Genomic DNA, 115,343 nt, shown 5'->3' on the forward strand with positions numbered 1-115,343 from the left:
CTATTATGTCTTTATTTAGGGATAGATGCTTTTCGTGAAAATTTCAAAATTATTTTGATGAGCGGCATTCAATATGTGCCTTTGAATGCTCCATAAGAGGTCAATCTCAGCGCTTAACCCTATCTACATCTTGAATAGATAAGCAAATTAGTGAAAGTTACCTGGTTATGAGCGCTGCCCCTACCAATCCGACATGGAAACAAATTCAGTCTCAAGATTAGAGAATGACTGCACATCATAAATTTCAAACAAAAAAGGGATTTAGTGGCCTGCCCAGCACGATTCGAACGTGCGACCTACGCCTTAGAAGGGCGTTGCTCTATCCAGCTGAGCTATAGGCAGTATGAGTGCACTGGGACTGATTGAAACAACTAATAGAGAAAGTGGTCGGAGTACAAGGATTCGAACCTTGGACCCCCTGCTCCCAAAGCAGGTGCGCTACCAGGCTGCGCTACACTCCGACGGAATCGATATTCTACACCGAGAGCTCAATTGCAGGCAAATCCTGTAAGATTCTCCCCATGGTTGCCTATTTTTCAAGCAAATTAACAAAGCAAATCCGTGCCACATTGACTGTGGCATTGCTTATTTTTTGCTTGCTTGGCACCCACTGGATTGGCCTCTCACACAGCATCTCTCATGGTGACGCCCAATATCAAGCGCTTCAAACCAATGCTCCAGATAAGATCGATAAAAGTTTTAGCCACAGTTCTGAGATATGTCATTTATTTGACTCACTCACTTTGGCAGGATTTATTCCAAATGCTGATGTCGACCTCCATACCGTCTATGCAAGATCTTTAGCGATACGCGTACCATTTGATACATTCGCACCTTCGTTAATGATAGCCTCATACGAGTCACGCGCACCACCCACCCTCATCCTTTAAAACATTAGCGCTATTGCGCACTCCCGTTTTAATTAATCGTCATGCATTGGCGAATTTGGATGAATATGAATTACCGCCTTACTCAATTAACTTACGCACCCTTATTGGTGGCCACCTCCTTTTTTCTGACTAACCCTGCTTGGTCTCAGAATCAAGTAGACGCATTACCTCAGCTAGATGTCACGGGAGTGCGGGAAGGTAGCCAAGGGTTTTTATCCCCCAATAAAGTATTGTCTGGAGATGAGCTGCAAAATAAGCTTGCTGGAACACTAGGCGCAACCTTAGCAAATGAACTCGGTGTTTCTGCAACTGGTTATGGAGGGGGTTCATCAAGGCCAGTTATTCGTGGCTTAGAAGGTTCGCGCGTTCAGATTCTGCAAAATGGCTTATCAGCTGGTGATGTGTCTAGCATTTCCGCAGATCATGCAGTTGCAAGCCCTATGCAAAATACTCACCAGATCGAAATCTTGCGTGGCGCATCTGCCCTACTATACGGATCAGGCTCAAGTGGTGGGTTGGTAAACGTGGTAAATGACCGAATTGTTACAACAATGCCCGATATCGTTTCAGGAGCCATTAATACTAGCTACGAAACTGTAAATCAAGGTAAGACTGCCAATATAGAACTCGATGCACCTGCCGGCCCTTTGGCATTGCATTTTGATTCAGCTATCAGCAATTCAAATAACTATCGCATTCCCGGTTTCGCTGAACAAGGTGGACCCAATGCCAATTGGTCTATCAATCCGGGTGAGCCAGTAAATGTTCCTTATAACGGAAAGTTACCCTTCTCTTTTAGCAACCAGAATAGTTTAGGCTTAGGAGCAAGTTATGTTCGCTCAGATGGATATACCGGCGTCTCCTTGGAGCGCATGAATCATAACTATGGAATACCCACGGCGGAAGGTGGCTTTATTCAGCAGTCGCAAAATCGCTACGATATAGCCCATCAAACCAATGATCCTTTTGATGGCTTTAGTTCGGTAAAGATTAGCGCTGCAAATACCAATTATCAGCATACCGAATTTACCAATAACGGCGTTGCTTCTACTCAATGGAATAACACGGCAACAGAAGCAAGGCTAGAGTTGGCGCATAAAGAGCTGCTCGGATCAAAAGGGATTCTAGGGCTGCAAATAATCGGCTCTACTCTCAACGCAACTGATTTATCAACTAACAACTACGCAATTGTTCCGCTGACAAAATCAAACTCAAGCGCTCTCTTTTTGGTCGAGGAAGGTCGTTACGGACCTTTAAAAACAAACCTTGGGGCTCGATACAACTACACCAACCAAAATCCGAATTCAGGTACCCAGTTTTCTAGCGTAAGCAGCCAAGAATTTGTACCAACGGCCTATGGCCCTCCTTCACTGCAGAGTCGCCAATTTAATTTGATGTCTTATTCAGCTGGAGGTCTTCTAGATGTTGCCAAAGGTTATGGTGTTGGTCTTGCCTACACAGTTTCTCAAAGATCGCCTTCTGCCCAAGAGCTCTATTCTTATGGACCCCATGATTCGACGGCAACTTTTGATATTGGTAATTCTAATTTGGGTGTTGAAACATCACACAACCTAGAATTAAACTTTCAAAAGACGTTGGGCTTGATCCGTAGTAAAGCCAGCATTTACAAAAATCAATTTAATAATTTCATATACGGTTACTACACTGGTGCCTATAGTCAGGCTAATAATAACTTTTCTGTTGTACAAGCCTCTCAAGCAAATGCCTCCATACAAGGCGCAGAAGCGGAGCTGACTTATAACTGGAATGAAACTGGAGTGGGTGGACGTATATTTGGGGATGTATCCCAGGGAACGTTTACCTCAGGGGGAAACCTTCCTTTACAGCCAGCTCCACGTCTGGGCAGCGAATTGGCGTACCAACGTAATGGCTGGTTAACTAGTGCCACTTATATTTACAGTTATCAACAAAATAAATTAGCCACCTGGGAAATCGGTCCGACTCCAAGTTACAACCTAGTCAATGCCAACCTCTCCTATACCGAACGTATCGGGAAAGTAAATTGGACGGGTTACCTGATGCTCAAGAACTTGTTGAATGAAGAGATTCGTTACGCCACATCACCTATGGCAGTAAGGTTGTATGCCCCTCAACCTGGTAGAAGTTTAATAGTTGGTATTAGGGCTGCGTTTTGATGCAGATACTTACTATAGATATTTCAGTAGAAAAAACCCAAGCAGGCCTGAGCCCAGAATCACAAAGACAGGATTGATTTTTGTTCTCAAGATGAAATAAAGGGAAATCAACGCCAATCCCAAAGTGATTGGGCTAACGATGGATGATTTAGCAACGGCATAAACACCGGATGCCATTAATCCGATTGAAATTGGCTCTAGAGCATTCTGGATACTACGGCGCCAAGGGCTTTCTCCAAAGCGATTCCATATACGCCCTACATAAAAGCACAAAATACTCGATGGCAAAAAGAATGCGAGTAAAACAACTCCGGCCCCTATAAGTCCTGCTACCTGAAAACCAATTACTAGGACCATCAACATATTGGGGCCTGGAGCAATTTGCCCAATACTATAAATATGCACAAAGCGTAGATGATCGATGCCAAATTGGTGAAAGAGCATGGTCTGCATCTCTGGTAATACTGCCGTCCCACCCCCTACTGCCAAGAGCGATAGCAAACCAAAACTCAATGCCAATGACATTAAGTGACTCATGAGCTAGCTCTTGGACGGTAAATGTAAATTGCAATTGGGGCCATTATTAGCAGGACAATTGGCAAACTCAGCTTTACAAGACTCATCAAAAGAAAGGTGGGGATGATAATGAGTAGAGACTTAAGGTGCTTCCAGTGCTCATCACCTATTCGATAGGTAATTGCTGCCAATAAACCACATGCAGCTGCCGCAACGCCAGACAAAATAATATTTGCTAAAGGATGGTCCGTATTATTGGTATAGGCAACACCAATGATTAATACAAACAGAGATCCGGGCAATATTAGGCCAATAGTGGCTACGCAAGCACCCAGCACACCCCGCAAATGATCTCCAGCCAATACTGCTAGGTTCACAGAATTTAAACCAGGCATGGTTTGGCTTATTGCGAGATATCCCATGAATTCATCTGCAGTAAGCCAGCATTTTTTTTCAATTAATAGGATGCGCTCATAAGCAATAATCCCGCCGCCAAAGCTTACAGCACCAATCAATAAAAATTGAAAAAAGAGATCAAATAAGCTAACAGGAGTTACTTCATTAACCGAACTTGAAGAGCTCATTCAGGCTTTCCGTAGATTAATGCTGTTTTGGTGCTACCAATCTCCAGCCAGTCAGACAATTCAATTTGGAGTTTCTTGAAAAATTTATCCGCTCGCTTGTGAGCCTTTGTTAGGGATCGATTTTCATCATTCACGCGATATGAAAAAGCGAGCTCACCCACAATAGGATCGCCAGCGGACCTCATCCAAATAGCAATTTCACAATGCGCTTGAACACCATCGCCAAAGACTAAATTTCCTAATGGTAAACATGCTTCAAGAATCTTATTTGTTGGTCCGCCAACAATAACCACGGGCGTTTTTTTATCGATTGAAAGATTTGCCATTCCCGGAAAATACTTACAAATAGCGCTTAAAGATCTTTCAAATAATTTATCAATTGGTACCGCATCCAAAATCGCATTATTTGAGAAAATTTGGCGTCGAGTACCTAAGGCATCTCCGCGAATAATTTCCTCTTTAAAGCGAGCTCTTGATTTAATTTTCTTTTGAGGTGCAGGGTTGAAGTTAGAGGCATGTTCAATATCATGGGTTCGACACTTGAGCGTAACTTCTGCATAGTCGTCAACCCATACATTCTGCCGTGACTCTCGAACACGCAAGATAATATTATTCTGACGAAAATCCTCTCCAGGAGTATCGAAAAAATAAATATTACGTAAACCAGTATTTGCATTATCAAGATGAAAAAAATCTACTTTGCTTTTCTTGCAAAACTTGATGATCTGCTCGCTCAAAAGGGAGATTCTGGCGTGACGATCTAAACCCTTAGGTTTAATGAGTAGCTTAAACTCTCTGTTAGTGACGGATGGATGTAACTTCATAAAATTACCTTTTCTTTTCTTGGGCTAATTACCATCTCTTGAAAGCAATTCAATTTATACAGTTGGCACTAAATCAGCAATACTCTTGGCAGCCTTCATTGCCACATCAGCATCTTTGGTCTCAACCATCACACGCAATAACGGTTCTGTGCCTGAGGCACGAATAAGTACACGACCTATATTCGCAAGATCAGCCTCAACCTTTGCAATTTGTTTTTTGAGGTTTTCATCAGTCTTCCAGTCATACCCTGGTTTGAATTTCACATTCAAAAGAACCTGTGGGAAGATTTTGACGGAATCTAATAATTGCGCAAGACTCATCTTATTTTGACTCATTGCTGCCAATACTTGGAGGGCTGCAATCGTTCCATCACCTGTGGTGTGCTGGTCTAGACAGAGCAAATGACCTGAACCTTCGCCGCCAATAATCCAGCCATTCTGTTTTAGTAATTCAAGTACATAACGGTCACCTACATTGGCACGCTCAAAGTCAATACCCAGCTCTTTAATGGCATTTTCAACTGCAAGATTCGTCATTAAGGTGCCTACAACTCCACCCAGCTTCTGCCCACGCTCTAATCGATCTTTTGCTAGAACATACAGCAGCTCATCACCATTAAATAGGCGTCCAGAGGCATCAACCATTTGAAGACGGTCTGCATCGCCATCTAGAGCGATGCCAAGATCAGCCTTTTCTTCCTTAACCTTTGCAATTAATGCTGCCGGTGCAGTTGCTCCGCAACCATCATTAATATTGCGTCCATCAGGACTTACTCCAATGGAAACCACTTCAGCGCCCAGCTCATGAAAAACATGAGGTGCAGTGTGATATGCAGCTCCATTGGCACAGTCCACTACAAGCTTTAAACCTTTAAGATTTAATTCGCCAGGAAAAGTGGATTTACAAAATTCAATATAACGGCCTGCAGCATCATCAAGTCGAAATGCCTTACCGAGCTCTTTGGAATTTACACAGCCCATTGGCTTTTCTAATTCCGCTTCAATGGCAAGCTCAAATTCATCAGATAGTTTGTCGCCATTTGCTGAGAAAAACTTGATGCCATTATCTTGATAGGGATTATGTGAGGCAGAGATCACTAAGCCCGCTGTGAGCCGCAATGCTTTGGTGAGGTAGGCCACTCCAGGGGTTGGAATAGGGCCGCACAGCATAACGTCTACACCAGCAGAAGCAAAGCCGGCTTCTAACGCTGCCTCCAATAGATAACCAGAAACTCGAGTGTCTTTGCCGATCAAAATTTTGCAGCGTTCACCTGGCTTTGCATCAAGCGTCAATACTTTGCCAGCCGCATATCCTAAGCGAGTCATAAATTCCGGAACGATTGGAAAATGCCCTACTTCACCTCGAATTCCGTCAGTGCCAAAGTATTGTTTTTTCATAGATATCATTATAAAACTTAGACATGTTGCTAAGTATTTACCGCCTCCCAAAGCTTAAGGGCGTCTACAGTTTCAGCCACATCATGAACTCGAACAATTTTGGCGCCGCGATCGGCGGCCATCATCGCTGCAGCAACACTAGCAGCTACGCGTTGATTGGTATCTTTACCCGTGATTTTGCCCAACATAGACTTACGAGAAATTCCTGCCAAAACAGGAATCCCCAAAGTCGAGAAGTCAGCAAAGTTAGCCAGCATGTTGAGGTTGTGCTCTAGGTTCTTGCCAAATCCGAAACCAGGATCAATAGCAATGCGATCTTTTTCGATGCCCTTAGAAATCAATAGCTCAACTCGTTCTTTTAGAAACTGCTTCACCTCATCAACCACGTTCGTATAGTCAGGATTAAATTGCATGGTGAGAGGATCACGCTGCATATGCATCAGCACAATGCCGCAATCAGCACTTTCTAATACAGCGTCTATTGCACCACTCTGTCTAAGCGCCCAAATATCATTTACGCAATCTACGCCGGAACTCAGTGCTTGACGCATCGTTTCAGATTTATAGGTATCGATTGATAAGGGAATGCCGCAATCTTTAAGTAACTCAATTACTGGAATTACCCTATCCAATTCTTCTTGCAATTCGACGGGCTCGGCACCAGGCCTCGTTGACTCACCACCAATATCAATAAGATCAACGCCATTAGCGATCATATATTCCGCTTGAGCGACAGCATCCTTTGGAGTTCTGCATTTTCCACCATCAGAAAAAGAGTCTGGGGTGGCATTCAGAATACCCATCACGAGTGGGCGTTTGCGTTGATTGAAGTCAAAAAGAAAACGCCCACAACGCCAAGTTGTGGGCATATCGATGTGACCTTGCTTAAACATCAAAGGCGAAGGCCATCAAGAGCTCTTATGCAGTAGCAGGAGCGCTACCTGTTGCTGGACCAGGTGTTCCAGCAGAGTTTCCAAACTGAGTAGCTGGCGGAGGCAACGGTGCTCGTGGCGGACGACCTTCCATGATGTCAGTAATCTGTTCTGCATCAATGGTTTCCCATTCAAGCAATGCAGCCACCATCGCTTCAACCTTGTCACGGTTTTGCTCCAAGATTGATCTTGCCAAAGCATATTGACTATCAATCAAACTGCGAATTTCAGCATCTACCTTTTGCTGCGTTAATTCAGATACTGTCTTGGTGCTATTACGGCCAAAAATACTTTCTGATTCAGTGTCAACATAAACCATCGTACCCAAGCTATCGCTCATGCCATAACGAGTGACCATATCACGAGCCATTTTTGTAGCGCGCTCAAAGTCATTTGAAGCGCCCGTACTCATGGAATGCAGAAATAGTTCTTCTGCAGCGCGACCGCCAAATAAAATAGCCAATTCTTCCAACATGCGATCTTTATAGAGATTGACCCGATCAAATTCTGGGAGTTGCCATGTCACACCCAATGCCATTCCGCGCGGCATGATGGTGACCTTATGCACTGGATCGGCTTTAGGGAGCACTTTAGCAACTACTGCATGACCCGATTCGTGATAGGCAGTATTACGACGCTCTTCTTCGCGCATCACAGCAGACTTGCGCTCTGGTCCCATGTAAATCTTATCTTTTGCGTCCTCAAAGTCCTTCATGTCTACAGAGCGCTTATTTCGGCGAGCTGCAAATAAAGCAGCCTCATTTACCAAGTTAGCCAAATCAGCACCAGAGAAACCAGGCGTGCCTCGAGCTAAGACGGCAGCATTCACATCGGGATCAATTGGAACCTTACGCATATGTACTTGCAGGATTTGTTCACGACCACGAATGTCGGGTAAGCCAACATGCACTTGACGATCGAAACGACCTGGACGTAACAATGCTTTATCTAAAACATCAGAACGGTTTGTTGCAGCAACAACGATTACACCGCTGTTACTTTCGAAACCATCCATCTCAACCAACATTTGATTGAGGGTTTGTTCGCGCTCATCATTGCCACCGCCCATACCAGCACCGCGGTGACGGCCAACTGCATCAATCTCATCAATAAAGATGATGCAAGGAGAATTTTTCTTAGCATTCTCAAACATATCGCGAACACGAGATGCGCCAACACCAACAAACATCTCTACGAAATCTGAACCAGAGATTGAGAAGAAAGGAACTTTAGCCTCACCAGCAATTGCACGTGCCAAAAGAGTCTTGCCGGTACCAGGAGGGCCAACTAGTAATACGCCATGAGGAATTCGGCCGCCGAGCTTTTGAAACTTCTGGGGGTCTTTTAAGAAATCAACTAACTCAAAGACTTCTTCCTTGGCCTCATCACAACCAGCAACATCTGCAAAAGTAACCGTATTGCTGTTCTCATCAATCAAACGTGCTTTAGATTTTCCAAAGGAGAATGCTCCGCCTTTGCCGCCACCCTGCATCTGACGCATCATGAAAAACCAAAAACCGATAATCAATAACGTTGGTCCCAGATAGTACAAAGCATTAGTGAGCATGCTTGGTTCCTCCTCAGCCTTACCAGAAACTTGAACACCATACTTCATTAAATCGCCAACCATCCAGATATCTCCAGGAGAGATTAAGGAGTATTTGTTGCCGTCTGTGGGGGTAACCGTAAGATTAGTACGACCCTGAACATCCACACGCTTAATCTTTCCAGCCTTGGCATCGTCCATAAATTGAGAATAGGTGACCTGGGTTTGTTCCTTGGGTTTATCAAACTGCTTGAAAACAGTAAAAAGCACCAAGCCCACAATGAGCCACACACCGATTTTTTGGAACATATTGCTGTTCAAAATGAGTCCTTTTCTGGATTAATCCAGGAGTTAAAGCGAATCGCTACCTAAGTATTTGATTCTACTACCACCCTTTTTCAAGGGCTAATGGCATATTTATTTATTAAAACCCTACTAAAACAGGGTTATTTGGCCAATATTAGGCTTATTTCGGTGGTTTTAGGTTTCTACCCAAAAGGAAAATCTCTGAAGAGCGAGCCCTAGAGGCTTTCGGCTTTCTAGAGGCAACCGTTTTAAAGACCTTCTTAAATGATTCAACTATTTGGCTATAACCACTTCCGTTAAAGCACTTAATGAGCAAAGCCCCTTCAGGCTTAAGATGATCAACCGCAAAATCTAGCGCTATTTCCGCTAGAAAGGCCATTCGAGCGGCATCAGCTACGCCGACACCAGACAAGTTTGGAGCCATGTCAGAGAGAACCAGATCAACCTTACCTTCGGCCGCTTTTGGAAGTAAGGCTTCAAGTGCGGAAAGACCTTCTTCTTCACGGAAATCGCCCTGAATAAAGCTGACATCAGCAATATCCTCCATCGGCAAAATATCAATAGCGATAATCTGGCCATCAGGTTTTCCTGACTCAATCTTTGGATTGGATTTGCCAAGTTCAGTTAGACGATTGCGGGCGTACTGAGACCAGCTCCCAGGAGCGCTCCCTAAGTCCACAATGGTCATACCAGCTTTGATGAGGTGATCTTGCTCGTCAATTTCACTGAGCTTATAAACTGCCCTAGCGCGATAACCCTCTTTTTGAGCCATCTTCACATAGGGATCCGTTAAATGATCCTGCAACCAACTTTTATTAAATTTATTCTTTGCCACAACTTACCCACTTTCGTCTTCTATTTTCCTAGTTTCCGCCCTCTAAAGCAAAAGGAATTAAGGTAAAAATCGTTAAATTCGACCTAATAAGGTCATTTTCATAATGAATGCTCTATCATCGAGTCCATGACTGCACTTATCCTCACCCCCGCTCAACGCAAATCCCTCAAAGCCGATGCTCATGACTTAAGTCCTGTGGTGATGGTTGGCGGCGATGGTTTAACGCCTGCCGTAATTAAAGAAGCTAAATTAGCGATCAATCACCATGGCTTAATTAAGATCCGTGTTTTTGGAGATGAACGTGAAGCCCGCATCGCCATCTATGAAGAGCTCTGCGATAAGTTAGGTGCCGCTCCAGTCCAGCATATCGGTAAGCTGCTCGTTTTATGGAAGCCAAAAGATGTAGTTGATGAGGCATTTAGCAATCTTGGGCGTTCAAGCAAACAAACGAAGAAGTCACTGCAAGCACCGCGCACCAAACGACAACCTAATCGTACGGTTACTAAAACAGGTGTGCGTACGAGCACTTCCGAGAGATCTGATCGTCGCTCTGCATCAAATAAGTCTCCTTTTGAGCGAGCTGCAGCCGTGAAGTCGGCAACCCCTAAGAAACGTGTGTTGCGCTCTGAAGCTGCAGAATCTAAGATTGGTTGGTCTTCACCTGGCTATAGAAAAGCAGCAGCTGCACCAGCTCCCATCAAGAAACGTAAAGTGAGAATGAGCAGCACCAAGAAAAAATCATTGGGCTCTTAATAAGTCTCTAACTCAAAAACAAAACGCTGCTAGTCAGCGTTTTTTGTTGCCCGCCACACAAGAGCAAGCCCAAGCAGAGTCTGGATCATAAAGACAGTGCTTGATGCCCCATGAAGTCGATTAAATAAATCTGCATAGGTAGACTCACGCACTGACAAACCCAAATACAGAGCTTGATCTCTGAGAGAATTCATCCAAGGTATCAGAATAAATGCAGCCGCTATTGCACAAGCCAGCATGCCGAGCAATAGCCATCGGGAAGAACGGTATCGAGCTATTTCTTGTCGGACAAGGTAATTAGCCATCACCATTAAGATGGAGCAGATAAAAACACCAGAATAGGCTGTTACTTTAAATAAACTGGCTGCTACCATTCCGGCAACTTGCCGATCACCCAGACTTGAGAAGAGGACGGGCACTACCAAAAAACCGATGGTAATAAAACTGCCAACCCAGAGACCCGCTATTAGGCTAAATATTCTCTGGGTACGGACATGGTGCATTAAACGTAACGTACTGCCAGAATTTCAACTTGACGATTACCGCCTGGAGCTTGAACAGCAACTACATCACCCTCTTCTTTGCTGATCAAAGCACGAGCAATTGGTGAGCTAATAGAAATCTTATTAAAAGCAATATCGGCCTCATCGTCACCAACGATTTGATAGGTGAGCTTAGTGCCATCTTCAAGATCCTCTAGGTCAACCGTGGCACCAAAAACTACGCGGCCGGTTACATCCAGTGAAGAAGGGTCAATAATCTGAGCAGCTGAGAGCTTGCCCTCTAGCTCCTGAATTCGGCCTTCAATAAAACCTTGTTTCTCTTTGGCGGCATCGTATTCAGCATTCTCTGACAGATCGCCTTGAGCGCGAGCTTCGGAGATCGCAATAATCACTGAGGGACGCTCTACATGCTTTAGGCGGTGCAATTCTTCCTTGAGAAGTTCTGCACCGCGCTTGGTAATCGGAATTGTGCTCATGCTGCTAACCTAACTTGAATTCTTGCGCAAAATTACGCGTATAAAAGTTAATTTTAGTTTAAATAAGCGTCCGATGTAAGTTTTGTAATGAATAGACCTCAAGTGACTCAAGCTTGCCATTTTGCGAAGCCAACAATCCATCCATAACCGCACGTGCTGCGCTAATGGTTGTGTAATACGTAACACCATTGGCTTGCGCGCTAGTACGAATCGATCTAGAGTCAGCAATTGCGGTCCGAGTCTCGTCTACTGTAGTGAATACCAGTGAAATTTCCCCGTTTTTGATGAAATCCACAATGTGAGGACGACCATCTTTAACCTTATTAACAACTCTTACGGGCAACCCAGCGGCTTCAATTGCAGCGGCCGTGCCCTTTGTGGCAACCATCGGGAAGCCGAGTTGGTGCAATAGCTTAGCCACTTCAATCGCTTTAGGTTTATCGCTGTCTTTTACTGTCAGAAGAACGGTTCCGCTCTTCGGCAGCTTAATACCAGCACCCAATTGAGACTTAAATAAGGCCTCACCAAAAGTTTTGCCAACACCCATTACCTCACCAGTGGAACGCATCTCTGGCCCCAATATAGGATCAATACCGGGGAATTTATTGAATGGGAAAACAGCCTCTTTCACTGAGAAATATGGAGGCTTGACTTCAGTCTTGATGCCTTGCTGACCCAAAGTTTGACCAACCATACATCGAGCTGCAATCTTTGCAAGCTGAAGGCCAGTCGCCTTAGATACAAAAGGAACAGTGCGAGATGCGCGTGGATTCACTTCCAGTACAAAGATCACATCTTTGCCATCAACATTTTGAATGGCGAATTGCACATTCATCAAGCCGATCACATTAAGACCTTTGGCCATAGCGGCTGTCTGACGTTTAATTTCTTCAACCGTTGCATCTGACAAAGAATATGGAGGCAATGAACAAGCTGAATCACCTGAGTGAACACCGGCTTGCTCAATATGCTCCATAACACCGCCAATAAACACCGTTTCGCCATCGCTAATGCAATCCACGTCACACTCAATGGCGTCGTTCAGGAAGCGATCCAGCAAAACCGGAGAGTCATGCGAAACCTTAACGGCTTCGCGCATATAGCGCTCTAAGTCTCGACCATCATGAACAATTTCCATTGCACGACCACCTAATACATAGGAAGGACGAACCACCAATGGATAACCAATTTCTTCGGCAAGCTTGAGAGCCTCTTCTTCGGTGCGCGCTGTTCGGTTAGGCGGTTGACGTAATCCAAGATCCTGAAGCAGCTTTTGGAAGCGCTCACGATCTTCCGCAGCATCAATCATGTCAGGTGATGTGCCGATAATCGGCACACCATTACGCTCAAGATCTAGAGCCAATTTCAAAGGTGTTTGACCACCATATTGAACGATCACGCCCTTGGGCTTTTCTTTGGCAACGATCTCCAGAACATCTTCAAGCGTTAATGGCTCAAAGTACAAGCGATCAGAAGTATCGTAGTCTGTAGAAACCGTTTCAGGATTGCAGTTCACCATAATGGTTTCGTAGCCATCATCACGCATTGCTAGGGCCGCGTGTACACAGCAATAGTCAAACTCGATGCCTTGACCAATACGATTTGGGCCACCACCCAAAACCATGATCTTCTCTTTATTGGTAGGTTGCGACTCACACTCACCATGCTCTGCTTCATAGGTTGAATAAAGGTAAGCGGTATTTGTTGAGAACTCTGCGGCGCAGGTATCTACACGCTTATAAACAGGAACTACATTTAAGCGATGACGTGCAGCGCGAACTGAAGCAGCATCAATATTGAGTAACTTTGCCAAGCGGCGATCAGAAAAACCTTTTTGCTTTACAAAGCGTAATTCGGGGGCTGTCAGACTATCAATCTTGCGTTGTTTAAGTTCCGTTTCAATAGTAATCAGCTCTTCAATTTGCTCCAAGAACCAAGGATCGACTTTTGTCTCAGAGTAAATTTCATCAAGCCCCATTCCCATACGGAATGCATCTGCTAAGTACCAAATGCGATCAGGACCCGGTTCATTGATTTCATTGATGATGTCATCGAGATCTGTAGAAAACTCATCAAGACCATCAACACCAACTTCCAATCCGCGAAGTGCTTTTTGGAATGACTCTTGAAAAGTGCGGCCAATCGCCATCACTTCACCGACTGACTTCATCTGAGTGGTTAAACGGGAATCCGCTTGCGGGAACTTCTCAAAAGCAAAGCGTGGAATCTTAGTAACAACGTAATCGATTGAAGGCTCAAAGGATGCGGGCGTTGCCCCGCCAGTAATATCATTCTTAAGTTCATCTAGGGTGTATCCAACTGCCAATTTAGCGGCAATCTTTGCAATGGGGAAGCCCGTAGCCTTGGATGCTAAAGCAGATGAGCGTGAAACCCTTGGATTCATTTCAATGACGATCATCCGACCATCAACTGGATTGATGGAGAACTGAACGTTGGATCCGCCAGTGTCTACGCCGATTTCTCTCAGAACAGCAATCGATGCATTACGCATAATTTGATATTCTTTATCCGTCAAAGTCTGCGCTGGTGCTACGGTGATTGAGTCACCGGTATGCACACCCATTGGATCTAAGTTTTCAATAGAGCAAACAATGATGCAATTGTCATTACGATCGCGCACCACTTCCATCTCGAATTCTTTCCAACCCAAGAGAGACTCTTCGATTAAGAGCTCGCGAGTTGGCGATAAATCGAGTCCACGCTTACAAATTTCTTCGAATTCTTCGCGGTTATAGGCTATGCCGCCGCCTGATCCACCCATGGTGAATGAAGGACGAATGACGACCGGGAAACCTGAGCTGCCAGTTTCCTTCTGAATTTGCTGCTGAACTTCATGTGCCTCTTCCATTGAATGCGCAATACCGGATTTTGCAGAACCCAGACCAATTTTGGTCATGGCTTCTTTAAATTTCTGGCGATCTTCTGCTTTATCAATAGCTTCTGGGGAGGCTCCGATTAATTCACAGCCGTATTTTTCTAACACGCCATGGCGATGTAAATCTAATGCGCAATTGAGCGCTGTTTGACCGCCCATTGTTGGCAGAATTGCATCTGGCTTTTCAGTGGCAATAATACGTTCGACCACTTCCCAAGTAATCGGCTCGATGTAAGTAACATCAGCCATTTCAGGGTCAGTCATGATGGTTGCAGGATTACTGTTTACCAAAATAACTTTATAGCCTTCGTCTCGCAATGCTTTGCAAGCCTGTGCCCCGGAATAGTCAAACTCACAAGCTTGACCAATCACAATTGGACCGGCACCAATAATAAGAATGCTCTTAATGTCGCTACGCTTAGGCATTATTTGCCCTCCTTCTTGCTGGCAGCATTCATGAGCTCCACAAAACGATCAAATAAATAGGCAATGTCATGAGGGCCAGGAGAGGCCTCAGGATGGCCTTGAAAACACAGTGCCGGCTTGTCTTTCCAGGCTAAGCCTTGCAAAGATCCGTCAAATAAAGACACGTGGGTTACGCGAATATTGTCTGGCAAAGTGTTCGCATCAACAGCAAATCCGTGATTCTGCGAAGTAATCGCTACGCGACCTGTATCTAAATCTTTTACAGGGTGGTTTGCGCCATGATGGCCGAACTTCATCTTCAGTGTCTTTGCACCCGCCGCAAGACCCATGATTTGATGACCCAAACAAATACCGAAGGTTGGAACACCCTTATCAATAATTTCTTTTGCAGCAGCAATGGCATAGTCACATGGACCCGGATCGCCAGGGCCATTTGAAAAGAACACACCATCGGGATTCATCGCCAAAACTTCTGCCGCGCTAGTTTGTGCAGGCACAACTGTCAATTGACAGCCACGCTCAGTGAGCATGCGCAAAATGTTGCGCTTTACGCCAAAGTCATAAGCAACTACCTTCTTCACTGGCTTGCTGGTATTGAGAGTTCTATACGCAGGTTTACCATCTGGGCCATGAAGATCCCATTCGGCTTCACGCCACTCATAAGACTTCGCAGTAGTAACTACCTTCGCAAGGTCTAATCCAGACATTCCAGGGAAGGCTTTGGCGAGCTCAAGAGCTTTATTGCCCAAATTTTCATAGCTATCACCTACTTTGCCGGCAACAATTGCGCCTGACTGAGCGCCCTTGTCACGCAGAATTCTGGTCAGCTTGCGAGTATCGATTCCAGCAATGCCTAGGACACCAGCCTTGGTGAGATAGTTATCTAAAGAACCTTCTGAACGAAAGTTAGACACGCGCTTTGGTAAATCCTTAACTACAAGGCCTGCGGCATGAATCCGGTTAGATTCAGCATCCTGAGCATTAACACCAACGTTACCGATATGTGGGTAAGTCAATGTCACGATCTGACGTGAATAACTAGGATCCGTAATGATCTCTTGGTATCCAGTCAATGCGGTATTGAAAACGACTTCGCCGGTAGTTTCGCCAGGGGCGCCAATACTAAATCCGGGAAATAATGTGCCGTCGGCTAAAGCCAACACGGCGGGAGGAAAAGAAGGAAGCAAGGGTGACAAACCATCTCCAGTCCCTGCTCCATCCGACGCTCAAAACCCTCAAAAAGACCAACCCGAGGATGTTTTTGCGGGAGGTGAGTGTCTTTAAGCGCTAGGGTATTTATTAAGTTTTGAACCCTGTAATCATACCATTTTTGCTCGTAAACCCTTGGATTCCTAGCCAAGTCAGGCCTTGGAAGAAAAAAGCCCCTTCAACCAAATGACTGAAGGAGCAATTTATCCAGAAAGAACGGTTTTTAAGCTTTAGCGCTTTGCTCGATGATGGTCTTAATTTGGGCTAAAACTGACTGGTCATCCATCGTACTGATATCACCAGGATCACGACCTTCGGCAACCGCTTGAAGTGCGCGACGCACAATCTTGCCAGAGCGAGTCTTCGGCAAGGCTGTGACGATATAAACACGTCCGGGACGTGCGATTGCACCCAGAGTGGTATCTACAGTCTTCATGCATTCGGCTTCCAAGGTTGCGGTATTCGATGAATCCTTAGGAATGACAAATGCAATTGCAGCCTGCCCCTTGAGTTTGTCCTCAATACCCACCACGGCAACCTCTGAAACGTTCGGATGGCTAGAGATGCTTTCTTCAATTTCACGTGTGCCAAGACGATGTCCGGCTACGTTAATTACATCATCGGTGCGACCCAAGATAAAGAAGTAACCATCTTTGTCCTTGATACCCCAGTCAAAGGTGGAGTAAATCAACTTGCCGGGAATAGTTTCCCAGTAAGTGCTGATAAAACGCTTGTCATCACCCCAAACAGTTTGCATACAGCCTGGAGGCAATGGACCTTCAATTGCAATGACACCTTTTTGGTCTGGGCCCAACTCTTCAGAAGTAGCATCGTCGAGCAACTTCATGTTGTAACCAAAAGAAGGGACGCCTGGTGAACCAAATTTATGCGGCATCACTTCTACGCCACGCTGAATAGCCAACATTGGCCAGCCAGTTTCTGTTTGCCAGTAGTTGTCCACAATCGGCTTATTGATAGCGCCATGAATCCAACTTGCAGTTGGCTCATCTAATGGCTCACCAGCCAAGAACAAAGCGCGTAATTTAGAAAGGTCATACTTGGTCAAGAACGCAGGATCTTGTTTTTTGAGAACGCGAACCGCAGTTGGCGCAGAGAACATGACTGACACCTTGTACTTATCTACCAACTCCCACCAGATGCCAGCATCAGGACGTAATGGCGTGCCCTCGTACATGATGGTAGCCATACCGGAGAGCAAAGGCGCATAAATAATATAGCTATGACCAACAACCCAACCAATGTCTGACGTGCAGAACATGGTTTCACCGGGATTTCCAGTGAATATGTGTTTCATAGATGCAGCAAGTGCTACGGCGTAACCACCTGTATCACGCTGAACACCCTTTGGCTTACCAGTAGTGCCGGAGGTGTACAAGATATAAGAAGGATGAGTCGCATCCACCCACTCCACAGGCACTTCGTCATTCAGATGTTTTTGACGCTCACTTGCGTAATCCAAATCACGTCCCGCCACTGTCGTGAATTCAGTTAGACCGCGGTTCACGATCAACACTTTTTCTGGCTTGTATTCAGCCAGGGTAATTGCTTCATCTAACAATGGCTTGTAAGGAACAGCTTTGCCACCGCGAGCACCAGCCTCAGCAGTCACAATCAGCTTTGGTTTTGCGTCATCAATTCGGGAAGCTAAGCTATGTGATGCAAATCCGCCAAACACAACTGAGTGAATAGCGCCAATACGAGCGCAAGCAAGCATGGCAAAACAAGCTTCAGCAATCATCGGCATATAGATGAGAACACGATCACCCTTTTTAACGCCGCTTGCTTTGTAAATTGCAGCCATACGATTTACTTCTTCGTATAGCTCTTTAAATGTATACGTCTTCTCTTGATTTGTTTCTGTTGAAACCGCAACTAAGGCGATTTGATCTGGACGGTCTTTTAAGTGGCGATCAACTGCGTTGTAACAAAGATTGGTTAAGCCACCTTCAAACCATTTTGCAAACGGAGGATTGTTGTAATTGAGAACTTTATCAAACGGCTTTTCCCAGTGAATTAATTGCGCTTGCTCACCCCAAAATCCATCCGGGTCGTTAATTGAGCGTTCGTGGTGTGCTTTATAGGACATGGTCAACCTGATTTCTTAAAAAAGTTACTTAAATTACTGGCTTTTGCTCACCCCTTTACTGCCGTTTTTGCTTGCTGAGGTGGCTGAACTACCATTTTTCGCAGATTTTGCAAGTCCTGTCGATGCGGATTTATGCTGAGATGCAGCATTTTTTCCTGAAGAATTACCCTTAGAACTACCCTTTTCCGTGGTTTTTGCATTATTCGCTGGAACGCACTTTGCAGGCTTTGTGCCTTTTGCACCCTTGGCGGGTTTTGGGCACTTCGAGGCAGGTGGCACAGGCTTTTCTAAGCTAAGGCTGGCATTTTCAGCCATTGCTGTAGATACATCGCCGGGACGACGGTTTGTTTTTGGGATTAATACGGTGGAGCCAGCTCTTATCCGCATCCCCTTGGGTATGCCGTTAACCTCCCTCAGAGTATCGACATCAACACCCAAAGTTTTAGCCGCCTGGTCAACGCTTTCTGTTTTAGCAACTTGTACAGCCGTCCACGAAGAAAGTGACTTGGTGTATTGCTTCAAATTATCTTGAAAGATTTCTGCATGCGCGAACGGCAACAGAATTTGCTGATTAGCGTTGCTCAAAATAACGGGTTTATTGAATGATGGGTTCAAGCTTTGAAATTCATCAGTAGGTATTTCGGCTAACTTAATCACCAAAGCTACATCGATATCACTGCCGACATCAACCGCAACAAAGTATGGGTGATTTTCAAGATCAGGCAAAACAATTCCATAGGCCTGTGGATCTAAAACAATTTGACGATATGCCATCAATTTAGGAACGTAATTTCGAGTCTCCCGTGGCAAAGTTAAGCTCTCATAATCCGTTGGCAAACCAGCAGCAGCATTACGCTTCTGCGCTTTAGCAATATTGCCAGCACCCCAGTTATAGGCTGCTAATGCCAGCTCCCAACTACCAAATTGGTTATTTAGACGCTGCAAGTAATCGAGCGCTGCATCAGTTGACTGAACAACATCGCGACGCTCATCCCTGAAGACGTTTTGCGTTAAGCGAAAATCTTTGCCGGTTGCGGGCATAAATTGCCATAATCCTACTGCTTTAGCGCTCGATTTGGCATTCGTTACAAAGGCACTCTCCACAAAGGGAAGGAGCGCAATTTCTGTTGGCATATTGCGCGCGTTGACTTCCTGGACGATATAAAACAAATAACGCGATGAGCGCGTCATAGAGCGATTGACATAATCAGGTCTGGCAGCCAACCAGCGTACCTGCTCTATTTCCAGCGGGGTATTCATGGGCTCCATCTGGAAGCCATCACGTATTCGTATCCACAAGTTATCAGAAGGTGCATAGACCTTGCTAACGGATTGATCTTTAAGATTAACTCTTGTAGCCCTAGATGCTTTTGAATTTGCTTTCGTCGGGGTATCCGAAGACCAATCTCCAGTACTCGCACATCCACTCAAGAAGGCGGCAATGAATATTGCCGCATACAGCATACGCATCAGAAACGATCTTTCCAGGCGCGAATGACCGCAAGAACATGTGCAGGCGTTGGTAGGTCCGCTTGGTTAGAAACTTCCTTGGCCATAGCGATTACTTCCGGCTGATCACAACGCATAAAAGGATTGACTTGAAGTTCCTGACCAATGGATGTTGGAAGTGTTGGCAAGCCTTGTTCGCGAAGAGATTTTGCTTGCTCTGCCCAAGAGAGTAGATTGAGGTTATTGGGTTCTACGGCTAATGCAAAACGAATATTAGATAAGGTGTATTCATGGGTGCAATAAACCAAAGTATTTTTTGGTAGTGCCGCAAATTTTCCAAGTGACTCCGACATTTGAGTTGGGGTACCTTCAAACAATCTGCCACAACCCGACGCAAAAAGTGTGTCTCCACAAAAGAGCATGGGCTCGACAACATTGGCCTGCATGTTTGCAAAATAAGCAATATGACTTAAGGTGTGTCCAGGCACTTCAAATACTTTTAGGCTCATTCGCGGCGCAGGAATTTCAACCTTGTCATCCTGCATCACTACGACCGTTCGACCCGGAATGTTGTCGCCTACCGGACCATAGACAGGAATGTCAGCACCGAGATCTTTCAACAAAGTGAGAATGCCGCCAGTATGATCAGCGTGGTGATGGGTTATTAAAATTCCCTTCAGGGTCAATTTACTAACTCTTAAATATTCAAGAACTGGCGCAGAATCCCCTGGGTCAACCACTAATGCAGAGCTGCCATCGTGAATGCACCAAATATAGTTATCATCAAAAGCCGGTATGGGCCAGACCTGCAATAAAGTATTCTTATCCATAGACCGATGATACCAACCCCACCCATCCCCACTCAGATGCCTGCACCTCCCTGGAGCTCATGGGAGAAATGGCTCAAATCACCTCCTGGGCGCTATGTCCTAGCTTGGGAGCAGCGTTGTTGCGATCAAATTGTTGCCGATGTCTTCGGCTTTCATGCCGTTCAGATTGGCCTACCCCAAATAAACACCTTGAGTGAAAACAGGATGCCTTTACAAGCCATCTTGATTCATTCAAACGATAGCCGCGAATATGCATCTCGTTTTAGCTGGCACCTTATTGAAGGCAATTCAACAGAACTCCCGTTTGCAAGCGAGAGTCTGGATTTAGTTGTCTTGCCGCACGTCCTAGAATTTGCTGCCGACCCACATCAGATATTGCGAGAAGTGGATCGAGTACTTCGACCTGAGGGCCGCTTAATCATTTCTGGCTTCAATCCAGCTAGCCTATGGGGCGCAAGACAATATCTCAGTAGATTAATAGGCAGCCCCTATCTTCCTAGAGATGGTCAATTCATCAGCCTTATTCGCATCAAAGACTGGTTGGAATTACTCAATTTTTCTTTAGACCGTGGCCACTTCGGTTGCTACAAATTTCCCTTGCATGGTGAGTCGGTTATGGGGAGGATGAATTTTCTTGAAAAGATGGGAAATCGTTGGTGGCCAATATTTGGTGCAGTTTTTTTAGTCTCAGCAATTAAAAGACAGCAAGGCATGCGCCTCATTGGGCCAGCCTCACTAGTCCGTATCCCAGCAATTGGGCAATTAACCCCAGCGGCCGAACGCAGCAATATTCAAAAACACCTCAAAAAATAGCCAGATCAAGTAACCAAGTAAATTATTGCCATGCCGCATTCCAAAACCCATTCTCACCACCCCCACTATCCCCACATCGTGATTTACACCGATGGAGCCTGTAAAGGCAATCCCGGGCCCGGGGGCTGGGGGGCTGTTTTGCGATCTGGGGGCCACGAAAAGCATATCCATGGAGGTGAAAAGCTCACTACCAACAACCGCATGGAAATTTGTGCCGTTATTTTTGCCTTAAAAGCACTCAAACAGCCCAGTACTGTTGAGCTGTGGACAGACTCTCAATATGTCCAAAAAGGTGTAACAGAATGGCTAGAGGGCTGGAAAAAACGGGGTTGGAAGACGTCCAGCAAGGATCCAGTTAAAAATGCTGACCTCTGGCAAGAGCTCGACTCCCTGCTTCCAGGACACGAGATTTCCTGGAACTGGGTTAGAGGACACAACGGACACCCTGGGAACGAGTTAGCAGATCAGTTGGCAAACAAAGGTGTTGAGGAATTTTTACCATAGGGCGAATGCACGTCGACGCCCTCCTTTTCAGCCATCTTATGAGAGAATGATCCTGCTCTAAATAGCCTAGAAACAGCATAAAACCCATATAAAAACCAAGAAAACGAGACTGTGTCAAAAATAGAATCTTCACTCGATAAGGCTTTTGCCAAACTCGTTCAATTTAAAGATATCGGCAAAGTTCGCTTGTCCGCACTTTGGCAAAAATATTCACCCCAATTAGACCAACTAAAGAAGCTAGATTTCGCGACAGTAAAATCATTTGTGATCAGATTTAAATGGCGCTTGCTATTAATTCTGCTCCTACTCTATGCAGGCTCAAAAGCATATGATTATTTTTTCCCAGCCTCAGCCAAATCTGGGGGCCCAGTTACCGTAACATCATTTGTAGTCCAGAAAAAAGATGTGCCGCTAATTATTGAGGCAACTGGCACCATTGTTTCCAATAGCATTGTTGACATTCGCCCAATGGTCACCAATACCGTTGCCACAATTCAAGTTAAAGATGGCCAAGAAGTCAAAGCTGGCGATCTGCTTTTTACCTTGGATGACCGCAACGACAAAGCTAACTATGAAAAGCTCAAAGCCCTTGCCGATGATGCTCAGAAACAATATCTACGCGCCAAAGAATTAGTGGCTAAAAACTTTATTTCTAAGGCCGCTTTAGACACTACATTGGCTAATGCCAAGTCAGCACAAGCAGCAGCCCGCGCGGCAGAAGTGCAGCTTTCCTTTGATTACATTAAGTCCCCAATTGATGGTCGTGCCGGTATCGTCAATGTGTTCCCGGGCTCCCTTGTCCAGGCTAGCAATATTGTTTCCACTGCGACCAGCTCAACCGCTACATCGAGCGTTGGATCCATGGTGACCATTACCCAATTGAACCCAATTAATGTTCAGTTTGTCATTCCAGAAAAAGATATTCCCATCATCTTAGAGAACCAATTGGATGGTGATGCGATGAATGTTACGGTGACTGTAGGCGATAGCGGCAAAAGAGCTTACGAAGGAAAAGTGCTGGTTGTTGATAATCAAGTCGATCCTTCGATTGCGGCGGTACGCGTAAAAGCGCAAATCCCGAATGACTCCAAAACACTCTTGCCAGGTGAATTTGCTCGCGTATCCCTTGTGGCCAACACCCTGAAGGATGCCTTAGCAATTCCATCGCAAGCGGTAGTCATCAATCCCCGCGGAAAACTTGTTTATGTCGTCGATAAAGATGACAAAGTTGCGTCCAAGCCCGTGAAAGTAGTTTATGACTACCAAGGATTGTCTGTCGTTACCGGCATAGATGCTGGCGATAGAGTGGTGGTTGAAGGTAAGCAGAATTTGCGTCCAGGAAGCAAAGTTCGCGAGGATAAATCAGCTGCGCCACAAGCAACCACCAGCTCAACAACTCCAACAGCCCCAGAGAAAAAATGACACTCTCCGAATTATGTATTCGGCGCCCCGTAATGACGGTGTTGCTCTCGATAGCAACGGTCATCGCAGGGGCTGTTGCCTACATGAAAATTCCAGTAGCTGCGCTACCTAGTTTTAATACGCCAGTTATTTCTGTAAGTGCATCTTTGCCGGGTGCATCACCAGAAAATATGGCTGCCTCGGTAGCCCTTCCCCTTGAAAAAGAATTTTCGACAATTGATGGCATCACCGTTATTAGCTCCACCAATTCCTTGGGCAGTACAAGCATTACTTTGGAATTCAATAACGATCGAGATATTGATAAAGCTGCAGTTGACGTTCAAGCAGCCTTGTTGAGAGCCCAAAAGCGCTTACCGATTGAAATGACGGTACCACCGTCCTACCGGAAGATAAATCCAGCCGACACTCCCGTTCTAGTGGTGCGAATGAGTTCGCCATCAATAAGTCTCTCGGATCTCAATCAATATGCAGAAAATTTACTTTCACCTAACCTATCAACCATTAGTGGTGTAGCGCAAGTTCTAGTTTATGGTGCAAAGCGTTATGCGGTTCGCGTACGAGTTCATCCAGACGCTCTTGCTAATCGCAATCTCACAATTGACGATATCGCTGTTGCTATCAACAAAGCCAATTCTAATAGTCCTGTAGGGGTTTTAGATGGGCCCCGTCAGGCCATCACCATTTATGCCAATCCACAACTAGTAAGACCTGAAGAGTTTGCTAATTTAATTGTTAGTCAAAAAAATGGTCTTCCAATCTACCTTAAGGATGTTGCTGATGTCATCGAAAGTTATGAGGACGTTAAGACATTAGCCAGCTCGAATGGTGAACGCTCTATTGCGATTGCAGTATTACGTCAACCAAGTGCGAATACAGTGGATGTTGTTAACTCCGTTAAAGCATTGCTACCACAATTACAAAAGCAGATGCCGGAATCCGTTCGCATGCAATTGTTGAATGACCGCTCGCTTTCTATTCTAGAAGCGATACATGACGTTAATCTCACATTAGCTTTAACAATCTTGTTGGTTGTCATGGTGATTTTCTTGTTCCTGAAACATGTTTCAGCGACAGTCATACCCTCTATCAGCCTCCCAATCTCGCTGATCGGGGCTTTCTTTTTGCTCTATTTTTTGGGATATAGCTTAGATAACATCTCGCTTTTAGGTATTACGCTTGCAGTAGGCTTGGTTGTTGATGATGCCATTGTGGTGCTTGAAAACATCATGCGTTATGTTGAAGAGGGCATGGACCCTCTTAAAGCCTCTCTTAAAGGAAGTAAAGAAGTGGGCTTTACGATCATCTCCATTTCCATTTCTTTAGTGGCTGTATTTATTCCACTCTTCTTTATGGCTGGTCCTATTGGACTTCTCTTTAGAGAATTTGCAGTAGTGGTTTCACTTTCTATTTTGGTATCAGCAGTCGTATCGCTGACAGTTGTGCCTATGCTTTGCAGTCGCTTCCTGCCAAAACCAGGTCAGCATGCCAAGGAATATGCCATCAACAAGAAGTTTGATCGCGTCTTTGACTGGATGCTGAAAACCTATATTCACTACCTTGATCTGGCCCTTAATAATCGTAAAAAAGTGTTATGGGGCGCTCTATCCACCTTTGTCATTACCGTGGCATTGTTTGTCTATAGTCCGAAGGGTTTCTTTCCAGAAGAAGATATTGGGCAAATTCAAGCGACCACCGAGGCATCCGAAGATATCTCCTTTAAAGCGATGTTGGCACTTCAGGATAGAGCCGCAGAACTAGTGAATACAGACCCGAATGTGGATAGCTCTATTTCAGTCATTGGCGGTGGTGCGAGCTCAGGCTACAACACCGGCAGGATTTTTATCATTCTCAAGCCCAAAGGTGATCGCGCTAAGATGGCTCAGGTGATGGAGGGATTAAGAAATAAATTCAAAGAGATCCCCGGCCTTCAGGTCTACATGCGTCCGGTCCAGAATTTACAGCTTGGCGGCAAAAATAGTAAAAGCCGCTACCAATTTACTTTGCAAAGTGTTGGCTTTGAAGGTGTGAATGAATGGGCTGATAAGTTGATGCAAAAGATGCGTACTGACCCACTTTTCCGTGACGTTACCAGTGACTCACAGCTAAAAGGTCTCAACGTCAAGATCAATATTGATCGTGAAAAAGCGGCTAGTGCCGGCGTTACGATTGCTGACATCCGTACAGCCCTCTATTCCGCCTACGGTGAGAAGCAGGTATCTACTATCTATACACCAGTCAATACTTATTACGTGATCCTGGAGGCTGCCGAAGAAGACCGTCAATATGAGACTGATCTCAATAAGATTTTTGTGAGGGGTCGTGCAACTGACAAACTAATCCCACTTTCTAGCGTAGCTAGTTTTACTCGCCAAATCGGCCCAACCGCCGTAAACCATCAAGGGCAAATACCGGCCGTAACTCTTTCATTCAATCTTGCTCCCGATGTCTTCCTTGGTGATGCCACGAAAAAGATTGAGGAATACACCAAAGAAATCGGCTTACCCGCTTCCATCATTACGAGTTACGGTGGAGATGCGGCAGTATTTAAAAGCAATCAATCAGGTCAGCTGATCTTGATTCTTTCGGCGCTCGGCGTAATTTATATTCTGCTCGGTGTTCTCTACGAGAGTTATATCCACCCGCTAACTATTTTGGCTGGTTTGCCATCTGCTGCGATTGGCGCCATCCTTGCTTTGCGTATCTTTGGCTTCGAGCTAACCGTCGTTGCATCGATCGGCATTTTATTATTGATCGGCATTGTTAAGAAAAATGCGATCTTAATGATTGACTTTGCCCTAGATGCACAACGTAACCAAGGCATGTCTCCTGAAAAAGCCATTCGTGAAGCATGCATCTTGCGTTTCCGGCCCATTATGATGACAACCGTTGCCGCCTTAATGGGTGCACTCCCGATTGCTTTTGGATTGGGTGCCGGCGCAGAGCTACGACAACCTTTAGGCATTAGTGTTGCTGGCGGCCTGATCTTTTCTCAGTTCGTAACATTGATCATTACACCTGTGATTTATCTCTATTTGGATAAATATGCCGGTAACGGTCCGATGGATATTCCACCTGCTGTTCTAGAGGGCACCTAATGCGTCAAGTTATTCTCGATACTGAAACTACTGGTCTTAATCCAGCTACCGGCGACCGCATTATTGAAATTGGCTGCGTTGAGATGGTTGGTCGTCGCTTAACCGATAGAACTTTCCATTACTACATTAATCCTGAACGCGATATTGACGCTGGAGCCTTTGCAGTTCATGGACTATCTCGAGAATTTTTATCTGATAAACCAATCTTTGCCAATGTTGTTGAGCAGCTCATTGAGTTTGTAGATGGCGCTGAAATTGTGATTCATAACGCAGCATTCGATTTAGGCTTTTTAGATAATGAGTTTGCTTTACTCAAGCGTCCACCATTTCGCAACCTAGCATCTAAGGTTACCGATACCCTACTTGATGCTCGGCAAATGTTCCCAGGCAAAAGAAATTCCTTGGATGCATTATGCGAACGCTTTTCCATCAGCAATAAACACCGTACTTTGCACGGCGCTTTATTGGATGCCCAGCTATTAGCCGAAGTCTATGTAGCAATGACTCGAGGTCAAGAAGATCTCTCTATTGACCTGATTGATTACACCGTTGGCACTGACTCTACCGGTCATACCAAGGCCTTACCAGAAAACCTCAAAGTGCTGACTGCAACGGATGATGACTTGCAATGTCATGAAAAAATCTTGGCTGAAATTGCGAAAGCAAGTAAAAAGGACCCCGTCTGGAGTCCTTTAACTGTAACTATTTAAAGTTAACTTAGGTTTGAGTTAGATTGCTGCGGCAATCGCCTTACCTAAATCATCCGTCTTTGCAGTGCCGCCTAGATCTGGTGTTAAAGGTGCATTTCCTGGGCCAGACGCTAAAACGCTTTCAATCGCATTAAAGATGGCCTTACCTGCTTCAGGATAGCCAAGATGATCAAGCATCATCGCCCCGCTCCATATCTGTCCGATCGGATTAGCAATCATTTTGCCAAAGATGTCAGGCGCTGAACCATGTACCGGCTCAAACAATGACGGGAACTTTCCTTCAGGATTAATGCTACCTGATGGAGCAACTGCAATCGTACCGGTACATGCAGGCCCTAAATCAGACAAGATATCTCCGAATAAATTACTTGCTACAACAACATCAAAGCGATCAGGGTTCATAACGAAATGGGCTGCCAAGATATCGATGTGATATTTATCGGCACGCACGTCAGCAAATTTCTTGGACATTGCCTCTACACGCTCATCCCAGTAAGGCATGGTGATGGCAATGCCGTTTGATTTGGTTGCAGAGGTTAAATGCTTCTTGGGGCGACTTTGTGCTAAATCAAAAGCAAATTGCAAAATACGATCTACGCCCTGCCTAGTGAAAACAGATTCTTGAATGACGATCTCACGATCGGTATCCGGGAACATTTTTCCGCCAACACTTGAGTACTCACCTTCGGTGTTTTCGCGTACTACAAAGAAATCGATGTCACCAGGCTTACGGTTGGCCAGTGGGCAAGGCACACCAGGCAATAAACGTACTGGACGCAAATTGACATACTGATCAAAGCCGCGGCGGAATTGAATTAAGCTTCCCCACAATGAAACGTGGTCAGGAAGAATGTCCGGCATACCAACGGCACCAAAGAAAATGGCGTCGTACTTCATCAGTGTGTCAAACCAATCATCAGGCATCATCTTGCCGTGCTTGAGATAGTAATCACAACTCGCAAAGTCGAAGTGATCAAACTGCATACCCAGATTAAATTTGCGATTAGCCGCCTCTAAAGCACGCACACCCTCTGGCATGACTTCTTTGCCAATACCATCTCCAGGAATAACAGCAATCTTAGGATTTTTAAATATTTTCTTTGCGTTCATAAATAATGTGTCTCGTTTTATTTTTGTTGAAGATTAATTTTACAAATTTCTAGCTGATAGCACGACGAATATCGTCTGGCGCCTTCTTAATACCTTTTTCAACTGATTCACTATCGTAGTCACTTGTATTTTCGATGGTTTCAGGCACGGCTTCTAACATGCGAATATTGTCCTTAGGGCAGATTGGCGCGCCATAACTAGCCCATTTTTTGAGCAAGGTCACCTCGTACCCGCACTGACCACATTTAGCCTTACTTCGACTGGCATTGCTAGGTCTAGGGGGCGGGAAAACAATCGCTTGATGTGGGTATGGACCCAATTCTTGGCTAATCATCATGAGCTTCACTACTAGTTCTTCAGTCGCATGAGCCATTCTTGCCGGACCTTCGAGCCCAACTGTTTGAGCAATTCCCTTGAAATCCTCGCCGTGACCACTAAAACAATCATCAACTGCATGGCAGAGTTCATGAACCAAAGTATCCAAAAGTTGCACGGGCTCATCGAGCTTTGGGGAGATAAATATCTCATTCACACCCCCGCCCGAGCGTTCACGCGGCCAACATTGGCCCAAAGTGGTTCTTGGGCTACTGGAGGCTGGAAAGCCGCATGAAACCCTCACCGGAGGGATGGCATAACCAGCCTTAGAAAAAACGGGCTCTAGGTGCCTTACTGCATCCTCTAGCCATGCTTCACGTACGGTATGTTGCTTCATCTAACTTATCTTCTATCGTAATTCTGGAACAAAAAAGCTTAAATTGCGATCATACGCCACCATAAGTAGAATGGATGCATGAAAGATCTCGAAAGCCTTAGCGCAACCCAAGCCATTAAAGCCCTCTCCAAAAGAGAAATTAGGGCTACCGATTTATTGCTTTCCTGCTTAGACCGCATAGGACAAAAAGAAAGCCTCGTAAAAGCATGGACTAGCTTAGGCAAGGAAAATGCCTTATCGAGAGCTAAACAGCTCGATAAAGGTACATTTCAGGGCATATTGCATGGCTTGCCTATCGGAGTTAAGGATCTTTATGACACCTATGACTTGCCAACCTCCTACGGCTCCCCCATTTATGCAAATCATTATCCGACCGCAGATGCAGTTTCTGTAGCGCTTATGAGGCAAGCTGGCGGCATTATTTTGGGTAAAACTGTCACCACAGAGTTTGCGGCATTTAAAAGTGGTGTCACCACCAATCCACATGACGCTAAACACACTCCAGGCGGATCCTCCAGCGGTTCCGCTGCTGCAGTTGCAGACTTTATGGTTCCACTGGCTACTGGCAGTCAAACGGCGGGTTCAATCATTCGCCCAGCTTCTTTTTGTGGAGTTGTAGGCTTTAAACCAAGCATGGGCAAAGTCAGTATTGCAGGCATTAAAAGTCTGTCTGTCACCCTCGATACCATGGGTTGTTTTGGGAGAACAATTGAAGATGTAGGACTTGGTGTTGCAGCTATGAGCGGAGATCATCGCCTAGCAAAAATTGAGGTCCTGCACAATAAACCCCGCATCGCTATTTGTAAAACATCGAATTGGTCTGCCGCCCACAAGGAAACGGCAACCGCATTGGCAGTAGCTCGACATGCGGCTGAAATGATTGCCAAGGGAGCGGTTGGCGACCTTAAATTATCTAAAGCCTGCGATGGACTTACCCAAGCACAAAGTCGCGTCATGCATTCTGAAATGTCTCGTAGCTTGTTATTCGAGCGCGTACATCATGCAAAGAAATTAAGCCCCCAATTGAGCAAGCAACTCAGCGACGGCGCAGAAATTAGTTACGAACAATATGCAAAAGATCTGCAACTGGCCAGCAAGGCAAAAGCTGCTGTGGCAGAGTTATTTAGTGGAGAGATTGATATCCTGATAGCGCCAAGCGCAATCGGTGAGGCACCCAGCATTAAAGATGGCACTGGAGATCCCATTTTCTGTCGCGGCTGGACCCTATTAGGTTTGCCTTGTATCAATATTAATGTGGCTAATGGTCCCAATGGATTGCCAGTCGGAATTCAGTTGATTGCAGGGCAAGGTAAGGATCATTTCTTGCTTAGTGCCGCGCGAGCATTTGCCCTGTCATTGCCCGACCCCACTTTGCGAGATCAGGCATAGATCACGTCTTAATCGAGTGTAATGTTTGCAGCTTTAATCGCTTTGCTCCAGAAAGGAATTTCTTTCTTCACCAAAGCATCAGTTTGGGCTGGACTTAGGTAACGGAGTTCAACACCAGCAGCATCAGCACGCTCCTTAATTTCTGGCAGCGCTAAGCTCTGCTTCACTGAGTCTGTTAGCTTAGAAATAACTGGGGCCGTCGTTCCTGCTGGAGCATACAAAGCAACCCAAGATTCCAGCTGAAATGATGGTAGGCCAGCCTCAGCAGTAGTCGGTACATTTGGCATTCCAGGATGACGATTTTTACCAGTCACCGCCAAGCCCTTCAGCTTGCCGCTCTGGACATGCTGCATTACCGATGGGGGTGTACTAATAAAGACTTGAACTTGCCCCGCTAATACATCCTGAATCGCTGGACCAGATCCTTTGTATGGAACGTGAACCATATCTACACCGGTAGTTTGCTTAAAGATTTCTGTACCAATATGCGACACGGAGCCATTGCCTTGAGAGGCGTAATTGAGTTTGCCAGGATTTGCTTTTGCGTAAGCAATAAATTCCTTGAGATTGTTTACCGGAACTGAGGGATGAACTGCAATGACATTCGTTGAAACCGTTAACAAGGCTATTGGAGAAAAATCTTTAATGGGATCCCAGGATAATTTATCAAACAAGGCAGGATTGCCTACGTGATACCCAGAGTAGGAGATTAGCAATGTATAGCCATCAGGCTTTGCTTTGGCAACGTATTGATAGGCCGTGTTACCACTTGCTCCAGGCTTGTTATCAACAACCACCGGTTGACCAATCACACGCGTCAAGGGCTCGCTTAATAGACGGGCCGAAGTATCTACCAAACCACCTGGAGGGTTTGGCACTACCAAGGTAATGGGTCGATCTGGAAATGATTGAGCAAAACCTAAGCTTGCGATGCCCAAACCTAAGGCTGTAAGCGCACCACGAATAACTGAATTACTTTTCATTGCTGTCTCCAAGCTATTATTTTTTAAGTTTAGCGCTGCCCTACTTTTACATCACCAAAGACTGTCTGAGCCTCACGCGGCAAACAACGCCAATAGCGCTCGTTTGCAGTAACGGTGGCATTTAACGCTGCCGCAGCTTCCCAAGCCCAACGAGGCTTATATAAAAAAGCTCTTGCCAAAGCGATAAGATCCGCATCACCCGACTGCAATATATCTTCTGCTTGCTGAGGATCGGTGATCAAGCCTACTGTCATGGTTGGCAAACCGGATTGGTCTTTAACAATCTTTGCAAATGGCACTTGGTAGTTTGGCCCAATCGCAATCTTTTGCTTAGGCGAGATCCCACCAGAAGAAATATGTACAAAATCGCAACCTGATCCCTTCAGGGTTTTAGTAAATGCCGCCGTTTCTTCAGGAGTCCAACCTCCCTCAATCCAGTCATGGCCGGACAAGCGAATGCCTAAAACGCCTTGATAGACCTCCCTTACTGCCTTAAATAATTCCAAGGGAAAACGAATGCGATTTTCATAGGATCCACCGTATTCATCAGTGCGTTGGTTCGCAATTGGAGATAAGAATTGATGCAGCAAGTAACCGTGGGCACTATGCAATTCAATACCGTCGATTCCAATTCGATCAGCGCGCTGTGCTGATGCAACGAAGTCATCAATGAGTTTTCTTAACTCATCCTTTGTCAACTCATGGGGAAGTCGCTCACCATCTAACTGTGGGATCGCAGATGGCGCTAATGTTTCCCATCCGCCTTGGTCTTTGGCAAGCAATTGACCGCCTTGCCAGGGAGTGGCGCTCGATGCTTTGCGTCCCGCATGCGCTAACTGAATAAAAACCGGCATAGCTGGTGCCAGGGCACGCGCACGACTTAATTTATCCTTTAATGCCGCCTCCGTACGGTCATCCCAAAGCCCAAGACAAGCAGGTGTAATACGAGCCTCTGGGCTTACGCCGGTAGCCTCAATAATGAACAAGGCCGCACCACTATTCAGTAAGTTACCCCAATGCATCAGATGCCAATCCGTTGCCTCGCCGTTATTGGCCGAATATTGGCACATGGGGGCGACCACGATACGATTAGCCAGCGTCAAAGGGCCCCTCGGGGAGCCAAGGGTGTAGCTTGAAAATAAAAGACTCATGAAGTACCTTAAAAAGCCCAAAAATAGGTCAAAAAATACGAAAATTGCCGTAAAGCGATAGAATACTCAAAAAGCAGAATAAACGAGACAGCGAAGTTGTGCAGGCTAGGAAGCCAAGCGACTTTATTATTAAAACCTTTAAAAATACTCACTACAAGAGACTATGAACGCACCTCAAGCCTTTGAATCAAAAGAAGATATTGGCCACTTTGTTGGCGGCAATGTAGTTAACCCTAAAGATGGTCGCTTTGCCGATGTTTACAACCCAACCAAAGGAACTGTAGCGCGCCGTGTTGCGCTTGCCAGCCGCAAAGAGGTTGATGAAGTTGTAGCCAATGCCCAAATAGCATTTGTGTCATGGAGCCAAACCTCCCCATTGCGCCGTGCACGCATCATGTTCAAGTATCTTGAATTGTTAAATGCTCATCGCGATGAGTTGGCAGCCATCATTACAGCAGAACATGGCAAGGTGTTTACCGATGCCCAAGGAGAAGTGACGCGTGGCATTGAGATTGTGGAATTTGCTACCGGCATTCCTGAGCTACTCAAAGGCGACTACACCGAGCAAGTATCGACTGGTATTGATAACTGGGTTATGCGTCAGCCCTTAGGTGTGGTTGCTGGTATCACCCCATTCAACTTCCCAGTCATGGTGCCAATGTGGATGTTCCCAGTGGCAATAGCTTGTGGCAATACTTTCATTCTCAAGCCTAGCCCGACAGATCCTTCTGCCTCTTTGTTTATGGCTAAGTTGCTCAAGGAAGCTGGCCTGCCTGACGGAGTATTCAACGTTGTTCAAGGTGATAAAGAAGCGGTTGATGCCTTAATTGAAAATCCAGATGTTAAAGCGGTAAGTTTTGTGGGCTCCACTCCAATTGCCAATTACATCTATGAGCGCTGCTCTCACTTTGGCAAGCGCTCCCAAGCTTTAGGCGGTGCAAAGAACCACATGGTGATCATGCCTGATGCTGATATTGATAAAGCAATTGATGCCCTGGTTGGTGCTGCTTACGGCTCCGCTGGCGAACGTTGTATGGCGATTTCTGTAGCGGTATTGGTTGGTGATGTAGCAGAGAAAATTATGCCAAAGCTGATCGAGCGCACTAAGACTCTAAAAGTTAAAAACGGCATGGAACTTGATGCTGAAATGGGGCCAATCGTTACTAAAGCGGCTCTTGAGCGCATTACTGGCTACATTGAGGCTGGCGTAGCTTCGGGCGCAAAACTCCTTGTTGATGGCCGCGGTCTCAAAGTGCCTGGTAGTGAAGATGGTTTCTTCATTGGTGGCACATTGTTTGACAATGTCACACCAGATATGAAAATCTATTTGGAAGAAATCTTCGGACCAGTTTTATCTTGCCTCCGTGTTGCAAACTTTACCGATGCACTTAACTTAGTAAATTCATGTGAGTTTGGTAATGGTGTTGCCTGCTTTACCAGCGATGGCAATATTGCTCGTGAATTTGCTCGCCGTGTACAAGTAGGTATGGTTGGTATCAACGTACCTATTCCGGTTCCGATGGCATGGCATGGCTTTGGCGGCTGGAAGAAGTCTATCTTTGGCGATATGCATGCATATGGCAAGGAAGGTGTTCGTTTCTATACCAAGCAAAAGAGTGTGATGCAACGTTGGCCTGAAAGTATTGCTAAAGGCGCAGAGTTTGTGATGCCGACTTCGAAGTAAGCTTGTTTAAGACGAATAAAAAGCGACCTTCGGGTCGCTTTTTTGTTCCTAACAAAGCATGTGAATAGGCATTACTTTCGTTTGTTTAAAAAGGAGGTCAAGATTTGGCCAAGCCCCTTACATTCAACCAATTCACGCTCCTCAACCTCAAACACATCTCTAACTAAGTCAGCGGTTGCTGGTGTCATATGGACACGCCCAACTAATGAAGTGGATTCCATGCGACTGGCAGTATTCACCGTATTACCCCAAAGATCGTATGAAAACTTAGTAAAGCCGATGACTCCAGCTACTACAGGACCCGAGTTTAATCCGATGCGCATTTCTAAATTGATACCATTATCAGCATTAAAAGATGCTAGATCTTCAAACATCCCTAGAGCCATATCAGCGACGATAATGGCGTGATCTGAGCGGGGTATAGGCAAGCCACCGGCAGCCATATATGCATCGCCAATCGTTTTAATTTTCTCCAAACCTAAATCTTCCGCCCTTCTATCAAAACGTCCAAATAAGTCATTTAACAGCTTGACTAACTCACCCGCTGTTTTGGTGGATGACATTTTGGTAAAACCAGATAAATCACTAAACAAAATAGTAACTTCAGGATAGCTCCCTGAAATATTGCTCTCACCTTTTTTTAGCCTCTCAGCAATCGGCTTTGGCAAAATATTGAGCATCAGCTTTTCAGTTTTCATCTGCTCAATATTGAGAAGTTCTTTCTCATGCTGCAATTGAATGATCCGCTCCCTATCTACATCACGAAGGCGCTTCTTCTCGAGGGAAGAAAATACCCTCGCACGCAACAGCACAGGATCAAATGGTTTAGGTAAGTAATCTTCTGCCCCTACCTGAATACACTCAATGGTTCTCTCAAAGTGCTCTGACCCAGAAACAATAATGACTGGTAAGTAACGTAATTCTGGTGAGGATTTAATGGCCTTGAGGGTTTCAAGACCGTCCATCTCTGGCATTTCCATATCCAAAAGCATGAGATCGAAGACTTCGGCGCGCACCTTCTCAAGTGCCTCAACCCCGTCTCCCGCCTCTTGAATATTCGTAATGCCAATAGAATTCAGTTCACGAATTAAGAGCTTTCGCAAAGTACGGCTATCGTCCACCACTAAGACTTTCATTGCCTTAGTTTGTTCTAGGATTTCTTGTGAGATGTTGTTGTTTTCCATGTTCATTTCTATACATATGCCTTAGCTAAATTAACTTATCTTTTTTGATAATAGGAAACCCTATCTAACTGCACAATCTTATAAGTTTGATCAAATAAGATGGATTCAGACGACCCTAAAATTAAATAGGATGAGGAATCCAATAATTGTGTGTATAAGCGCTTAACAATTTGAGATTTTGTGACTTGATTAAAGTAAATAAGGACATTGCGGATCAAAATCAAATCAAACTTAGCCATCAAGGGCCAATCTTGGATGAGGTTCATCTGCTTAAATTGCACTATGCTGCGAAGGTCTGGATTAATTTCGTAATAGCCATTGGGCAATTTCTTAAAATGTCGCTGAATTTGAGCCTCAGATAGACCGCGCTGTATTTCCGTTTGGTTATAAATACCTAAACTGGCTTTTTCCAATGCTTGCTCTGAAATATCAGTAGCTAAAATGCGGATCTTCCAACCAGTAAGTTCAGGAAAATGTTCGCGCAATAAAATAGCAATGCTATAAGGTTCTTGGCCTGTTGAGGAAGCCGCAGACCAAATATTGAGTTCACGCGAATCTTTTCGTTTATGGATGAGATCCGGAAAAATAGTTGTTTTCAGAATTTCAAATGGATGAATATCTCTAAAAAAACTGGTTTCATTCGTGGTCATCGCCTCAAAGGCTTGCCAATGAATTTCACCAACTGGATTGGTAATCAAGAATCGCAATAGGGCTGAATGTCCTGCAAAACGGTGTTCAGTAACAATGCTAGATAAGCGAGAATGAATGAGGTATACCTTACTTGCATCCAAGGCTACGCCAATATTTTTTTCTACTAAGCTAAAGAAGCCCTCAACATCTGTTTGATCAAGTGGGCTACTGTCTAAATTCATTTCAACTGAGTCCGAAATAGAATTTCGTCAGGTATAGCCTCTAAAGGAAGCACTTTTTCAGCTAAATCAGCCTGAGCGATCGCACCAGGCATTCCCCAAATGACACTGGTCTCCTTGTCTTGCGCTAAAACCACTCCATTACTGCGAATAATATCTTCAGCGCCTCGCAGACCATCGTAGCCCATACCTGTTAGTACGACCGCTAATAATGACTGTCCATAAACCTTCGCTGCACTTCTAAATAGAACATCTACTGCAGGCCTACAAGAATTTTCAGGCGGGTCTTCATTCAAATACATAAACACTTTTGTTCCCTTGCGCCTTAACTCAAGGTGATAGCCCCCTGGCGCTAAATAGGCATGCCCAGCAACAGCCTCCTGACCATCATAGGGCTCTTGAACTGGCATCACGCCAATTTCCGTTAAACGTGCTGCCAATAAAGTAGTGAACTTTGGAGGCATATGTTGGACGATGAAGATGGGGACCGTTAAAGGTGTACGCCATAGTTCAAAAACCTTCATTAGAGCTGCAGGCCCTCCAGTAGAAACTCCGATACACAGTGCATCCACTGGATACAAAGGGCGCCCTTCAGGCCTAATGACTTTAGTGCTTGATGAAGAGGAAGCTATTTCGCTGGGCAGGGTTGTTATTTTTTCAGGCACAGGAATGGATAGTGCCTCTCGACGAGCTGCACCGCGCTCCTTGATTGATGATGCCTTCTTGACTTTGCCAGACTCGCGTTGACACAAAGCCTTAATCTTAGGAATCAAGCTTTCTTCTAAAACCTTGTATGCATCCGCGGGGTTTGATGAAGCCTGAGGTTTACCTACGTAATCACTAGCACCATAGGTTAAGGCGTCCATCGTTGCCTTAGCACCTCTTTGAGTGAGAGAGCTAAACATGATAATCGGCAATGTTGGGTGTATCTTACGAATCTCACGTAATGCCGTAATACCATCCATCTCTGGCATTTCAACGTCCAAAGTCACAATATCAGGGCTGGAGCGTTTAATAGCTTCAATAGCCAGTAAACCATTGGCAGCTGTACCTACCACCTCAATATCAGAATGTTTCATCAAAGAGGTCATGATGATACGGCGCATGACGGCAGAATCATCAACGATCAACACTCGAATTTTATCTTCAAACTTCATTACTTAATCCACAAAAATACGAGCATAGATACTACTAGGGAAACCTGAAAAGATTGCAATCCATTAAGCCAGGAGCAATTGGTTCTTTGACTTTTCGGCGCGCCGGTTAATGAGCTGAGGATCTAGAATTAATAAAAGCCTGTCGCTCAATTTATGAACCCCCATCACCAATTCTCTAGAGATTACAGAGAAGTTACTCGGTGGGGGCTCAAAAGTATCTTGATCTAACGAGAGAATCTCACCTGCATCATCCACTAAAAGCGCAACCAAAAAACCATCGCTACGCAAAATAATACTGATAGACTCGGTTAAGCCGGAATGGCGCTCTAAACTTAATCGCTCATACATATCAATTGCTGGTACTAATTGCCCGCGCAAATTCATGATCCCACGCACAAACTTTGCACTCTTGGGAACTGGTGTTACTTCTAAATTTCGATTGAGCTCGAGCACATCACTTGCATTGATGCCAAAGTAATGACCACCCAAATAAAATGTTACAAAATCCGTAGAAATACTCATGAGCTAAAGTCCATATCAATGACAGCTGGATATTCTTTGGAGTTTTCCTGCAAATTACGCATCATCAAAATTTCTTGTAAATCGATCACGTTAATCACTTGATTGTTCAAAGAAACACATCCTATCAAGCCTTTTTGCGGAGGATTTGCTTCATGTAGATTTTTGGAGACATGAATAATGTCGTGCACTTGACTAACAACTAAGCCCACTGGTAAGCCATTGGTGTAATGGACTATGACAGGGATCACCTCATCTTCAGCCGTAGAGGGTTTAGTTTTTTCAGCACCTTCAATGTAGTGATTCAGGTATAGCAAATGCATGATCTCTTTGCCGTATTGAATGACATCGCGATTACCATTGCGTTGTACCTGTTTCGGAGAAATCATTTCGAGACGCTCAACATTATCAAGATAAATTGCAAGGCGTGACTGTCCTTCCAGCTCAAAGGACAGCATTGCTACCTCATCGTCGGATGATCGCTCGGGTGTACTTTCGGCATTTAATGGGCGAGACTGAATTTTTGCAACCATACCAGATTGAATCGCAATTCCATCGATATCTAAAATCAAAGCTACTCGACCATTTCCTAAAATAGTAGCTCCCGCAAAATCTTTTACATCTTTAAGTAATGGTCCAAGAGGCTTAACAACCACCTCTTGCATATTGAGAACCTCATCTACAACTAAACCAAAACGAATACCAGAAGATTGCAAAATCGCAATATTCAGAATTGCATCATCGGCTGGCAAGTCTTGACTGACTTCAAGTTGATGATTTAGAAATAAGATGGGGACTAATTGATTGCGCAATCTAAAGACTGGTGTACCGTAGAAATCTTCCAAGCCAGTACTGTCGCCACTTAAATCTAAGCGCACCATCTCCAAAACACTGTTTTGCGGTATGGCATAGGGCTCAGAGCCACAGCGCACAAATAACGCTGGCATGATAGCTAGTGTTAATGGAATTTTCAGGCGAATATTGGTGCCAGCGCCACGCTTACTATTGATATCAATTGACCCACCAATATTGGAGATATTGGTCTTGACTACATCCATGCCAACCCCTCTTCCAGAGAGATTGGTTACTTGACTCTTCGTAGAGAAGCCTGGTAAGAAAATAAATTCTAGTAATTGCAAGTCAGATAATTCTTGTGCTTGTTGCACAGAAACCAGATTCTTTTCTATTGCCTTTTGACGCACCAAATCAAAATCTACCCCAGCTCCATCATCAGCAATCTCAATCACTACCATTCCATTTTCATGGCTAGCACGAAGTAAGACTTTGCCCAGTTCAGGTTTTCCGAGTCTGATACGTTCCTCGGGGATCTCAACACCATGATCAATGCTATTTCGAATGATATGCACTAAAGGGTCGCGGATAGCATCAAGCAAGGTTCTATCTAACTCTGTTTCTGAACCCTCTTGAATCAAAGTCACTTGCTTGCCACATTGGTTCGAGACATCACGCATCAAGCGCGGAAATTTAGTCCAAACTTGAGAAATCGGTTGCATGCGTGTCTTCATCATGCGCTCTTGCAGCTCAAGCGTCAGCAAATCAACGACACGAACTGCGCTTGAAAAATCATGATCACTAAATTGATTGGTAAATGGCAGTAGACGATTTCTTGCTAACACCATTTCACTCACTAAATTCATCAAGCGATCTAATAACTCAAGACTGACTTTTACAGGCGCAGCAGATTCTTGGGTCTTAACAATATCGGCAGGATCTGGGGCCCACACCTGGTCAGTGGATTCACTATCATCTGAACCAATTACCACAGGAGCTTTAACAGGGTTCGCCTGTGATTCTGATGACGCAGCCTGAGAAACGGGCTCAGGCTCAGACGCTGGTGCTGGTGTAGAAATCGTTGATGGTTCAATAGTTGGTGCTGGCTGAGCAGACGGAGTCACTTGGGCTACCGGAGCTGATGTATTAACCTCTTTACCGGCTGCGAGAGAGAGTAAATGCTCAACCAATACCGAGTCGTCACCAGCAGGTTCAGTTTGAGTGGCTTCAATTCCTTCAATGATGCCTCTCAGGCAATCTAAAGCAGAGAGTAAGATTGTGGCCTTCTGGGTATCTAGCGTTAACTGCCCATCTCGAATTTTTCCCAATAAGGACTCGCCTGCATGCGAAACCTTCTCAAGGCGCTTAAAGGCAAAAAATCCGCTACTCCCTTTAAGGGTGTGCATCGCACGGAAAATATTGCCAACTAATTTTTTGTCATCGGGCGTTATCTCCAATTGAACAAAATCGAGGTCGAGCTGATCCAATATCTCGCGCGCCTCAACGATGAACTCAATTAAGATGTCGTCATCATTCATAGATTGCTATGTCGCTGTTCTATCAATAAGCCTATCGAATCCTTAAACTTTGAATCTAGAAACGAGATCTTGCAATTCACTAGCAATCTTGGCCAGATCAGAGGCTGCCACTTGCGTATTTGCAGCGCCCTCAGTAGTGCTTTGAGCTGCCTCAGATACAGTACTGATGTTCGAAGCAATATTGGCGCTACTTGAAGCAGCAGTAGAAACGCTACGACCCATTTCACCGGTAGTAGCTGCCTGCTCCTCTACTGCGCTGGCGATTAAGCTAGAAATGTCATTAATCTTATTAATAATGGTGGAAATTTCTTCGATCGAAACCATCGCACCATTAGTATCAGACTGAATCGCCGTAATGCTGCCACTAATTTCTTCGGTAGCCTTAGCAGTTTGCCTTGCCAACTCTTTCACTTCGTTTGCTACCACCGCAAAACCTTTACCGAGCTCACCGGCACGGGCAGCCTCAATCGTGGCATTGAGTGCCAAGAGGTTAGTTTGTTCAGCAATACTAGAAATCACTTTCAGCACGCTGCCGATTTCAGTACTGCTCTCACTTAACTTGGCCATCGTGGCATTCGTTCTTTGTGCAATTTGTACTGCCTGATTAGCCACGGTAGAAGCTTCGACTGCATTAATCGAGATTTCTCGAATGCTAGCGCTCATCTCTTCGACGCCTGCAGCAACTGTCTGGGTATTGGAGCTAACCTCAACCGCAGCGCCTGATACTACTTTAGCTTGCGCGGCGGTTTCTTCTGCATTCGAACTCATCTGCATACTGACTGCAGCCAACTCTTCAGAAGAGCTTGCTAATGAAGTTGCATTTTTAGAAATCGCTTGGAATGCCTTACGTGAGGTATCGATTAAACGATTCACCTGCGTGCTGATATCGAGGAAGAAACCTTCTTTACCAGCTAATGGCACTTCGGCTGTGAAATCACCAGCAGCTGCTGCAGAAATGATCTCACCAATCTGCTTGGTAGTTTCTTGGGCTTTGATATTATTTTCACGATCCAGGGTTGCTAACTGATCGGCTTTTTGCAAGCTAACCTGTAAAACACCAACGGCTTTAGCCATCGTGCCAATTTCATTGTTGTAATCGGTATTCGCTATAGCGTTATGTAATTTAGCGTCAGCTAGATCACTAATAGATGCAGCCAGGCTGTTAATTGGTCCGTTAATGGATTTATTGACGAGATAAATAATGACTAAAGAAAAGAGGATGGCAATAGCCAACATCGCTCCAAGCAGTGTTTTTACAAAAGAAGCCAACTCCATGGCCTTTTCCATATTCTGTTCAGCACCCTGGGCTTTGAGCTCACTGATCTCTTTAATCTCAGCAGAAAGCTTGGAAACTAAATCCTGATAATCTTTCGCGGTAATAGCTTTATAGCCTGAAATTGCCGGGGTGTTAGTCTGAGTGGAAAGTACTACTTTATCCACTGCAGCATAGTAGGCTTCGAGATCAGGCTTTACATTGTCAATTTTCTCTTTTAAAGCAGGGCGAATAATCGTGGACTTTGCTTTTTCGTAAAGCTCCATCTGCGTTTTTTTGGTCTTCGCAATCGTATCCAATGATTTCTGTGCGCTCTCAGAATCACCAGCATTTACTGCCAGGATGTAACGGTTGGTTGTACGACCGATGATATTGACATCTCGATTGAGCTGACGTAAATAAGAAATTCCCAATAAGTCTTTCTCATACATCTTTTTAGTATTACCAATCAATTCATCAAAGGCCCAAAATGATGCGCCTGCAATAATGATTGAAAATAAAACGACTAAAGAAAAACCAATGACCAGCTTGGTTTTGAGTTTGAGTTTTTCAAAGTTTTTGAACAAGGACATGATTCGGGGCACCAGAATGGATTGAAAAAAATAACCATTTCATAATACATTTTTTTCTTTAAGAAATAGTTATCTTTGCCCCAATTTAGATAAATAATGAAACGGCCCTATAAAAAAACGGGTGGCAAAAACGAGCAATCTTAAGGGTAATTACTAGGTAGTATAAAAGTACTAACGCAAGATTACTGCAGGGTATTTTTGAAGGCAGGCAGCATGGGCATAGCTAGGACCTCAATGCCCTCCTCCCTAAGTGACTCTGCTTCATCCAAGGTAGTTTGACCCCGAATACTGCGCTCTGGAGATTCTTTGTAATGAATCTTCCTAGCTTCATCAGCAAAAGAGTCACCAACATCTTCAGAGCGACCCATCAGTTCGCGCATACCCTTTAAGAAGGCGGCTTGAACTTGGGCTTCTAGGTTTGAATGATCGTTACCGGTAAGCGCAACAACGTCCCCGCTCGGATTGCTTGGCTCTGGCTTAGAAACCGCTAACTCTGTGGAGCTAGATTTACCGATATGTGGAGCAGACGGCATGCGGGTGATTTCAGTGCTGTCGCATACAGGACAGGCGAGCATTCCCTTGTCTTGCTGAGCAAGGCAATCCTCTTCGGAGGCAAACCATCCTTCAAAGCGATGATCTAATGGGCAGGCTAAGTTATAAACTTTCATAAAACGTATATAAGGGCAAAAACGATAAATTCAATACCCCCATTTTAATCGGGTTTGAATAACCCTAGAGAATTAGCGTTGGCTTCACTAGTCCACGACGATAGCGATCAAGCCAATAGGTTGATATGGTGGTTTTAACGTCCGTAATCTCGCCAGCCTCAACCCAGCCTATCAATTGCTCTAGAGGGGCAGCAAATACATCCAGAAACTCTTCCTCGTCAAGGTGACTTTTGCCAGGCACTAAATCTTCTGCTAAGTAGATATCTATGAACTCGGTTGAATACGAGATTACTGGATGGATACGTCTTATCAAGCTCCATTTTTTGGCGGTGTAGCCAGTCTCTTCCTCAAGCTCACGTTTTGCGCAAACTAAATGGTCTTCTTTTGGATCTAATTTACCCGCAGGAATTTCAATACAGGCTTTGGCAATCGGATAGCGATACTGGCGCTCCAGAAGCACCCTACCATCCTCCAATAATGCAACGATGGCAACCGCACCAGGATGCGTTAAATACTCACGTATAGCTTGTTCGCCATTTGGCAATGAAACGGTATCGCGCTTCATGTTCAAGAAAATGCCGCCGTAAATATCTTCGCCAGATAAACGTTCCTCACGTAGATGTTTATCCCCCGCTGGAAGATCTTCAAAGAATTTTTCTGTCATGGCTATTGATCGTTGATTTATGAAGAATTGATTAAAACATCTTAATAAATGTTCATGTCATTTTGATGGCTTTAAAACAATAAAGGCTCCCAATAGGAGCCTTTATTAAACTGGTTTGGAAGAATTAAGATCCCAGCAACGTACGGCGCATTGCATCCAAACATAAACTCATGAGTCCTGCAGGAACAATGCCTAGCACCAAGACCAATAAGCAATTTAAGCTCAAGATGCCTTTGGCAATGCCGGAACCAGAAACTGTGATCTCGTGCTCAGGTTCATCAAAATACATCACCTTCACTACGCGCAAGTAATAAAAAGCACCCACCAAAGAAGCCATCACAGCAATGACTGCCAAGAAGGTATGCTCAGCATCCACAAGGGCTTCTAGAACGCCTAATTTAGATGCAAAACCAACTGTAGGCGGAATCCCTGCTAAAGAGAACATCATGACTAGGCCAATAAAGGCAAACCATGGGTGCTTCTTGTTTAAACCCTTTAGACCATCCAAGGTTTCGCAGTCGTAGCCCTTGCGTGACAAAGCCATCAACAAGCCAAAGGTACCAAGCGTTGTCAAAACATAGGTAATTGAATAGAACATGGCTGCGCTAAATGCATGATCATCAAATACAGACAACATACCCAAGAGCACAAAGCCCATTTGTGCGATGGCAGAATAAGCCAGCATGCGCTTGATATTTGTTTGTGCTATCGCGGTCACATTACCAACAACAAGAGATAAGACAGCTAGCAAGACCAACATTGGCTGCCAATCACCTAGTAAAGGCAATAAAGTATTTACCAACAAACGGAATAACAAAGCAAAGGCAGCAAGCTTGGGTGCTGCAGCAATCATTAAAGTGACAGCCGTTGGCGCACCTTGATAAACATCAGGCACCCACATATGAAACGGCACAACCCCCAACTTAAAGGCTAAGCCAGCAACAATGAATACCAATCCAAAAGCCATAACTAAATGATTCACTCGGGGATCTGCAACCGTTTTGAAGATCTCAATCAGATCAAGAGAACCAGTGACACCGTACAGCATGGACATGCCATAAAGCAGAAAACCAGAGGCTAATGCGCCCAGGATGAAATACTTAATACCAGCCTCAACACTCTTCTCGCTACTGTGGCGCATTGCAACTAACGCATAGGTAGGAAGAGCCATTAATTCTAGGCCGAGATACAAAGTCAACAGATTTGCACCTGAGATCAATACAAACTGCCCAAGCAAGGCAAGTAAAGCCAAAACAATGAAGTCAGGACGGAATAAAGCGCGATCCATCAAGTATTGCTTGGAATAAATCAAGCTCACTAATACGGCGATACAAGAACAAGCCTTCAACAAGTTTGAAAATGGATCAGACTGAAATAAACCATTCATTGCTACCAATGCTGGATCACCCATGCGTCCAACTAAGGCGAAAATCAGGTACACCAACAAGATTAGCGAGAAGAAGTACACAAAACCAACACCACGCGGAGTATGGAAAATGTCTTGCTCTACACCGGGAGTAGGTGTCGCTCTCTCAGGTACATAAACGCTGGCAACCAGCAATAAGCAAGTTACAACGAGTAGAACAAGTTCCGGCAGGATGGCGTATAGATCGAATGCTTGCATTTGTACTTACTCAGAGTTTGCTTACAGCAACATGCTGCAGCAGATTAATTACAGCTGGGTGAATGATGTCGGTGAATGGCTTTGGATAAACACCCATACCAATGACGCAGATCGATAAAACCGCCATCAAGAAATACTCACGGGCATTGAGATCTTTGAGCTCTTCAACATGAGCATTGTTAATGGTGCCGAAAAATACACGCTTTACCATCCACAAGGAATAAGCGGCACCCAAAATCAATGCTGTTGCAGCCAAAATACCAATCACAAAATCATAATCTACGGCGGCCAATATCACCATGAACTCGCCTACGAAACCAGAGGTCGCCGGCAAACCACAGTTAGCCATTGCCATCAAGACCGCAAAAGCGGTAAACGCAGGCATACGGTGCACTACACCGCCGTAATCAGCGATTTGACGCGTATGCATCCGATCGTAGAGCACGCCAATTGACAGGAACATTGCGCCGGCAACAAAGCCGTGAGAAATCATTTGAACGATGCCGCCCTCAATACCCAATGGACTGAAGAGGAAGAAACCTAAAGTCACGAAACCCATATGCGCAACCGATGAGTACGCAACCAGCTTTTTCATGTCCTTTTGAACTAATGCAACAGCGCCCACATAGATCACTGCAACTAAAGACAAGAAGATTACAAATGGGCCTAAATACTGACTTGCATCAGGTGCGATTGGTAATGAGAAACGTAGGAAGCCATAAGCACCCAGTTTTAGCATGATGGCAGCCAAGACAACCGAGCCACCCGTTGGCGCCTCAACGTGAACGTCTGGCAACCAAGTGTGCAATGGCCACATTGGCACCTTCACAGCAAATGCCATGAAGAATGCAGCAAACAACAAGACCTGCACCACAATATCTAAACGCGCATTTTGCCAAGCCAAGATATCAAACGTATTCGTAACGTTGTACAGGTAAAGCATAGCAACCAAAGTCAACAAGGAACCGAGCAAGGTATACAAGAAGAACTTGAATGCCGCATAGATACGATTGTGACCGCCCCAGACGCCAATGATGATGTACATCGGAATTAAGGTCGCTTCAAAGAATACATAGAACAGCAAGGCGTCTAATGCAGAAAACACGCCAATCATCAATCCAGACAGGATCATGAAAGAAGCAAAGTATTGAGAAACTTTAGTTTGGATTACTTCCCAAGCGGCAATCACCACAATAATATTAATGAAGGCAGTGAGGACAATGAACCAAACAGAGATGCCGTCAATACCGAGGTGATAGTTAATGTCGTAGCGTGGAATCCAGCTTAGCTTTTCTACAAACTGCATTCCAGGGTTAGCGATATCAAAATTGATAACGAGTGGCAGAGTCGCAATGAAGCCGAGCACAGCACCGACGAGCGCTAACCAGCGAACTCCTGCAGATGGCTTCTCAGACCCATAAAACAGAATAATGAGTCCAAAAACAATCGGGGTCCAAATGGCGTAAGAAAGAATCATAGTGGCTACTTAAGTAACAAAGGCCTAGCGAACAAAAGGCAGGTAAGCGTACAAAACCCAAGCAAGCAATACCGCTAAGCCTGCAATCATTGCAAAGGCATAGTGATAGAGATAACCGGATTGCAAATGACGTATTACTCCAGCAAAGCGCCCTACTGCATGCGCACTGCCGTTAACGAAGAAACCATCGATGATCTTTTGATCGCCGCGGTGCCATAAGAAGCTGCCGATCCAAATCAGACCCTTGGCAAATACAGCTTGATTCAATTCATCTAGGTAGTACTTGTTATCAAGCAATTTTTTGATTGGAGCAAGTGCTTGTGCAACTTTGCCCGGCAACTTTGGTGCCCATAGATAACCAATAGCAGCAGTCAATACGCCAAGAACTACCAACAGCAATACAGGAGATGTAAATGCATGAATTGCCATAGCAACTGGGCCATGGAATTCATCTTCTAATTCCTTCATTACTGGATGGCGCGCTAAATCAATAAAAATGGAGTCGCCAAAGTAAGTTCCGAATAGCAGCGGAGAAATAGTGTAGAAACCAATGATTACAGATGGAATTGCCAAGAGAATTAAAGGCAATGTCACAACAAACGGTGATTCATGCGGTTTTTGACCAGGAGCCAAGCCATGGTGAGCATGATCATCGCCCTGCTCTGCATGTTCATGGTGATCATCATGCACATGAGAATCTTCATGTCCCCAGCGAGCTTTGCCGTGGAAAACATAAAAATACAAACGGAATGAATACAAGGCGGTTACGAAGACACTTGCCATTACAGCAAAGTAAGCGAAGCCAGAGCCTGGAATATGGCTAGCAGCAACCGCTTCAATAATGGAATCTTTTGAATAGAAGCCTGAGAAGAAAGGCGTACCAACCAGTGCCAGGTTACCCAATAACATCATGAGGCAAGTAATTGGCATGTACTTCCAAAGACCGCCCATCTTGCGCATATCTTGCTCATGATGCATGCCAAGAATGACGCTACCAGCAGCAAGAAACAATAAGGCCTTGAAGAAAGCGTGAGTCATCAAGTGGAAGATGGCGACTGGATAGGCAGACACACCCAAGGCAACAGTCATATAACCCAACTGAGACAAAGTGGAATAGGCAACTACGCGCTTGATATCGTTTTGTACGATCCCCAGGAATCCCATAAAGAGTGCGGTAATAGAGCCAATCACCAAGATAAAGCTTAATGCCGTATCTGAAAGTTCAAACAATGGCGACATCCGGGACACCATGAAAATACCTGCAGTAACCATGGTTGCCGCATGAATCAATGCTGAGATTGGTGTCGGGCCTTCCATCGAGTCAGGCAACCAAACATGCAATGGAAATTGTGCAGATTTACCCATTGCACCAATGAACAGGCAAATACAAGCAACAGTCATCAAATTCCAGCTTGTGCCTGGAAGGGTTTGCGCTGCCAATGCGGAGTTCTGAGAAAAGATAACGTCGTACTGCATTGATCCTGTGCTGGCTAGCAAAATACCAATACCAAGGATGAATCCGAAGTCGCCAACACGATTGACTAAGAAGGCCTTCATATTTGCGAATACAGCAGACTGGCGATCGAAATAAAAGCCAATGAGCAAATAAGAAACTACACCCACCGCCTCCCAACCGAAGAAGAGTTGTAAAAGGTTATTACTCATCACCAACATCAGCATGGCAAAAGTAAACAATGAGATATAGGAGAAGAAACGGTTATAACCTTCTTCACCATGCATATAGCCAATGGTGTAGATATGGACCATCAATGACACAAAGGTCACTACGCACATCATCGTTGCAGCTAAAGGATCAATTAAGAAGCCAATATCTAAATTGAGTTCGCCCAATTGCATCCAGCGATACACCGTGCCGTTGAAATAGAAGCCATCCATTACCTGAACTAAAACATTGCAAGACAGCACAAAAGCAATCGTTACGCCCAAAATAGTGACAAACTGACTTGCACCATGTCCAATGCGGTTGCCACCTAGCTTAGTGCCAAAGAAGCCGGCAATCATGGAGCCAACCAATGGCGCCAAAGGAATGGCGCAGAGTACGGGAATGTTTAAGGTCAATTGCATCACTAGCCTTTTAGGTGGTCAAGATCTTCGGCATTAATGGTGTCAACCTTACGGAAGAGCACAACCAAAATTGCCAAGCCGATAGCTGCCTCAGCAGCTGCCACAGTCAAAATAAAGAATACGAATACTTGACCCGCCATATCACCCAAGTAATGGGAGAAAGCTACGAAGTTCATGTTGACCGAAAGAAGCATTAGTTCAATTGCCATTAGCAGTACGATGACATTCTTACGGTTTAAGAAAATTCCGATAACGCTGGTGGCGAACAGAATTGCACCAAGCACCAAATAATGGGCAAGAGTAATGTTCATTTCTTCTCTCCTCTTGCATCTTGCTTTGCAGCCATGTCAGAACCCATTTTCACAATACGCATACGATCTGCAGCAACCACATTGACCTGCTCATGAATATTTTGTGATTTAGAGTCTTTGCGATTACGCAATGTCAATGCAACAGCAGCAATGATGGCTACCAACAAAATGACACCAGCCACTTCAAAGGCATAAACATAGTCGACAAAGATCAACATGCCTAAAGCTTGAGTATTGTTAGCCATCATTTCTTCTGGCATAGGCTGTACTGGGGCATTGGTACCAATAAAGCTACGAATGATCACAATGGAGAGCTCTAAAACAATTACCGCACCCATTAAAAAGGCAACTGGTAGATACTTTTTAAAATCTCTACGGAGATGTTCTATATCCAGATCTAGCATCATGACCACAAATAAGAACAACACCATTACAGCGCCTACATAAACCAGAATCAAAGCTAAGCTTAAGAACTCCGCTTTGAGTAGCATCCAGAGTCCAGACGCACAAAAGAAAGCCAATACCAAGAATAGTGCCGCATGCACTGGATTGCGGGCAGTGATCACGCGCAAGGCGGAGATGACCAACAGACCTGCAAATCCGTAAAAGAAAGCGGCAAATAAAATAGATGGATCGAATGTCATATTAGTTCAGCTCTATTCGATTAACGGTAAGGTGCATCAGCTGCACGGTTAGCGGCGATATCTTTTTCATATTTATCGCCAACAGCCAAAAGCATTTCTTTAGTGAAATACAGATCGCCGCGCTTATCCCCAAAATATTCAAAAATATTGGTTTCAACAATGGCGTCTACTGGACAAGCCTCTTCACAGAAACCACAGAAAATACATTTTGTGAGATCGATGTCATAACGGCTAGTGCGTCGAGTACCGTCATCTCGCTCAGCGGTTTCAATAGTGATGGCATAAGCTGGGCAGACCGCCTCACAGAGTTTGCAGCCAATGCAACGCTCTTCACCATTTTCATAGCGACGCAATGCATGCAAGCCACGGAAACGAGCAGACAAAGGCGTCTTCTCTTCCGGATATTGAATAGTAATTTTGGGTTTGAATAAATAACGACCAGTAATAGACATACCAGTGAGGATGTCTTTCAGCATCAAGCTATCGAGGAATTGGGAAATTTTCTTAAACATGATTGGTCAACTTATTTCCAAATATTCCATGGGGATACAACCCAAGCGCCGATAACAACCACCCAAAATACTGAGATGGGAATAAAGATTTTCCAACCCAAACGCATGATTTGGTCATAGCGATAACGTGGCAATGTGGCACGCAACCAAATTACACAAGATAGAAGGAAGAAGGTTTTACCGAATAACCAGAAGAAGCCTGGAATGTCGCGCAAGATCGGTAGGTCAACGATGGGCAACCAGCCGCCCAGGAACATAATTGAAGCAACGGCTGCAATCAAAATCATGTTGGCATATTCAGCCAAGAAGAACATGGCAAAAGACATGCCTGAGTATTCAACCATGTGTCCAGCAACTATCTCAGATTCACCCTCAACTACGTCAAATGGATGGCGGTTAGTTTCAGCTACACCAGAGATGAAATAAATTAAGAACATTGGCAATAGAGGCAACCAATTCCATGACAGAAAATTCAGGCCAATGCTTGCAAAGTAGCCCTGCTCTTGTGAGGCAACAATCGTGCTCAAATTCAATGAGCCAGAAGTTAGCAACACAGTAACCAATGCAAAGCCCATCGCAATCTCGTAAGAGATCATTTGGGCCGATGCGCGCATTGCGCCGAGGAATGGATATTTAGAGTTAGAAGACCAACCGGCCAAGATCACGCCATAGACACCAATGGAAGAAATGGCCATGATGTACAGCAAGCCTGCATTGACATCGGCTAGCACCATCTTCGCTTGAAAGGGAATAACAGCCCATGCAGCAAAGGCAGGCATGATCACCATAATGGGGGCAATAAAGTACAGAACTTTGCTAGCTTGAGCAGGAGCAATAATCTCCTTCATCAACAACTTCAACGCATCAGCAATCGGCTGCAATAAACCCAAAGGACCAACGCGATTTGGCCCAAGGCGAATATGCATCCAACCAATTAACTTTCTTTCCCAGAGAGTTAAGTAAGCAACGCATCCGAACATCGGCAATACGATGATGACAATCCGTACTAATGCCCAAACTAAAGGCCAAAGTGAGCCAAAAATGGCCTCGCCTTGAGTGGTGATGAGGTTCAAGAAATTATCCATCTCGTACCTTAAGCTTTGCTAATCGTTACTGGACCAAACATCGATCCCAAATTCGCACTAGCCATGGTGCCCGCAGAGATTCTGACGGCGCCTGGCGCTAGATTTACCTCTAGTGTGGCTGGCATATCAACTGATTGAGATCCTTGAGTAACGCGCACTGCATCACCTTCTTTAAGACCTAATTCCGAGAATAGGTTCTGATTTAATCCAACTTGATTACCGCGCTTAGCATCGCGCGTTAATTGCAATGCTGATGAACGACGTACGATTTGGTCACCCGCATAAATATTGACATCAGCTAAGCGCTCAAGACCATTAAATGGTGCTAGATTGCCGTTAGAAATGGAGTTGCTGGAAGCTTGATTGCTCAAACGGGTGCAATAACCCTCACCCAATGCTTCACCCAACACTTCCTCAGGTGCATTTAATAAGAATCCATCTAAGCCCAATAAACCACCCAGAACGCGCAATACTTTCCATGCTGGACGCGAATCGCCCAAAGGTTTTACTGAAGGCTGAACTGTTTGAACTCTTCCTTCAAGATTTACAAAGGTTGACACTGTTTCTGTGTATGTGGCGATTGGCAGAATCACATCGGCCACCTCTAGCAAATCAGCACTCTTATAGGCACTCAAGGCAATAACAGTATTCGCATTTGCCAAAGCAGTGCGAGCTGCAGCTGGATTCGGTAAATCGGCATCTGGCTCAATGTTCATCAAAATGACTGCACGACGATCACCAGAGAGTACCGACTCAACGCCCGCACCATTTGCGTTGACTAAGGATGCACCAACAGCATTTCCACCTACAGGCAGGAAGCCCAAGGTAGCACCAGTCTGTTCTGCAATGAACTGCGCCATCACATGCAAATCAGAAGCATGGTGATGTGAAATTGCAGCGGAACCTAGCAATACAGCAGTTGACTCGCCTGAGAGCAAGCTATCTGCGATCTTCTGAGCTGCCGGAGAAATCGATAAGTTAAATGTTCCTGCGGGTGCAGTAGTTGACTTAGCTTTCGCAACAGCCAGTGCAACTTCACTCAATGTGTTTAGCCAGGCGCTTGGTGCAGCAGTGATACCACTGCTGGAGATTAACCAGTCATCTCCACCTGCATCGATACGCATTACTTGTAAACCACGCTTGCTAGCAGTACGAATACGAGCCGCTAATACTGGCTGATCCTTACGCAAGAAACTGCCAACTATTAATACGCGGTCTAATTCGCTTAATTTAGTAATTGGCATACCCAGCCATGGAGCAGTTGCAGCAGCCTTCACATCAGTTTGGCGTAAACGGGTATCAACCTGCTGAGAGCCTAAGCCACGCAACACCTTTTGCAATAGGTGCAATTCTTCGGTGCTGGAAATAGGATGAGCTAATGCGCCAATGGATTCTGAGCCACTTTCCGCTGAAATGGTTTTCAGCGAATGCGCCACATAGTCCAAGGCTGACTGCCAATCCGTTTCTAACCACTGACCGCCCTGCTTGACCATTGGTGTTGTGACACGATCATTGCTATTTAAACCTTCATAAGAGAAGCGATCTCGATCGCTAATCCAGCATTCATTAATTGCTTCATTTTCAAGAGCAACAACTCGCATGACTTTATTAGCTTTAGTTTGAACTGTAGTATTTGCACCTAAGCTGTCGTGCGGGCTTACAGAACGTTTGCGTCCGAGTTCCCATGTGCGAGCTGCATAACGGAATGGCTTACTGGTTAAGGCGCCAACTGGGCACAAGTCAATCATATTTCCAGATAGCTCTGAATCAACCGTCTGACCAACAAAGGTGGTGATTTCTGAATGCTCGCCGCGGTTGACCATTCCCAATTCCATAACGCCGGCAACCTCTTGACCAAAGCGTACGCAACGAGTGCAATGGATGCAACGAGTCATTTCCTGCATGGAAATCAAGGGGCCTACATTCTTGTGGAAAACAACCCGCTTCTCTTCGTCGTAGCGTGAATTTGATTTACCGTAACCAACAGCCAAATCTTGCAACTGGCACTCGCCACCCTGGTCGCAAATTGGGCAATCCAATGGATGGTTAATTAAGAGAAATTCCATTACAGAGCGTTGCGCTTCGACGGCCTTGGCAGAGTGCGTAAACACCTTCATGCCTTGTGTCACCGGCGTGGCGCAAGCAGGCAACGGTTTAGGGGCTTTCTCAACCTCTACTAGACACATACGGCAGTTAGCAGCAATAGATAGTTTTTTGTGATAGCAGAAGTGGGGAACATAGGTACCGAGCTTGTTCGCGGCGTGCATCACCATCGAACCTTGCGGAACCTCTACTGCCTTGCCATCTAATTCGATTTCTACCATGCTCACTTTTAGATATCCCGTGCTCTAAATCTTTATAAAGGTTTCGCAGAATCTAAGCAGCGCTTATGTTCTACGTGATACGCAAATTCATCCATGTAATGCTTCAACATACCGCGCACTGGCATGGCTGCTGCATCACCTAAAGCGCAAATCGTGCGACCTTGAATATTGGCAGCTACATCGTTTAGCAAATCCATATCTTCTGGTCGCCCTTGACCATGCTCAATACGATGAACAATGCGCCACAACCAACCGGTACCTTCACGGCATGGCGTGCATTGACCACATGATTCTTCATGATAGAAATAAGACAAACGCTCTAACGCACGAACCATGCAACGCGTTTCATTCATCACAATTACCGCGCCTGAACCCAGCATAGATCCTGCTTTGGCAATGCTGTCGTAATCCATTGTTAAATCCATCATCTGCGCGCCTGGCACAACAGGAGATGAAGATCCGCCAGGAATAACAGCTTTTAAGGCTACGCCATCACGCATACCGCCAGCAAGCTTCAACAACTCAGCAAACGGAGTGCCCAATGGAATCTCATAGTTTCCGGGGTGAACAACGTCACCAGAGATTGAGAAGATTTTTGTGCCGCCGTTATTCGGTTTACCAAGCTCTAAATAGGCCTGGCCACCAATGGCCAAAATGAATGGCACCGCAGCGAATGTTTCGGTGTTATTAATTGTTGTAGGCTTGCCATACAAACCAAAACTTGCTGGGAATGGCGGCTTAAAGCGTGGCTGACCTTTTTTACCCTCTAAAGACTCCAGTAGCGCAGTCTCTTCACCGCAAATATAAGCACCCCAACCTGGAGACGCATGCAATCGGAAAGAGAAATCGCTGCCCAGAATTTTGTCGCCCAAGTAACCTGCACCACGCGCTTCTTCCAAAGCCTCTTCGAAGCGTGAATACACTTCCCAGATTTCGCCGTGGATGTAGTTGTAGCCAGTGGTAATACCCATGGTGTAGGCACCAATGATCATGCCTTCAATCAAAGCATGTGGGTTGTAACGCATGATGTCGCGGTCTTTAAAAGTACCTGGCTCACCTTCGTCACTATTACAAACTAAATATTTTTGTCCTGGGAATTGACGTGGCATAAAGCTCCACTTCAAACCCGTTGGGAAGCCTGCACCGCCACGACCACGCAATGATGAAGCTTTTAATTCTGCAATGATGGCGTCAGGTGCTACTTTGTCATTGATCAAACGACGCAGCTGTTGATAGCCACCACGACTTTCGTAATCTTTTAAACGCCAGTTAGCGCCATTTAATCCGGCAAGAATTAAAGGCTTGATATGGCGATCGTGCAAGCTGGTCATGCTGCTTTCCCTTCTGCACGCAATTCATTTAACAATGCATCAATCTTTTCTTTGCTCATAAAGCTACACATACGCTTGTCATTCACCAACATCACTGGTGAATCACCACAGGCACCCATACATTCACCCTCTTTTAATGTGAAGGTTCCACATGGAGTGGTTTCGTTGTAGCCAATGCCAAGTGTCTCTTTTAAGTATGTCGCGGCTGTTTCACCATGGGTTAATTGGCAAGGCAAATTAGTACAGATCACCAATTTGTATTTACCAATTTTCTTGGTGTTGTACATATTGTAGAAAGTAGCCACTTCATCAACAGCAATGCTCGGCATTTCAAGAATTTGTGCAACAGTCTCAATAACTTCTGGAGATACCCAACCTACCTCTGTTTGGGCTGCAATCAAACAAGCCATCACAGCAGATTGCTTATGCTCAGGCGGATACTTAGCGATATTGCGATGAATATCGGCTAATGTTTTATCGGATAGCTGAAGGGTTGTAGTCATTAAATAATCCTTGGCACGCTCAATTAGCGGTCAATCTCCCCGAACACAATATCTTGGGTACCGATAATGGTTACTGCATCAGCCAACATGTGGCCGCGTGACATCTCATCCATTGCTGATAAGTGCACAAATCCAGGTGCACGAATCTTCATGCGGTAAGGTTTATTGGCACCATCTGAAATTAAGTAAATACCAAACTCACCTTTTGGATGTTCAACTGCTGAGTAAGCCTCACCATCGGGAACGTGAATACCTTCAGTAAAGAGTTTGAAATGGTGAATCAATTCTTCCATATTGGTTTTCATATCCACACGCTTTGGTGGAGAAACCTTATGGTTGTCACTCATTACTGGACCTGGGTTCGCTTTTAACCAAGCTACACACTGCTTAATAATGCGATTAGATTGACGCATTTCTTCCATGCGAACCAAATAACGATCGTAAGAGTCGCCATTGACGCCTACTGGAATGTCGAAATCCAAGCGGTCATAAACTTCATACGGCTGCTTCTTACGCAAATCCCACTCAATGCCTGAACCACGCAACATTGGACCAGTGAATCCAAGCTGTAATGCACGCTCTGGGGTCACGATGCCGATATTAACTAAACGCTGTTTCCAAATACGGTTATCCGTTAAGAGATTGCAGTACTCATCCACATTGGCATCAAAGCCATTAGAAAATTGCTCAATGAAATCCAATAATGTGCCGCTGCGGTTTTCATTCAGACGCTTAATCGCGGAGGCGCTACGAATTTTGTTCTTGGTGAACTGAGCCATATGATCTGGCAAGTCACGATATACGCCACCTGGACGATAGTAAGCAGCGTGCATACGCGCACCAGAGACTGCCTCGTACATATCAAAGATGTCTTCACGATCACGGAAGGCGTACAAAAATACCGCCATCGCACCAACGTCAAGACCGTGACAACCAATCCAAAGCAAGTGGTTTAATAAACGAGTTAGCTCGTCATACATCACACGAATATATTGCGCACGAAGCGGAACATCTACTTGCAGTAACTTTTCGATGGCCATGACATAAGCGTGCTCATTGGACATCATGGAAACATAATCCAGGCGATCCATATAAGGAACGTTTTGAATCCAAGTACGTGTCTCTGCTAGCTTTTCAGTAGCGCGATGCAATAAGCCGATGTGTGGATCAGCGCGCTGGATCACTTCACCATCCAGCTCAAGCACTAAACGTAATACGCCGTGCGCCGCCGGATGCTGGGGACCGAAATTGAGGGTGTAGTTCTTAATTTGTGCCATGGCTTAAACCGGACCTCCATACTGCTCTTCACGAACAATACGTGGAGTAATTTCTCGAGCCTCAATCGTGACCGGTTGATAGACAACACGTTTTAACTCTGGGTCGTAACGCATTTCCACATTGCCACTAATTGGGAAATCTTTTCTAAATGGATGACCAATAAAGCCATAGTCAGTCAAAATACGACGCAAGTCATCATGACCATCAAACAGGATGCCGTAGAGGTCAAATGCTTCACGCTCAAACCAATTGGCCGCAGCCCAAACAGGTGTAATCGACGCAACTAATGGATAACTATCGTCTGGGGCAAATACGCGCACACGCAAACGCCAGTTGTGCTCTAAGGATAAGAGGTGACTTACAACGCCAAAGCGTAGACCACTCCATGCACCATCACGGAAATCTTGATAGTCAACACCACACAGATCAATCAATTGCTCAAAAGCAAGCGAAGGATCGTCACGTAACAACATGGCAGATTCAAAATAAGTGTCCGCATTAACAACTACAGTCACTTCACCCAATGCAATCTCAATGGATTTAGCGCGCTTACCTAAAACTTTTTCTAAGTTTGCAGCTAATTGGATTAAACGATCTGACATAACTTAAGCCTTCCGCGCAATCGTGCTCGTGCGAGCGATCTTGGATTGGAGCTGAATAATTCCGTAGATCAACGCTTCTGCTGTTGGAGGGCATCCAGGCACATAAATATCCACTGGAACGATGCGGTCACAACCACGTACTACTGAATAGGAGTTATGGTAATAGCCCCCGCCATTGGCGCAAGAGCCCATAGAGATCACCCAGCGTGGTTCTGGCATCTGGTCATAAACCTTGCGTAATGCCGGGGCCATCTTGTTGCATAAGGTACCTGCAACAATCATCAAATCTGATTGACGTGGAGATGGGCGAAACACGACACCAAATCGGTCCAAGTCATAACGGGAAGCGCCCGCATGCATCATCTCTACCGCACAACAGGCCAGACCAAAGGTCATAGGCCATAAGGATCCATTACGCGTCCAGTTGATCAACTGATCCGCAGTGGTGGTGACAAAACCTTCTTTGAGAACGCCTTCTAATGCCATATCTATCACTCCCAGTCGAGAGCGCCCTTTTTCCAGATATATACAAATCCCACAATGAATTCCAAGAGGAAAATCACCATAGAGGCGTAGCCAAGCCATCCAATATCACGCAAAGCCACACCCCATGGGAACAGGAATGCAGTTTCAAGGTCAAACAGGATGAAGAGAATAGCGACTAAGTAATAACGCACGTCGAACTTCATGCGTGCATCTTCGAAAGCTTCAAAACCACACTCATAAGGAGACAGTTTTTCAGCATCTGGCTTCGAAGGAGCCAAAATTTTTCCGAGGAACATGGGGACTAATCCCACCCCAATGCCTACGAGGATAAAAAGCAGAACAGGAAAGTAATTAGCGAGATTCAAAATAGCCCTGATTCGTTTGTCTAGTAAATCCTAAAAGCAGCAAATTATTAATTATTCCACTACATAAAGTATTGATTTAGAGCAAAAACCCTTAGCAATACTTCTTTATTGGTGCCGACGGCGAGACTCGAACTCGCACAGCCTAAGCCACTACCCCCTCAAGATAGCGTGTCTACCAATTTCACCACGTCGGCATCTTGCAAAACCCATCAATTCTACTGCATTGCACAAGTGCACTACCCCAAAATTTGGACTAGAAAATCTGTAAAAACCTACTTTTTTACTTAGGAACTGCTGGTTTGCTTGGATCTTGAACTGGAGCTACTGGAGCAGCCGGAGCCACAACAGGGGCTACGGTACCAGACAAAACGCCAGGGCTAACTTCCTTCTTATTACCGATCCAGGTAATACCTAAAGTACAAATAAAGAAAACGGCGGCAAATACTGCAGTTGCATGGGACAGAAAGTTTGCAGAACCACTGGCGCCAAATAAGCTTCCGGATGAACCAGAGCCAAAGGCTGCTCCCATGTCGGCACCCTTACCCTGCTGTAACAGAACCAAAAGAATGACAGCCAAAGCTGAAATTACCTGCAATACGATGAATAAAGTCTTAAACCATTCCACAGCTTATCTCCAAATAAAAAATCTATGCCTGACAAATGGCCAGAAAATCTTGAGGGTTCAATGATGCGCCCCCAACTAAACCACCATCAATATCAGGCATGGCAAACAATTCAACAGCATTGTCAGGCTTGACACTACCGCCGTACAAAATACCAACGTGTGAGGCTACATCTTCGTTAAATTCTGCTAATTGCAGGCGAATCGCGCGATGCATATCTTGTGCAACTTGGGCGCTGGCAACTTTGCCAGTTCCAATAGCCCATACCGGTTCATAGGCAATTAAACAGTCAGCAAGACGGTCTTGCAATACACCCGCCTGCTTTGCAATCTGAGCGCAAACAATCTCTTCCGCCCTGCCCGAATTTCTCTCATCCGCGGTCTCGCCAACACAAATCACCGGGGTCATGCCGTTATCCAAGACCTGAAGGACTTTAGCCGCAACAGCCTCATCCACCTCTTGATGCATTTGACGGCGCTCAGAGTGCCCAACGATGACATAGGTACATCCAAGCTCTTTGAGCATTGAAGCTGCCACTTCACCGGTATATGCACCCGAGGTGTGAGCCGACGCATCTTGTGCACCAAGATTTAAAAAGGCTAATGAGTGCTCTTTAATTAAATGGGCACATTGAGACAAGTACGGAAAAGGCGGACAAACAGCATATTTACGTCCTGACGGCATCCCACTCTCCATGCCACGGGCAACGGTCTTGATCCAGTCTTGGTTACTTGCAAGACTGCCATTCATTTTCCAGTTGCCGATAACGATGAGTGGTCGCATAAGGGGTAATGAATACTTTTAAACAGTTAAAACAATTTTGCCAACGTGCTCAGAAGACTCCATCAATCGATGGGCATCAGCCGCCTGATCCAAGGTAAATGTTTTATAGATCACGGGTTTTAACTTGCCTGCATTAAGCAAAGGCCAGACATTGTCATGCAGTTGTTTAGTGATTTGCTTCTTAAATGAGACCGGACGAGGCCTTAAAGTAGAGCCAGTGATTGTTAGGCGACGACGCAGAATTTGATTCGTACTGACTTCTGCCTTTGATCCGCCTTGGATTGCAATAATCACAATACGACCATCATCGGCTAAGCAATCAATTTCTTTTTGCACATAAGCGCCAGTAACCATATCGAGAATGACATTAACGCCCTTGCCATCAGTAGCCTTCTTCACTTCTTCGACAAAATCTTGGGTCTTGTAGTTAATTGCAAGATCGGCACCTAATGCCACGCATGCGGCACATTTTTCATCAGTACCGGCTGTAACAAATACTTTATGACCTAAGGCTTTGGCGATCAAGATCGCAGTAACACCGATACCGCTAGAGCCACCTTGAACTAATAATGTTTCACCTTCAGCTAACTGACCACGCATGAAGACGTTGCTCCACACGGTGTAAAAAGTTTCAGGCAATGCAGCTGCCTCTTGATCGGTAAAACCTGTGGGGTAAGGCAAGCACTGTGCAACAGGAGCGGTACACAAGTCAGCATAACCACCACCCTGAACCAGAGCACAAACTTTATCGCCTACCTTTAAGCCAAATACATTGTCAGCATGAGCTAAATCGCCACCGACGATTTCACCAGCTACTTCGAGACCAGGAATATCCGATGCGCCTGCTGGAACTGGGTAATGTCCTTTACGTTGTAAAACGTCTGGACGATTAATTCCAGCAGCTAAGACCTTGATCAAAATTTCGCCAGTCCCAGCAGCAGGAGTTGCTGGGTCAGGTCGAGTGGTTGGCACCAGCATTTCTGGGGCACCAAATTCTTTGATTTCAATTACGCGCATAAATACTCCCGCTCGCTCAGCTACTTAAGCAGACTCACCGGACACTGGGGCTGCCTCAGCAACAGATTCAGCAGCACCGGCTAAAGGAGCAATCGTGCCACCTTCATCAGCCATCGCAGCTTTCAATGACAAACGTAAACGACCACGCTCATCAGCGGCTAACAATTTCACGCGAACCACTTGGCCTTCTGCCAAATAGTCTTTAACTTCTTTTACGCGCTCATTAGAGATTTCGGAAATGTGCAAGAGACCATCTTTACCAGGAAGAATATTTACTAAAGCGCCAAACTCGAGCAACTTCACCACTGGACCTTCGTAGATCTTGCCTACTTCAGCTTCAGCAGTGATGCCTTCGATACGCGCTTTAGCTTCAGCCATACCTTCAGCAGAAGTAGAAGCAATCGTTACAGTACCGTCATCTTTAATGTCGATGCTGCAACCAGTTTCTTTGGTCAAAGCCTGAATAGTTGCGCCGCCCTTACCGATAACTTCACGAATCTTGTCTGGGTGAATCTTGAAAGAAACCATACGTGGAGCATGAGCAGACAATTCTGTACGAACTGAACCCATTGCTTCTTGCATTTTGCTCAAAATATGCAAACGTCCTTCTTTAGCTTGCGCTAAAGCAACCTGCATAATTTCTTTAGTAATACCTTGAACTTTAATATCCATCTGGAGAGCAGTAATACCGTTTGCTGTTCCAGCTACCTTAAAGTCCATGTCGCCTAAGTGATCTTCATCACCCAAGATGTCTGTCAACACAGCAAAACGATTGCCATCCAGAATCAATCCCATTGCAACACCGGCAACGTGTGCCTTAACAGGAACACCCGCATCCATCATCGCCAAACAGCCGCCGCAAACAGAAGCCATTGAAGATGAACCATTGGACTCAGTAATTTCTGAAACCACGCGAATGCTGTATGCAAAGTCTTCTGCGCTTGGCAATACTGGAATCAATGCACGCTTAGCCAAACGACCATGACCAATTTCACGACGCTTAGGGCTTCCTACACGGCCAGTTTCACCAGTCGCAAACGGAGGCATGTTGTAGTGGAACATGAAACGATCGCGGTACTCACCTTCGAGCGCATCAATGATCTGCTCATCACGTGCTGTACCCAATGTAGCCACAACAAGTGCCTGTGTTTCGCCGCGAGTAAACAATGCTGAACCGTGAGTGCGTGGTAACACGCCATTACGAATTTCAATTGGACGAACAGTACGAGTATCACGGCCATCAATACGTGGCTCACCATTCAAAATCTGGCTACGAACAATTTTCGCTTCGATTTCAAACAAGATGTCATTAACAGCAACTGCGTCAACGTCACCTTCTTCTTGTAACTTCGCCACTACTTCTTTAGTAATTTCTTTGAGCTTGTCTGAACGAGCACCCTTTTGACGAATTTGATACGCTTCGCGCAAAGGGGCCTCAGCCAATGCTGTTACCTTAGCGATAAATGGCTCATCTTTAGGTGCAGCAGCCCAATCCCACTCTGGCTTACCAGCTTCAGTAACCAATTCATTAATTGCGTTAATCGCAGTTTGCATTTGGTCGTGACCATAAACAACTGCGCCCAACATGATTTCTTCAGACAATTGATTTGCTTCTGACTCAACCATCAATACAGCAGCTTGTGTTCCAGCCACGATCAAATCGAGTTCGCTAGTAGCTTGTTCTGTACGAGTTGGGTTCAAAAGATATTGGCCATTTGCGTAACCTACACGTGCCGCGCCTACTGGGCCAGCAAAAGGAATGCCTGAGATAGCCAATGCTGCAGATGCTGCGATCAAGGCAGGAATGTCAGAAGGAACATCAGGATTGATAGACAACACATGAATGACAACTTGAACTTCGTTCAAGAAGCCTTCTGGAAACAAAGGGCGCAATGGACGGTCGATCAAACGGGAGATCAATGTCTCACCTTCGGATGGACGGCCTTCACGACGGAAGAAGCCACCAGGGATCTTGCCGGCGGCATAAGTCTTTTCTAAATAATCAACAGTCAATGGGAAAAAAGATTGGCCTGGCTTTGCAGACTTAGAGGCAACAACCGTACCCATTACTACTGTGTCATCGATGTTAACGATAACGGCACCACCAGATTGACGAGCAATCTCGCCTGTTTCCATCGTTACCTGATGATTACCCCATTGAAACGTTTTTACTGCTTTTTTAAACATAGTCATTCTGATCTTCTCCAAATTGTTCACGTAAGGCTCACATGAGCATTACGCTTGTCGTGGGATAAAGCAGTGTCACGACAACACTGGAGCGTTTTAAGATCACAAGGGATGCCATTCCAGGGAGACTCTGAATCAACTTTCAGAAGCTCATTGGAATGACACAATCCCCTACACAAATAATCTTGAAGCGCCCAAAAAACATGCCATCTGCTTAAGACTGATTCTAAGAAGAAACAACCCTAAGATAGATGGCATTGCATACCGATAAGAATTACTTACGGAGACCTAATTTCTCAATCAATGCGCGATAGCGATCCAAATCTTTGCCTTTGAGGTAATCCAAGAGGCGACGGCGACGTGAAACCATCTTCAACAAACCACGACGGCTGTGATGATCTTTAGCGTTAGCCTTGAAATGGGGGGTTAATTCATTGATGCGGGCTGTAAGCAATGAAACTTGAACTTCAGGGCTTCCCGTATCGTTTGCGCTGCGCGCGTTATCTTTGACGATTTCCGCCGTTTTAATATCAGCAACTGCCATTTTTAATACTCCTTACTTGCGAACACATGAGCTCTCACCCAATTCGTGTCGTGCGTGATTAACAAAATAAAACAAAAAAGCTTTATAAATCAAAGCCCTCGAATTGTAGCAGAGCAAGCGACTCTTTATGGAATCCCAGGCAAGGAATGCTCTTACTGTATTATCAGATTCTGACCTATTGTTAATATATTCCTTTTAAAATCAAGGATTTACAAATAATGAATTCAATTAATCGCGCCATCATCTCTTTTTTATGCCTCGGCTTTGGGCTTTTACAGCCAGCGCATGCTCAGTTTGGCTCGTTTTTCGGTCCAGACAAAACGATCTCTGAGCAACGTCAGGATATTTTGATCAAAAATCAGGCAATCCTAAAGCAACTCTATGATGCTCAACCCAAAGCCAAAGAGTTGATTGAAAAATCAGTGGGCTACGCAACCTTCAGTAACTTTGGCATGAAAATACTGATTGCAGGCGGCGGCACTGGTAGTGGCGTAGTAATCAATAAAGCCAACAAAAGACCAATCTTTATGAATATGGCTGAGGTTCAAGCTGGCCTGGGGCTTGGAATTAAATCATTCCAAAATATTTTTGTATTTGAAAGTGAAGCTGCCATAAATGACTTTGTGAATTCAGGCTGGACTTTTGGCGGTCAAGTAACCGCTGCTGCCAAATACGAAAAAGATGGTGGTGCTTATCAAGACGCTACGGTAGTTGCCCCTGGAGTATTAATGTATCAGTTAACTGACTCCGGCCTTGCCGCTGAAATCACGGGCAAAGGCACGAAGTACTACAAAAATACTGACTTAAATAAGTAAAACCCTTTGCAGATGAGCCAATGATTAAGGGGTCATCTGAGCATTGAGCTTTGCTAAGCTCGGATCGTGCAATTTATTCAAGGCTGATAAATACGCTTTTGCGGAAGCAGCAATGATGTCAGGGTCGGTACCAACACCATTCACAATGCGCCCACCTTTTGCCAGGCGCACAGTAACTTCTCCTTGAGATTGCGTTCCCGAAGTAATCGCGTTTACTGAATAGAGCAACTGCTCTGCACCACTCTTCGCAATTTCTTCAATTGCATTCAGGCTCGCGTCTACTGGGCCATTCCCTTCTGCTTCAGAACTCATCTCTTTATCACCCATGCGGAATGTCACGCGTGATTTAGGACGCTCACCTGTTTCAGAATGCTGGCTTAATGAAATAAATTTGTAGTGCTCACCCTCTTCGGCTGCCGCTGAATCAGACATGATGGCAATGATATCTTCATCAAAAATTTCAGACTTTTGATCTGCCAATGTTTTGAATCGAACGAATGCTTCATTTAAATCAGCCTCAGCTTCGACAGTAATACCTAACTCTTGCAAACGCTGTTTAAAGGCGTTACGCCCAGACAATTTGCCCAAAACAATCTTATTTGCAGACCAGCCCACATCTTCTGCGCGCATGATTTCATAGGTATCACGGTTCTTCAAAATACCATCTTGGTGAATACCAGATGTATGGGCAAATGCATTCGCACCCACCACAGCCTTATTGGGCTGTACTACAAAGCCGGTAATTTGAGAAACCAATTTAGAGGCAGGAACGATTTGAGTCGCATCAATATTACAGACCATATCAAAGTAGTCTTTGCGGGTACGCAATGACATCACAATTTCTTCTAAGGCAGTGTTACCAGCACGCTCTCCTAAGCCATTAATCGTACACTCAATTTGACGTGCGCCACCAATCTTGACGCCGGCCAAAGAATTGGCAACTGCCATCCCTAAGTCGTTATGGCAATGCACTGACCAAACCGCTTTATCGGAATTGGGTACTCGGGTGCGTAAGGTTTTAATGAAATCACCATATAACTCTGGTGTTGCATAACCAACGGTATCTGGAATATTAATGGTGGATGCACCTTCATTAATCACCGCCTCCACTACTCTGCACAAGAAATCCATTTCTGAGCGATAGCCGTCTTCCGCAGAAAATTCAATATCAGAAGCTAAGTTTCTAGCAAAACGAATCGAGCGTTTAGCTTGCTCCAATACTTCCTCTGGAGACATGCGCAACTTCACAGCCATATGTAATGGGCTGGTTGCCAAAAATGCATGAATCCGTTTTGCATTAGCGGCTTGCAAAGCATCTGCAGCGCGCGTGATGTCCTTATCATTTGCTCTTGCCAATGAGCAAATAATCGAGTCCTTGACTGCAGCAGCTACCGCAGAGATGGCTTGGAAATCACCTTCAGAGCTAGCAGCGAAACCTGCTTCAATCACATCCACCTTCAGACGCTCAAGTTGACGAGCAATACGAACCTTCTCATCCTTAGTCATCGACGCGCCAGGGGATTGTTCGCCATCACGCAAGGTGGTGTCAAAAATGATTACTTTGTCGCTCATCACTACTCTCCAGTTTTAAATACTTCTGAACTTATTTATTTCAATCTTATAAAACAAAAACCCCAGCAATTTGCTGGGGCTGGTATTGGTGGTTAATGAATTGGGTTTATCTCATTAACTCAGGCCTTACCCGCCCCAAGCTTTAGGCTTAGTGCTAGCAGAAGGAGGCCGGCTATCGGTGAGAAATTCATCAACATGGATTAAATATACCCCAAAATTTGCAGATTAGCTAAAACGCTTGCCACTCAGTCTTTCCCAAGCCCAAATGACATAACCCGAGATTGAGTACACCACAAACAAACCAAACAGGGTCAAAGGTGGGTTAGATGAGATCAAAACAAAGGTCAAGATCATCAGCACCATCACACCAAATGGTACTCGGTAACGCACATCCAAAGCTTTACCGCTATAAAAACGGGCGTTTGAGACCATGGTGAGGCCTGCGTAGACCGCAATGAAAAAGGTAATCCAAGGTATGGCGGTATCGCGCACCGGAATCTTGTTGTCATCAGCCAACCAAATAAAGCCAGCCATTAATGCTCCTGCAGCTGGACTTGGCAAACCCTGGAAAAACTTCTTATCTACCACTCCAGTGTTTACATTAAAGCGGGCCAGACGCAAAGCGGCGCCAGCACAGTAAGTGAAAGCGGCCAACCAACCCCACTTACCCAAATCTTTTAAGGCCCACTCATAGGCCACTAAAGCGGGCGCAACACCAAACGACACCATATCGGCAAGAGAGTCGTATTGCTCACCAAATGAACTCTGGGTATTGGTCATCCGGGCAATACGGCCATCCATACCATCCAATACCAGCGAAGCAAAAATGGCGATTGCCGCAGTTTCAAACTGGTGATTCATGGCATTCACGATTGCGAAGAATCCGCAGAATAATGCGGCAGTCGTAAAGGCATTTGGCAAAAGATAAATGCCCTTGCTACGCAAGCGCGGCTTTTGTGGGTGCAACTCCTCTACTTCGTAATCAATGCCATCACCTAATTCCTCAGCCCATCGCTTTTCAGAGGATGGGTTAGAACGATTGGAGAGGCTGCTACGTTCGATGCGGCCACGACGGCGAAATGTACTCAAAGCGTATCCCGGTAAAAGATTCGAATCAGTCCAAGCCAGGCAAACGTGCCAAAGCTGTATTTGTTGCAAAAACTTTATCGCCAACACTAACCAATGGTTCAGCAGTCAACGGCAAATACACGTCAACTCTTGAGCCAAAGCGTATAAATCCATAGCGCTCACCGGGTTTAAGTCGGTCGCCAACATGGATATAGCAAAGAATACGGCGTGCAATCAGGCCCGCAACCTGCACCAAAGTAACGATCTGACCATTGGCATCGATCACAACGGCATTACGTTCGTTCTCGGTAGAGGCCTTATCTAAATCTGCGTTAACAAATTTGCCGGGGAAATACTGAATTTCCTTAACCAAGCCATTAACTGCGCTACGGTTGGAGTGGACATTAAATACATTCATGAATACACTAATTTTGAGCGCTTCACGTCCAGCATAAGGATCGTTGGCTTTTTCAACCACAACAATTCGACCATCAGCCGGGGATAAAACCAGATCGCGACCAAGAGCAGGAATACGCTGCGGATCACGAAAGAACTGCAGAACAAAGAAAAAGATGATCCAAAGAGGCCATGACCACGCAATGCCGCCTAAATAATGAACCAGCAAAGTCACTGCCCCCACTAACGCTAAATACGGCCAACCTTCTTTCGCAATAATGGGGTGTGGATACATCATCTTTGTTCTGAGCCTTTTTATTTACTACTATTCGTTTTTTTACTTAGCTTCTAAGCTTAGTTCTTAGTTTGGTCAACTAGCTTGTTCTTAGCAATCCAAGGCATCATGGCACGCAATTTTGCGCCAACTACTTCGATGTCATGCTCAGCATTCAAACGACGACGGGAAATCAATGTAGGCGCACCTGCTTTGTTCTCCAAAATGAAGCTCTTAGCGTACTCACCAGTTTGAATATCTTTCAAGCACTGACGCATTGCGTTCTTAGTATCTTCTGTAACAACACGTGGGCCAGTGACATACTCACCGTACTCAGCGTTATTAGAGATGGAGTAGTTCATATTGGCAATACCGCCTTCATAGATCAAGTCAACGATCAATTTGAGTTCATGCAAGCACTCAAAGTAAGCCATTTCAGGTGCATAACCAGCTTCAACCAAGGTTTCAAAACCAGCCTTGATCAACTCCACTGCGCCGCCGCAGAGAACTGCTTGCTCACCGAACAAGTCGGTTTCAGTTTCTTCACGGAAGTTTGTTTCGATGATGCCAGCACGTCCGCCGCCGTTTGCTGTTGCATATGACAAAGCAACATCACGAGCTGAACCAGATTTGTCTTGATAAACAGCGATCAAATGTGGAACGCCGCCGCCTTGTGCGTAAGTACCACGAACTGTGTGGCCAGGAGCCTTAGGAGCGATCATGATCACATCTAAGTCAGCGCGTGGCTGAACTTGACCATAGTGAACGTTAAAGCCGTGAGCAAAAGCCAATGCAGCGCCTTGCTTAATATTGCCGTGAACTTCTTTGCTGTAAACATCAGCAATTTGTTCGTCAGGCAACAACATCATGACTACGTCAGCATCCTTAACAGCTTCGCCAACTTCTTTTACTGTCAAGCCAGCATTTGCTGCCTTGCTCCAGGAAGCGCCGTCTTTACGCAAACCAACAGTAACGTTAACGCCAGAATCTTTGAGGTTCAATGCGTGCGCGTGACCTTGTGAACCATAACCAATGATGGTGACTTTCTTGCCCTTGATGAGGGACAAATCAGCGTCTTTATCGTAAAAAACTTTCATGCTCTTTCCTTGTATTGAAAATGTAATTAATGCAGTAATTAGTTAATAAAATTAAACCTTGAGGATGCGTTCGCCACGACCAATTCCGGAGCCGCCTGAGCGGACAGTTTCCAGAATCGATGCACGATCGATCGAATCAATAAAGGCATCCAGCTTGGCACCATCACCCGTTAACTCGATGGTGTAACTCTTATCAGTCACATCAATGATGCGACCGCGGAAGATATCAGTAGTACGTTTGAGCTCTTCGCGTTCTTTACCTACAGCCCGTACCTTAATCATCATGAGCTCACGCTCAATGTGCGGGCCTTCACTTAAATCAAATACTTTAACCACCTCAACCAAACGGTTTAAGTGCTTGGTAATTTGCTCAATGACGTCATCAGAACCAAAAGTCACGATCGTCATACGAGATAAAGAAGCATCTTCAGTCGGTGCAACACTCAAAGTATCAATGTTGTAACCGCGTGCAGAAAATAAACCCACCACCCGCGATAAGGCACCCGGCTCATTCTCAATGAGTACAGAAATAATATGTCGCATTAGAGATCCTCGCTACCCAAAAGCATTTCAGTAATACCCTTACCTGCTTGGACCATAGGCCAAACGTTTTCTTCTGGGTCAGTCTGGAAATCCATAAATACCGTACGATCTTTTAGGCGAATCGCCTCTTTGAGAGCGCCCTCAACATCCGATTTTTTCTCGATACGCATACCAACGTGACCATAAGCCTCTGCCAACTTCACAAAGTCAGGCAAAGAATCCATATACGAGCTGGAATAACGTTTGTTATAGGTGAGCTCTTGCCATTGACGAACCATACCTAAATAGCGGTTGTTCAAAGACACGATCTTCACAGGAGTGTTGTATTGCTTACAGGTGGAAAGTTCCTGAATACACATCTGGATTGAACCCTCGCCTGTAATCGCGAATACATCCTTATCCGGGAATGCTTTCTTGATACCCATGGCATAGGGCAAGCCTACGCCCATAGTACCCAGTCCACCAGAGTTAATCCAACGACGTGGTTGATCAAACTTGTAGAACTGAGCAGCCCACATTTGATGCTGACCTACGTCAGATGTGATGAATGCATCACCGCCGGTAAGCTCCCATAATTTTTGAACCACATACTGCGGCTTCACAATTTGAGAAGCTTCGTCGTACTTCAAGCAATCTTTTTTACGCCACTCATTGATTTGATCCCACCAGGCGGCAACTTTGTCACCATTCTGACGTGGACCAGCAGCCTTCAATTGGGCAGTCATCTCAACCAATACTTCTTTGAGGTTACCAACAATAGGAACATCTACCTTCACGCGCTTCGAAATTACAGAAGGATCAATATCAATATGAATGATCTTGCGTGGATGACTTGCAAAGTGCGATGTATTACCAATCACGCGGTCATCAAAACGCGCGCCAATCGCAATCAACACATCACTGTGTTGCATTGCCATATTGGCCTCGTAAGTTCCGTGCATGCCGAGCATACCCAAGAACTGAGGACTGGTTCCAGGAAATCCGCCCAAGCCCATCAAGGTATTTGTAACGGGATAACCCAGTAAATCGGCAAATTCTTTCAGTTCAGGAGCGGCATCTGACAGAATCACGCCGCCACCGGTATAGATGTATGGACGCTCCGCCTCTTGAAGCAAAGCTACTGCCTTGCGAATCTGGCCGCTGTGACCTTTCACAACCGGATTGTATGAACGCATCTCCAGCGTTTCTGGATAAACGAATGGACCCTTGGCTGCGGATACATCTTTCGGGATGTCAATCAACACAGGGCCAGGTCTACCTGTCTGCGCAATATGAAAAGCCTTCTTCAACACGAGAGGAAGATCTTTAACATCTTTTACAAGGAAGTTGTGTTTGACAACTGGGCGAGTAATACCAACCGTATCCGCTTCTTGGAAGGCATCTTCACCGATAGCATAGGTTGGCACGTTACCGCTAATGATCACCATCGGAATGGAGTCGGTATACGCAGTTGCGATACCGGTTACCGCATTGGTAACACCAGGACCAGAGGTCACTAATGCAACACCCACTTTACCGGTTGCGCGAGCATAGCCATCGGCTGCATGAACCGCTGCTTGCTCATGGCGAACCAAGATATGTTCAAACTTATCTTGTTTAAAAATTTCGTCGTAGATAAAGAGCACAGAACCGCCTGGGTAACCCCAGACAAATTCAACACCCTCTTTGTGCAATGCATGCACGAGCATTTCCGCGCCAATCATTTCTGGAGGCGCTGCATCATTGTTTGTATTTGTTGTGTCTTTGTTAGCTTTAGTAGCTAAAAATTCGGCGCTGCTTGTATTCATTTTCTTTCGTCCTTTGCAATTTTCGGCAAAAAATTGATTGGTCTGTTCTGTCTCCTGCTTGTGGCCTGAGTTCGAACGGCGCTGCTACCGGAAAAAACCACTTCTTGAATGAGATTCTAGGTAGTAAGCCCTACATTCTATAGCAATCCCCTAAAATGATTCAATTCCTAAAGAATCAGGTCTAATCCATTGCATGGCATCAGCCCAAGAACTATCTGACTTTCTGTGTAGTGTCGAGCAGCGCGCTTTTAAGCAGGCGGTTTATGCTGTCCGTGACGATGACGCTGCACTCGACATTGTTCAAGATGCGATGATTAAGTTGGCTGAAAAATATGGGGATAGGCCTGCAGCAGAACTCCCCTTGGTCTTCACCAGAATTCTGCAAAATCGAATTCATGACTGGTTTAGAAGGCAAAAAGTCAGAAACACCTGGGTCACCCTATTTTCCAATATGGGCAAAAAGGGTGACGAAGGTGATGATTTTGACCCTTTGGAGTCTCTTTCAGCCCCGGATGATAGTGAAATTCACCAAGATGGGGCATATAAGCTGGAAAAAAGTCAGCTTTTACAGGCTTTGGAGTCAGAAATATCTAAATTGCCTGTACGTCAACGAGAAGCCTTCCTGATGCGTTATTGGGATGAGCTAAGTATTACTGAGACGGCCAAAGCAATGAGTTGTAGTGAAGGTAGCGTCAAAACCCACTGTTCTAGAGCCACCCAATCTTTAGCTAAAGCATTGAAATTAAAAGGAATTACGCTGTGAAACACTTTGATGACCAATTTACCCAGACCCAAGTTGACCAGTTCGGCCAAGCTAGTGCGGCCCTGCTACGTCAAGGTACTCAGAGCATTCCTCAGAGCGTCAAGGATCGCCTTTATGCGGCGCGTATGAAGGCCCTGTCGGTCAGAAAACCTGAAAAAGTTCGCATCCAAAAGCAAGTTTTAGCTGGAACAGCCCGAAACTGGACCTCTGGCTCAAACGGCGTTTGGGATACCGTAGGCTGGATTGCACCTCTAGTAGTTCTCGTTTTCGGCCTCATTGGCATCGCCCAATGGCAGGATGACTCCCGCATCAACGACATTGCAGAAGTAGATGCAGCATTGCTGGCCGATGATGTGCCACCTGACGCTTACGCTGATAGCGGATTTATGGCCTTCCTCAAAAATGGCCCTCTTTCTGATTCCGATAGCGCATCCGATCCAGCCCCAATCAAATAATTTCGATTCGCTTGATGTCATTGACAACTAGAACGCAAAAAGCTTGCAGCCTGATGCTGTTTGCATTCTTTTGCATCACTCAGGTAAGCGTGGCTCAAGCGCAAACTACTCCAAGCGCTGCTCATGGAAAGGCCGCTGCTATTCCAGAGAAAAAACCCGATGGCACATGGGAAAGCCTAAAGCCTGCTCAACAAAAGATTCTTGCCCCGCTGGAAAGCGACTGGGATTACATGCTGCCCGATAGTCGCAAAAAATGGATTCAGGTTGCAAACATTTATCCAAAGATGAGTTCGCAAGATCAAGAGCGCCTGCAGTCTCGTATGGCGAGTTGGTCCAATCTCTCCCAAAAGGAACGTCGCATTGCACGAGAAAATTATCTTGCTAGCCTGAAGTTTCCTGCCGAGAAAAAAGCAGAAGCTTGGAGCGCATACCAAAAACTGAGCGACGATCAAAAGAAGAAGTTAGCAGAATCTGAAGTAAAGAAAAAGCCTACTGCGACCAGTGCCCCAACACTGCAGCAGCACCCTATTTCACCGAAAGCCGCCCTTCCAAATACCGTTACAGCTCCAAGCATGCCCACCTCGGCAGAAAGTACTGGAGCCAATGCGGAAAGCAGCCCTTCCAATAATTAAGCAGCTCCATGACGCCTGCTGACTTACACGCATTACCTGCACCCCAATTTTGGCGAAGAGTGTCATGCTGTCTTTATGAGCAGCTGGTACTACTTGGCGTATTCGCCCTGACCTTTTTAGTTCCCAACCTGGTTCTGGGTATTTTGTTTGGCATCTCATTACCGAGTTGGCTTACCTTCTTGTACCTCTATGCTGTCTTGGGTATTTATTTTGTCTGGTACTGGACCAAATCAGGTCAAACACTTGCCATGCAAACGTGGCGTGTTCGCATTATTGGGCGGGATGGATTTAATCTCACCAAGAGACAAGCCTTTTGGCGCTACGTCTATGGCTCACTCTGGTTAATCCCCTGCGTTCTGTTGCAATGGGCTTTTCATCTAGAGAAGTGGCAGATTATAGAAATGCTCTTTACTGTGGCACTCTTAATTTGGCCTTTAAGCATTTATCTGGATCGTCAGAATATTTTGTTTCGTCAAAGTCTTCCCGACCGTTTGGCTGGCACTCGTTTAGTTGAGCTACCTAAAAATCTGGTCACTCTGACTTAGTAGCCCTACTTAGTAAGCTTACTCAAGCTTCCCGCAGACATTCGACTGCAGTAGCATTCTGAATTCTCTTCTGGAATCGATATCCGGACATTACACAAGCGCCGACGCCAAATGCAACGCCCATGATGAGCGCCTCTCCAAAAGCATTAAATTGAATCTCCATCACGTAGCGACCTAGTGCCCAGGCAGCAATACCAGATGCCAGTCCAGCCAATAGACCGGCCAACAGTCCGATCATCACTAATTCAATATTTGCAATTTTCGACAAAATGTTTCGTGAAGCCCCTAAGGCTTTTAATAAGGCCGCATTACGATAACGCTCATCTTGGGTAGCCGCGATAGCCGACATTAAAACTAACATCGCTGCAGCGATCGTAAAAGCCAGCAACAAACCTAATACGGAGGAAAGCTTATTTAGTACCTCCTGAATTTGTTGCAACGAGGCTGATACATCCACAATGGTTAAATTGGGATAAGTTTGGCTTAATTGAAAATCCAAAGATTCTTGCTTGGGAGGCTGATAGTAAGAGGTAATCCAAGACTGCGGCAAGGATTGCAACTGCGCAGCTGGCATGATGACAAAAAAGTTCACCCGCATTGAGCTCCAATCCAATTTTCGTAGGGAGGTAATAGGAGCAGTAATCTTTTCACCAGCAACCTCAAAACTGAGTTGATCACCCAGTTTCAATTTCAGGGTTTTGGCTATTCCGGTTTCCATTGATATTTGAGGCGCATCTCCCTCAATCCATTGACCCGAAATAATCTTGTTACCGAATGGCAATTGATCTGTGTAGGACAAATTAAATTCACGATCCAGTAAGCGCTTGGCATTCTCTTCTGCAAAATCATTGGGCGCAACGTCTTTACCGTTAATTTCAACCAAACGACCTCTGACCATGGGATAAAACTGCGGACTTGAAACACCTGCATCCTCAAGCGACTGAGTAAGCCCCTGTTTTTGCTCACCCTGAACATTAATCATGAAACGATTAGGTGCATCACTGGGAATATTGCCTTGCCAGGCACTTAAAAAATCAGCCCGTAATAGAAGAACCAGTATTAGCGCCATGAGTGCAATACCGAGTGCGGTAATTTGTACTACCGCAAGACCCGTTCTTCGCCCTTGAGACAAAATCACAAATCCAAATGCAAAACATTGGGTACGTATGGTACTCAGAAGACGCAAAGTACACCAAGATACAAAGGCAAAAACTACAATTGCAGCGCCAAAACTCAGACCGGTCCACAAAGCCAACTTCCAATCACGTGCAGCGAGCATGATTAAAGATGCGCTCGCACCTAAACCACACAAGGCGGTCCAAAAAGTGGAAATGCTGATGCCATCAAATTCTTTTCTAATCAGCCGGATGGGAGGAACCTTGACCAAACTAAAGATTGCAGGACCAGCAAAACCAAACAATAAAAACCAAGCGACCAACACACTCCAAAGGACGGGCCAAAGAGAGACGGATGGCAGTTCAGCCATCACCAAATTGCCCAATAGTAGCGTTAGGATATGTTGCCCAAGGTAACCTAATAGTGAACCTATAAACGCTGCAATGAGGCCCAGGCCGATAAGAGTCTGCGCTTGTCGCCTCAGGATCATGCTTGAGCTAGCCCCGAGACATTTGAGGACAGCGCACGCATCTGCTTGCTTGCGTGTGTAGCGGTGCGCAGATAACGCTATAGCAACTGCTGCCACCATAGCAGTCAATAACGCGATGAGGGACAAGAATCGATCTGCACGCTCAAGCGTCTTTCTCATCATGGGCTGTGCAGTCTCCAGAGTTTCTATACGAATACCCTTCAACCCATCTTTTTCAATATATTGGTTGGCCCATGAACCATAGGAGCTTATTTGCTCATCAGAGCCTGCCAAAAGTAAACGATAGGTCACCCTGCTACCAAGGCCAATCAGGCCGGTATCACTTAAGTCCGCTATTGACATCATGACTCGAGGAGCGAAATTCATAAAACCAGCGCCACGATCGAGTTCACGCTCTAAAACGCCGCCAATCACAAAGGTCTTTTGACCAAGGCGTATGGGATCGCCTTCTTTTGCATGCAAGCTTGCCAGCATGGCAGGATCAACCCATACAAACCCGCTATCTGGCCCAGAAGCAAGGGTCTTCATTTGTGTGCTGGACTGAACACGCAACTCGCCCCGGAGTGGGTATTGAGGGCTCACTGCTTTTAGCGAAGCTAATTTGCTATGAGCGCCAACGCTTGCCATACTTGGGAATACTACTGTTTGGGCAATCTGTAAATTTTTGCCTCTTGCCTCATCTAAAAAAAGATTGGGTAACGGCTGGTCAGAAACGATTAGTAAATCTGACGCCAAGAGTTGACGAGCATCGAAGGCAAACGCTCTTTGCATGCGATCAGCCAAAAAGCTGACACTAGAAAGTGCTGTAACAGAGAGCGTTAGCGCAACGAGCAACCAAGCTAACTCGCTTGAGCGCACATCACGCTTCAAGCCATCCAAGAAACGAAAAATGGATTTAATCAAATTGCTTGGATTTGCCCGCCATCAACGCGCATGACGGTACCCGTAATGAAAGAGGCATTTTGGCTGGCTAAGAATGCAGCTGCATCACCATACTCTTTGGGATCACCATATCTTCCCATCGGAATTTGTCTTAAGCTTGCTTTGACCACATCTTCATAGCTTGTCCCCTCACGTTTTGCACGCGCTTCGTCCAACTGGCGCAGACGATCGGTTGCGACTCTACCTGGCATGATCACATTGACGGTAACGCCTTCTGCAGCAACCTCTGCTGCCAATGTTTTGGACCATGCAAGCAATGCTGCACGCAAAGTGTTGGAGATAGCTAAATTTTTAATCGGCGCAATAGCACCCGATGTAGTGCTGGTAATGATTCGACCCCATTTGCGCTGACGCATGCCAGGCAATACGCGATCGGTTATGGCGATGAGTGACAACACCATATCGTTAAAGCTCTTTTGCCAAAGCGCAGGATCTTGACCAGCAGCCGGTGTTGGCGGAGGTCCGCCCGTGTTATTAATCAGGATATCAATAGGGCCCAATTCTTGCTCGACCTTGGATATCAACCCATCAATAACGGATGCATCCGCAAGATCCCAACTAAGAGCAAGCGCTTTACCCCCGGCGGCTTCAATTAATCTCACGGATTCCTGCAAACCTTCAGGATTGCGTCCGGTCACTGCAACATTAACGCCCTCTTTTGCTAATGACACTGCCATAGCTTGTCCTAAGCCACGACTAGAAGCAATGACCAAGGCAACCTTACCCTTTAATCCTAAATCCATTTTGTCTCCAAATGCGAATGCGTATATTTTTAATCTAACTGCAATTTTTGCTTAGCAACCACTTCTTTATAAACCGTGTACTCCGCTTTAATTTCTTTTGCAAAGGCTTCTGAGCCATTTACATTAATCAAGGAGCCAGTATCTTCAATACGTTTTTTTACAGCAGGATCAGCAACTACTTTTTGCAAGGCGGCAGTGTACTTATCTACGATCTCTTTTGGCATTCCTGCCGGACCCAAAAGACCGTAATAAGCCATCCGATTTACCGGTGCTAAGCCGACTTCAGCAAAAGTGGGTACATTTGGCAATTGCGCTAAACGCTTTGGAGCCGCAACGACGATTGGAACCAGCTTGCCATCTTTAATAAATGGCAATGAGGATGGCAAATTATCAAAGATCATCGAAACTTGTCCACCGACCGTATCGGCTAGTGCGGGGCCTGCTCCACGATAAGGGATGTGAACAATAAAGACGCCCGTTAAACTTTTAAATAACTCGGTTTGTAGATGACCGATGCCGCCAGTACCAGAGCTTGAATAAGAATACTTACCAGGATTAGTCTTCAATACCTCCATAAAGGTCTTAAAGTCTTTAGCAGGGAAAGAAGGATTTACGGCAATGATGTTTGGTGTTGCAGCTATATTGCTAATGGCTGTGAAATCCGTGACCGGATCGTAACCAATCTTTGGATTAATGGCCGGATTAGCAGCGGTCGTTGATACAGTAGCCATGCCAATGGTGTAACCATCTTTAGGGGCTCGCATAACCTCTAAGGCACCTATAGAGCCACCGCCACCCGCTTTATTCTCGACAATGACTGGTTGACCTAACTGACGCCCCAAAGCATCTCCTACAGCGCGAGCAATGATGTCAGTGCTGCCACCGGGCGCAAATGGAACGACTAAACGAATCGGTTTATTGGGAAAGCTTTGCGCGTGAACACTTCCGACGCAAATCATTGCAGAGACTATGGACAGGAATGTCGCTGCCGCTATCTTTCTTGGGGCAAATTGAGTTGAAAACAATTTCATATGATTATTGACCTAAGGGTTTTGGTAAATTGCCGGCATATTTATAGAGCTGAGCCTCGTATTCATTCAAGATCTGAGCAAAAGCTTCTTGCTGACCTAACACTAGAGCCTCGGGCGTATTGTCTTTGAGAGCAACGCGCTTGGTGTAACGATTTGCACCAATCAAGGGGTTTATTTTTCCTGCACTAGTGGCGCTTAGGAAAAACTCAACGCTAACCACAGCTTCTGGCTGGTTTCGATAGTCGCCATAAAACTCTTCAACCGTTGCTTGTAAGTAATAGTAAGGGAAGAAACTATTACTTTGCCCTACTGTCGCAGAGAAAATATTTGCCTTGTTCAACCATTGACGCTCAGCATTTCCAATCATTTCAGCGGGAATGGTGGTGTACACGTTATAAAAATCTTTTTCGTAACGTTGATCGCCCGTACGGTAAACCAAAGATCTGCCATCAAAAGGCGGCGTCACTGAGACAGAACCCATCTTTAGCCAGACATCTGTACGAGCAGTTCGTGGCGCAGCAGTTCTTTCTGGGGACACCATCCAAGTGGTAGGACCCACCGGTGGCCTAGTAGGCAAGGAACAAGATACCAGCCCTAAGAGAGCAAAGGAAAATAGAATGCGCTTGATCATTTCTTCGCTCCAGACTGACCAGCTGCGCCATTAGGTGGGGTAATTTTTTGCGGTGGATCGCTCCAAATGAGGCTTGATGGTGATTGACTTGCAATGCGGCTAAATTCATTTAAATTCTCGCTAGCTTGCTTAATGTTTTCCATCGTCAATACAGTGTCACCCTGAACACTAGTAATGGTTTGACGCAGGGAAGTAGTTGCCGCCGCCAATTCACGCATCAAGACACCAATCTCCTCCTTGTCAGTTGCCTTAGCAATGCGCGCCATGATGACATTTAACTGTTTGACAGATTCAATTACACCTTCGTTGTCTTTGCCATTACCGGCCATCAATACATTGAGATTGCCCAACAATGCATCCAATTTTTTCTGGGTGCCATCGATATTAATATCATTGAGTGCGCCGATGAGCTTTTGAATACCAGAAATAATTTCATCAGCCTGGTTGGGCATGGAAGGAATTACTGGGTACTCAGGCGTCCATGAAAAAGGGAGTATCTGCGTATCCGCTGTACTGGAAACAAAATCAAACTCAATGTAATTCACCCCCGTAATACCCATCGATTTAACACGAGCCCGTAAATGATTTTTTACAAACTCACTAATTTGCTCAGCATTTACCTTATCGCCAAAAATTTGCATCCTGACAACAACATACTGGCGTCGCTCATGAAAAGGTAAATCCCTTTCGTAAATATCCCCTGATAAGCCGATCGAAGTTACCTGACCGATCTTGACCCCACGGAATCGAACGGCAGCACCAGCATCCAATCCAGTAACGGATTGTTTGATGTAAGTCTCAACCATGAAGGATTTTTGGAAGAATTTGCCTCCACCAAAAATGAGAATCACAGCAATCAGTACACCAATTGCTGCGAGCACAAAAGCGCCTAAGCGAAAATAATTGGGATTTGCGTTATTGCTCATGCTGCGTCCTTGCTCATAATACGATTGAAGAATTGATGCACCCGCGGATCTTTACTGGTATCGCGCAGCACTTTAGGATCACCCTCAGCAATGATCCCTTTAGCACCCTTATCCAGCATGATCACCTTGTCAGCAATCGCATAGATACTAGCCAGCTCATGGGATACGATGACAAAGGTGATGCCCAAGTTTTTGGATAAATCCTGGATCGTGCTATCGAGATCAGCAGAGGTGATTGGATCTAGGCCAGCAGATGGCTCATCTAAGAATAAAATTTTTGGATCCAGCGCCATCGCCCTAGCGATCGCCGCCCGCTTTTGCATGCCCCCACTAATTTCACTGGGCATGTAAGACTCATAAGGCAATAGACCGACTAAGTCGAGCTTACAGCGAGCCAATAAATCCATTTGAGCTTGTGTTAGCTGGGTATATTCCTGCATAAACAAAGTAACGTTATCGAGCAGATTCATTGAGCCGAACAAGGCGCCTTGTTGGTACATCACGCCAAAACTGGTCATGATGTTCTGGCGTTCCGCCCCAAGTGCGGTAGTGATGTTTTGACCTTCAATAAGAACATCGCCAGCTAGGGGCTGATAAAGACCAAATAAGTTTTTTAATAAACTGGACTTACCACAACCTGAACCACCTAGAATTACGAAAATTTCACCATAGTTCACTGTGAAATTCAGGTTCTGCATGAGAACGTTGGAGCCATAACCCACAGTGAGGTTTTGAACATCAATCGCGAATTCAGATTTATTCGGAGATTTTTGTGGCGTATCCATCAGAAACCTGTCTTATAGGAAATGAAGGCAAAAATACCGTCGACCAGCACAATCAAAACAATACTACTGACTACGGCTCGGGTTGCTGAAATACCAACTGCGGCTGCACCATTACCAGTTTGCATACCACGTAGACAACCAACTGCTGAAACAACAACACCAAAAAGCGTTGCTTTAATTAAACCGGAGCCAATATCTTCGATATCTACTGCGGAGAGCATGCCGTTGTAGAAATTAACAAAAGGGATGCCATAAATCAACATCGTCAGCATTGAGGAAAAAATACTGACGATATCGGCGAATAAAGTCAAAATAGGCGCAACCAAAATACCCGCTAAAACACGAGGCACAACCAAAAAACGAATCGGGCTTAGGCCACCAGAAACCAGCGCGTCTACCTCGCTATTGACAGTCATCGTGCCGATCTCGGCGGCAAATGCTGCAGAGGATCGCCCTGCTAACAAAATAGCCGTAATCAACGGGCCCATTTCTCGGACAATACCTAAGGCTGCCAGCGGGCCTACAAAAGATACGGCGCCAAACTGCTGCATACCAATAGCCGCCTGGAAAGATAGAATGACGCCAATCAAGAACGATACCAGTCCAACGATTGGTAATGCTGCAATACCCGCTTGTACCGCGGCGTTAACGAAATCTCCCCAACGTACTTGATTGGGGTAACGAACAGACCAAGCCAAATCCGCTGCAAGATGGCCGGTAAAGGTAATTAAGCCAACAGCATCATCAATTAAATTCTGAGCTGCCATTCCTGTGCTGACCACAAAACTTCTTTTAGGTTTTACAACAGGAACAGGAAATAAATTACTGATTGGATTGAATTCATTTAATAAAGGCTCATAGCGAGCATCTAAACCAACAACATCAAACTTTGCACCAGCAGTTGTTTGTGCCTCTTCAAGCCCAATCAGAAAAGCGATACCAGCGCCATCTAGAAAAGTAACTTTGGATACATCAAACAATAGCGACTTACTTTTGCTATCACCCTGCTTTAGCCAAGCATCTTGCGAGTCGCGAATTTGGGTCCAAACACCACCCAAGGAGTAGACGTTGACATTACCGCTCACCTGTACTTTCGCGTTATTGGCATCAGTCTGTGACCAAACCGCCACTGGGGGGTCTGAAACAGGGGAAATGGCTTGAGAATTGCTCATAGACAAACTATAAGGGATCTATGTGAAAGTTATATAAAACGCCATAAAAAAGAAAAGGGCCCAGTTTTTCAACTAGGCCCTTTGATAAGGTGGTGCGGCTGGCAGGAATTGAACCCACGACCCCTTGGTTCGTAGCCAAGTACTCTATCCAGCTGAGCTACAGCCGCAACAGCCATAATTATGCCATGGAAGAGAAGAACTACATCACACCGGCTGGTCACGAGCGCATCAAGAATGAGCTCCTACAGCTCCTAAACCTTGATAGACCCGAGGTTGTCAAGGTTGTCCACTGGGCCGCCAGCAATGGAGACCGATCAGAAAATGGGGACTATATCTACGGAAAAAAGCGTCTTAGAGAGATTGATAGACGGATCCGCTTCCTCAATAAACGCCTAGAATTTGCCGTGGTTGTCGATAATGCCGCCCGAAAATCAGGCGAAAGTGACTCCGATCAGGTGTTCTTTGGGGCTACTGTGACCTACTCTGCCCTTGAGGGGCCACAAGCCAATCAAAAGACTGGGATCACCATAGTCGGTGTTGATGAGGTTGATTTAGATAAGGGTCACGTCAGTTGGGTGTCGCCCATAGCAAAAGCCTTAATCAAATCTCGAATTGGGGATTGTGTCTTTATCCATACTCCAACTGGTCCTGCAGAAATTGAAATCTTAGATGTTCAATACCTTTAGGGCTCGGTTACCTAAGTTGCTCTACTAAGTTGCTCTAATAACCCTAGGTAGCCCGAGTACGAGTAACTCGCATGACATCAGGATTGGTGCGCAGGCTGCGCATTACTTTTGAGAGATGCAGACGATCGTAAACCTGGATCGTAAAGCGAATCGTTACAGAATCTTCTTTGAAGCGATCTTCCATGGACACATTCATGATGTTGGAATCTGCAGCGGTAACACTACTTGCCACTCTGGCCAATACACCCTTACCTTGTCGTGTATCAATTGCTAGGTCTAACTCAAACTCGCGATTTAGCTCTTTGCCCCACTCCACTTCAACCCATTTATCGCTATCTTTAGAAAGCATGCGTAATGCTATCGGGCAATCGTTTGTATGGACTTGGAGGCCCTCGCCTTTACCGAGATAGCCAATGATATTATCGCCCGGTATAGGGTGGCAGCAAGTTTGGAAATGAATGGAGTTGCCTTCACGGCCATCCACCAATATGGCTTGACGCTGGTGATGATGAATTTCTTGATTAGGCGCAACCCAATCAGCAACGCCTAAGCGCATTTGCTCATCACCGCCCTCATCATCAATCAAAATTTTGAGACGAATAGCTAACTCTTGCGGAGAGCGCCTACCTAATGCGATATTGACGCAAGCCTCTTCACGCGTTTTATCGCCCGTCCAGTGCAGGAGCTTTTCCCAAATCTCTGGGCTTAACAAAGCAGCATCCACACCTTGCTGACGTAAAGCATTTGCCAAAAGACGCTCGCCCAATTGAAGTGATTCTGAATAGTGCTTTGTCTTAAGGGAATGTCTTATCGATGCACGCGCTTTACCAGTACGAACAAATGCTAACCAGCCTGGATTTGGCTGTGAGCTTGCCGAAGTAATCACCTCAACAATATCGCTATTCTTTAGCTCGCTACGTAAGGGTAGTTGTAGACCGTTAATCTTTACGGCTACACACGTATTACCCAGATCACTATGGATGGAGTAAGCAAAATCAAGCGCGGTTGCACCTCTTGGTAGCGCTCTAATCTGACCAGTTGGCGTAAATACATAAACGGCATCTGGGAACAAATCAATTTTGACGTGCTCTAAAAATTCTTGAGAGTCACCACTGCTGTCTTGAATATCAATTAAAGACTGCAACCATTGATGAGCTCGATTTTGTACCTCACTCATATCGGGTGAGCCGTCTTTATAAGCCCAGTGCGCAGCAACACCTGCTTCAGCGACCGCATGCATTTCAGTTGTTCGAATCTGAAACTCTACCGGGACTCCAGATGGTCCCAACAAGGTTGTGTGCAAGGATTGATAGCCATTTAATTTAGGAATCGCAATGTAATCCTTAAATTTGCCAGGCATCGGTTTATACAAAGAATGCAAAATGCCAAGGGCGCGATAGCACTCGTCAATCGAAGGTACTGTTACCCGGAATGCGTAAACGTCCAATACTTGTGAAAAACTCAAATTCTTGGAACGCATCTTGCTATAGATACTAAAGAGTGTCTTTTCTCTGCCACGTAAATCAACCTCTAAATTGGCCTTAGCAAATGCCATACGAGAGGCTTGCAGAATCTTTTCAACCATCTCCTTACGGTTGCCCCGCGCCCGCTTTACAGCGCCTTCAATGACCCTAAAACGCATGGGCATGGAATAACGGAAGCTCAGATCCTGAAGATCGCGGTAAATCACATTTAAACCCAGTCGATGCGCAATGGGTGCGTAGATTTCGATGGTTTCAGCTGCGACACGACGACGTTTCTCCATCGGCACCGCATCAAGGGTGCGCATATTGTGGGTACGATCTGCCAACTTCACCAAGATGACGCGGACATCACGCGCCATGGCCATAAACATTTTGCGAAAGCTCTCTGCTTGAGCCTCGGCATGACTTTGAAACTCTAACTTATCGAGCTTGGTTAAACCTTCAACCAACTCCGCCACTTTATTGCCGAACTTTTCTACTAGATCTGCTTTTGTACAGCCAGTATCTTCAATCACATCATGCATCAGAGCGGCCATGATCGATGGCGCATCTAAACGCCAGGTTGCACAAAGCTCAGCCACAGCAACTGGATGGGTAATGTAGGGTTCGCCGCTATGTCGGTATTGCCCTAGATGGGCGGCATCTGAAAACTGAAATGCCTTTTTAACTTGTGTGATCTCTTCAGGCTTGAGATAAGAAAGCTTTGATAGCAATCCATCAATAGAAACGACTTGATGTTTTAAAGGAAGACTAGGTGCGGATGTAGGGCCAAATAAATGACGACTCGATTGAGCCAATAAACTGGCAATGATCGATTTTTTACCGCTTTGATTTGGAGCGTCGGAGTCTGTGTCCAACAGCTGTGCTTGATCTAAACCAAGCGAAGCATCTTTAGGCGAGATGCTTCCAACTTTTTCCGATGTTTTAACTATTCCTAAAGGGAGCTCCACACCGGAACTCCTTAATTACAGAGGTACTTTGGTCAACATGTCACGGTCAGTCACACCAGCAGCTACTTCACGCAAAGCAACTACAGTAGCTTTATCTCTAGACTCAACACGTGGGGAGTGACCTTGTACTAATTGGCGAGCACGATACGTCGCAGCCAAAACCAATTCGAAACGATTTGGGATAGTTTTAAGGCAATCTTCTACAGTAATACGGGCCATGCTGAACTCACTTAATTTAGCTTCAATACCTATAGGATAACTGATTAGACCCCGAGGCGCTTTAAAAGTGCTGGGTTTCTAGCCATACTGGGGCCGGAACGTAGGCGACTTGAAGACAAAATATGCTTCAAATCGACTAATGCCTGATCAAAAGAATCATTCACTACGATGTAATCGGCTTCGTGGGCGTGCATGAGTTCCACATGAGCGGCTGCCAGGCGGCGCTGGATAGTTGCCTCATCATCCTGGCCGCGCTTTCGAAGACGCTCTTCTAAGGCCTCAATTGAGGGCGGGAAGATAAAGATCCACTGCACGGAGGGAATTAATTTGCGAATTTGTTGGGCGCCCTGCCAATCAATCTCCAACATGACATCGCTTCCTGCCTGCATTTGAGATTCAATCCAAGGCTTTGAGGTGCCGTAAAAATGGCCATGAACTTCTGCCCACTCCAAAAAATGACCCTGATCACGCTCTTGTAGAAAATCTTCTTTTGTCAGAAAGCGGTAATCCTTGCCATCCACTTCACCAGGCCTTGGTGCACGCGTGGTTGTTGATAACGATAATTTGAGTCCAGCATCCTCTTTTAACAAGGCATTCACTAATGAGGATTTTCCTGCACCTGAAGGCGCAACAATCATCAACATACTGCCTTGATAAGATGGTGTCAGATTAGCGTTAGTCATAAATCAATTGTTAAATTACTCGAGGTTTTGAACTTGTTCACGCATTTGCTCAATGAACAACTTGAGCTCTAAGGCTGCTTGTGTGCATTCTTCCGATACAGACTTCGAACTCAAGGTGTTCGCCTCGCGATTGAGCTCCTGCATCAGAAAATCCAAACGCTTGCCTACCGGGCCTTTGCCAGCAAGTGCTGTATCTACCGCCTGTAAGTGTGTCTTGAGACGAGCGAACTCTTCTGCCACATCAATCCGCACCGCGTACAAGACAACCTCTTGACGGATGCGCTCCATCAGCTCAGCGCCCGCCTTGGCTTGTTCTTGAGCAGCCAATGCTTCTGATAAACGCTCAGTGAGCTTTTCTTGATACTGAGCTACATATTCAGGAACTTTGGGCTCGATGACTTTAACAATGTCACGCATCTTGCCTGTAATGCTGGTGAGTACGCCAACCAAAGCTTTGCCTTCAGCATGACGACTCTCCATCAGCGCTGCTAAGGCTGCGCGTCCAGCTTCGACTGTGGCAGTAATCCAGCTGTCTTCCTCGCCACGCGGCTCAGAGACTACGCCAGGCCAGCGTAAAACTTCAGCAATACTCAATTCTTGTGCTTTTGGAAAAGATTCTTGAGCTTTTTCTTGAAGGGTGTAGAGCGCGTCGAGGCAATCGTGATTGATAGCCCCCAAAGCGTGGGGGTTGCTTTTAGCGGCTCCAGCAGCAGCGCTATTGACCCTCCATGCCGCCCTAAACTCAACCTTGCCCCGAGAAAGGCCTTGGGTAGCCATCTCTCGTAAGGCAGGCTCAGCCCCACGGCACTCGTCCGGTAGACGAAATCCCAGATCCAGAAAGCGGCTATTGACAGCCCGACATTCCACTTGCAGATCAGCAACCACACCCGCTCCTAAGGAGACTTGGCGAGAAGCGCTGCCATAACCAGTCATGCTCGATATCATATGGATATTGTAGATTCATTATTGACACATAGACTAATTGCAGATCATCCCTGCAGCCAAACCCATAGGACCTGATTTCATGAGCACAGCAAACCCAGCTAATATTGCCCGCCCGAGTGGCCGCAAGCCAGGTGATTTACGACCCGTCACCATCTCTAGGGCCTTTACTAAACATGCTGAAGGATCTGTTTTGATTGCTTTTGGGGACACCAAGGTTTTGTGTACCGCCAGCATCCTAGAAAAGGTTCCTCCTCATAAAAAGGGTTCAGGCGAAGGTTGGGTTACTGCCGAATACGGCATGCTACCCCGCTCTACCCATACCCGAAGCGATCGTGAAGCAGCTCGCGGTAAACAATCCGGTCGTACTCAAGAAATTCAACGCCTCATTGGACGCGCTATGCGCAGCGTCTTTGATTTAAAAGTGTTGGGCGAAAGAACTATTCACCTGGATTGCGACGTACTACAAGCGGATGGTGGCACACGTACCGCATCGATCACTGGCGCCTATGTTGCCGCTCAAGATGCAGTGAATCAACTTCTGAAAAGTGGCGTCCTGAGTAAAGATCCGATCATTGACAGTGTGGCTGCTATTTCAGTTGGTATTTACCAAGGCACCCCTGTTCTCGACTTGGATTACCCAGAAGACTCTTCATGCGATACCGATATGAATGTCGTTATGACTGGTAAAGGCGGAATGATAGAAGTTCAAGGCACAGCTGAAGGTACGCCGTTTTCGAGAGCTGAATTGAGCGCGCTCTTGGACTTGGCCGAGCAAGGGATTCAAGAATTGACTCAGCTGCAAACTGACTCGCTACAGTAATTGCCCAATTTACAAAACAATCCAATGCAAAAGCTCGTTCTCGCATCTAACAATGCCGGCAAAGTAAAAGAATTTCAGGCACTTTTAGCCCCTCTGAATTTTCAAATTATTCCGCAAGGCGAGTTAGGTATTCCTTCAGCAGAAGAGCCTCATCACACCTTTGTAGAAAATGCCTTGGCTAAGGCGCGTCACGCTAGCGCCGCATCTGGCTTGCCTGCCTTAGCCGATGACTCCGGAATTTGCGTGCACGCTTTAAACGGGATGCCGGGAGTGATATCTGCTCGTTATGCAGGTGATCATTGTGATGATGCTGCGAATAATCTCAAACTGATTGATGCATTACGAAATCATCCAGATCGAGGCGCGCATTATGTTTGCGCCTTAGTTTTTGTCAACAGCGCCAATGATCCGGAACCGATCATTGTGCAAACCCGTTGGTACGGTCAAATTGTTGAACTCGCTGCAGGTACGAATGGCTTTGGCTACGATCCCCATTTCTTTTTGCCCGATCAAAATCTCACTGCAGCTCAATTAGAGCCTGCTCAAAAGAATTTAATCAGTCACCGCGGTCAAGCCTTGCGGGAACTGATTACCCAACTCAAATCTCGTGCTTAGTTCAAATCCCAACAAAGTCAGCCTTACTGCATTGCCACCCCTGGCTTTGTATATCCATTTTCCTTGGTGCGAAAAGAAATGCCCCTATTGCGATTTCAACTCTCATCAAATTAAAGAGGGCATGAATAAAGCAGGCTTTGATGAAGCGCGTTATATCAAAGCACTCATTGCCGACTTAGAAACAGAATTACCGAATATATGGGGTCGCCAGGTCCATAGTATTTTTATCGGTGGAGGGACACCCAGTCTTCTCTCGGCTGAGGGTATGGATCAACTGCTCTGCGCCATTCGCGCTCGCGTTAACTTAGAGCCTGATGCTGAAATCACCATGGAGGCCAATCCTGGATCTGTTGAAGCCGAAAAGTTGGCAGGTTTTGCTAAAGCCGGTATTAACCGCGTCTCACTTGGCATTCAGAGCTTTCAAGATGAACAACTGAAAGCATTGGGACGGATTCACAATGGTGCAGAAGCGAAACGCGCAATTGAGATTGCGATGCAGCACTTCAAATCAGTAAATTTAGACCTAATGTATGGCCTACCCAAGCAAAGCCTTGAAGCCGCTAAAGCAGATGTAGAGATGGCACTGTCGTTTAAAACGCCCCACCTCTCTTTTTACAACCTGACCTTAGAGCCCAATACCTATTTCGCAAACTTTCCACCGCAATTGCCTAGCGATGATGAAGTAGATGCCATCTTTGAACAGAATGTAGATTTGCTCTTGAAGGCGGGTTACAAACGTTATGAGGTTTCTGCTTATGCGCAGAAAAATCAAGAGTGCAAACACAATCTGAATTACTGGCGCTTTGGTGATTACATTGGAATTGGTGCGGGGGCTCATGGCAAGGTTTCTTATCCAGATCGAATTACTCGCCAAGTACGTGAACGCCATCCAGATGCCTATATGCAGGCGATGGAATCCAAGGGCAACGCCTTAATTGAATCGAAGGTGATTGAACCCAAGGATCTGCCTTTTGAATTTATGCTCAACACCTTAAGACTGACTGATGGGGTCGCGACCAATACCTTTAGCGAACGTACCGGCCTGCCTTTGAGTGTGATTAGTCAGAGCTTAGCCCAGGCTTGTGATAAAAAATTGCTTGATGAGAATCCTAGTCAACTAAAAGCCACTCCATTAGGAATGCGCTACCTCAATAATCTACAAGAGCTGTTTTTGGATTAAATTGTTTGATGCGTTTGATGTGTTTGATACGCTTGATGTTTGGGATTAACTACCAATCCAAAGCGGAGGCTGCCCTTGCAAGAATGAAGCAACTCCATTCTTAAAGTCTTTGCTGCCATACGTTTCACTGATGAGATCATGACAGTCAGGCAACTGATTCTTGATTAATCTTGCCAGCACCAACTTACTCGATTTTTGGGTAATGGGGGCTAATTTACTAAGTCTTTCTGCGAGATTGTCTGCCTCTTTAGCCAACTGCTCCTGCTCATAGCAAGCCAAAAGATATCCTTGTTTAAGCAATTCTGAAGCAGAAATCATCTCAGCTAAAAGTAGCATGCGTTTAACAATATTGATATTGAGATGAGCAACCAGCCACGCAATATTTGACGCTGATAAACAATTTCCCAAAGTTTTAGCAATGGGCACTCCAAACTTGGCATCCGGAGTGGAGATCCGAAAGTCGCAGCAACTGGCAATTGCTAAACCACCGCCTACTGCCATGCCATCGATGACTGCGATGGTTGGTATTGGAAGAGTGGCTAATGGGCTTAAATAATCATCGATACCTTGTTCATACCGAACCCCATCTTGCCCATCCTGAAAGAGAGCAAACTGAGCTATATCACTGCCAGATACAAACGATCTGCCACCTGCACCTCTGAATATTGCTACACGCACACTAGAATTTTGGGCAAGCTCAAGACAAATAGACTGAAGACGTTGATACATTCCAACGGTCATTGCATTGCGCGCAGCGACATGATCAAAGGTAATGTGGGCAACATTGCCGCGTATCTCTAAAACGACTTGCGCAATATTGCTCTTCTCACCTTGATCATCTTGACCACTGACCTGCTGAACCATATGAAATTTATTCAGCCTTAATATTTAAGCTCTTTACTAAACGCTGGTATTTTGCCAGTTCGCCAGCCAAGAACAAGCTAAAGGCTGCCGGTGTTGCGGGCCCTTCCGGCTGTAAGCCTTGAGCATCTAATGTTTTCTTAATTTGTGGATCAGCCATGGCTGCTTTAACAGCCAGATCAATCTTATTAACAACAGCTGGGTCCATCCCTTTTGGCCCCATCACTGAATACCAGTTAGTAACATCAAAGCCGGTGATACCTACTTCACTAAATGTTGGTACGTTTGGAAGAATGGATAAGCGTTTTGGTGTTGAAATAGCCAATGCTTTTAGACTTCCTTCTTTAATTTGCTGCAGGTTGGGCGGCAAGGTATCGAAGTTCATCGTAATTTGTCCGCCTAGCAAATCAATAATGGCCTGACCACTTCCCTTATAAGGAACATGGTTGAGCTGGATACCAGCTATCTTGGCAAATAAAGCGCCTGCTAAATGTTGAGTGCTGCCAATGCCAGAAGATCCGTAAGTCATCTGCCCTGGATTTGCTTTAGCAAGAGAAATGAGTTGCGCCACTGAGTTCACAGGCAATGAAGCCTTCACTACCAAAACGTTCGGAACGTATCCCAAATAAGTAATTGGTGTGAAATCCGTTGCAGGATTGTAGGGAACGTTAGTTAATACAAAGGGTGCAATCGCATTGGAATTAGAATGTCCAACCAGCAATGTATAGCCATCAGGATTTGCTTTGGCAATTTGATCTGCTGCAATCGTGCCGGCCGCTCCAGATTTATTCTCCACAATGACGCTTTGACCGAGAATCTCACCCATCTTCGGAGCAATTGCACGGGCCACAATATCTGTACCACCACCAGGTGCAAAACCCACAATCAATCGAATCGGTTTGGTTGGGAAGGCTTGTTGTCCAAGAGCTAAAAATGGGGTCGTGGCCAGCGTGATCGCAAGCAAACTACGAACAGCCCACTGAGGCGTTTTAAGCAACATAAAGTCTCCAAAATTATTTTTATTGTGTTTGATACTATTAGAAGGTAATTCTAAACATATAAGAACAATCGAGACAATGACGAAAACACCTACTAATGACGCTCTAAATGGCTCACAAGATCGACCATCGAGACCATTACCCCTATCAGGGGTGCGTGTTCTTGACGTAAGTCAAGTAATGGCCGGTCCTTACTGCTGCATGCTCTTGGCAGACTTGGGTGCCGATGTCATCAAAATTGAACCCCCAGGAACCGGCGATCAAACGCGTGGAGCGATGGGATTCAAGATGAAGGGTTCAGACAGCATGGGCTTTCTGAATATGAATCGCAACAAGCGTAGCCTCACACTGAATCTCAAAACAGAGGCAGGTAAAAAAGTATTTTTTGAGCTAGTAAAGACTGCGGATATTTTGGTTGAAAACTATCGTCCAGGCGTCATGAAGAAATTGGGAATAGATTACCCTTCTCTGCAAGCCATTAATCCTGGTTTGGTCTACGCCAGCATTTCTGGATTTGGACAAACAGGTCCTTGGGCAGATCGCCCTGGATTTGATCTGATGGCTCAAGCAATGTCCGGCGTCATGAGTGTCACAGGATATCCCGATGGTCCTCCAGTGAAGGCTGGTGTTCCAGTGGCGGATATTGGCTGCGCCTTATTTGCAGTCTATGGCATTTTGTCGGCCTACATTGGTAAAACCAAAAGTGGTGAAGGTCAATTTATTGATGCTTCACTCTTTGATTCTGCGCTGGCGTTCTCTATCTGGGATACGGCCCAATACTGGGGAACTGGTGTAGAACCCTATAAATTAGGTACGGCCAATCATATGAGCGCCCCCTACCAAGCGATGAAAGCCTCTGACGGTTACTTTGTGATGGGTGCAACTAATCAAAAACTGTGGAAGTTACTGTGCGACAAAATAGAGTGTCCAGAATTATTTGAAGACGCGCGTTTTAAAACGAATCCGCTACGCTTAGCCAATCGTTTAGAGCTTGCTGCTGAACTAGAAAAGTCATTTGCCAATAAAACTGCTGATGAATGGGTTGACGCACTGTTAGCCGCGGGCATTCCGGCGGGTCCGATTAATACTTACCCAGAAGCATTCGATAGTGAACATGGCCGTCATCGCAAGATGCGAATGGAGATTGATCATCCTATAGAGGGCACCGTACCCAACATTGGTTTTGCCGTCAAGATGAATGGCACTCCTCAAGAGGTGTATCGCCACCCTCCTTTGTTAGGAGAACATACTAGCGAGCTTCTTACTGAACTAGGTATCGCGGGTGAAGAGCTTAAGGCTCTTGAGGCTGGTGGTGCATTTGCGCCTTAATGTATTCATTTTTGAAACAATATCAATACATTAGTATTCTAAGATGGCTAACTCAACAAATAAGCGAACTCAATATGAATCAATCTAAAGCAAAACAAGCTTTGATAGATATTTTATGTAATATTGAAAATCCACAAGAAATGCGTTTTTTTCTCGAGCAAATATTAACTGTTGCTGAGATTAACGATCTCCTGGATCGAATTCGGATCTATCAAAGCCTTGCATGTACCGATGCCTCACAAAGGGAGTGCGCCAAAACTCTCAATGTCAGTATTTCAAAAGTTACCCGAGGGGCCTCAAACTTACGAAATCCCAAGGCAAAGGATTTCTGGAGATCGAAATTTTCATAAAGTGAGCCGAGTTTGAACCTTATTTTTTGCTTTATCAGGATTACGAAATCTCATATGCACATCGTGCATTCTCTCTACTGTTTGCTCTACAGCCTCAAGCGCTTCGACATCAGCAGCAGCCCCGCCTAACATCCCAAAAAATAAGGGTGGGAAACCTGATCCCGCCATAATCATTTTATTGAGCATAATATTCAGCATAATTTGCGAATAAACAGCGGTATGACCATATCTTCTGCCCACAACAATAATTGCAGCAATCTTGTCTACAAGTGGTCGGTCGAGGGGGCGCAAATAACCATAGCCGACACGCTCTAAAAATGCTTGAAATTTGCTATTGGTGCCAAAAGCATGCATTACCGGCATGTAAATAATTCCGTCGGCCTCTTGCATATCAGCCAAAATACTCGGCATATCATCGGCTACTTTGCATGGAGCAAATTGACAAAGATTATCTGCATCACAGTATTCAATATGCTTATCCGCTAAGTGTACAAAATTACTAGAAAACCCTTTGGCATTAAATTGATCCTGCAAGACGGCACAAACGTTACTGCTTAGCCCATTTTTACGTGATGATCCCACTAATACGCATACCTTCACAGAGACTACCTCCATTAGCAAAATACTTTGAATAAATTCAGCACCCGTCGACTAAAGCCATCAGTCTGACTTGAAAACCATTCAATGTATTTGCTAGTTACAAGGGTATGCGTCTATAAAATTCTGAAGAATTTGAACTCCACCCTCTGTACCGATGCTTTCTGGATGGAATTGAATACCCTCAATTTTTAAATCTTTATTTCTAATGCCCATTACATAATGATCATCCGCAGAGCGCGCGGAAACTTCCATCCCGCTAGGAAGATTGGAATTGGAAACTACTATTGAGTGATAGCGCATTGCCGAGAAAGGGCGATTCAGAAATGTTTTGAAGCAGCCCTTGCCATCATGGTGAATAAGGCTTGTTTTCCCATGCATTAGATTTTTAGCGTATTCAACTTGGCAACCGTAATGAAGACCAATAGCCTGATGACCTAAACAAACCCCCAAAACCGGCATGCGCCCCTGATTTTGGGAAAGCAACTCTCCATAACCTGAATCTGCGGGATGACCGGGGCCAGGACCAAGCAACAGCATATCCGCAGACGATTGACGCACTGCGTCCACCAGCAGACTATCGTCTTTCCGATACAAGCTCACTCTACAACCGATAATCTGCAAATAACCAACGAGGATATGTACAAAGCTGTCATATGCATCTACAACAATTACATGACGTGACATGAAATCTCCTCCCGAGTAATGGCTTTGAAGATTGAGCCCATTTTATGTAGGGTTTCGGCATACTCATCCTCAACCTTAGAGTCGGACACTATTCCAGCGGAAGCCCTTAATGAATACGTCCCATTGTGTTCAACGGCAGTTCTAATGCATAGGGCTGCATTAACAAAATTAGTGCCCAATCCAATGATTCCCAAGGCTCCTGCATACACTCCGCGAGCACTATCCTCCAGCTCAAAAATGAGTTCAATTGCTCTAATTTTTGGGGCACCCGTCATAGTGCCAGCCGGAAACGAAGCTTGAATCACATCATATTTATCAAGGCCCTTTCTCATATGGGCTTTAGTAGTGGATACCATGTGATACACATGTGAATATTCCTCGATTAACATCAAACCAGAAACCTCAAGACTTTCTGGTGATGCCACCCTGCATAAATCGTTTCGACATAAATCTACCAACATCATATGCTCAGCCTTCTCCTTAGAATTGGAGCGGAATTCTTTTATCGCTTCATCTTTAGTGGCCATTTTTGATTTAGCCAAGGTTCCAGCAATTGGCCTCATGGTTATCTCATCGCCCTCGATACAAATATATGACTCAGGGCTAGCCCCAATCACTTCATTTCCCCCACAATGAAATAAATACATATAAGGAGAAGGATTCATCAGCCTTAGCCTTGCATACACATCAAGTGGCGAAATATCTGACTCGACTAAAATTTGCTGACCAACTTGAATTTGGTATACATCCCCCTTTGCAACATGATCTAAGGCTGTACGTGCTTTTTGTATGTATGCACTCTTACTAGTCTCCCTTTTAACTACAAATGAATTAAGAGGAGCACACTCATACGGCCGCGTTGTAATGGTGAAATGTGGCGTAATTTGAGAAATATTGATGGCTTCAGTCCCAATAAACTCATATTGATGAAGGGTGACCTGCCCCTCCCCAAACTCTATATACGTTGAATAACAAGTAAGAGCGATATCTGGCATATCCCCTTCGACATAGCCAGCTATATTTTCTATGTAGTGAATAGTGTTGTACCCAAATGTTGCAAAAGCCAAAATTCCACCCTCACTGGTTTTAAAGTGAGCGTCCAATGCCCGTAAATACTTCCAAACCTCACTCCGCTCAAACAATTGATATCGTAAATAGCTAACGGTCGCTTCAATCAATTCTTCCTCTACGAACAAAGCCCTGTAACGATCCAATAGAGTCTTATTTCCAGTGATTGTGATGATGCAATCTGTTATTTCAATTTTCAAAATTGGCAGTATTCCAATCATGGACTTTTTTGAGTCAATAGATTTAGGCCCCAAAGACTCAAGCAGAAACATTTCTTTGCTGTTAAAGGTTTTTAATAAATTCAAATAGACGTCAAACGCTACTGTACGGTAGTCATCACGGTAATCATTACTGTAGTACCTATCTGAATGAATATTAATATTGTTAATTTTCTTAGATTTGATCATTTTATATAGTGTATTGATGTATCATTACAACAATACACTAGGTATGCAGAACAATCAACCCTAGTAATTTTGATTTAAATATACGAATAAATCTAAAAGAAAGTAGGAGGCGTACTAAGACGCCTCCTTAAAATAATGCTCGTCTAATACCGTGTCTAACAGCATGTCCGAGTAAATGAATTATTCACCCGCTGTAATAGCTATTTCTTGTGCTGCAAATGGATCTTTTAAAGATTGTGCAGAAGATTTTGGAGCTGACTTTGGCTTGGTTCCCGGCATTAATTCAAAGTCAGGTACAAAGACGGTTAAGGTACCTCTCAGCTGATCAAATACCTTGCGATCGCCATCAAACTTCGCCTTACCTTCGGCTTGCAGCTTGTCAAAGGTAGTTTGACCGCCCATCACCTGCTCTAGATCACTGCGATTTAGGGTCACTGTGAGATTTGGGTTTTTTGCTTGCTGACCTTTAATATTGGTCAAAGCAGAGTTGCTCATTTCAATCACAAACTTCTCGCCATTGTCTGGCGTAGAAAGATTGATTACAAAATTCATACCCGCCGCTTTTTTACTATCCATAGTGATTGCAAGTGCATTAAGCCAAAGTTCGGTTGTCATACCCCTGATCATGTCTGGACCGTTGGATTTTGGTGAAGCTCCAGTCGGCATGCCGTGACGTAGCTCATAGGCGGCACCCAGGAAGCTATTACGCATACTTGGGCTTTCTTTCTGGTAGCCGATCTGCTCAAAAATATCAGCCAGTAGATCTTTAGCTGCAGTGTTGTTCGGTTGCGCGTAAACCAACTTATTCACAATTTCCATCGCTTCACGATACTTGCCTTGCTTATAAAGCTCCCTACCCTTGGCCAAGATCTTGCCTGAACCGCCCATCATTTCCACATAAAGCGGGGCAGAATCTCTTGGTGACAATGGTGCTAGCGTTGCAGGATTAGCATCCCAATAACCTAAATAGCGATTGATAACGGCGCGGCTATTATGCTCTTCTGAACCGTGATAGCTATGGGCGGCCCATTGTTTCTTTAGGCTTTCTGGCTGTTTATAGACATTCTGAATTTCATTAATGGTGACGCCATTATTTGCCAAGTGAAGCACTTCATTGTGCAAGTGGGCATAACTATCCCGCTGTGTGCGCATCACCTCTTGAATGCGCTCATTTCCCCAGCGCGGCCAACTATGAGATGCAAACATGACCTCGCTTTCATTGCCGTAACGATATAGGGCATTGTTAATATTTTTGGACCAGGCTAAAGAGTCACGCACTAATGCACCACGCAAGGTATAAATATTGTGTATCGTGCCGGTGATATTTTCTGCTGCCCAAAACGCTTTGAATTGTGGGAAATAAGTATTCATCTCAGCAGGCGCCTCGGTGCCCGGCGTATTTTGAAACTCCATCTCGACACCATCAACCGTCATTTTTTCGTATGGCTGATTGATATAGACATTTGGCTCAATCAGGCCTAAATTACCAGCAGCAGTATTTTTTCCAATCGATTGATCAACGTGGCCAAATGGGCTTCTTGGCAATAAAACCCCGTACTGAAAATACATTCTTCGGGTCATTGCATTGCCGGCATACACATTTTCAGCAATCGCATGATCCATAAAGCCAGCGGGTGCGATGATCTTCACTTTGCCGCTCTTGACGTCTTCCTCATTCACGACGCCTCGCACGCCACCAAAGTGATCTCCATGTGAGTGTGAATACACCACAGCCACTACAGGACGCTTTCCAAGTTTCTCATTGACCAACTCCAGAGCGGCGCGAGCTGTTTCTTTTGCGGTTAATGGGTCAAACACAATCCAGCCAGTATTCGTTTTAATAAAACTTATGTTGGCTAAGTCAAAACCACGCACTTGATAAATTTTTCCTGGAACGACTTCATAAAGCCCATAACCCATATTGAGAATGGCCTGGCGTTGCAATGAAGGATGCACACTATCAAAGTCTTTGCCTTGCAATAAGAAATCATAACTTCCCATATCCCACGCTACATTCCCAGCGTCTGCCATGATCGTCTTATAAGGAGGCGCGGCAATAAAGCCTTTTTTAGATTCCTCAAAGTCTCTTTTATCTTCAAAAGGCAGAGTCTTGCGCAGCCCATTTTGTAGCTCAACGGTATAACTTGATGGCGCCTTACCCTTTTCATCAAAGTGTTTGCCTTGCATGGCACCAGGATCAGCAACAACCCCGCCACCCCCTGCTGCTATTGCTAGCCCTGAGCTCATTAATGTGATTGCAATCGAGATGGATATAAGTTTGATTTTCATAAAAGTCCAAAGGAAGTCATTGGAAAATAGCAGCTCATGTTCGCTATGGTACATCCACCGAATTGTTTCGCTAAAATCCGTTTTATGCAGCCTTTCAGTAGAGTCCAGCTCCTTTCCTTTTCTGCCTTATTTCTCTTGGGTGTTGGTTATGCGCATGCCCAAACCCCCCTCCAGGATGCAGGAACTAACTATTTAAAGAAGCGGGCTGATGCCTTAATGACGATTACTGGGTACTCCCTAACCCCAGATGTGACCACGGGCAATCTTAAAATTACCAACGGCACTAGTGATAAGGCGGATTTACAAATGACCTCACTTGGTGGTGGTGATCGCATCAGCGCTAACTTTCCTCTCTACCTAGAGGGGACTTTGGCATTTAATCGCTATAACCCAACCTTTACGGATGGGGTTGGCAATCGATCTGTGAACATCCCCATGTATTGGAATAGCATCACGGGTACCGGCGGAGTTGGCTGGGATTTTCCAATCACAGATCAACTGCGATTTAGGCCCATAGCCAATGTCATGCTTGGCCATTTAGAAAGTGATGCCTCTATTGCTACGCGCTACATCAACAATAATCGAGACATTAATTTGCAATTTATTAATAGTGGTCGCATGAACTCTTATGGCTTGGGAGGATCAGTCATGCTCGATTACGAAAACTATATGCCTGATCAAGAAATTGATATCGAGCTACGTTATACCAATATTAATATTCAAACCTTTGATAGCTCTACAGCAGTCCAAGGCTCGGCAGATTCTCAAAGCGTCTCACTCTGGGCGCGCAGCAGAATTCCTACGCCCTTTATGGCTCTAGACAGACCGATCAGGGCAGTATTTGAAGCTGCAAATACCCAATTCTTGGGTGATCTCCGCGGCACACTCGGATTTAGCTCGCTGTCTTCTCTTGGTACCGGAGTAGAACTTGATCGTAGCGCCTCTGACCCCATCTTTTCGAGAATTAGGGTTGTCTTTCGCTACCAGTTTGGTCAAAACGTGCACGGCACCTCTATTGGTTTGGCAGCGAGTTTCTAGTTTTTCATAACCTCAACTAGAGGACTTTTAAATCGCTTGTCGCGAGTTCGAATCTCGCTCGACCCACCAGTGATAAAAAATTCCCGAAGTGAATTAACTTAGTTCACCAAAACAATTCCAGGTGGCTTCCACTCTCCCTCGCCCGGCGGCAATATGGATGGAGAAGTCTCTTTTGGCCAGTAAAGACGCATAACCAGATAGATTGGACCGTTGGGTGCTGGCAGCCAATTTGCTTCTTTCGATTTACCTGGCGACTTATTTAGAATGTAGATCGTTATTGATCCATCAGCATTCTTCTTCAACCCCGGTAGCATTGGAGAATTAATCAGATAGCGATTGATTGGATTTTCGATTAAGAGTTGCGTCTTACCATCGTACACCGTGATTGACCAGAAGGCATTCACCGGCGGAAGCTGACCCTTTGCAAAAGTGAGCGTGTAGCTGTGTTTGCTGCCATCAAGTATTTCGCCTTGGCTATCCATCCGAGTCAATGGATACATAGCTTCAATTGAATCGTTTGCATAGATGCCGGCTTTTGCAACAGCAGCGCGTTTTAGCCAATCCCCATTGAAGAAAGCACGATCCCCACCAGCTAGACCGCCTACCCTCCACCCATTAAAGTCTTTACCTCCATTTGCAGCCATTTTTTCAATCTTCTCTTCGCCCTCTTTCATGGCTAAAAGAATTGCAGCTTTGTGTTCGGCCGAGAGGTCTTTGAACTCAAACTTTCTGCCGGGTCCGATGCCAATGCTTGCCAATTTTTCGCGGATAATATTTTCCTCGGGGCCGGCTGGTGCGTACTGAAGCGCAAAGCTTAGATATTCGAAGAAATTGGTTTTCACCATTTCCTTATTGACCTTTGGAAAATCAATCACTGGTGCAGAAGCTGGAGCAGGCTGTTTGAGATATGCCGAAAGTAATTGTGCTTTATATCCACTTTGCACTTTAACTACATTAGGCATATCCGCTGCATTAAAAAGTTGAGTGCGATAAATTGCTACAGAAAATTGGGTTGATGAACGAAAGACTTTTTTAATACCCGCAGGTGTTTCACCCTGCCAATCAGGCCCAACCACCATGTAGTTGCCAGCCTCATTGCCAGTAGCACGGCTACCGATATAACCATAATTAAACGTATTGCCATCGCACAACATCACTGCGTAATAACGCTTTTTATCTATTGCAGGCACTGATAACACCATCGGCTCTGATCTCAAATCCATAAACACAATCGAATAAGGAGTATCACTATTGGGTGAAACGACTGTCGTATCTTTATAGGTAAAGACACGCGCCTCATTATTGATTTCATTAAAGGGGGCTTTAAACTGTCCTGAATCGCGATTAATTGCGTAGTCATACATGACTGCATAGTTCATAACGATTGGAAGCCCGTAGATGAACCCTTCTTCTGCAATCGCCTTTGTCTCCTCAATACTTGGCACAGGAATGCCCGCTACGGTATCTCTCTTTTCCGCTTGAGAAACGGCATCGTTCTTATTACCGCATCCAACAATCATTACTGCCACGATAGACGCAATGATGAATCCAATAAAAGCTAAAACTTGGCGATTTTTCATGATGCCATCCCTCTTTTTTTCAAGCAATCAATCTTGCCCTGCAAGCAAGGTGCATCACCCACCCTCAACACGTGGTGGGGTGACACAGAACAAACCTAAATCGTTACCGCCGGTCAGTAAGGCACTACTTTTTAGCGCTGGCGCCAGCGTTGTACTGGTAGTTGCCTTCAAATTGGTCGAGAACGATACTGTTAGGCGGGTTGGAATCAGCGGTAGACGTCAGAGTCATATCCTTGTCCAACTTGCGCGATCTAAACTTCCATCCCTCCGGCAAGGTCAGGCGCTTGCCAAGGGTGGGTAGGCTTTCGATAGTGTTCTTGGGATCAATCTTCAAGGACAAGCTGAACATGGTGTACACAGCACCCTCAGGGGTAATCAGCTCATACACTGTTTCGCCTGCATTGAAGAAAAAGGTATTGGTTCGCTTAGACACCAGCACCTTATATGCAGGCAGGGTTCCAGTGACGGCTTTGCTGAGGTCGGGGGTTTCGAAGAGGCCGAGTACTCGCAAGGGGATCGTGGCGATCACCCTCTCCTTGCAGCCATCCCAGGCCATCCCTGTTATGCCGTTCGCCACGAGACGACGCGGACCGTTGAAGAGGACACCATCGCTCCCGTATTTCTTTTTCAAGTCATCTGCATTTAGTGCGCGGAAGCGGGCGTCCATGACATCGTTGGGCGCCTCAAGGTCCTTGCCAAGCGAATTGTAGTAGTAGCCGATCCCGCTGCCGTTGGCCTGGCGGTTCATGAACAGAATTTCGTAGAATGCCTTGCCGCGCCAGTTCTCAATCTTGATTGGGCAGGGATCAGTAACGCCACCCTTCTGGTCGGCCAAGGCCGACGTCATGCTAACTAGCAGCATAAGCGTCAGTGCCGCTACTCTTATAGTCATGTCTGTAATTATCTTCATTTCACTCTCCCGCAAGAAGGTTAAATAATGTTCGAGATGATGAATACATATTACTCAGAATTAGAAATAAATCTACCCAAATTGCTAAGATTTATTTCTCAAATGAAAAATTACAGCAAGTCCTCAATTGAATTTTAATGATCCAGGCAAATAAAAAACCACCCGAAGGTGGTTCTTGGTAACGATTTTGGTAACAAGGCTGTTGATTTGCTACAGGCCTTGTAATAACTAGTGAATTGGCGGAAGAGGTGAGATTCGAACTCACGGAGGACTTTCATCCTCGCCAGTTTTCAAGACTGGTGCATTCAACCGCTCTGCCACTCTTCCAATTGCTTGAATCAGATGGATTCAAGCACCAGATTATAAAGAACTTTTGATTTGCCCCTCTAAATGCTTGGCAATAGCAAGGCTTGAGGTTAATCCGGGCGACTCAAAGCCATATAGATTAAAGAGTCCCTGTAGTTCGTGGTCCCTTGGCCCGTTAAAGCAAAAATCGCCAGCAGGCGTGTTTGGCGGAACTATTTTTGCCCTCACCCCTGAATAATCAGGCTGTAAAGTACCATCCTTGAGCTGTGGCCAATATCGGCGCACGGCCTCATAGAACCCCTCTCCTCGCTTAGGGTCAACTGTGTAATCAACTTGGTATTCATTATCAATTTCAAGCCACTGTACATCTGGACCAAATTTGGCCTGACCACCCATATCTAGTGTGAGATGAACGCCCAATCCGCCAGGCTCAGGAATGGGATATATCAAGTGGGAAAAAGGCGATTTACCAGAAAGGGAAAAATAATTGCCTTTTGCAAAGTACGCTTTTGGAATGTACTGCTGTGGCAGTCCTGCAATTTTTTGTGCAACTGCTGGCGCACTCATACCAGCGCAATTAATGAGGATTTTGGTATGCAACTTCATCCCATCAGCGCCCCCGATTTCTAATTCAAATCCATCTTTGGCATTTTCACCAATGGGCTTGGCACTCATCAACGGTGATTGATATGCCACCATTCCACCGGCATCCTCAAAACCCCCTAAGAGTGAAAGCATGAAACCATGGCTATCTACAATGCCAGTGCTCGACGACAGAATGGCAGCCTCACATTGCAATTGCGGCTCTAATAATTTTGCCTCTTCACCGGAAATGATTTTGATCACAGGCACATGATTGTTTTGGGCCTTATACAAAATTGCCTGCAAATCATTCAATTGCGTTTCGTCAGTTGCAACGATTAATTTGCCATACGGCTGAGTCGCTACTTGATGACTGCGACAGTACTCGTAAAGCAAACGATTGCCTTCAACGCAGAGCTTGGCTTTCAGCGAATCTTTGGGGTAATAGATGCCTGCATGGATCACTTCGCTATTGCGTGCGCTACTCACCGTGCCGAATGCGCTCTCTCGCTCCAATAGAATCGTTTCTCGACCCTGTAAGGCCATTTCTCTAGCGATTGCAAGGCCAATAACACCCGCACCGACGACTACACAGTCAACCCGCTCCATTTATCCGTCCTAGGGCATTGTTTATCTTTAAATTTACCGAAATCGTAACATTTTCAATGTTTTAGTGGGTTTTGAGGTGCTTCTTGATAAAATCTATACATGTCTTCAAAACCGGCTAAAGAGAGCCTTCATTCCGTAGTTTGCGCCCAAGATATCGTTCTAGATACTGCCTATCAGGGTATTGATAGCAAAAGCTGGAAATCCCTCTTTCGCCAGGCCAGAGAGTCCCATTTAGAGCAATTTATTGAGGACCTATTTGCCGGTAAAGCGGTAAATAACTCAGAAAATCGCCCCGCCCTGCATTCTGCCCTCAGAAATTTAGAGAAAAAACCCGTATTCGTAAATGGTCAAGATGTCATGCCTGAGGTGGCTGACGTTTGGCGTCGCATTGAAGGTTTATGTAACAAATGGGTAGGCGTAACAGACGTCATTCATATTGGGATTGGTGGCTCTGATTTTGGTCCTCGCCTTGCGATTGAGGCTTTAGCCCATGTGCCCGATATTGATAGTCGCGGCATGCGCATGCACTTCCTTGCCAATATCGATACAGCGGAGTTAAATCGCATATTGCAACGCGCACACGCCAATAGCACCCGCGTCATTATTGTCTCCAAGTCATTCACTACGCTTGAGACCAATATGAACGCTAAAGCGGTCGTAAAGTGGCTTAAAGATAGCGGTCGTAATGATGTGCAGATCTCCCAGGCATTATTTGCAGTTACCGCTAACGTAAGCGCTGCGGAAGAATTTGGAATTGCCAAAGATAATATTTATCCATTCTGGGATTGGGTTGGAGGACGCTACTCCGTTTGGTCTGCAGTCGGCCTACCAATTGCACTGCAATATGGATTTGATACTTTTAAAGAATTTTTAGCGGGTGCCCAGTTTATGGATCAGCACTTTAAGTCAGCACCGCTAGAAGAAAATCTTCCAGTCATCATGGCGCTTTCTTTGATCTATCAACAAAAGAAGCACCACATCAAATCCTATGCTGTGATTCCGTATGCGGATGCCCTAGATTGGTTTCCGAAATGGTTGCAACAACTAGATATGGAAAGCAATGGCAAAAGCGTTGATCGAGACGGTATGCCGGTGAAGTATTCATGTCCTGTCGTATTTGGTAGCTCTGGAAGCAATGCGCAACATTCTTATTTCCAACTATTACATCAAGGCCTTGATGTGATTCCAATCGACTTCATCGCGATTCGGGAACCCATGAGTCATCTTGCTGAAGCGAAAGCGCATCACCGCATTTTGCTATCGAATTGCCTAGCTCAAGCACAAGCTTTGGCTAATGGCAAACAAACCGAGAACCCCAACAATACTTATCCCGGTAAACGACCCAGTAATCTGTTGATACTCCCTAAACTGAATGCTTTTTATCTTGGTGCCTTACTAGCACTTTATGAGAGTCGTACCGCTGCTCTTGGTGCTCTATGGAATATCAATAGCTTTGATCAGCCCGGCGTTGAATTAGGAAAAGTGCTTGCTAAACCCATTGAGGCAGCCCTTAAAAATGGTTTGGCCGTACAAGCTGATGACAACATCGATGCCATCACTGCTCAACGCATCAATCTCTTTAATCATACTGAAGTGAAATAGCTGACGCTATTTCAAAAGCTATCCAAAGGAAGCCTCATGCAATTGTCACCAACTATTTTCAAAGCGTATGACATCCGCGGAATCATTGATGAGACTTTAGACCCCTCTATCGCTAAATTAATTGGTCAAGCCTTTGGTACAGAAATGCGTGAGTTGGGTGAGACTGAAGTTGTCATCGGTCGTGATGGTCGCCTATCAGGCCCTAGCTTGATCGAGGCTTTAACGGATGGCTTGCTCTCTACCGGCATTAATGTGATTGACTTAGGAATGGTAGCCACCCCCATGGTGTACTTCGCAGCCAATCAAACGATTGACGGGAAGAAACCAAAATCTGGCGTCATGATTACCGGAAGCCATAATCCTCCCAACTACAACGGCTTCAAAATGGTTTTAGGTGGTGCGGCGATTTACGGTGATCAAATCCAAGCCTTACGCAAACGCATTGAAGCCAAGCAGTTTGCTATCGGTAAGGGTACACGCAGCACTTTTGATATCTTCCCAATGTATTCACAACGCATTATTGGTGATGTCAAACTTGCTCGTCCTATCAAGATTGCCATCGACTGCGGTAACGGAGTTGGAGGTGCATTTGCAGGACAACTCTTTAGAGCTCTAGGATGCGAAGTAGAAGAGCTTTTTTGCGAAGTGGATGGTAAGTTCCCCAATCACCACCCAGATCCAGCCCATATTGAAAACTTGCAAGACCTCATTCAGAATCTGCAGACTACCGATAATGAGCTCGGTCTTGCCTTTGATGGTGATGCCGATCGTTTGGGCGTTGTTACCAAAGATGGTCAGGTGATTTTCCCTGACCGCCAAATGATGCTGTTTGCTAAAGATGTCCTCTCACGCAATCCTGGTGGTCAAATTATTTATGACGTCAAGTGCACGCGCAATCTTGCTACTTACGTAAAGAAATATGGTGGCGAACCGCTGATGTGGAAAACAGGTCACTCATTAGTGAAAGCAAAACTCAAAGAAACTGGCGCTCCACTGGCTGGTGAAATGAGTGGGCATATTTTCTTTAAAGACCGTTGGTTTGGCTTTGATGATGGTCTCTATACGGGTGCACGACTATTGGAGATTCTCTCCAAAGAAAAAGATCCCAATCAAACCTTAAATGATTTACCAAATGCCATCTGCACTCCGGAGTTGCAACTTCCGTGCGCTGAGGGAGAGCCCTTTACTTTGCTAGAAACGATGAAGGCGAATGCTCAATTCCCAAGCTCAGAGTCTATCAATACGATTGACGGCATTCGGGTGGAATATGCTGACGGCTTTGGTTTGGCAAGACCATCCAATACCACTCCTGTAGTGGTAATGCGTTTTGAGGCTGACAGTGAAGCAGCCATTTTACGCATTCAAGATGAATTTAAAACCGCCCTATTAAACGCAAAGCCAAACGCAACACTTCCTTTCTAATATGAAGATGCATCGAAAATTGGCTAGTCTTTATTTATGGCCGCTACTGGTTTGGCTAGCAATATTCACGCCGCTAACCTCAAGTCAGACTACAGAGACTATCGCCGACCCCATACGCGTTCAACTGGCGTGGATGCATCAAAGCCAATTTGCTGGCTTCTATGTTGCCCAAGTACGTAAGCACTTTGAAAATCAGGGACTGCATGTCACCCTAATTGAGGGTGGTCCCAATATTAATCCCATCACAGAACTACAAGAAGGCAGGGCTGATATTGCAGTGGCGTGGCTTGGAAACGCCTGGAGTCACTCAACAGAAGGCAAGCATGTAACCAATGTAGCGCAAATTTTTTCAGGATCTTCGCTTGCTGTAGTCTGCAGGATCAGCGCAGGCGTGTTCACCGCCAAAGACATGACCGGGAAAAAAGTGGGGGTTTGGAATTTAGGTGATGAGACTGTCGTTAAAGAATTGCTTGATCTATTAAGCATCCCAAAAGATTCTGTAGAAATCCTGCAGCAATCACCCAATGGCCAAGATCTGATCGACGGAAAAGTAGCCTGCGCTACTGCGATGGCCTATAACGAATATTGGCAAATACTAGCCAGCGGAATACCGGCAAGTGATTTAATTGTGATTAATCCCGAAGTGTTTGGGATTCCGCATGTTGAAGACGGCCTTTATGTCATGACCAATCGCCTCAGCTCACCGATATTTAAAGAGCAATTGGTGAGATTTACCAAGGCCATTCGGACGGGCTGGAAGGAGGCAAGAATTGCCCCGACTCTAGCCGTTGAAACAGTGCAAAGAATGGCTCCCAATCTCAACCGAGAGCATCAACAACATATGCTCGAATCCATCTTGGGCATCATTCCATCCAATACAGATGAATTCGGTTTATTTGATTTGGGTCGCTACCACTCCGAGGTGAATCGCCTACTATCCCCAGGAAAAGTGAATCCAACACCTGAGCGGATCTGGACTTATGATATTTGGAATGCACTCAAAAAAGAAGACAAAAATACTACCCCATTAACCCAGGCCACCAAGTTTTATGTCTCGAGCACTACTAGCATGTTGGCTTTCAAAATTTTGGTTTATTTTGGCGTGTTTACTTTTGCGCTATCTGGCGTTTTAGAGGCAATCAATCGTGGCTACGACCTATGGGGACGATTGGTTCTCGCCTTCCTATCGGGCGTTGGTGGAGGCACGCTGAGAGATCTCTTGATTGGTGGGGATAGACTGCCCTTCTACTATGTGAAGGATTTAACATATCCTCTCGGAATCCTCTTGGTTGTCTTAGTTACCTCATCCATTGTTGCGGCCCATCATGATGCTCACAAAAGCGAAATCTTTAAGAGCACTAAAAAGTATGCCGATATTCTAGGATTTAGTGCGCTCGCTATTACTGGAGCAGCCATTTCGATTTCATCTAATCTGCCGTGGTTCTGGGCGCCAATCTGCGCCGCATTAACTTGTGCGGGTGGCGGTATGCTCAGAGATATTGTGATTAACCAAGAACCGAGCACCTTCAAAGGCGTAATCTATGAGGAAGCGGCTGTTGCTGGCGCGCTTTGCTTGGTTGCAGGTTTCATGATTGCTAACCATTTTGAATACAGCCCAATACCGGTTTTCATCAGCCTAATATTCAGTCTTACACTGATTATTTGCCTACGTCTGGCTATCTATAAATACCATTTGCGTTACCCAAAATTTCTAGGCGGTACTGATTCCGATAGCCATTAAGCTTTTCCAAAGAATTTCATAATCTTAGCCACTAGTGAGGTTTTAACTTCCTCAGCCATATTGACTTGAGCTGATTGACTGAGTGTCTTCTGCTTGTGAGCCGCCCGCTCAGCCAAGAGGATAGAAATACGCTCCACCAGAAGAGGATTCTTGGACAATATCGGCGCCAATTCTTCCTTGGTAATTTCAATTAAATGCGTATTGAGATTGGCATATACATTTGCAGAACGCGGTTCACCAGTCAATAACGACATCTCACCTACGCAGTCACCTGGCCACAAATGGGCGAGTGTAATTTTCTCGCCATTCTGATTATGAGAGGTCACCTCTAAACAGCCTTCAGCAATAATGAACATGCTATTGGCAGTATCGCCCTGCGTAATCACCTGCTGTCCCGGATTAAAGTGCAAGGATTTCGCATTTTTAGATAACTCGAGCACTTCTTTCTCATCCAATACACGGAGAATTCCAAAGGGATATACGTTGAGTAAAGGTGAAAAATGGCTGGTATGTAAGGAGTCTACATTTTGCACAACCATGGATGAATCAAATGAAATACCTGAGCTCTTGAGGAACCGTAAAGCATTTTTTAAGATATGGTGTTTAGGGTCATCTAATAAGCTATCAGCACTACATTCAAAGCGAATCTTGTAGATTACGCTGCCTATCAGCACCTGTGAAACATAGCAGCGAAACCAGCCATTAAAATGGGGATGGGTAACGCCCACATATTCCATTGCAGAACTCAGCACTGCCAACACTTGATCTGAGTTATATTGCGCATCGACTGGAATGGATATCTCACGAACAGGCAAACGCTCTTGTTGACTGAGATTAATGAAGGCAATACCCAAAAATCGATTATTGGTAATTCGATACTTTGCCCCATCTAAATTTTGCAGCGTGATATAGCGACGATCCATCTCAATCACCCTTGCGGTCAATGCAGCATTGCTCTCCGGGTATTCAATAATGTCGCCTATAGCAACCAAGTGATCCGTTTGTATGGTGATACTGGCAATAACGTCCGAGATCATGTCTCTAAAGGCATAACCAACTGCTAAGCCCAATGCGCCAGATGCCGCTACCAAAGTGCTAATCGACTGATCGAACAATAGAATAAAACCGAGTAACGCAACTAAGGCGTAAATCACTATCGATGCAGCTTCAACCACGATGACGGGAATTTGACCCTGCTTTTTATGACCATTAAAACGCTTAATGGAAAATCTCAATAACTGGTCAAGCGTGAACCCAAATAGTAAAAACTGGCTGGCAGCTAATAACTCAGCAAGAGTTGGCAGCTTCTCTAGGGTTAGATGGGTTGGAACCCATCCCCAAGGGGTATGGTGCACCTCATTCACCCATAAGGCCAAAGCGATATTGAGGGCAAATAAAATCCAGATGAATGTCTTCGATTTAGAAGAAAAGGTTTTCAATTTTGTTCCTCTGAATAACGATATTTAGCACGCCAAACGGCCGTCACCATACTTGGGTAGAGTTCCTCGCCTAAGCTGCCGTTGTATCGCGCCAGCCCTCGTGTGAGATTTTGATTTTCTATATCTAAGTAGTGTTTTAAGATGATGCAGCCATAACGTAGATTGGTTCTCACATCAAACAAAGAATCTCGCGTATCACCAATCAGATCCTTCCAAAACGGCATCACTTGCATTAATCCGCTAGCGCCTACTTTGGAAATTGCAAAGCGATTAAAACCACTCTCCACCTCAATTAAAGCCAAAACAAGATCAGGGTCTAGGCTGTATCGCGTTGCCTCATAGTGAACCATCCGCAACCATTGGCGCCGAGTTTCTTCATTGGGTATCTTTTTTGCCAAGTTCCTAGATTGATAGCTAATCCAAGCAACAGCTTGGGTGGACGATCGAAAAGAGCTAATAGAGCTCACTTCAGAGGCTATCGACTGTCGTAGTTCATAACGATTAGCTAAAGAAATATCTTCATATTTTTGAGAGGCAGCAAAGGCGTAATTTTGTGCAATCAATAGTTCTAGTACGGCCACTCCAAAGCCCAGTTTTCTTAGGAATGAAAATAACCTCATTGCATCACCCGGTAACAATTTGTCCCATCTTAAAGATGGGTAGATACATTGCAACCAAAATAAAACCAATCACTCCGCCCAAGAAGACAATCATGATTGGCTCCATCATCTGCGACATCTTGTCTACTGAGGTATCAAATTCTTCTTCGTAATAGGAGCTAATAGTCTCGAGCATCTCACTCATATTTCCCGTCTGCTCACCAACGGATACCAATTGAGAGAATGTACTTGGGAAGATCTTGATATTGGCTAATAACTGTGAGAGTGGCTCACCAGAAAATACACCACGCTTAGCAGCTTGAATGCCGTCTTTAATCACTTCGTTCTTACTAGATTCTGCAGTGATATCTAAAGCCTCAATCACCGGAACGCCTGCATTCGTTAAGTTTCCGTAGACCATTGCTACTTGTGCGACATTTGAGTGTAGAGCCATGTCGCCAATTAAAGGAAGGCGCAAAATCAGTGCGTGCCATTTTCTGCGCAAGGCCAAATTCCGCTTCAATATCATTCGAAATCCAATAAAGCTACCGACCAATATCACGGCAAGCAAGCCCCCACCAAAGGGATCGCGCAGGAAGTCACTCATATTCACAATCATGAGCGTGGGAGCAGGCAATTGCGATCCCATGCTGCCAAACATTTTGGCAAATACGGGCACCACGAAAATCATCATGATCGACAAAACAATAGTTGCAACGGCTAATAAGATGCAGGGATAAAGTAGCGCAGACTGAATACTCTTGCGAATCTTGATCGTTTTACGGATGCTCAAAACGAGTTTATCTAAGAAGATATCCAAACTACCACTCGACTCACCGGCGCGCACAAGGTTGATATAAATAGAATCGAAGACATCCGGATGTTTGCCAAAGGCCTTCGACAAACTAGATCCAGCCTCTACGTCTTGATAAATCTCACTAATGGTTTTTTTCAGTAATGGATCGTCAACTTGATCGCGCACCATTTCTAAGGAAGGCAAAATCGCTAAACCAGAACGCAGCATGGTTGCCATTTTTTTGGTGGCAATCATAATTTTATCGAGCCTAACCTTCCTAGGTAAGCTGATCTTAAAACTGAGCTTTAGCGGCTTACTCGCCTCTTTTTTCTCACCTTCCCACCCCTTTTTATCCAGGTGGGTGATGATGATGCCATCCTCTTTGAGCTTGTACGCTGCTTCATCGCGCGTTAATGCGGTAATAGTCCCATTGAGATACTGGGTATTCTTAATGCCCTTCCACGTAAAATCTGGCATATATCAGCGCTATCAATGGAAGACGAGATTGCGACGGTATTCATCAAGAGTTAAACGTCCGTCTCTCATCATTTCTCGACCGATTTCCTGGATATTACGGAATCCGTCTTGGGCGGCAATCTTCTCCAAGTCAGTTGCAGCGGCATTATCAATAATGGCGGCACGAAGCTTGTCACTAATTTTCAAAACTTCATATATTCCCTGACGCCCTTTGTAACCGGTGTTATTGCACTTATCGCAACCTTTGCCATGGTAAAGCTTGATGGAAACTGCTTCTTCTGGGCTAAAACCAATATCCAACAAACTCGCTTGATGGTCTCCAGAATGCTCTTCTTTGCAATGCGTACAAATCTTTCTGGCTAAGCGTTGTGCAATCACTAATGTCAGCGCAGCGCCAATTAAGTATCCTGGAATTCCCATATTCACTAAACGCACGATCGTGCTGATAGCATCATTTGCATGCAGGGTTGAGAGTACCAAGTGACCAGTCAGTGAAGCTTTAATGGAGATATCAGCAGTATCTTTATCGCGAATCTCTCCCACCAATATCACCTCAGGATCCTGACGCAAAAATGATCGTAAAGCTTGCGAGAACGTCAATCCAATGTCATCCCGAATCTGCACTTGCCCAATGCCCTCTACAGTAAATTCCACTGGGTCTTCAGCAGTCAAAATGTTGATATCGGGCTTATTAAGTCGACGTAAAGCACCATAGAGGGTAGTAGATTTACCTGAACCCGTAGGGCCGGTAACCAAGACCATCCCTTGCGAGGCATCAACTGCAGAAATCACATCTTGATATTCTTTTTCTGGAAAGCCTAGTCTATCCAGATCAAATGAAACGCCCTCTCGATCTAAGATACGCATCACTATGCGCTCTCCAAATACTGTTGGGAGCACTGAGACACGCAGGTCAATATCGCGATTACTTGGTAAGGAGGTTACGATTGCGCCATCTTGCGGCAAGCGACGCTCGGAAATATCCAAGGAAGCCATAATTTTAATGCGGGTGGTGATGGCTGAATAATTGGTGAACAAAAAATCTTTGTATTGCACCATCTCTTGAAGCACACCGTCAATTCGATTTCGTAAAGTAGCGCGATCCTTATACAGCTCAATATGAATATCGCTGGCGCCCTTATTCACGGCATCAAAAATTAATGCATTAACAAATAAAATAATTTGTCCGCCCTGATCATCAGAGGCAACCGTCGGGGCAGCGGGTTTTGTTTTCGATGATGCAGTCACAGGCGCTGCAGGTTTTTCACCAAATAATAGGCTAGGCTTCTTTTTCGGTTTCAAGCCTTCATTTAGTTCAATCGCTGTCGAATTTTTACTGCCGCTAATGGGGGCGCTTAAACGAAAATCTACTGGATCTTTTGCGGGTATTTTAACTTTGACCGTTTGCAGCAATTGTTCCATTTCCAGAGGGGAAACAACTGTAGCAACAATCTTCTTGCCAGTAATTAACTTCGCACTAGAAATGCCTCTGAGCGCACTTGGCTCTGAGATAGCAACCTTGATTTCAGCATCACTCAGAGAAAACGGAATAATGCGATTGTCTAAAACATAATTTCTTGGAATGACATCGACAAAATGCGATGCAATATCCTCAATAATCGGGTCAGGAGTCAAAGAGAGGTCTAAGTAATTAGAAAGACTTTCCTTAACCCCAATATCGCTTACAAAATTAGATTGGACCAGGACTTCATAAAGATTACGTCCGCTTTGACGACTCTCAGCTTCTGCTTGTTTGTAATCTAGCGGGTTTACTAAGCCACGGTCTAATGTAAACCGGGCCATTTCTTGTGATAAATCTACCGTAGCCATCATCGCTAATTGAGAACCTTAGGCGCTATGAAAACCAACAATTGGGTTTTGTTATCCACCTTCTTGTTGTATCTAAATAAAGCGCCCAAGTAAGGAATGTCTCCCAGCAGAGGAACCTTAATTGTTTTATTTTCTTGGGTCTGATCATAGATACCACCAATCACTGCAATCGTGCCATCCTTGATCAGCAGCTTGCTTCTCACTTCTCTTTTGTTAATAGATGGCGGTGAAGTGGTGTAATTTGGCGAGTCCTTATTGACGATCATATTCAAATAAAGATTTCCGTCACCTACAACACTCGGAGTAACCGTCAATTTGAGGGCCGCATCCTTAAACTCATAAGTAATCTGATTGGTACCAACTCCTGGAACAGGATATGGAATCTGCACACCGTCGATCACAACAGCCTCTTCGTTATCCATCGTAAATACGTGTGGATTAGAAATAATCTTGAGAAGGTCTAACTGCTCCAAAGCAGTTAATTCAACTTTCAAGGCATTTGAAGTGGTTTGATACAAATAACCTAAACCAAAGGGGTTAGCCAAGCCTGTTACTGGCTGATTAAATACAGAGCCAGTATCGGTACCCAATTGAATTGGGGTTGGGCCTAAATTAAGACCATTAGTACCACCCACAGAACTTCGGCCTGCATTATTAGCGGAGCTATTTGTGTAAGCCCCTAAACGCACTCCAAGTTCACGCTGCCAATCATCCGTGGCTTCTACAACAAAGGCCTCAATGAGAACCTCTTGGGTGCGTATATCCAACTTAGAGATGAGTTTTGCTGCCAACTCCATCTCACTCTTCGTGCCTTTAATGATGATCGAATTAATACGCTCATCAGTCGTGATTTCAATGATTCCACCTGGTGGGCGGACAGCAATAGCGCCTCCCGGGGCAGTGCCGCCGAAGATGGCCTCTAACTGCGCCTTTACGCGAGCAGGCTTAGTGTAATACAAGCGGAATATCTCGGTGTACTGAGTGCTGACAATTCTTTTGGCTGCAATTTGCTTACTAACCTCTTCTAAGCGTTTGCGCTCAAATTCATCACGCGCCAAGACAGTTTCTGGCTTTTGAATGCGAATAATGCCCGCTTCACTATCTACGCTTTTTGATAGACCTTTGATACGCAAAATATTGTCTAGTGCTTTATCCCACGGCACATTCGTAATTTTGACGGTCACGGTTCCTTCAACTTCATCGCCAACCAAAATATTGACGCCTGACACCTGAGTCATCGCCTGTGCCAACTCACGAATATCAACATCAACAAAATTCAGGGTGACGTTAAAAGATTTCCACTTACCGTCTTCAGTTCTTTGTGACTCATTAATAAAGTTACGGCGCTGTGAATCCAACTCTGCATTGGGCTTCTTATCGATCTTGGGGCCAATCTCTAAAGTCTTTTGAGTCTTAGGAGCAAGCTCATTCATGATCTGCTCAGGATCTAAACCCATGTTTGCACGCATTTGTGCATTCGACGGGGGTGGCATAGAGCCATCCGACATACAAGCTGTCAAGCCTAGTTGCGCAAGAAGCGCCAAATAAGTCAGAGTAGTCTTAGGTGACATCATCTTGCACCTCCTGACTTAGAGCTATCGGCTGGCGGATATTGCCCAGCTTGTGACTGCAAATATAGACGGATCTTACCGTTGGGCTGGCGCAAAATAATTCCATCCGTATCAATGTCAACAATGACTCCACCCTGATTTCCCAAACGATCACCTACTCTCACAACAAAACTCTCTCTAAAGTCAGTACGAATCATGGCTGCTTTCGTGGAAGTGGAAACTACCACACCCATAATTACATAGGATTGTGGATCAGCCATTAATAAAGGGGAGTAACGCGGATCACGGCCACCCTCGATCATCCCGCTAGAGGATTTTGAAAAAGGGTCACGGTCATTAACGCGCCCACCATCAGTTGATGGCGGATCGTTGACTATTTGCTCGTTTCTCAAAAGGCCTTGCCCATTGTCAGATTTCGTAGCCGCCGTGGCTTTATTGACTAATTGGCTTAAGGCTAAATCTAGAGCACGTTGAAATGCCGGCACATGAGCTACTTTGGTTTGTAACTTTTGCGGCAAGCGATAGGTGGAAAGTTGGGACTTTACCTGCACCAAACCATGCGTATTGCCACTAACCAAAATAATTTGCTCTTTATCAATATTGACTGTCTTCTCAAATCCAGCCAGTAGTTTGCGATAACGCATGTAGCGGTTGTAATTACCCGTGAGCTCTACCTTAAGTTTGATTTGATAAAACAAAGGGGTCGCATTAGCAGTAGCGTTGGGCGCAGCACCTGGAACTGCAGGTGCAACAGGCGGATTGGGGGCGCCAGGCGTTACTGGTTGTCCTGGTGGCGTAGTTCTCCCGCCAGCGTAAATAGCCTCTTCCCCATCAGTAGAGAGCGCGCTGATGACCAAACCTTGTGAACTGGCCATTTGACTTAAGCGTTGATACATATCTTCTAACTCAGACTCGACGCTAAACAAGCGATTGAGTTCCAAATAATTCATTTCGGCTTGGAGCAATTCTTCTTGGGCGCGTTTATTGGCCACATCCAAATATTTAATCTTGGCTTCCATTTCTGGCATTGCTGCAATTTTTTGTGCAATCTGATCGCGCTCAGCTAAATAAGGCAAAAATACAAAAACAATATAGGCGACAAATAATAAGGCTGCTAATCCACCCCATAGCACCATCTTGGCTTGGGGACCCTTGAGGGAAGAATTCTTATTAAGCGCTCCTTTAAGAAGCGCACCTAGGTCGAGATTTTTAAGTTCAGAAAGGTTCATTTTATGGACGTTGCGATGACGCCTTGGCTGAGTTTGCGGTTTGAGCATCGAGTTTCAAAACACATTTAATCTGAAACTGCTTATACCCACCCACTGCATTGCGGCCCCCACCTGCTGGAGTATTTTGCGGAGTAGTGTTGATAGCCATCGTGCTTAAGGATGCATGAGCAATCATCGGCAATCCCTGCAAACGATCTACCAGGTTAACGATCACCTGATCACTAACGGCATCACCCTTGATATTGAGGGTAGTTGGATTTTCAAATGTTAAGTCGGTAAACCAAACTCCACCAGGCACAACGCCATTAACCGCATTCAATAGCGCATAGGTACTTGCTTGATTTGACTTTATCTCACTACTAGCTTGGAGCATTTGGGTATAGCGCGACTTCTGAGCTGTTAGCTTAGTCAGAATGGCTTCTTTTAGCTTCACAT

103 protein-coding genes and 5 tRNA genes (1 of these 108 only partly in view) are annotated in these 115,343 nt (G+C 45.3%); 25 read left to right on the forward strand and 83 right to left on the reverse strand.

The genetic code is table 11. From position 1 onward, the window contains the following. Positions 1-265: 265 nt before the first annotated feature. Positions 266-342, reverse strand: a tRNA-Arg gene (locus tag ICN33_RS09645). Positions 343-384: 42 nt separating this feature from the next. Then, positions 385-461: transfer RNA gene (locus ICN33_RS09650), tRNA-Pro, on the reverse strand. Positions 462-521: 60 nt separating this feature from the next. On the opposite strand from ICN33_RS09650, the gene ICN33_RS09655 reads away from it, so the two are divergent. Continuing rightward, positions 522-890 (forward strand): hypothetical protein, encoded by a 369-nt coding sequence (locus ICN33_RS09655; RefSeq protein ID WP_216196363.1) that lies wholly within the window; start codon positions 522-524, stop codon positions 888-890. Positions 891-949: 59 nt separating this feature from the next. Further along, positions 950-3,046: a TonB-dependent receptor gene (locus tag ICN33_RS09660; protein ID WP_216196364.1), complete on the forward strand. Its 2,097-nt coding sequence runs from the start codon at positions 950-952 to the stop codon at positions 3,044-3,046. A 12-nt stretch (positions 3,047-3,058) separates the two neighbouring features. On the opposite strand, the gene ICN33_RS09665 is transcribed toward ICN33_RS09660, so the two are convergent. From ICN33_RS09665 to ICN33_RS09695, 7 genes are all read right to left on the reverse strand, one after another. Continuing rightward, positions 3,059-3,583 carry a chromate transporter gene (locus ICN33_RS09665; protein ID WP_216196365.1) on the reverse strand — a complete coding sequence of 175 codons (525 nt, stop codon included), beginning with the start codon at positions 3,581-3,583 and terminating at the stop codon, positions 3,059-3,061. Further along, positions 3,580-4,146 (reverse strand): chromate transporter, encoded by a 567-nt coding sequence (locus ICN33_RS09670; RefSeq protein ID WP_216196366.1) that lies wholly within the window; start codon positions 4,144-4,146, stop codon positions 3,580-3,582. The genes ICN33_RS09665 and ICN33_RS09670 overlap by 4 nt, the downstream gene beginning before the upstream one ends. Next, positions 4,143-4,883: a hypothetical protein gene (locus ICN33_RS09675; protein ID WP_216196367.1), complete on the reverse strand. Its 741-nt coding sequence runs from the start codon at positions 4,881-4,883 to the stop codon at positions 4,143-4,145. The genes ICN33_RS09670 and ICN33_RS09675 overlap by 4 nt, the downstream gene beginning before the upstream one ends. 141 nt (positions 4,884-5,024) lie before the next feature. Next, positions 5,025-6,368 (reverse strand): phosphoglucosamine mutase, encoded by a 1,344-nt coding sequence (glmM, locus tag ICN33_RS09680; protein ID WP_216196368.1) that lies wholly within the window; start codon positions 6,366-6,368, stop codon positions 5,025-5,027. Positions 6,369-6,397: 29 nt separating this feature from the next. Continuing rightward, on the reverse strand, positions 6,398-7,261 hold the full coding sequence (gene folP / locus ICN33_RS09685) for a dihydropteroate synthase (RefSeq protein WP_255530795.1): 864 nt from the start codon (positions 7,259-7,261) through the stop codon (positions 6,398-6,400). A gap of 25 nt (positions 7,262-7,286) precedes the next feature. Then, positions 7,287-9,167 (reverse strand): ATP-dependent zinc metalloprotease FtsH, encoded by a 1,881-nt coding sequence (gene ftsH, locus ICN33_RS09690; protein ID WP_216196369.1) that lies wholly within the window; start codon positions 9,165-9,167, stop codon positions 7,287-7,289. Positions 9,168-9,312: 145 nt separating this feature from the next. Next, a complete protein-coding gene (locus ICN33_RS09695; protein ID WP_216196370.1) occupies positions 9,313-9,987 on the reverse strand; it encodes an RlmE family RNA methyltransferase in 675 nt (224 codons plus the stop codon). Positions 9,988-10,113: 126 nt separating this feature from the next. On the opposite strand from ICN33_RS09695, the gene ICN33_RS09700 reads away from it, so the two are divergent. Then, positions 10,114-10,740: a YhbY family RNA-binding protein gene (locus ICN33_RS09700; RefSeq protein ID WP_216196371.1), complete on the forward strand. Its 627-nt coding sequence runs from the start codon at positions 10,114-10,116 to the stop codon at positions 10,738-10,740. A 29-nt stretch (positions 10,741-10,769) separates the two neighbouring features. Here ICN33_RS09700 and ICN33_RS09705 read toward each other — a convergent pair whose 3' ends face one another. The 7 genes from ICN33_RS09705 to gloB form a co-directional block, all read right to left on the reverse strand. After that, positions 10,770-11,243, reverse strand: a complete 474-nt coding sequence (locus ICN33_RS09705; protein ID WP_216196372.1) for a DUF4149 domain-containing protein — start codon at positions 11,241-11,243, stop codon at positions 10,770-10,772. Next, positions 11,243-11,719 carry a transcription elongation factor GreA gene (gene greA / locus ICN33_RS09710; protein ID WP_216196373.1) on the reverse strand — a complete coding sequence of 159 codons (477 nt, stop codon included), beginning with the start codon at positions 11,717-11,719 and terminating at the stop codon, positions 11,243-11,245. The genes ICN33_RS09705 and greA overlap by 1 nt, the downstream gene beginning before the upstream one ends. A 58-nt stretch (positions 11,720-11,777) precedes the next feature. Then, positions 11,778-15,041 carry a carbamoyl-phosphate synthase large subunit gene (carB, locus tag ICN33_RS09715; RefSeq protein WP_216196374.1) on the reverse strand — a complete coding sequence of 1,088 codons (3,264 nt, stop codon included), beginning with the start codon at positions 15,039-15,041 and terminating at the stop codon, positions 11,778-11,780. Then, on the reverse strand, positions 15,041-16,228 hold the full coding sequence (gene carA, locus ICN33_RS09720) for a glutamine-hydrolyzing carbamoyl-phosphate synthase small subunit (RefSeq protein WP_216196630.1): 1,188 nt from the start codon (positions 16,226-16,228) through the stop codon (positions 15,041-15,043). Before carA ends, carB begins: the two co-directional genes overlap by 1 nt. A gap of 245 nt (positions 16,229-16,473) precedes the next feature. Continuing rightward, a complete protein-coding gene (locus ICN33_RS09725) occupies positions 16,474-18,357 on the reverse strand; it encodes a propionate--CoA ligase (RefSeq protein ID WP_216196375.1) in 1,884 nt (627 codons plus the stop codon). Between the two features lie 33 nt (positions 18,358-18,390). Beyond that, positions 18,391-19,827, reverse strand: a complete 1,437-nt coding sequence (locus ICN33_RS09730) for a transglycosylase SLT domain-containing protein (protein WP_216196376.1) — start codon at positions 19,825-19,827, stop codon at positions 18,391-18,393. Further along, positions 19,827-20,636 (reverse strand): hydroxyacylglutathione hydrolase, encoded by an 810-nt coding sequence (gloB, locus tag ICN33_RS09735; RefSeq protein ID WP_216196377.1) that lies wholly within the window; start codon positions 20,634-20,636, stop codon positions 19,827-19,829. Before gloB ends, ICN33_RS09730 begins: the two co-directional genes overlap by 1 nt. Before the next feature lie 36 nt (positions 20,637-20,672). Between gloB and ICN33_RS09740 the strand changes: the two genes are divergently transcribed. The 5 genes from ICN33_RS09740 to dnaQ all read left to right on the forward strand — a co-directional run bounded on the left by ICN33_RS09740 (position 20,673) and on the right by dnaQ (position 27,180). Next, complete coding sequence (locus ICN33_RS09740; RefSeq protein ID WP_255530797.1) at positions 20,673-21,449, forward strand: class I SAM-dependent methyltransferase; 777 nt, start codon at positions 20,673-20,675, stop codon at positions 21,447-21,449. Positions 21,450-21,479: 30 nt separating this feature from the next. Continuing rightward, entirely contained in the window at positions 21,480-21,953 is a 474-nt protein-coding gene (gene rnhA, locus ICN33_RS09745; RefSeq protein ID WP_216196379.1) for a ribonuclease HI, read from the forward strand. A 111-nt stretch (positions 21,954-22,064) separates the two neighbouring features. After that, complete coding sequence (locus ICN33_RS09750) at positions 22,065-23,375, forward strand: efflux RND transporter periplasmic adaptor subunit (RefSeq protein WP_216196380.1); 1,311 nt, start codon at positions 22,065-22,067, stop codon at positions 23,373-23,375. After that, the gene (locus tag ICN33_RS09755) at positions 23,372-26,470 is read left to right on the forward strand and encodes an efflux RND transporter permease subunit (RefSeq protein WP_216196381.1); all 3,099 of its coding nucleotides are present in this window, start codon (positions 23,372-23,374) and stop codon (positions 26,468-26,470) included. Before ICN33_RS09750 ends, ICN33_RS09755 begins: the two co-directional genes overlap by 4 nt. Beyond that, entirely contained in the window at positions 26,470-27,180 is a 711-nt protein-coding gene (gene dnaQ, locus ICN33_RS09760; protein WP_216196382.1) for a DNA polymerase III subunit epsilon, read from the forward strand. The genes ICN33_RS09755 and dnaQ overlap by 1 nt, the downstream gene beginning before the upstream one ends. Positions 27,181-27,198: 18 nt before the next feature. On the opposite strand, the gene ICN33_RS09765 is transcribed toward dnaQ, so the two are convergent. After that, the gene (locus ICN33_RS09765) at positions 27,199-28,290 is read right to left on the reverse strand and encodes a tartrate dehydrogenase (protein WP_216859662.1); all 1,092 of its coding nucleotides are present in this window, start codon (positions 28,288-28,290) and stop codon (positions 27,199-27,201) included. 49 nt (positions 28,291-28,339) lie between these two features. Beyond that, positions 28,340-29,002, reverse strand: a complete 663-nt coding sequence (locus ICN33_RS09770) for a SprT family zinc-dependent metalloprotease (RefSeq protein ID WP_216196383.1) — start codon at positions 29,000-29,002, stop codon at positions 28,340-28,342. 78 nt (positions 29,003-29,080) lie between these two features. On the opposite strand from ICN33_RS09770, the gene ICN33_RS09775 reads away from it, so the two are divergent. Beyond that, complete coding sequence (locus tag ICN33_RS09775) at positions 29,081-30,391, forward strand: amidase (RefSeq protein WP_216196384.1); 1,311 nt, start codon at positions 29,081-29,083, stop codon at positions 30,389-30,391. A gap of 8 nt (positions 30,392-30,399) precedes the next feature. On the opposite strand, the gene ICN33_RS09780 is transcribed toward ICN33_RS09775, so the two are convergent. Together ICN33_RS09780 and ICN33_RS09785 are read right to left on the reverse strand one after the other, a co-directional pair. Continuing rightward, positions 30,400-31,374, reverse strand: a complete 975-nt coding sequence (locus tag ICN33_RS09780; protein ID WP_216196385.1) for a tripartite tricarboxylate transporter substrate binding protein — start codon at positions 31,372-31,374, stop codon at positions 30,400-30,402. A 29-nt stretch (positions 31,375-31,403) separates the two neighbouring features. Next, the gene (locus ICN33_RS09785; RefSeq protein WP_216196386.1) at positions 31,404-32,525 is read right to left on the reverse strand and encodes an NADH:flavin oxidoreductase/NADH oxidase; all 1,122 of its coding nucleotides are present in this window, start codon (positions 32,523-32,525) and stop codon (positions 31,404-31,406) included. A gap of 163 nt (positions 32,526-32,688) precedes the next feature. Here ICN33_RS09785 and ICN33_RS09790 point away from each other — a divergent pair, with 163 nt between their 5' ends. Further along, positions 32,689-34,209, forward strand: coding sequence for a CoA-acylating methylmalonate-semialdehyde dehydrogenase (locus ICN33_RS09790; protein ID WP_216196387.1), 1,521 nt, complete (start codon positions 32,689-32,691; stop codon positions 34,207-34,209). A 71-nt stretch (positions 34,210-34,280) separates the two neighbouring features. Here the strand turns inward: ICN33_RS09790 and ICN33_RS09795 are convergent, their stop codons facing one another. From ICN33_RS09795 to rpsO, 28 genes are all read right to left on the reverse strand, one after another. Continuing rightward, the gene (locus tag ICN33_RS09795) at positions 34,281-35,399 is read right to left on the reverse strand and encodes an adenylate/guanylate cyclase domain-containing protein (protein ID WP_216196388.1); all 1,119 of its coding nucleotides are present in this window, start codon (positions 35,397-35,399) and stop codon (positions 34,281-34,283) included. A gap of 29 nt (positions 35,400-35,428) precedes the next feature. Beyond that, positions 35,429-36,265 (reverse strand): protein-glutamate O-methyltransferase CheR, encoded by an 837-nt coding sequence (locus ICN33_RS09800; protein WP_216196389.1) that lies wholly within the window; start codon positions 36,263-36,265, stop codon positions 35,429-35,431. Then, on the reverse strand, positions 36,262-37,419 hold the full coding sequence (locus ICN33_RS09805; protein WP_216196390.1) for a chemotaxis response regulator protein-glutamate methylesterase: 1,158 nt from the start codon (positions 37,417-37,419) through the stop codon (positions 36,262-36,264). Before ICN33_RS09805 ends, ICN33_RS09800 begins: the two co-directional genes overlap by 4 nt. A gap of 63 nt (positions 37,420-37,482) precedes the next feature. Next, the gene (locus tag ICN33_RS09810) at positions 37,483-37,941 is read right to left on the reverse strand and encodes a chemotaxis protein CheW (RefSeq protein ID WP_216196391.1); all 459 of its coding nucleotides are present in this window, start codon (positions 37,939-37,941) and stop codon (positions 37,483-37,485) included. Then, the gene (locus ICN33_RS09815) at positions 37,938-40,268 is read right to left on the reverse strand and encodes a chemotaxis protein CheA (protein ID WP_216196392.1); all 2,331 of its coding nucleotides are present in this window, start codon (positions 40,266-40,268) and stop codon (positions 37,938-37,940) included. The genes ICN33_RS09810 and ICN33_RS09815 overlap by 4 nt, the downstream gene beginning before the upstream one ends. A 42-nt stretch (positions 40,269-40,310) precedes the next feature. Next, positions 40,311-42,113: a methyl-accepting chemotaxis protein gene (locus ICN33_RS09820; RefSeq protein ID WP_216196393.1), complete on the reverse strand. Its 1,803-nt coding sequence runs from the start codon at positions 42,111-42,113 to the stop codon at positions 40,311-40,313. A 182-nt stretch (positions 42,114-42,295) separates the two neighbouring features. Then, on the reverse strand, positions 42,296-42,781 hold the full coding sequence (locus tag ICN33_RS09825; RefSeq protein ID WP_216196394.1) for a DUF1178 family protein: 486 nt from the start codon (positions 42,779-42,781) through the stop codon (positions 42,296-42,298). 64 nt (positions 42,782-42,845) lie between these two features. Next, on the reverse strand, positions 42,846-43,445 hold the full coding sequence (locus ICN33_RS09830) for an NUDIX domain-containing protein (protein ID WP_216196395.1): 600 nt from the start codon (positions 43,443-43,445) through the stop codon (positions 42,846-42,848). Positions 43,446-43,569: 124 nt separating this feature from the next. Next, positions 43,570-45,069 carry an NADH-quinone oxidoreductase subunit NuoN gene (nuoN, locus tag ICN33_RS09835; protein ID WP_216196396.1) on the reverse strand — a complete coding sequence of 500 codons (1,500 nt, stop codon included), beginning with the start codon at positions 45,067-45,069 and terminating at the stop codon, positions 43,570-43,572. A 10-nt stretch (positions 45,070-45,079) separates the two neighbouring features. Further along, on the reverse strand, positions 45,080-46,546 hold the full coding sequence (locus ICN33_RS09840; RefSeq protein WP_216196397.1) for an NADH-quinone oxidoreductase subunit M: 1,467 nt from the start codon (positions 46,544-46,546) through the stop codon (positions 45,080-45,082). A gap of 24 nt (positions 46,547-46,570) precedes the next feature. After that, a complete protein-coding gene (gene nuoL / locus ICN33_RS09845; protein WP_216196398.1) occupies positions 46,571-48,631 on the reverse strand; it encodes an NADH-quinone oxidoreductase subunit L in 2,061 nt (686 codons plus the stop codon). Between the two features lie 2 nt (positions 48,632-48,633). Continuing rightward, on the reverse strand, positions 48,634-48,942 hold the full coding sequence (gene nuoK / locus ICN33_RS09850) for an NADH-quinone oxidoreductase subunit NuoK (protein ID WP_128113589.1): 309 nt from the start codon (positions 48,940-48,942) through the stop codon (positions 48,634-48,636). Further along, a complete protein-coding gene (locus ICN33_RS09855) occupies positions 48,939-49,586 on the reverse strand; it encodes an NADH-quinone oxidoreductase subunit J (protein WP_216196399.1) in 648 nt (215 codons plus the stop codon). The genes nuoK and ICN33_RS09855 overlap by 4 nt, the downstream gene beginning before the upstream one ends. Before the next feature lie 20 nt (positions 49,587-49,606). After that, positions 49,607-50,098, reverse strand: a complete 492-nt coding sequence (gene nuoI, locus ICN33_RS09860) for an NADH-quinone oxidoreductase subunit NuoI (RefSeq protein ID WP_216196400.1) — start codon at positions 50,096-50,098, stop codon at positions 49,607-49,609. An 11-nt stretch (positions 50,099-50,109) separates the two neighbouring features. Further along, entirely contained in the window at positions 50,110-51,183 is a 1,074-nt protein-coding gene (gene nuoH / locus ICN33_RS09865) for an NADH-quinone oxidoreductase subunit NuoH (protein ID WP_216196401.1), read from the reverse strand. 8 nt (positions 51,184-51,191) lie between these two features. Next, positions 51,192-53,507: an NADH-quinone oxidoreductase subunit NuoG gene (nuoG, locus tag ICN33_RS09870; protein ID WP_216196402.1), complete on the reverse strand. Its 2,316-nt coding sequence runs from the start codon at positions 53,505-53,507 to the stop codon at positions 51,192-51,194. A 32-nt stretch (positions 53,508-53,539) separates the two neighbouring features. Continuing rightward, positions 53,540-54,838 carry an NADH-quinone oxidoreductase subunit NuoF gene (gene nuoF / locus ICN33_RS09875; protein WP_216196403.1) on the reverse strand — a complete coding sequence of 433 codons (1,299 nt, stop codon included), beginning with the start codon at positions 54,836-54,838 and terminating at the stop codon, positions 53,540-53,542. After that, positions 54,835-55,341 carry an NADH-quinone oxidoreductase subunit NuoE gene (nuoE, locus tag ICN33_RS09880; RefSeq protein ID WP_216196404.1) on the reverse strand — a complete coding sequence of 169 codons (507 nt, stop codon included), beginning with the start codon at positions 55,339-55,341 and terminating at the stop codon, positions 54,835-54,837. The genes nuoF and nuoE overlap by 4 nt, the downstream gene beginning before the upstream one ends. Before the next feature lie 23 nt (positions 55,342-55,364). After that, positions 55,365-56,618, reverse strand: coding sequence for an NADH-quinone oxidoreductase subunit D (locus tag ICN33_RS09885; protein ID WP_216196405.1), 1,254 nt, complete (start codon positions 56,616-56,618; stop codon positions 55,365-55,367). Between the two features lie 3 nt (positions 56,619-56,621). Continuing rightward, positions 56,622-57,221: an NADH-quinone oxidoreductase subunit C gene (locus ICN33_RS09890; RefSeq protein WP_216196406.1), complete on the reverse strand. Its 600-nt coding sequence runs from the start codon at positions 57,219-57,221 to the stop codon at positions 56,622-56,624. A 3-nt stretch (positions 57,222-57,224) separates the two neighbouring features. Next, positions 57,225-57,707 carry an NADH-quinone oxidoreductase subunit B family protein gene (locus ICN33_RS09895; RefSeq protein WP_011902891.1) on the reverse strand — a complete coding sequence of 161 codons (483 nt, stop codon included), beginning with the start codon at positions 57,705-57,707 and terminating at the stop codon, positions 57,225-57,227. A gap of 5 nt (positions 57,708-57,712) precedes the next feature. Further along, positions 57,713-58,072 carry an NADH-quinone oxidoreductase subunit A gene (locus ICN33_RS09900; protein ID WP_215358987.1) on the reverse strand — a complete coding sequence of 120 codons (360 nt, stop codon included), beginning with the start codon at positions 58,070-58,072 and terminating at the stop codon, positions 57,713-57,715. Positions 58,073-58,181: 109 nt separating this feature from the next. Continuing rightward, positions 58,182-58,266, reverse strand: a tRNA-Leu gene (locus ICN33_RS09905). Between the two features lie 86 nt (positions 58,267-58,352). Then, positions 58,353-58,697, reverse strand: a complete 345-nt coding sequence (gene secG, locus ICN33_RS09910) for a preprotein translocase subunit SecG (protein ID WP_216196407.1) — start codon at positions 58,695-58,697, stop codon at positions 58,353-58,355. A 22-nt stretch (positions 58,698-58,719) separates the two neighbouring features. Next, a complete protein-coding gene (gene tpiA / locus ICN33_RS09915) occupies positions 58,720-59,478 on the reverse strand; it encodes a triose-phosphate isomerase (protein ID WP_216196408.1) in 759 nt (252 codons plus the stop codon). Positions 59,479-59,496: 18 nt separating this feature from the next. Further along, entirely contained in the window at positions 59,497-60,495 is a 999-nt protein-coding gene (locus ICN33_RS09920) for an NAD(P)H-quinone oxidoreductase (RefSeq protein WP_216196409.1), read from the reverse strand. A gap of 24 nt (positions 60,496-60,519) precedes the next feature. Further along, complete coding sequence (gene pnp, locus ICN33_RS09925; RefSeq protein ID WP_216196410.1) at positions 60,520-62,688, reverse strand: polyribonucleotide nucleotidyltransferase; 2,169 nt, start codon at positions 62,686-62,688, stop codon at positions 60,520-60,522. 268 nt (positions 62,689-62,956) lie between these two features. Then, a complete protein-coding gene (rpsO, locus tag ICN33_RS09930) occupies positions 62,957-63,226 on the reverse strand; it encodes a 30S ribosomal protein S15 (protein WP_011902897.1) in 270 nt (89 codons plus the stop codon). 218 nt (positions 63,227-63,444) lie between these two features. On the opposite strand from rpsO, the gene ICN33_RS09935 reads away from it, so the two are divergent. After that, positions 63,445-64,041: a YSC84-related protein gene (locus tag ICN33_RS09935; protein ID WP_216196411.1), complete on the forward strand. Its 597-nt coding sequence runs from the start codon at positions 63,445-63,447 to the stop codon at positions 64,039-64,041. 24 nt (positions 64,042-64,065) lie between these two features. Here ICN33_RS09935 and ICN33_RS09940 read toward each other — a convergent pair whose 3' ends face one another. The 6 genes from ICN33_RS09940 to ICN33_RS09965 all read right to left on the reverse strand — a co-directional run bounded on the left by ICN33_RS09940 (position 64,066) and on the right by ICN33_RS09965 (position 70,778). After that, a complete protein-coding gene (locus ICN33_RS09940; RefSeq protein WP_216196412.1) occupies positions 64,066-65,613 on the reverse strand; it encodes a 2-isopropylmalate synthase in 1,548 nt (515 codons plus the stop codon). Between the two features lie 225 nt (positions 65,614-65,838). Next, the gene (gene pssA, locus ICN33_RS09945; RefSeq protein WP_216196413.1) at positions 65,839-66,702 is read right to left on the reverse strand and encodes a CDP-diacylglycerol--serine O-phosphatidyltransferase; all 864 of its coding nucleotides are present in this window, start codon (positions 66,700-66,702) and stop codon (positions 65,839-65,841) included. 25 nt (positions 66,703-66,727) lie between these two features. After that, positions 66,728-67,375, reverse strand: a complete 648-nt coding sequence (locus ICN33_RS09950; RefSeq protein WP_216196414.1) for a phosphatidylserine decarboxylase — start codon at positions 67,373-67,375, stop codon at positions 66,728-66,730. Positions 67,376-67,431: 56 nt separating this feature from the next. Beyond that, on the reverse strand, positions 67,432-68,448 hold the full coding sequence (gene ilvC, locus ICN33_RS09955; RefSeq protein WP_215358996.1) for a ketol-acid reductoisomerase: 1,017 nt from the start codon (positions 68,446-68,448) through the stop codon (positions 67,432-67,434). Positions 68,449-68,499: 51 nt separating this feature from the next. After that, complete coding sequence (gene ilvN / locus ICN33_RS09960; protein ID WP_216196415.1) at positions 68,500-68,991, reverse strand: acetolactate synthase small subunit; 492 nt, start codon at positions 68,989-68,991, stop codon at positions 68,500-68,502. Then, a complete protein-coding gene (locus ICN33_RS09965; RefSeq protein ID WP_216196416.1) occupies positions 68,991-70,778 on the reverse strand; it encodes an acetolactate synthase 3 catalytic subunit in 1,788 nt (595 codons plus the stop codon). Before ICN33_RS09965 ends, ilvN begins: the two co-directional genes overlap by 1 nt. 193 nt (positions 70,779-70,971) lie before the next feature. On the opposite strand from ICN33_RS09965, the gene ICN33_RS09970 reads away from it, so the two are divergent. Genes ICN33_RS09970 through ICN33_RS09985 form a run of 4 tightly spaced genes read left to right on the forward strand, consistent with a single transcriptional unit; the run spans position 70,972 to position 73,173 of the window. Next, on the forward strand, positions 70,972-71,541 hold the full coding sequence (locus ICN33_RS09970; protein ID WP_216196417.1) for an RNA polymerase sigma factor: 570 nt from the start codon (positions 70,972-70,974) through the stop codon (positions 71,539-71,541). After that, positions 71,538-71,996 (forward strand): DUF3619 family protein, encoded by a 459-nt coding sequence (locus ICN33_RS09975; protein ID WP_216196418.1) that lies wholly within the window; start codon positions 71,538-71,540, stop codon positions 71,994-71,996. Before ICN33_RS09970 ends, ICN33_RS09975 begins: the two co-directional genes overlap by 4 nt. Before the next feature lie 14 nt (positions 71,997-72,010). Next, positions 72,011-72,628 (forward strand): DUF3106 domain-containing protein, encoded by a 618-nt coding sequence (locus ICN33_RS09980; protein ID WP_216196419.1) that lies wholly within the window; start codon positions 72,011-72,013, stop codon positions 72,626-72,628. An 8-nt stretch (positions 72,629-72,636) separates the two neighbouring features. Further along, positions 72,637-73,173 carry an RDD family protein gene (locus tag ICN33_RS09985; RefSeq protein WP_216196420.1) on the forward strand — a complete coding sequence of 179 codons (537 nt, stop codon included), beginning with the start codon at positions 72,637-72,639 and terminating at the stop codon, positions 73,171-73,173. A gap of 22 nt (positions 73,174-73,195) precedes the next feature. Here ICN33_RS09985 and ICN33_RS09990 read toward each other — a convergent pair whose 3' ends face one another. From ICN33_RS09990 to ICN33_RS10025, 8 genes are all read right to left on the reverse strand, one after another. Then, positions 73,196-75,682, reverse strand: coding sequence for an ABC transporter permease (locus tag ICN33_RS09990; protein ID WP_216196421.1), 2,487 nt, complete (start codon positions 75,680-75,682; stop codon positions 73,196-73,198). Beyond that, on the reverse strand, positions 75,679-76,464 hold the full coding sequence (locus ICN33_RS09995) for an SDR family oxidoreductase (protein WP_216196422.1): 786 nt from the start codon (positions 76,462-76,464) through the stop codon (positions 75,679-75,681). Before ICN33_RS09995 ends, ICN33_RS09990 begins: the two co-directional genes overlap by 4 nt. Positions 76,465-76,493: 29 nt before the next feature. Beyond that, positions 76,494-77,423, reverse strand: coding sequence for a tripartite tricarboxylate transporter substrate binding protein BugE (locus tag ICN33_RS10000; protein ID WP_216196632.1), 930 nt, complete (start codon positions 77,421-77,423; stop codon positions 76,494-76,496). Between the two features lie 76 nt (positions 77,424-77,499). Beyond that, entirely contained in the window at positions 77,500-78,126 is a 627-nt protein-coding gene (locus ICN33_RS10005; protein ID WP_216196423.1) for a membrane integrity-associated transporter subunit PqiC, read from the reverse strand. Then, complete coding sequence (locus ICN33_RS10010) at positions 78,123-79,052, reverse strand: MlaD family protein (RefSeq protein WP_216196424.1); 930 nt, start codon at positions 79,050-79,052, stop codon at positions 78,123-78,125. The genes ICN33_RS10005 and ICN33_RS10010 overlap by 4 nt, the downstream gene beginning before the upstream one ends. After that, complete coding sequence (locus ICN33_RS10015) at positions 79,049-79,837, reverse strand: ABC transporter ATP-binding protein (RefSeq protein WP_216196425.1); 789 nt, start codon at positions 79,835-79,837, stop codon at positions 79,049-79,051. The genes ICN33_RS10010 and ICN33_RS10015 overlap by 4 nt, the downstream gene beginning before the upstream one ends. Beyond that, on the reverse strand, positions 79,837-81,009 hold the full coding sequence (locus ICN33_RS10020; RefSeq protein WP_216196426.1) for an ABC transporter permease: 1,173 nt from the start codon (positions 81,007-81,009) through the stop codon (positions 79,837-79,839). The genes ICN33_RS10015 and ICN33_RS10020 overlap by 1 nt, the downstream gene beginning before the upstream one ends. A 90-nt stretch (positions 81,010-81,099) precedes the next feature. Then, a tRNA-Arg gene (locus ICN33_RS10025) sits at positions 81,100-81,176 on the reverse strand. An 18-nt stretch (positions 81,177-81,194) separates the two neighbouring features. On the opposite strand from ICN33_RS10025, the gene greB reads away from it, so the two are divergent. Continuing rightward, positions 81,195-81,695 carry a transcription elongation factor GreB gene (gene greB, locus ICN33_RS10030; RefSeq protein ID WP_216196427.1) on the forward strand — a complete coding sequence of 167 codons (501 nt, stop codon included), beginning with the start codon at positions 81,195-81,197 and terminating at the stop codon, positions 81,693-81,695. 43 nt (positions 81,696-81,738) lie between these two features. On the opposite strand, the gene ICN33_RS10035 is transcribed toward greB, so the two are convergent. The 4 genes from ICN33_RS10035 to ICN33_RS10050 are packed head-to-tail and all read right to left on the reverse strand — an operon-like array spanning position 81,739 to position 85,976. Then, on the reverse strand, positions 81,739-84,129 hold the full coding sequence (locus tag ICN33_RS10035) for a RelA/SpoT family protein (protein WP_216196428.1): 2,391 nt from the start codon (positions 84,127-84,129) through the stop codon (positions 81,739-81,741). A 15-nt stretch (positions 84,130-84,144) separates the two neighbouring features. After that, a complete protein-coding gene (gene rpoZ / locus ICN33_RS10040) occupies positions 84,145-84,348 on the reverse strand; it encodes a DNA-directed RNA polymerase subunit omega (protein ID WP_011902918.1) in 204 nt (67 codons plus the stop codon). A 44-nt stretch (positions 84,349-84,392) separates the two neighbouring features. Further along, positions 84,393-85,031, reverse strand: coding sequence for a guanylate kinase (gene gmk, locus ICN33_RS10045; protein WP_216196429.1), 639 nt, complete (start codon positions 85,029-85,031; stop codon positions 84,393-84,395). A gap of 15 nt (positions 85,032-85,046) precedes the next feature. Continuing rightward, positions 85,047-85,976: a YicC/YloC family endoribonuclease gene (locus ICN33_RS10050; RefSeq protein ID WP_216196430.1), complete on the reverse strand. Its 930-nt coding sequence runs from the start codon at positions 85,974-85,976 to the stop codon at positions 85,047-85,049. 79 nt (positions 85,977-86,055) lie between these two features. On the opposite strand from ICN33_RS10050, the gene rph reads away from it, so the two are divergent. From rph to hemW, 3 genes are read left to right on the forward strand one after another with little or no spacing between them, the layout of a single operon-like run. Beyond that, the gene (gene rph / locus ICN33_RS10055; RefSeq protein ID WP_216196431.1) at positions 86,056-86,796 is read left to right on the forward strand and encodes a ribonuclease PH; all 741 of its coding nucleotides are present in this window, start codon (positions 86,056-86,058) and stop codon (positions 86,794-86,796) included. A 24-nt stretch (positions 86,797-86,820) separates the two neighbouring features. After that, a complete protein-coding gene (rdgB, locus tag ICN33_RS10060; RefSeq protein ID WP_216196432.1) occupies positions 86,821-87,411 on the forward strand; it encodes an RdgB/HAM1 family non-canonical purine NTP pyrophosphatase in 591 nt (196 codons plus the stop codon). Continuing rightward, complete coding sequence (hemW, locus tag ICN33_RS10065) at positions 87,404-88,591, forward strand: radical SAM family heme chaperone HemW (RefSeq protein ID WP_216196433.1); 1,188 nt, start codon at positions 87,404-87,406, stop codon at positions 88,589-88,591. Before rdgB ends, hemW begins: the two co-directional genes overlap by 8 nt. A 45-nt stretch (positions 88,592-88,636) precedes the next feature. On the opposite strand, the gene ICN33_RS10070 is transcribed toward hemW, so the two are convergent. Then, positions 88,637-89,455, reverse strand: coding sequence for an enoyl-CoA hydratase/isomerase family protein (locus tag ICN33_RS10070; RefSeq protein ID WP_216196434.1), 819 nt, complete (start codon positions 89,453-89,455; stop codon positions 88,637-88,639). A 7-nt stretch (positions 89,456-89,462) separates the two neighbouring features. Next, on the reverse strand, positions 89,463-90,452 hold the full coding sequence (locus ICN33_RS10075) for a tripartite tricarboxylate transporter substrate binding protein (RefSeq protein ID WP_216196435.1): 990 nt from the start codon (positions 90,450-90,452) through the stop codon (positions 89,463-89,465). 76 nt (positions 90,453-90,528) lie between these two features. Between ICN33_RS10075 and ICN33_RS10080 the strand changes: the two genes are divergently transcribed. Beyond that, a complete protein-coding gene (locus tag ICN33_RS10080) occupies positions 90,529-91,779 on the forward strand; it encodes a CaiB/BaiF CoA-transferase family protein (protein WP_216196436.1) in 1,251 nt (416 codons plus the stop codon). A gap of 74 nt (positions 91,780-91,853) precedes the next feature. Next, complete coding sequence (gene trpR / locus ICN33_RS10085) at positions 91,854-92,129, forward strand: trp operon repressor (protein ID WP_216196437.1); 276 nt, start codon at positions 91,854-91,856, stop codon at positions 92,127-92,129. Here the strand turns inward: trpR and ICN33_RS10090 are convergent. The 4 genes from ICN33_RS10090 to ICN33_RS10105 form a co-directional block, all read right to left on the reverse strand. Further along, on the reverse strand, positions 92,124-92,744 hold the full coding sequence (locus tag ICN33_RS10090) for a flavodoxin family protein (protein WP_216196438.1): 621 nt from the start codon (positions 92,742-92,744) through the stop codon (positions 92,124-92,126). The two genes, trpR and ICN33_RS10090, sit on opposite strands and share 6 nt — an antisense overlap. A gap of 78 nt (positions 92,745-92,822) precedes the next feature. Beyond that, complete coding sequence (locus ICN33_RS10095) at positions 92,823-93,413, reverse strand: aminodeoxychorismate/anthranilate synthase component II (RefSeq protein WP_216196439.1); 591 nt, start codon at positions 93,411-93,413, stop codon at positions 92,823-92,825. Next, positions 93,398-94,888, reverse strand: a complete 1,491-nt coding sequence (locus tag ICN33_RS10100; protein ID WP_216196440.1) for an anthranilate synthase component I family protein — start codon at positions 94,886-94,888, stop codon at positions 93,398-93,400. The genes ICN33_RS10095 and ICN33_RS10100 overlap by 16 nt, the downstream gene beginning before the upstream one ends. Positions 94,889-95,068: 180 nt before the next feature. Further along, entirely contained in the window at positions 95,069-97,177 is a 2,109-nt protein-coding gene (locus tag ICN33_RS10105; RefSeq protein WP_216196441.1) for an alkyl/aryl-sulfatase, read from the reverse strand. Between the two features lie 84 nt (positions 97,178-97,261). Between ICN33_RS10105 and ICN33_RS10110 the strand changes: the two genes are divergently transcribed. Then, positions 97,262-98,215: a hypothetical protein gene (locus ICN33_RS10110; RefSeq protein WP_255530799.1), complete on the forward strand. Its 954-nt coding sequence runs from the start codon at positions 97,262-97,264 to the stop codon at positions 98,213-98,215. A 98-nt stretch (positions 98,216-98,313) separates the two neighbouring features. On the opposite strand, the gene ICN33_RS10115 is transcribed toward ICN33_RS10110, so the two are convergent. The 4 genes from ICN33_RS10115 to ICN33_RS10130 form a co-directional block, all read right to left on the reverse strand. After that, positions 98,314-99,795, reverse strand: a complete 1,482-nt coding sequence (locus tag ICN33_RS10115; protein WP_216196442.1) for a DUF1254 domain-containing protein — start codon at positions 99,793-99,795, stop codon at positions 98,314-98,316. 124 nt (positions 99,796-99,919) lie between these two features. Then, on the reverse strand, positions 99,920-100,705 hold the full coding sequence (locus ICN33_RS10120) for a hypothetical protein (RefSeq protein ID WP_216196443.1): 786 nt from the start codon (positions 100,703-100,705) through the stop codon (positions 99,920-99,922). 237 nt (positions 100,706-100,942) lie between these two features. After that, a tRNA-Ser gene (locus ICN33_RS10125) sits at positions 100,943-101,032 on the reverse strand. Positions 101,033-101,065: 33 nt separating this feature from the next. Continuing rightward, entirely contained in the window at positions 101,066-102,202 is a 1,137-nt protein-coding gene (locus ICN33_RS10130) for an NAD(P)/FAD-dependent oxidoreductase (protein ID WP_216196444.1), read from the reverse strand. Between the two features lie 99 nt (positions 102,203-102,301). On the opposite strand from ICN33_RS10130, the gene pgi reads away from it, so the two are divergent. From pgi to ICN33_RS10145, 3 genes are read left to right on the forward strand one after another with little or no spacing between them, the layout of a single operon-like run. Beyond that, positions 102,302-103,804 (forward strand): glucose-6-phosphate isomerase, encoded by a 1,503-nt coding sequence (gene pgi / locus ICN33_RS10135; RefSeq protein WP_216196445.1) that lies wholly within the window; start codon positions 102,302-102,304, stop codon positions 103,802-103,804. A gap of 36 nt (positions 103,805-103,840) precedes the next feature. After that, positions 103,841-105,226, forward strand: a complete 1,386-nt coding sequence (locus ICN33_RS10140) for a phosphomannomutase/phosphoglucomutase (RefSeq protein ID WP_216196446.1) — start codon at positions 103,841-103,843, stop codon at positions 105,224-105,226. Positions 105,227-105,233: 7 nt separating this feature from the next. Beyond that, entirely contained in the window at positions 105,234-106,967 is a 1,734-nt protein-coding gene (locus ICN33_RS10145) for a TRIC cation channel family protein (protein ID WP_216196447.1), read from the forward strand. Here ICN33_RS10145 and ICN33_RS10150 read toward each other — a convergent pair. The 7 genes in view from ICN33_RS10150 to pilM are tightly spaced (at most 43 nt apart) and all read right to left on the reverse strand, a layout consistent with a single transcriptional unit that may run on beyond the window. Next, the gene (locus ICN33_RS10150; protein WP_216196448.1) at positions 106,964-108,406 is read right to left on the reverse strand and encodes a cyclic nucleotide-binding domain-containing protein; all 1,443 of its coding nucleotides are present in this window, start codon (positions 108,404-108,406) and stop codon (positions 106,964-106,966) included. The genes ICN33_RS10145 and ICN33_RS10150 overlap by 4 nt on opposite strands. Further along, positions 108,403-108,987 carry a lytic transglycosylase domain-containing protein gene (locus ICN33_RS10510; protein WP_216196449.1) on the reverse strand — a complete coding sequence of 195 codons (585 nt, stop codon included), beginning with the start codon at positions 108,985-108,987 and terminating at the stop codon, positions 108,403-108,405. The genes ICN33_RS10150 and ICN33_RS10510 overlap by 4 nt, the downstream gene beginning before the upstream one ends. Positions 108,988-109,030: 43 nt before the next feature. After that, positions 109,031-110,278: a type II secretion system F family protein gene (locus ICN33_RS10160; protein ID WP_216196450.1), complete on the reverse strand. Its 1,248-nt coding sequence runs from the start codon at positions 110,276-110,278 to the stop codon at positions 109,031-109,033. Between the two features lie 12 nt (positions 110,279-110,290). Beyond that, positions 110,291-112,081, reverse strand: coding sequence for a GspE/PulE family protein (locus tag ICN33_RS10165; RefSeq protein ID WP_216196451.1), 1,791 nt, complete (start codon positions 112,079-112,081; stop codon positions 110,291-110,293). 32 nt (positions 112,082-112,113) lie between these two features. Beyond that, on the reverse strand, positions 112,114-113,682 hold the full coding sequence (gene pilQ, locus ICN33_RS10170; RefSeq protein WP_216196452.1) for a type IV pilus secretin PilQ: 1,569 nt from the start codon (positions 113,680-113,682) through the stop codon (positions 112,114-112,116). After that, positions 113,679-114,908, reverse strand: coding sequence for a hypothetical protein (locus ICN33_RS10175; RefSeq protein ID WP_216196453.1), 1,230 nt, complete (start codon positions 114,906-114,908; stop codon positions 113,679-113,681). Before ICN33_RS10175 ends, pilQ begins: the two co-directional genes overlap by 4 nt. Before the next feature lies 1 nt (position 114,909). Beyond that, positions 114,910-115,343: the end of a pilus assembly protein PilM gene (gene pilM / locus ICN33_RS10180; protein ID WP_216196454.1), read on the reverse strand. The gene runs 1,261 nt beyond the window's last position; the window shows 434 of its 1,695 coding nt (coding positions 1,262-1,695); its start codon lies beyond the right edge, outside the window; its stop codon occupies positions 114,910-114,912.

It is taken from the genome of Polynucleobacter sp. UB-Tiil-W10 (assembly GCF_018881605.1).
GTDB lineage: Bacteria > Pseudomonadota > Gammaproteobacteria > Burkholderiales > Burkholderiaceae > Polynucleobacter.

Coding starts and splice junctions, on each gene's coding strand:
- ICN33_RS09655 (WP_216196363.1), top strand. CDS start 522: ATGGTTGCCTATTTTTCAAGCAAATTAACAAAGCAAATCCGTGCCACA.
- ICN33_RS09660 (WP_216196364.1), top strand. CDS start 950: ATGAATATGAATTACCGCCTTACTCAATTAACTTACGCACCCTTATTG.
- ICN33_RS09665 (WP_216196365.1), bottom strand. CDS start 3,583: ATGAGTCACTTAATGTCATTGGCATTGAGTTTTGGTTTGCTATCGCTC.
- ICN33_RS09670 (WP_216196366.1), bottom strand. CDS start 4,146: ATGAGCTCTTCAAGTTCGGTTAATGAAGTAACTCCTGTTAGCTTATTT.
- glmM (WP_216196368.1), bottom strand. CDS start 6,368: ATGAAAAAACAATACTTTGGCACTGACGGAATTCGAGGTGAAGTAGGG.
- folP (WP_255530795.1), bottom strand. CDS start 7,261: ATGTTTAAGCAAGGTCACATCGATATGCCCACAACTTGGCGTTGTGGG.
- ICN33_RS09700 (WP_216196371.1), top strand. CDS start 10,114: ATGACTGCACTTATCCTCACCCCCGCTCAACGCAAATCCCTCAAAGCC.
- ICN33_RS09705 (WP_216196372.1), bottom strand. CDS start 11,243: ATGCACCATGTCCGTACCCAGAGAATATTTAGCCTAATAGCGGGTCTC.
- greA (WP_216196373.1), bottom strand. CDS start 11,719: ATGAGCACAATTCCGATTACCAAGCGCGGTGCAGAACTTCTCAAGGAA.
- carB (WP_216196374.1), bottom strand. CDS start 15,041: ATGCCTAAGCGTAGCGACATTAAGAGCATTCTTATTATTGGTGCCGGT.
- ICN33_RS09725 (WP_216196375.1), bottom strand. CDS start 18,357: ATGTCCTATAAAGCACACCACGAACGCTCAATTAACGACCCGGATGGA.
- ICN33_RS09730 (WP_216196376.1), bottom strand. CDS start 19,827: ATGCGTATGCTGTATGCGGCAATATTCATTGCCGCCTTCTTGAGTGGA.
- gloB (WP_216196377.1), bottom strand. CDS start 20,636: ATGGATAAGAATACTTTATTGCAGGTCTGGCCCATACCGGCTTTTGAT.
- ICN33_RS09740 (WP_255530797.1), top strand. CDS start 20,673: ATGCCTGCACCTCCCTGGAGCTCATGGGAGAAATGGCTCAAATCACCT.
- rnhA (WP_216196379.1), top strand. CDS start 21,480: ATGCCGCATTCCAAAACCCATTCTCACCACCCCCACTATCCCCACATC.
- ICN33_RS09755 (WP_216196381.1), top strand. CDS start 23,372: ATGACACTCTCCGAATTATGTATTCGGCGCCCCGTAATGACGGTGTTG.
- dnaQ (WP_216196382.1), top strand. CDS start 26,470: ATGCGTCAAGTTATTCTCGATACTGAAACTACTGGTCTTAATCCAGCT.
- ICN33_RS09765 (WP_216859662.1), bottom strand. CDS start 28,290: ATGAACGCAAAGAAAATATTTAAAAATCCTAAGATTGCTGTTATTCCT.
- ICN33_RS09770 (WP_216196383.1), bottom strand. CDS start 29,002: ATGAAGCAACATACCGTACGTGAAGCATGGCTAGAGGATGCAGTAAGG.
- ICN33_RS09775 (WP_216196384.1), top strand. CDS start 29,081: ATGAAAGATCTCGAAAGCCTTAGCGCAACCCAAGCCATTAAAGCCCTC.
- ICN33_RS09780 (WP_216196385.1), bottom strand. CDS start 31,374: ATGAAAAGTAATTCAGTTATTCGTGGTGCGCTTACAGCCTTAGGTTTG.
- ICN33_RS09785 (WP_216196386.1), bottom strand. CDS start 32,525: ATGAGTCTTTTATTTTCAAGCTACACCCTTGGCTCCCCGAGGGGCCCT.
- ICN33_RS09790 (WP_216196387.1), top strand. CDS start 32,689: ATGAACGCACCTCAAGCCTTTGAATCAAAAGAAGATATTGGCCACTTT.
- ICN33_RS09795 (WP_216196388.1), bottom strand. CDS start 35,399: ATGAACATGGAAAACAACAACATCTCACAAGAAATCCTAGAACAAACT.
- ICN33_RS09800 (WP_216196389.1), bottom strand. CDS start 36,265: ATGAATTTAGACAGTAGCCCACTTGATCAAACAGATGTTGAGGGCTTC.
- ICN33_RS09805 (WP_216196390.1), bottom strand. CDS start 37,419: ATGAAGTTTGAAGATAAAATTCGAGTGTTGATCGTTGATGATTCTGCC.
- ICN33_RS09810 (WP_216196391.1), bottom strand. CDS start 37,941: ATGAGTATTTCTACGGATTTTGTAACATTTTATTTGGGTGGTCATTAC.
- ICN33_RS09815 (WP_216196392.1), bottom strand. CDS start 40,268: ATGAATGATGACGACATCTTAATTGAGTTCATCGTTGAGGCGCGCGAG.
- ICN33_RS09820 (WP_216196393.1), bottom strand. CDS start 42,113: ATGTCCTTGTTCAAAAACTTTGAAAAACTCAAACTCAAAACCAAGCTG.
- ICN33_RS09825 (WP_216196394.1), bottom strand. CDS start 42,781: ATGAAAGTTTATAACTTAGCCTGCCCATTAGATCATCGCTTTGAAGGA.
- ICN33_RS09830 (WP_216196395.1), bottom strand. CDS start 43,445: ATGACAGAAAAATTCTTTGAAGATCTTCCAGCGGGGGATAAACATCTA.
- nuoN (WP_216196396.1), bottom strand. CDS start 45,069: ATGCAAGCATTCGATCTATACGCCATCCTGCCGGAACTTGTTCTACTC.
- ICN33_RS09840 (WP_216196397.1), bottom strand. CDS start 46,546: ATGATTCTTTCTTACGCCATTTGGACCCCGATTGTTTTTGGACTCATT.
- nuoL (WP_216196398.1), bottom strand. CDS start 48,631: ATGCAATTGACCTTAAACATTCCCGTACTCTGCGCCATTCCTTTGGCG.
- nuoK (WP_128113589.1), bottom strand. CDS start 48,942: ATGAACATTACTCTTGCCCATTATTTGGTGCTTGGTGCAATTCTGTTC.
- ICN33_RS09855 (WP_216196399.1), bottom strand. CDS start 49,586: ATGACATTCGATCCATCTATTTTATTTGCCGCTTTCTTTTACGGATTT.
- nuoI (WP_216196400.1), bottom strand. CDS start 50,098: ATGTTTAAGAAAATTTCCCAATTCCTCGATAGCTTGATGCTGAAAGAC.
- nuoH (WP_216196401.1), bottom strand. CDS start 51,183: ATGGATAATTTCTTGAACCTCATCACCACTCAAGGCGAGGCCATTTTT.
- nuoG (WP_216196402.1), bottom strand. CDS start 53,507: ATGGTAGAAATCGAATTAGATGGCAAGGCAGTAGAGGTTCCGCAAGGT.
- nuoF (WP_216196403.1), bottom strand. CDS start 54,838: ATGACCAGCTTGCACGATCGCCATATCAAGCCTTTAATTCTTGCCGGA.
- nuoE (WP_216196404.1), bottom strand. CDS start 55,341: ATGACTACAACCCTTCAGCTATCCGATAAAACATTAGCCGATATTCAT.
- ICN33_RS09885 (WP_216196405.1), bottom strand. CDS start 56,618: ATGGCACAAATTAAGAACTACACCCTCAATTTCGGTCCCCAGCATCCG.
- ICN33_RS09890 (WP_216196406.1), bottom strand. CDS start 57,221: ATGTCAGATCGTTTAATCCAATTAGCTGCAAACTTAGAAAAAGTTTTA.
- ICN33_RS09895 (WP_011902891.1), bottom strand. CDS start 57,707: ATGGCATTAGAAGGCGTTCTCAAAGAAGGTTTTGTCACCACCACTGCG.
- tpiA (WP_216196408.1), bottom strand. CDS start 59,478: ATGCGACCACTCATCGTTATCGGCAACTGGAAAATGAATGGCAGTCTT.
- ICN33_RS09920 (WP_216196409.1), bottom strand. CDS start 60,495: ATGCGCGTAATTGAAATCAAAGAATTTGGTGCCCCAGAAATGCTGGTG.
- pnp (WP_216196410.1), bottom strand. CDS start 62,688: ATGACTATGTTTAAAAAAGCAGTAAAAACGTTTCAATGGGGTAATCAT.
- rpsO (WP_011902897.1), bottom strand. CDS start 63,226: ATGGCAGTTGCTGATATTAAAACGGCGGAAATCGTCAAAGATAACGCG.
- ICN33_RS09935 (WP_216196411.1), top strand. CDS start 63,445: ATGAATTCAATTAATCGCGCCATCATCTCTTTTTTATGCCTCGGCTTT.
- ICN33_RS09940 (WP_216196412.1), bottom strand. CDS start 65,613: ATGAGCGACAAAGTAATCATTTTTGACACCACCTTGCGTGATGGCGAA.
- ICN33_RS09950 (WP_216196414.1), bottom strand. CDS start 67,375: ATGATGTATCCACACCCCATTATTGCGAAAGAAGGTTGGCCGTATTTA.
- ilvC (WP_215358996.1), bottom strand. CDS start 68,448: ATGAAAGTTTTTTACGATAAAGACGCTGATTTGTCCCTCATCAAGGGC.
- ilvN (WP_216196415.1), bottom strand. CDS start 68,991: ATGCGACATATTATTTCTGTACTCATTGAGAATGAGCCGGGTGCCTTA.
- ICN33_RS09965 (WP_216196416.1), bottom strand. CDS start 70,778: ATGAATACAAGCAGCGCCGAATTTTTAGCTACTAAAGCTAACAAAGAC.
- ICN33_RS09970 (WP_216196417.1), top strand. CDS start 70,972: ATGGCATCAGCCCAAGAACTATCTGACTTTCTGTGTAGTGTCGAGCAG.
- ICN33_RS09980 (WP_216196419.1), top strand. CDS start 72,011: ATGTCATTGACAACTAGAACGCAAAAAGCTTGCAGCCTGATGCTGTTT.
- ICN33_RS09985 (WP_216196420.1), top strand. CDS start 72,637: ATGACGCCTGCTGACTTACACGCATTACCTGCACCCCAATTTTGGCGA.
- ICN33_RS09995 (WP_216196422.1), bottom strand. CDS start 76,464: ATGGATTTAGGATTAAAGGGTAAGGTTGCCTTGGTCATTGCTTCTAGT.
- ICN33_RS10000 (WP_216196632.1), bottom strand. CDS start 77,423: ATGATTTGCGTCGGAAGTGTTCACGCGCAAAGCTTTCCCAATAAACCG.
- ICN33_RS10005 (WP_216196423.1), bottom strand. CDS start 78,126: ATGATCAAGCGCATTCTATTTTCCTTTGCTCTCTTAGGGCTGGTATCT.
- ICN33_RS10010 (WP_216196424.1), bottom strand. CDS start 79,052: ATGAGCAATAACGCAAATCCCAATTATTTTCGCTTAGGCGCTTTTGTG.
- ICN33_RS10015 (WP_216196425.1), bottom strand. CDS start 79,837: ATGGATACGCCACAAAAATCTCCGAATAAATCTGAATTCGCGATTGAT.
- ICN33_RS10020 (WP_216196426.1), bottom strand. CDS start 81,009: ATGAGCAATTCTCAAGCCATTTCCCCTGTTTCAGACCCCCCAGTGGCG.
- greB (WP_216196427.1), top strand. CDS start 81,195: ATGGAAGAGAAGAACTACATCACACCGGCTGGTCACGAGCGCATCAAG.
- rpoZ (WP_011902918.1), bottom strand. CDS start 84,348: ATGGCCCGTATTACTGTAGAAGATTGCCTTAAAACTATCCCAAATCGT.
- gmk (WP_216196429.1), bottom strand. CDS start 85,031: ATGACTAACGCTAATCTGACACCATCTTATCAAGGCAGTATGTTGATG.
- ICN33_RS10050 (WP_216196430.1), bottom strand. CDS start 85,976: ATGATATCGAGCATGACTGGTTATGGCAGCGCTTCTCGCCAAGTCTCC.
- rph (WP_216196431.1), top strand. CDS start 86,056: ATGAGCACAGCAAACCCAGCTAATATTGCCCGCCCGAGTGGCCGCAAG.
- rdgB (WP_216196432.1), top strand. CDS start 86,821: ATGCAAAAGCTCGTTCTCGCATCTAACAATGCCGGCAAAGTAAAAGAA.
- ICN33_RS10070 (WP_216196434.1), bottom strand. CDS start 89,455: ATGGTTCAGCAGGTCAGTGGTCAAGATGATCAAGGTGAGAAGAGCAAT.
- ICN33_RS10075 (WP_216196435.1), bottom strand. CDS start 90,452: ATGTTGCTTAAAACGCCTCAGTGGGCTGTTCGTAGTTTGCTTGCGATC.
- ICN33_RS10080 (WP_216196436.1), top strand. CDS start 90,529: ATGACGAAAACACCTACTAATGACGCTCTAAATGGCTCACAAGATCGA.
- trpR (WP_216196437.1), top strand. CDS start 91,854: ATGAATCAATCTAAAGCAAAACAAGCTTTGATAGATATTTTATGTAAT.
- ICN33_RS10090 (WP_216196438.1), bottom strand. CDS start 92,744: ATGGAGGTAGTCTCTGTGAAGGTATGCGTATTAGTGGGATCATCACGT.
- ICN33_RS10095 (WP_216196439.1), bottom strand. CDS start 93,413: ATGTCACGTCATGTAATTGTTGTAGATGCATATGACAGCTTTGTACAT.
- ICN33_RS10100 (WP_216196440.1), bottom strand. CDS start 94,888: ATGATCAAATCTAAGAAAATTAACAATATTAATATTCATTCAGATAGG.
- ICN33_RS10105 (WP_216196441.1), bottom strand. CDS start 97,177: ATGAAAATCAAACTTATATCCATCTCGATTGCAATCACATTAATGAGC.
- ICN33_RS10110 (WP_255530799.1), top strand. CDS start 97,262: ATGCAGCCTTTCAGTAGAGTCCAGCTCCTTTCCTTTTCTGCCTTATTT.
- ICN33_RS10115 (WP_216196442.1), bottom strand. CDS start 99,795: ATGAAAAATCGCCAAGTTTTAGCTTTTATTGGATTCATCATTGCGTCT.
- ICN33_RS10120 (WP_216196443.1), bottom strand. CDS start 100,705: ATGAAGATAATTACAGACATGACTATAAGAGTAGCGGCACTGACGCTT.
- ICN33_RS10130 (WP_216196444.1), bottom strand. CDS start 102,202: ATGGAGCGGGTTGACTGTGTAGTCGTCGGTGCGGGTGTTATTGGCCTT.
- pgi (WP_216196445.1), top strand. CDS start 102,302: ATGTCTTCAAAACCGGCTAAAGAGAGCCTTCATTCCGTAGTTTGCGCC.
- ICN33_RS10140 (WP_216196446.1), top strand. CDS start 103,841: ATGCAATTGTCACCAACTATTTTCAAAGCGTATGACATCCGCGGAATC.
- ICN33_RS10145 (WP_216196447.1), top strand. CDS start 105,234: ATGCATCGAAAATTGGCTAGTCTTTATTTATGGCCGCTACTGGTTTGG.
- ICN33_RS10160 (WP_216196450.1), bottom strand. CDS start 110,278: ATGCCAGATTTTACGTGGAAGGGCATTAAGAATACCCAGTATCTCAAT.
- ICN33_RS10165 (WP_216196451.1), bottom strand. CDS start 112,081: ATGGCCCGGTTTACATTAGACCGTGGCTTAGTAAACCCGCTAGATTAC.
- pilQ (WP_216196452.1), bottom strand. CDS start 113,682: ATGATGTCACCTAAGACTACTCTGACTTATTTGGCGCTTCTTGCGCAA.
- ICN33_RS10175 (WP_216196453.1), bottom strand. CDS start 114,908: ATGAACCTTTCTGAACTTAAAAATCTCGACCTAGGTGCGCTTCTTAAA.